104 protein-coding genes and 4 tRNA genes (2 of these 108 running past the window's edge) are annotated in these 115,343 nt (G+C 74.3%); 39 read left to right on the top strand and 69 right to left on the bottom strand.

Going from position 1 to position 115,343, the window contains the following annotated elements; genetic code table 11:
• The 9 genes from der to FB458_RS17750 form a co-directional block, all read right to left on the bottom strand.
• Nucleotides 1–866, bottom strand: partial view of a ribosome biogenesis GTPase Der gene (der, locus tag FB458_RS17710; RefSeq protein ID WP_141849665.1) — the 5' portion only. The gene continues 619 nt to the left of window position 1, outside the view; the window shows 866 of its 1,485 coding nt (coding positions 1–866); its start codon is at nt 864–866; its stop codon lies beyond the left edge, outside the window.
• Between the two features lie 46 nt (nt 867–912).
• Nucleotides 913–1,581: a lysophospholipid acyltransferase family protein gene (locus tag FB458_RS17715; RefSeq protein ID WP_246061341.1), complete on the bottom strand. Its 669-nt coding sequence runs from the start codon at nt 1,579–1,581 to the stop codon at nt 913–915.
• A 22-nt stretch (nt 1,582–1,603) separates the two neighbouring features.
• Nucleotides 1,604–2,344, bottom strand: coding sequence for a (d)CMP kinase (cmk, locus tag FB458_RS17720; RefSeq protein ID WP_246061343.1), 741 nt, complete (start codon nt 2,342–2,344; stop codon nt 1,604–1,606).
• Between the two features lie 35 nt (nt 2,345–2,379).
• Nucleotides 2,380–3,492, bottom strand: coding sequence for a prephenate dehydrogenase (locus tag FB458_RS17725; protein WP_141849667.1), 1,113 nt, complete (start codon nt 3,490–3,492; stop codon nt 2,380–2,382).
• Nucleotides 3,493–3,494: 2 nt separating this feature from the next.
• The gene (locus FB458_RS17730) at nt 3,495–4,565 is read right to left on the bottom strand and encodes a pseudouridine synthase (RefSeq protein WP_141849668.1); all 1,071 of its coding nucleotides are present in this window, start codon (nt 4,563–4,565) and stop codon (nt 3,495–3,497) included.
• Nucleotides 4,562–5,176 carry an SMC-Scp complex subunit ScpB gene (gene scpB / locus FB458_RS17735; RefSeq protein WP_141849669.1) on the bottom strand — a complete coding sequence of 205 codons (615 nt, stop codon included), beginning with the start codon at nt 5,174–5,176 and terminating at the stop codon, nt 4,562–4,564. Before scpB ends, FB458_RS17730 begins: the two co-directional genes overlap by 4 nt.
• The gene (locus tag FB458_RS17740; RefSeq protein WP_141849670.1) at nt 5,169–6,149 is read right to left on the bottom strand and encodes a segregation and condensation protein A; all 981 of its coding nucleotides are present in this window, start codon (nt 6,147–6,149) and stop codon (nt 5,169–5,171) included. Before FB458_RS17740 ends, scpB begins: the two co-directional genes overlap by 8 nt.
• A gap of 5 nt (nt 6,150–6,154) precedes the next feature.
• Nucleotides 6,155–7,027, bottom strand: coding sequence for a ParA family protein (locus FB458_RS17745; RefSeq protein WP_246061625.1), 873 nt, complete (start codon nt 7,025–7,027; stop codon nt 6,155–6,157).
• Between the two features lie 330 nt (nt 7,028–7,357).
• Nucleotides 7,358–8,329 carry a site-specific tyrosine recombinase XerD gene (locus FB458_RS17750; RefSeq protein WP_246061344.1) on the bottom strand — a complete coding sequence of 324 codons (972 nt, stop codon included), beginning with the start codon at nt 8,327–8,329 and terminating at the stop codon, nt 7,358–7,360.
• 53 nt (nt 8,330–8,382) lie between these two features.
• Here FB458_RS17750 and FB458_RS17755 point away from each other — a divergent pair, with 53 nt between their 5' ends.
• Complete coding sequence (locus FB458_RS17755; protein WP_170185732.1) at nt 8,383–8,802, top strand: nuclear transport factor 2 family protein; 420 nt, start codon at nt 8,383–8,385, stop codon at nt 8,800–8,802.
• Entirely contained in the window at nt 8,799–9,419 is a 621-nt protein-coding gene (locus tag FB458_RS17760; RefSeq protein ID WP_141849671.1) for a hypothetical protein, read from the top strand. The genes FB458_RS17755 and FB458_RS17760 overlap by 4 nt, the downstream gene beginning before the upstream one ends.
• Here the strand turns inward: FB458_RS17760 and hisS are convergent.
• The gene (hisS, locus tag FB458_RS17765; RefSeq protein WP_141849672.1) at nt 9,382–10,761 is read right to left on the bottom strand and encodes a histidine--tRNA ligase; all 1,380 of its coding nucleotides are present in this window, start codon (nt 10,759–10,761) and stop codon (nt 9,382–9,384) included. The two genes, FB458_RS17760 and hisS, sit on opposite strands and share 38 nt — an antisense overlap.
• Nucleotides 10,758–11,453, bottom strand: a complete 696-nt coding sequence (locus FB458_RS17770) for an MBL fold metallo-hydrolase (RefSeq protein ID WP_141849673.1) — start codon at nt 11,451–11,453, stop codon at nt 10,758–10,760. The genes hisS and FB458_RS17770 overlap by 4 nt, the downstream gene beginning before the upstream one ends.
• Nucleotides 11,454–11,706: 253 nt before the next feature.
• Here FB458_RS17770 and FB458_RS17775 point away from each other — a divergent pair, with 253 nt between their 5' ends.
• Genes FB458_RS17775 through FB458_RS17785 form a run of 3 tightly spaced genes read left to right on the top strand, consistent with a single transcriptional unit; the run spans nt 11,707 to nt 15,093 of the window.
• Nucleotides 11,707–12,570, top strand: a complete 864-nt coding sequence (locus FB458_RS17775; RefSeq protein WP_141849674.1) for a peptidylprolyl isomerase — start codon at nt 11,707–11,709, stop codon at nt 12,568–12,570.
• A gap of 2 nt (nt 12,571–12,572) precedes the next feature.
• Complete coding sequence (locus tag FB458_RS17780; protein ID WP_246061345.1) at nt 12,573–14,225, top strand: DUF349 domain-containing protein; 1,653 nt, start codon at nt 12,573–12,575, stop codon at nt 14,223–14,225.
• 19 nt (nt 14,226–14,244) lie between these two features.
• Nucleotides 14,245–15,093 (top strand): hypothetical protein, encoded by an 849-nt coding sequence (locus tag FB458_RS17785; protein WP_141849675.1) that lies wholly within the window; start codon nt 14,245–14,247, stop codon nt 15,091–15,093.
• A 159-nt stretch (nt 15,094–15,252) separates the two neighbouring features.
• Here FB458_RS17785 and FB458_RS17790 read toward each other — a convergent pair whose 3' ends face one another.
• The 11 genes from FB458_RS17790 to FB458_RS17840 all read right to left on the bottom strand — a co-directional run bounded on the left by FB458_RS17790 (nt 15,253) and on the right by FB458_RS17840 (nt 27,676).
• The gene (locus FB458_RS17790; protein WP_141849676.1) at nt 15,253–17,580 is read right to left on the bottom strand and encodes a RelA/SpoT family protein; all 2,328 of its coding nucleotides are present in this window, start codon (nt 17,578–17,580) and stop codon (nt 15,253–15,255) included.
• Between the two features lie 41 nt (nt 17,581–17,621).
• Nucleotides 17,622–18,179: an adenine phosphoribosyltransferase gene (locus FB458_RS17795; RefSeq protein WP_141849677.1), complete on the bottom strand. Its 558-nt coding sequence runs from the start codon at nt 18,177–18,179 to the stop codon at nt 17,622–17,624.
• Nucleotides 18,176–19,366: a protein translocase subunit SecF gene (secF, locus tag FB458_RS17800; RefSeq protein WP_141849678.1), complete on the bottom strand. Its 1,191-nt coding sequence runs from the start codon at nt 19,364–19,366 to the stop codon at nt 18,176–18,178. Before secF ends, FB458_RS17795 begins: the two co-directional genes overlap by 4 nt.
• 3 nt (nt 19,367–19,369) lie before the next feature.
• A complete protein-coding gene (gene secD / locus FB458_RS17805) occupies nt 19,370–21,286 on the bottom strand; it encodes a protein translocase subunit SecD (RefSeq protein ID WP_141849679.1) in 1,917 nt (638 codons plus the stop codon).
• A 3-nt stretch (nt 21,287–21,289) separates the two neighbouring features.
• On the bottom strand, nt 21,290–21,643 hold the full coding sequence (yajC, locus tag FB458_RS17810) for a preprotein translocase subunit YajC (protein ID WP_141849680.1): 354 nt from the start codon (nt 21,641–21,643) through the stop codon (nt 21,290–21,292).
• 238 nt (nt 21,644–21,881) lie between these two features.
• Complete coding sequence (gene ruvB / locus FB458_RS17815) at nt 21,882–23,018, bottom strand: Holliday junction branch migration DNA helicase RuvB (protein ID WP_246061346.1); 1,137 nt, start codon at nt 23,016–23,018, stop codon at nt 21,882–21,884.
• Nucleotides 23,015–23,617 carry a Holliday junction branch migration protein RuvA gene (gene ruvA, locus FB458_RS17820; RefSeq protein ID WP_141849681.1) on the bottom strand — a complete coding sequence of 201 codons (603 nt, stop codon included), beginning with the start codon at nt 23,615–23,617 and terminating at the stop codon, nt 23,015–23,017. The genes ruvB and ruvA overlap by 4 nt, the downstream gene beginning before the upstream one ends.
• Nucleotides 23,614–24,174, bottom strand: coding sequence for a crossover junction endodeoxyribonuclease RuvC (ruvC, locus tag FB458_RS17825; RefSeq protein ID WP_141849682.1), 561 nt, complete (start codon nt 24,172–24,174; stop codon nt 23,614–23,616). The genes ruvA and ruvC overlap by 4 nt, the downstream gene beginning before the upstream one ends.
• A gap of 135 nt (nt 24,175–24,309) precedes the next feature.
• A complete protein-coding gene (locus FB458_RS17830; RefSeq protein WP_141849683.1) occupies nt 24,310–25,065 on the bottom strand; it encodes a YebC/PmpR family DNA-binding transcriptional regulator in 756 nt (251 codons plus the stop codon).
• A gap of 10 nt (nt 25,066–25,075) precedes the next feature.
• The gene (gene pdxT / locus FB458_RS17835; RefSeq protein ID WP_141849684.1) at nt 25,076–25,681 is read right to left on the bottom strand and encodes a pyridoxal 5'-phosphate synthase glutaminase subunit PdxT; all 606 of its coding nucleotides are present in this window, start codon (nt 25,679–25,681) and stop codon (nt 25,076–25,078) included.
• A 24-nt stretch (nt 25,682–25,705) separates the two neighbouring features.
• The gene (locus tag FB458_RS17840) at nt 25,706–27,676 is read right to left on the bottom strand and encodes an APC family permease (RefSeq protein ID WP_141849685.1); all 1,971 of its coding nucleotides are present in this window, start codon (nt 27,674–27,676) and stop codon (nt 25,706–25,708) included.
• Between the two features lie 80 nt (nt 27,677–27,756).
• On the opposite strand from FB458_RS17840, the gene kynU reads away from it, so the two are divergent.
• A complete protein-coding gene (gene kynU / locus FB458_RS17845) occupies nt 27,757–29,019 on the top strand; it encodes a kynureninase (RefSeq protein ID WP_141849686.1) in 1,263 nt (420 codons plus the stop codon).
• Here the strand turns inward: kynU and FB458_RS17850 are convergent.
• A complete protein-coding gene (locus tag FB458_RS17850) occupies nt 29,012–29,431 on the bottom strand; it encodes a MarR family winged helix-turn-helix transcriptional regulator (RefSeq protein WP_141849687.1) in 420 nt (139 codons plus the stop codon). The genes kynU and FB458_RS17850 overlap by 8 nt on opposite strands.
• Nucleotides 29,432–29,674: 243 nt before the next feature.
• Between FB458_RS17850 and FB458_RS17855 the strand changes: the two genes are divergently transcribed.
• Together FB458_RS17855 and FB458_RS17860 are read left to right on the top strand one after the other, a co-directional pair.
• Nucleotides 29,675–30,859: an FIST signal transduction protein gene (locus FB458_RS17855; RefSeq protein WP_141849688.1), complete on the top strand. Its 1,185-nt coding sequence runs from the start codon at nt 29,675–29,677 to the stop codon at nt 30,857–30,859.
• Nucleotides 30,846–32,402 carry a putative bifunctional diguanylate cyclase/phosphodiesterase gene (locus tag FB458_RS17860; protein ID WP_141849689.1) on the top strand — a complete coding sequence of 519 codons (1,557 nt, stop codon included), beginning with the start codon at nt 30,846–30,848 and terminating at the stop codon, nt 32,400–32,402. The genes FB458_RS17855 and FB458_RS17860 overlap by 14 nt, the downstream gene beginning before the upstream one ends.
• A gap of 21 nt (nt 32,403–32,423) precedes the next feature.
• On the opposite strand, the gene pdxS is transcribed toward FB458_RS17860, so the two are convergent.
• The 11 genes from pdxS to FB458_RS17915 all read right to left on the bottom strand — a co-directional run bounded on the left by pdxS (nt 32,424) and on the right by FB458_RS17915 (nt 44,412).
• Entirely contained in the window at nt 32,424–33,341 is a 918-nt protein-coding gene (pdxS, locus tag FB458_RS17865; protein ID WP_141849690.1) for a pyridoxal 5'-phosphate synthase lyase subunit PdxS, read from the bottom strand.
• A 222-nt stretch (nt 33,342–33,563) separates the two neighbouring features.
• Complete coding sequence (locus FB458_RS17870; protein WP_141849691.1) at nt 33,564–34,115, bottom strand: hypothetical protein; 552 nt, start codon at nt 34,113–34,115, stop codon at nt 33,564–33,566.
• On the bottom strand, nt 34,112–35,293 hold the full coding sequence (locus FB458_RS17875; protein ID WP_141849692.1) for a glycosyltransferase family 4 protein: 1,182 nt from the start codon (nt 35,291–35,293) through the stop codon (nt 34,112–34,114). Before FB458_RS17875 ends, FB458_RS17870 begins: the two co-directional genes overlap by 4 nt.
• A complete protein-coding gene (locus FB458_RS17880) occupies nt 35,293–36,297 on the bottom strand; it encodes a phosphatidylinositol mannoside acyltransferase (protein ID WP_246061347.1) in 1,005 nt (334 codons plus the stop codon). Before FB458_RS17880 ends, FB458_RS17875 begins: the two co-directional genes overlap by 1 nt.
• Nucleotides 36,294–36,935: a phosphatidylinositol phosphate synthase gene (gene pgsA / locus FB458_RS17885; RefSeq protein WP_141849693.1), complete on the bottom strand. Its 642-nt coding sequence runs from the start codon at nt 36,933–36,935 to the stop codon at nt 36,294–36,296. The genes FB458_RS17880 and pgsA overlap by 4 nt, the downstream gene beginning before the upstream one ends.
• Nucleotides 36,936–36,965: 30 nt before the next feature.
• A complete protein-coding gene (locus FB458_RS17890) occupies nt 36,966–37,472 on the bottom strand; it encodes an XdhC family protein (protein WP_141849694.1) in 507 nt (168 codons plus the stop codon).
• A gap of 10 nt (nt 37,473–37,482) precedes the next feature.
• Nucleotides 37,483–38,544 carry an SGNH/GDSL hydrolase family protein gene (locus FB458_RS17895; protein WP_141849695.1) on the bottom strand — a complete coding sequence of 354 codons (1,062 nt, stop codon included), beginning with the start codon at nt 38,542–38,544 and terminating at the stop codon, nt 37,483–37,485.
• Between the two features lie 111 nt (nt 38,545–38,655).
• Nucleotides 38,656–40,686, bottom strand: a complete 2,031-nt coding sequence (gene thrS, locus FB458_RS17900) for a threonine--tRNA ligase (RefSeq protein WP_141849696.1) — start codon at nt 40,684–40,686, stop codon at nt 38,656–38,658.
• A gap of 124 nt (nt 40,687–40,810) precedes the next feature.
• Nucleotides 40,811–41,683, bottom strand: a complete 873-nt coding sequence (locus FB458_RS17905) for a MaoC/PaaZ C-terminal domain-containing protein (protein ID WP_141849697.1) — start codon at nt 41,681–41,683, stop codon at nt 40,811–40,813.
• Between the two features lies 1 nt (nt 41,684).
• Nucleotides 41,685–43,037, bottom strand: a complete 1,353-nt coding sequence (locus tag FB458_RS17910; RefSeq protein WP_141849698.1) for a 3-oxoacyl-ACP reductase — start codon at nt 43,035–43,037, stop codon at nt 41,685–41,687.
• Between the two features lie 70 nt (nt 43,038–43,107).
• The gene (locus FB458_RS17915) at nt 43,108–44,412 is read right to left on the bottom strand and encodes an acetyl-CoA C-acetyltransferase (RefSeq protein ID WP_141849699.1); all 1,305 of its coding nucleotides are present in this window, start codon (nt 44,410–44,412) and stop codon (nt 43,108–43,110) included.
• Between the two features lie 87 nt (nt 44,413–44,499).
• Here FB458_RS17915 and FB458_RS17920 point away from each other — a divergent pair, with 87 nt between their 5' ends.
• Entirely contained in the window at nt 44,500–45,183 is a 684-nt protein-coding gene (locus tag FB458_RS17920) for a TetR/AcrR family transcriptional regulator (RefSeq protein WP_141849700.1), read from the top strand.
• 41 nt (nt 45,184–45,224) lie between these two features.
• A complete protein-coding gene (locus FB458_RS17925; protein ID WP_141849701.1) occupies nt 45,225–47,186 on the top strand; it encodes an acyl-CoA dehydrogenase family protein in 1,962 nt (653 codons plus the stop codon).
• Nucleotides 47,187–47,193: 7 nt separating this feature from the next.
• On the opposite strand, the gene FB458_RS17930 is transcribed toward FB458_RS17925, so the two are convergent.
• On the bottom strand, nt 47,194–47,550 hold the full coding sequence (locus FB458_RS17930) for an MOSC domain-containing protein (RefSeq protein ID WP_141849702.1): 357 nt from the start codon (nt 47,548–47,550) through the stop codon (nt 47,194–47,196).
• A gap of 193 nt (nt 47,551–47,743) precedes the next feature.
• Between FB458_RS17930 and FB458_RS17935 the strand changes: the two genes are divergently transcribed.
• The 14 genes from FB458_RS17935 to FB458_RS18000 all read left to right on the top strand — a co-directional run bounded on the left by FB458_RS17935 (nt 47,744) and on the right by FB458_RS18000 (nt 63,174).
• Nucleotides 47,744–49,090: an extracellular solute-binding protein gene (locus tag FB458_RS17935; RefSeq protein WP_141849703.1), complete on the top strand. Its 1,347-nt coding sequence runs from the start codon at nt 47,744–47,746 to the stop codon at nt 49,088–49,090.
• On the top strand, nt 49,087–50,067 hold the full coding sequence (locus FB458_RS17940) for a carbohydrate ABC transporter permease (protein ID WP_141849704.1): 981 nt from the start codon (nt 49,087–49,089) through the stop codon (nt 50,065–50,067). The genes FB458_RS17935 and FB458_RS17940 overlap by 4 nt, the downstream gene beginning before the upstream one ends.
• A 43-nt stretch (nt 50,068–50,110) precedes the next feature.
• Complete coding sequence (locus FB458_RS17945; RefSeq protein WP_141849705.1) at nt 50,111–51,010, top strand: carbohydrate ABC transporter permease; 900 nt, start codon at nt 50,111–50,113, stop codon at nt 51,008–51,010.
• 1 nt (nt 51,011) lies between these two features.
• Nucleotides 51,012–52,460 carry a glucuronate isomerase gene (gene uxaC, locus FB458_RS17950; protein ID WP_141849706.1) on the top strand — a complete coding sequence of 483 codons (1,449 nt, stop codon included), beginning with the start codon at nt 51,012–51,014 and terminating at the stop codon, nt 52,458–52,460.
• Nucleotides 52,457–53,830, top strand: coding sequence for a mannitol dehydrogenase family protein (locus FB458_RS17955; RefSeq protein WP_141849707.1), 1,374 nt, complete (start codon nt 52,457–52,459; stop codon nt 53,828–53,830). The genes uxaC and FB458_RS17955 overlap by 4 nt, the downstream gene beginning before the upstream one ends.
• Before the next feature lie 30 nt (nt 53,831–53,860).
• Nucleotides 53,861–54,688 (top strand): sugar phosphate isomerase/epimerase family protein, encoded by an 828-nt coding sequence (locus tag FB458_RS17960; protein ID WP_141849708.1) that lies wholly within the window; start codon nt 53,861–53,863, stop codon nt 54,686–54,688.
• Complete coding sequence (locus FB458_RS17965; protein ID WP_141849709.1) at nt 54,685–55,776, top strand: Gfo/Idh/MocA family protein; 1,092 nt, start codon at nt 54,685–54,687, stop codon at nt 55,774–55,776. The genes FB458_RS17960 and FB458_RS17965 overlap by 4 nt, the downstream gene beginning before the upstream one ends.
• Entirely contained in the window at nt 55,773–56,660 is an 888-nt protein-coding gene (locus tag FB458_RS17970; RefSeq protein WP_141849710.1) for a sugar phosphate isomerase/epimerase family protein, read from the top strand. The genes FB458_RS17965 and FB458_RS17970 overlap by 4 nt, the downstream gene beginning before the upstream one ends.
• A complete protein-coding gene (locus FB458_RS17975) occupies nt 56,657–57,700 on the top strand; it encodes a Gfo/Idh/MocA family protein (protein ID WP_170185733.1) in 1,044 nt (347 codons plus the stop codon). Before FB458_RS17970 ends, FB458_RS17975 begins: the two co-directional genes overlap by 4 nt.
• A 77-nt stretch (nt 57,701–57,777) precedes the next feature.
• Entirely contained in the window at nt 57,778–58,836 is a 1,059-nt protein-coding gene (locus tag FB458_RS17980; RefSeq protein WP_141849712.1) for a LacI family DNA-binding transcriptional regulator, read from the top strand.
• A 99-nt stretch (nt 58,837–58,935) separates the two neighbouring features.
• The gene (larE, locus tag FB458_RS17985) at nt 58,936–59,802 is read left to right on the top strand and encodes an ATP-dependent sacrificial sulfur transferase LarE (RefSeq protein WP_141849713.1); all 867 of its coding nucleotides are present in this window, start codon (nt 58,936–58,938) and stop codon (nt 59,800–59,802) included.
• Nucleotides 59,799–60,566, top strand: a complete 768-nt coding sequence (larB, locus tag FB458_RS17990) for a nickel pincer cofactor biosynthesis protein LarB (protein WP_141849714.1) — start codon at nt 59,799–59,801, stop codon at nt 60,564–60,566. Before larE ends, larB begins: the two co-directional genes overlap by 4 nt.
• Nucleotides 60,563–61,891: a nickel pincer cofactor biosynthesis protein LarC gene (larC, locus tag FB458_RS17995; RefSeq protein WP_246061354.1), complete on the top strand. Its 1,329-nt coding sequence runs from the start codon at nt 60,563–60,565 to the stop codon at nt 61,889–61,891. The genes larB and larC overlap by 4 nt, the downstream gene beginning before the upstream one ends.
• A complete protein-coding gene (locus tag FB458_RS18000) occupies nt 61,888–63,174 on the top strand; it encodes a lactate racemase domain-containing protein (RefSeq protein ID WP_211356088.1) in 1,287 nt (428 codons plus the stop codon). The genes larC and FB458_RS18000 overlap by 4 nt, the downstream gene beginning before the upstream one ends.
• 28 nt (nt 63,175–63,202) lie before the next feature.
• Here the strand turns inward: FB458_RS18000 and FB458_RS18005 are convergent, their stop codons facing one another.
• The gene (locus tag FB458_RS18005) at nt 63,203–63,832 is read right to left on the bottom strand and encodes a DedA family protein (protein WP_211356089.1); all 630 of its coding nucleotides are present in this window, start codon (nt 63,830–63,832) and stop codon (nt 63,203–63,205) included.
• A 179-nt stretch (nt 63,833–64,011) separates the two neighbouring features.
• Here FB458_RS18005 and FB458_RS18010 point away from each other — a divergent pair, with 179 nt between their 5' ends.
• The 3 genes from FB458_RS18010 to FB458_RS18020 all read left to right on the top strand — a co-directional run bounded on the left by FB458_RS18010 (nt 64,012) and on the right by FB458_RS18020 (nt 68,095).
• Entirely contained in the window at nt 64,012–66,207 is a 2,196-nt protein-coding gene (locus FB458_RS18010; RefSeq protein ID WP_141849715.1) for a multicopper oxidase family protein, read from the top strand.
• Nucleotides 66,204–67,355 (top strand): hypothetical protein, encoded by a 1,152-nt coding sequence (locus tag FB458_RS18015; protein WP_141849716.1) that lies wholly within the window; start codon nt 66,204–66,206, stop codon nt 67,353–67,355. Before FB458_RS18010 ends, FB458_RS18015 begins: the two co-directional genes overlap by 4 nt.
• 149 nt (nt 67,356–67,504) lie before the next feature.
• Nucleotides 67,505–68,095: a TIGR03086 family metal-binding protein gene (locus FB458_RS18020; RefSeq protein ID WP_211356224.1), complete on the top strand. Its 591-nt coding sequence runs from the start codon at nt 67,505–67,507 to the stop codon at nt 68,093–68,095.
• A 31-nt stretch (nt 68,096–68,126) separates the two neighbouring features.
• Here FB458_RS18020 and FB458_RS18025 read toward each other — a convergent pair.
• The 3 genes from FB458_RS18025 to FB458_RS18035 form a co-directional block, all read right to left on the bottom strand.
• Nucleotides 68,127–68,200: transfer RNA gene (locus FB458_RS18025), tRNA-Val, on the bottom strand.
• Between the two features lie 83 nt (nt 68,201–68,283).
• Nucleotides 68,284–68,763 carry a TIGR02611 family protein gene (locus FB458_RS18030; protein WP_141849718.1) on the bottom strand — a complete coding sequence of 160 codons (480 nt, stop codon included), beginning with the start codon at nt 68,761–68,763 and terminating at the stop codon, nt 68,284–68,286.
• Nucleotides 68,760–69,611 carry an aminotransferase class IV gene (locus tag FB458_RS18035; RefSeq protein ID WP_141849719.1) on the bottom strand — a complete coding sequence of 284 codons (852 nt, stop codon included), beginning with the start codon at nt 69,609–69,611 and terminating at the stop codon, nt 68,760–68,762. Before FB458_RS18035 ends, FB458_RS18030 begins: the two co-directional genes overlap by 4 nt.
• Before the next feature lie 359 nt (nt 69,612–69,970).
• Here FB458_RS18035 and FB458_RS18040 point away from each other — a divergent pair, with 359 nt between their 5' ends.
• Genes FB458_RS18040 through FB458_RS18055 form a run of 4 tightly spaced genes read left to right on the top strand, consistent with a single transcriptional unit; the run spans nt 69,971 to nt 73,297 of the window.
• Complete coding sequence (locus FB458_RS18040) at nt 69,971–70,864, top strand: AfsR/SARP family transcriptional regulator (protein WP_141849720.1); 894 nt, start codon at nt 69,971–69,973, stop codon at nt 70,862–70,864.
• The gene (locus FB458_RS18045) at nt 70,845–71,501 is read left to right on the top strand and encodes a response regulator transcription factor (RefSeq protein WP_170185734.1); all 657 of its coding nucleotides are present in this window, start codon (nt 70,845–70,847) and stop codon (nt 71,499–71,501) included. Before FB458_RS18040 ends, FB458_RS18045 begins: the two co-directional genes overlap by 20 nt.
• Nucleotides 71,482–72,927 carry a sensor histidine kinase gene (locus FB458_RS18050; protein ID WP_141849722.1) on the top strand — a complete coding sequence of 482 codons (1,446 nt, stop codon included), beginning with the start codon at nt 71,482–71,484 and terminating at the stop codon, nt 72,925–72,927. The genes FB458_RS18045 and FB458_RS18050 overlap by 20 nt, the downstream gene beginning before the upstream one ends.
• Complete coding sequence (locus FB458_RS18055) at nt 72,911–73,297, top strand: response regulator (RefSeq protein WP_141849723.1); 387 nt, start codon at nt 72,911–72,913, stop codon at nt 73,295–73,297. The genes FB458_RS18050 and FB458_RS18055 overlap by 17 nt, the downstream gene beginning before the upstream one ends.
• Before the next feature lie 138 nt (nt 73,298–73,435).
• Here the strand turns inward: FB458_RS18055 and FB458_RS18060 are convergent, their stop codons facing one another.
• From FB458_RS18060 to FB458_RS18145, 18 genes are all read right to left on the bottom strand, one after another.
• On the bottom strand, nt 73,436–74,521 hold the full coding sequence (locus FB458_RS18060; protein WP_141849724.1) for a chorismate-binding protein: 1,086 nt from the start codon (nt 74,519–74,521) through the stop codon (nt 73,436–73,438).
• 163 nt (nt 74,522–74,684) lie between these two features.
• On the bottom strand, nt 74,685–75,524 hold the full coding sequence (locus FB458_RS18065) for an SRPBCC family protein (protein WP_141849725.1): 840 nt from the start codon (nt 75,522–75,524) through the stop codon (nt 74,685–74,687).
• 4 nt (nt 75,525–75,528) lie between these two features.
• The gene (locus FB458_RS18070) at nt 75,529–76,386 is read right to left on the bottom strand and encodes an FAD binding domain-containing protein (RefSeq protein ID WP_141849726.1); all 858 of its coding nucleotides are present in this window, start codon (nt 76,384–76,386) and stop codon (nt 75,529–75,531) included.
• Nucleotides 76,383–78,836 carry a xanthine dehydrogenase family protein molybdopterin-binding subunit gene (locus FB458_RS18075; RefSeq protein WP_141849727.1) on the bottom strand — a complete coding sequence of 818 codons (2,454 nt, stop codon included), beginning with the start codon at nt 78,834–78,836 and terminating at the stop codon, nt 76,383–76,385. Before FB458_RS18075 ends, FB458_RS18070 begins: the two co-directional genes overlap by 4 nt.
• Nucleotides 78,833–79,309 (bottom strand): (2Fe-2S)-binding protein, encoded by a 477-nt coding sequence (locus FB458_RS18080; RefSeq protein WP_141849728.1) that lies wholly within the window; start codon nt 79,307–79,309, stop codon nt 78,833–78,835. Before FB458_RS18080 ends, FB458_RS18075 begins: the two co-directional genes overlap by 4 nt.
• Before the next feature lie 47 nt (nt 79,310–79,356).
• Nucleotides 79,357–80,571 (bottom strand): XdhC family protein, encoded by a 1,215-nt coding sequence (locus FB458_RS18085; protein ID WP_141849729.1) that lies wholly within the window; start codon nt 80,569–80,571, stop codon nt 79,357–79,359.
• The gene (locus tag FB458_RS18090; RefSeq protein ID WP_246061355.1) at nt 80,564–81,727 is read right to left on the bottom strand and encodes a vWA domain-containing protein; all 1,164 of its coding nucleotides are present in this window, start codon (nt 81,725–81,727) and stop codon (nt 80,564–80,566) included. The genes FB458_RS18085 and FB458_RS18090 overlap by 8 nt, the downstream gene beginning before the upstream one ends.
• A 2-nt stretch (nt 81,728–81,729) precedes the next feature.
• A complete protein-coding gene (locus FB458_RS18095; protein WP_141849730.1) occupies nt 81,730–82,632 on the bottom strand; it encodes an AAA family ATPase in 903 nt (300 codons plus the stop codon).
• A gap of 10 nt (nt 82,633–82,642) precedes the next feature.
• The gene (locus FB458_RS18100) at nt 82,643–83,260 is read right to left on the bottom strand and encodes a nucleotidyltransferase family protein (protein WP_141849731.1); all 618 of its coding nucleotides are present in this window, start codon (nt 83,258–83,260) and stop codon (nt 82,643–82,645) included.
• A gap of 51 nt (nt 83,261–83,311) precedes the next feature.
• Nucleotides 83,312–84,700, bottom strand: a complete 1,389-nt coding sequence (locus FB458_RS18105) for an MATE family efflux transporter (protein ID WP_141849732.1) — start codon at nt 84,698–84,700, stop codon at nt 83,312–83,314.
• 217 nt (nt 84,701–84,917) lie between these two features.
• Nucleotides 84,918–86,213 carry a S53 family peptidase gene (locus tag FB458_RS18110; protein WP_141849733.1) on the bottom strand — a complete coding sequence of 432 codons (1,296 nt, stop codon included), beginning with the start codon at nt 86,211–86,213 and terminating at the stop codon, nt 84,918–84,920.
• Between the two features lie 157 nt (nt 86,214–86,370).
• Complete coding sequence (locus FB458_RS18115; RefSeq protein ID WP_141849734.1) at nt 86,371–87,585, bottom strand: S53 family peptidase; 1,215 nt, start codon at nt 87,583–87,585, stop codon at nt 86,371–86,373.
• A gap of 232 nt (nt 87,586–87,817) precedes the next feature.
• Nucleotides 87,818–90,472, bottom strand: a complete 2,655-nt coding sequence (locus tag FB458_RS18120) for a DEAD/DEAH box helicase (protein ID WP_425460857.1) — start codon at nt 90,470–90,472, stop codon at nt 87,818–87,820.
• 280 nt (nt 90,473–90,752) lie between these two features.
• Nucleotides 90,753–91,490 carry a hypothetical protein gene (locus tag FB458_RS18125; protein ID WP_141849735.1) on the bottom strand — a complete coding sequence of 246 codons (738 nt, stop codon included), beginning with the start codon at nt 91,488–91,490 and terminating at the stop codon, nt 90,753–90,755.
• A gap of 466 nt (nt 91,491–91,956) precedes the next feature.
• Nucleotides 91,957–92,430: a MarR family winged helix-turn-helix transcriptional regulator gene (locus FB458_RS18130; protein ID WP_141849736.1), complete on the bottom strand. Its 474-nt coding sequence runs from the start codon at nt 92,428–92,430 to the stop codon at nt 91,957–91,959.
• Nucleotides 92,427–94,253, bottom strand: coding sequence for an MFS transporter (locus FB458_RS18135; protein WP_141849737.1), 1,827 nt, complete (start codon nt 94,251–94,253; stop codon nt 92,427–92,429). Before FB458_RS18135 ends, FB458_RS18130 begins: the two co-directional genes overlap by 4 nt.
• A 74-nt stretch (nt 94,254–94,327) precedes the next feature.
• Nucleotides 94,328–96,130 carry a serine hydrolase domain-containing protein gene (locus tag FB458_RS18140; protein ID WP_141849738.1) on the bottom strand — a complete coding sequence of 601 codons (1,803 nt, stop codon included), beginning with the start codon at nt 96,128–96,130 and terminating at the stop codon, nt 94,328–94,330.
• Between the two features lie 39 nt (nt 96,131–96,169).
• A complete protein-coding gene (locus tag FB458_RS18145; RefSeq protein WP_141849739.1) occupies nt 96,170–97,969 on the bottom strand; it encodes a glycoside hydrolase family 3 protein in 1,800 nt (599 codons plus the stop codon).
• A gap of 116 nt (nt 97,970–98,085) precedes the next feature.
• Here FB458_RS18145 and FB458_RS18150 point away from each other — a divergent pair, with 116 nt between their 5' ends.
• Complete coding sequence (locus FB458_RS18150) at nt 98,086–98,379, top strand: DUF427 domain-containing protein (protein WP_170185735.1); 294 nt, start codon at nt 98,086–98,088, stop codon at nt 98,377–98,379.
• Nucleotides 98,380–98,400: 21 nt separating this feature from the next.
• Here the strand turns inward: FB458_RS18150 and FB458_RS18155 are convergent, their stop codons facing one another.
• Nucleotides 98,401–99,309 carry a sugar phosphate isomerase/epimerase family protein gene (locus tag FB458_RS18155; protein ID WP_170185736.1) on the bottom strand — a complete coding sequence of 303 codons (909 nt, stop codon included), beginning with the start codon at nt 99,307–99,309 and terminating at the stop codon, nt 98,401–98,403.
• Nucleotides 99,310–99,450: 141 nt separating this feature from the next.
• Here FB458_RS18155 and FB458_RS18160 point away from each other — a divergent pair, with 141 nt between their 5' ends.
• Genes FB458_RS18160 through FB458_RS18185 form a run of 6 tightly spaced genes read left to right on the top strand, consistent with a single transcriptional unit; the run spans nt 99,451 to nt 106,789 of the window.
• A complete protein-coding gene (locus FB458_RS18160; RefSeq protein WP_141849741.1) occupies nt 99,451–100,455 on the top strand; it encodes a Gfo/Idh/MocA family protein in 1,005 nt (334 codons plus the stop codon).
• Nucleotides 100,452–101,465, top strand: a complete 1,014-nt coding sequence (gene iolC / locus FB458_RS18165) for a 5-dehydro-2-deoxygluconokinase (protein ID WP_141849742.1) — start codon at nt 100,452–100,454, stop codon at nt 101,463–101,465. The genes FB458_RS18160 and iolC overlap by 4 nt, the downstream gene beginning before the upstream one ends.
• Complete coding sequence (locus tag FB458_RS18170; protein ID WP_141849743.1) at nt 101,462–102,367, top strand: Cgl0159 family (beta/alpha)8-fold protein; 906 nt, start codon at nt 101,462–101,464, stop codon at nt 102,365–102,367. Before iolC ends, FB458_RS18170 begins: the two co-directional genes overlap by 4 nt.
• On the top strand, nt 102,364–103,296 hold the full coding sequence (gene iolB / locus FB458_RS18175) for a 5-deoxy-glucuronate isomerase (protein ID WP_141849744.1): 933 nt from the start codon (nt 102,364–102,366) through the stop codon (nt 103,294–103,296). Before FB458_RS18170 ends, iolB begins: the two co-directional genes overlap by 4 nt.
• Nucleotides 103,293–105,293: a 3D-(3,5/4)-trihydroxycyclohexane-1,2-dione acylhydrolase (decyclizing) gene (gene iolD, locus FB458_RS18180; RefSeq protein ID WP_141849745.1), complete on the top strand. Its 2,001-nt coding sequence runs from the start codon at nt 103,293–103,295 to the stop codon at nt 105,291–105,293. Before iolB ends, iolD begins: the two co-directional genes overlap by 4 nt.
• Nucleotides 105,290–106,789 (top strand): CoA-acylating methylmalonate-semialdehyde dehydrogenase, encoded by a 1,500-nt coding sequence (locus tag FB458_RS18185; protein ID WP_141849746.1) that lies wholly within the window; start codon nt 105,290–105,292, stop codon nt 106,787–106,789. Before iolD ends, FB458_RS18185 begins: the two co-directional genes overlap by 4 nt.
• A 100-nt stretch (nt 106,790–106,889) precedes the next feature.
• Here FB458_RS18185 and FB458_RS18190 read toward each other — a convergent pair whose 3' ends face one another.
• The 6 genes from FB458_RS18190 to FB458_RS18215 form a co-directional block, all read right to left on the bottom strand.
• Nucleotides 106,890–107,330 (bottom strand): SMI1/KNR4 family protein, encoded by a 441-nt coding sequence (locus tag FB458_RS18190; protein ID WP_141849747.1) that lies wholly within the window; start codon nt 107,328–107,330, stop codon nt 106,890–106,892.
• A 111-nt stretch (nt 107,331–107,441) separates the two neighbouring features.
• On the bottom strand, nt 107,442–108,182 hold the full coding sequence (locus tag FB458_RS18195; RefSeq protein WP_141849748.1) for a GntR family transcriptional regulator: 741 nt from the start codon (nt 108,180–108,182) through the stop codon (nt 107,442–107,444).
• A 41-nt stretch (nt 108,183–108,223) separates the two neighbouring features.
• Nucleotides 108,224–109,072 (bottom strand): ABC transporter permease, encoded by an 849-nt coding sequence (locus tag FB458_RS18200; RefSeq protein WP_246061357.1) that lies wholly within the window; start codon nt 109,070–109,072, stop codon nt 108,224–108,226.
• The gene (locus FB458_RS18205) at nt 109,065–110,006 is read right to left on the bottom strand and encodes an ABC transporter ATP-binding protein (protein ID WP_141849750.1); all 942 of its coding nucleotides are present in this window, start codon (nt 110,004–110,006) and stop codon (nt 109,065–109,067) included. The genes FB458_RS18200 and FB458_RS18205 overlap by 8 nt, the downstream gene beginning before the upstream one ends.
• A 46-nt stretch (nt 110,007–110,052) precedes the next feature.
• A complete protein-coding gene (locus FB458_RS18210) occupies nt 110,053–111,228 on the bottom strand; it encodes a LolA family protein (RefSeq protein ID WP_141849751.1) in 1,176 nt (391 codons plus the stop codon).
• 74 nt (nt 111,229–111,302) lie between these two features.
• Entirely contained in the window at nt 111,303–112,394 is a 1,092-nt protein-coding gene (locus FB458_RS18215) for a YihY/virulence factor BrkB family protein (RefSeq protein WP_211356090.1), read from the bottom strand.
• 124 nt (nt 112,395–112,518) lie between these two features.
• Between FB458_RS18215 and FB458_RS18220 the strand changes: the two genes are divergently transcribed.
• Complete coding sequence (locus tag FB458_RS18220; RefSeq protein WP_211356091.1) at nt 112,519–114,381, top strand: purple acid phosphatase family protein; 1,863 nt, start codon at nt 112,519–112,521, stop codon at nt 114,379–114,381.
• 28 nt (nt 114,382–114,409) lie between these two features.
• On the opposite strand, the gene FB458_RS18225 is transcribed toward FB458_RS18220, so the two are convergent.
• The 5 genes from FB458_RS18225 to FB458_RS18245 all read right to left on the bottom strand — a co-directional run.
• A complete protein-coding gene (locus tag FB458_RS18225) occupies nt 114,410–114,610 on the bottom strand; it encodes a hypothetical protein (RefSeq protein ID WP_141849752.1) in 201 nt (66 codons plus the stop codon).
• A 51-nt stretch (nt 114,611–114,661) separates the two neighbouring features.
• Nucleotides 114,662–114,736 (bottom strand) — tRNA-Val (locus tag FB458_RS18230).
• A 35-nt stretch (nt 114,737–114,771) separates the two neighbouring features.
• Nucleotides 114,772–114,842: transfer RNA gene (locus tag FB458_RS18235), tRNA-Cys, on the bottom strand.
• 21 nt (nt 114,843–114,863) lie between these two features.
• A tRNA-Gly gene (locus FB458_RS18240) sits at nt 114,864–114,936 on the bottom strand.
• Between the two features lie 119 nt (nt 114,937–115,055).
• A protein-coding gene (locus tag FB458_RS18245; protein ID WP_141849753.1) for a YihY/virulence factor BrkB family protein crosses the window boundary here: on the bottom strand, nt 115,056–115,343 show its final stretch. It continues 795 nt past the right edge of the window; the window shows 288 of its 1,083 coding nt (coding positions 796–1,083); its start codon lies beyond the right edge, outside the window; its stop codon occupies nt 115,056–115,058.

Consider the following 115,343-nt stretch of genomic DNA (forward strand, 5'->3'; position numbering starts at 1 on the left):
GCGGTGTCGACGAAGCGCCAGGTCTTCCCGCCGAGCTCGACCAGCTCGTCGACGGGGTCGCGGGTGGTGCCGGCGAGGTCGTCGACGACGACCCGCTCGCTGCCGGCCAGCTGGTTGAGCAGGCTGGACTTGCCCACGTTGGGTCGTCCCACGAGGGCCACCCGACGCGGGCCCCCACGGCGGTAGGCCCCGCCGACGGCGGACACGTCGGGGAGCACCGCGAGGACGGCGTCGAGCACGTCGCCGCTCCCGCGGCCGTGCAGCGCGGAGACGGGGTACGGCTCGCCGAGGCCGAGGTTCCACAGCGCGGTCGCGTCGGCCTCGAAGCGCTGGTCGTCGACCTTGTTGGCGACGAGGACGACGGGCTTGCCCGAGCGGCGCAGCAGGCGCACGACGGCCTCGTCGGTGTCGGTCGCGCCGACGACGGCGTCGACGACGAACATCACGACGTCGGCCAGCTCGACGGCGACCTCGGCCTGCTCGGCGACCCGCAGGTGGATCCCGGTCGCGTCCACCTCCCAGCCGCCGGTGTCGACGAGGGTGAAGCGCCGACCGGTCCACTCGGCGTCGTACGCCACGCGGTCGCGGGTGACGCCGGGGACGTCCTCGACGACGGCCTCGCGGCGGCCGAGGATGCGGTTGACGAGGGTGGACTTGCCGACGTTGGGGCGGCCGACGACGGCGACGACCGGCAGCGGGCCGGCGTCCTGGTCGTCGTCGGGGTCGAGGTCGCCGCGCTCGATGAGCGCCTGGTCGTCCTCGTCGAGGTCGAACTCCTCGAGGCCGGCGCGCAGGGCGCGCGCGAGCGACGGGTCGCCGTCCTCGAGCTCGTCGAGGGCGGGGCTGGACGGGGTGGTGTCGCTCACGACCGACCATTCTCCCCCACGTGGGGGAGTGCTCCCGACCGCGCGCTCAGTCCCCCGCCTCGACGAGCCCGTCGTCGGGCAGGACGAGGCCGTACGTCGCGCTCGCGGTGGTCACGTGCTCGGCCAGCCGGTCGCGCAGCCGCTCGGTCGCGGCGCGCAGCCGCTCCCGGCCGGGCAGCGCACGGTCGGGGGCCAGGTCGAACGGCTCGCCGAAGTCGACGACGACGCGGGTGCGCACGCGGGGCAGGGACCCCGTGGACGCGCCGGCCCGTCGGGTACCGAGCACGGCGACCGGGACGACCTGCGCGCCGGCCTGCAGGGCCAGCCACGCCGCGCCCTGGTTGACCTGAGCGACGTCGCCGCGCCCGCGGGTGCCCTCGGGGAAGACACCGACGGCGCCGCCGCGCTCGAGCACGGCCCGGGCGACGCCCAGGGCGGACCGGTCCCCGCGGCTGCGGTCGATGGGGATCTGCCCGACGGTGCGCAGCACCCGGCCGAGCGGGCCGGTGAACATCTGCTGCTTGACCAGGAAGCTGACCCCGCGGGGGGCGAGCGAGAAGACGAGCGGCCCGTCGAGGAAGCCGCTGTGGTTGGCGACGAGCACGACCGGGCCGGCCGGCACGCGCTCGCGATGGTGCGCCTCGCAGCGCCACAGGGCGCCCAGCAGCACCCGTCCGAACCGTCGGCCGCCCTCGACCTGGCGAGCCGTGGGCACCCGCGGCGTCACCGCCGCGGGGTCAGGGCGCGACACCGGCGCCCGCGTGCACGACGTCGAGCACCGCGGCGACCGACCCGGCGAAGTCCAGGTCGCTGGTGTCGACGGTGGTCACCCCCTCGGCGGCCTCGAGGAACCGGGACACGGTCGAGTCGTCGCGGTCCCGGCGCACCACCTCGTCGTGGGTGGCGGCCAGCGCCGAGGCGTCGGCGGTGCCGTGCAGCTCGGTGGCGCGGCGGGCCAGGCGGGCCTCGACGCTGGCCGTGAGCAGGACGCGCACGCGGGCGTCGGGGGCGACGACGGTGGTGATGTCTCGACCCTCGGCCACGCAGCCGCCCGTGCGCCCGGCCGTCTCGGCGACGAGGGCCCGCTGGCGGCGCACGAGGATCTCGCGCACGTCGAGGTTGGTCGCGACGGCCGACACGACCTGCGAGATGCGCGGCTCCCGGATGGCGGCGGTCACGTCGGTGCCGTCGACCTGCACGGTGACGGCGTCCGGGTCGGTGGCCAGCTGCAGGGGCAGCACGAGGGCCGCGTCGGCGACCGCGCGCCGGTCGGCGAGGTCGAGGCCCCGCTCGAGGCACCACCAGGTCAGCGCGCGGTACATCGCGCCGGTGTCGAGGAACCCGACGCCGAGGTCGCGGGCCACGGCCCGGGCGACGCTCGACTTGCCGGACCCGGAGGGGCCGTCGATGGCGACGACGAGCGGGTGCCCGTTCAGCGAGGTGGGGTCCGAGTGGGGGGCGGCGGGCGGCTCGGTCACGGGCCCACAGCCTACCGACCCGCCGGCGGGGGCCGTCAGTCGTGGACGCGCCAGCCCCGCTCGGCCAGCGCGGTGTGCAGGTGCTCGACGGCGGTCGGCAGGACGGCGACCTCGGCCAGGCCGAAGGGCAGGCCCAGCCCGTGGTCGATCCGCAGGTCCTCGAGGTTGACGCCGGCGTCGCCGATGTCGACCAGCAGGGAGGCCAGCGCTCCCGGGCGGTCGGGCACGACGACGACGACGGAGGCGTACGACGTCGGTCCCCCACCGTGCTTGCCGGGGATCCGGGCCTGACCGGTGTTGCCGTCGGTGATGCTGCGCGCGACGACCTGCAGGGCGCCGGGGGCGGGCGCCGCGTCGGCGTCGGTGCCGGTCAGCGCGTCGAGGGCGGCGAGGAGGTCGTCGAGGTCGGCACGGACCTCGTGCAGCACGCTGCGGACGGCCGCGGCGTTGCCGGCGAGGATCTGGGTCCACAGCCGCGCGTCGCTGGCCGCGATCCGGGTGACGTCGCGCAGCCCCTGGCCCGCGAGGGCGACGGCGTCGTCGCTGAGGTCGCGCAGCCGCGCGGCGACGAGGCTGGCCGCCACCTGCGGCACGTGCGAGACGACCGCGACGGCGGCGTCGTGCTCGGCGGCGGCCATGACGGTCACCACCGACCCGACCGCCTCGGCGACCCGGCGCACGAGGTCGACCGCGGCCGGGGCGCTCGACGCCCCCGGCACGACGACCCAGGCGCGGCCCTCGAAGAGGTCGGCGCGCGCGGCCATCGCTCCGCTGCGCTCGCGGCCGGCCATCGGGTGCGAGCCGACGTAGCGGGTCAGGTCGGCCCCGGCCGCCGCGACGGCGGCGGCCACCGCCTCCTTGACGGAGGCGACGTCCGTGACGACGGCGCCCGGCCAGCGGTCCAGCTCGGCGGCGACGACCGGGCCGGCGACGTCGGGTGGGGCCGCGACGACGACGAGGTCGGGCTCCGGGTCGTCGGCCGAGGCCAGCCGGCCCGCCCCGAGGTCGCGGGCGAGGGCCGACGCGGTCGGGGACGGGTCGTGCAGCACGACGTCGTACCCGGCGCGGGTCAGCGCGATGCCGAGGCTCGCGCCGATGAGGCCCGTCCCGACGACGCGGACGCGCCCGGCGCCGGTGTCGTCGGCCACCGTCACATCCCGGCGGCCGTGTAGAGCTGGCCCACTTCCTCGCGGGTGAGCCGGCGGTAGCGCCCGGACTTGAGGCTGCCCAGGTGGATCGGCCCGACCTGGGTGCGCACGAGGGTGATGACCGGGTGCCCGACGGCGTCGAGCAGGCGCCTCACCACGTGCTTCTTGCCCTCGTGGAGCACGAGCTCGACCAGGGCCTTGCCGGGCTGGCTGTCGACGAGCCGGAACGAGTCGACCGCGACGACGCCGTCCTCGAGCTCGACGCCGTCGCGCAGCCGTCGACCGAGGTCGCGCGGGATCGGGGCCGGCACCTGCGCGAGGTAGGTCTTCGGGACGCCGTACGCCGGGTGCTGCAACCGGTGGGCGAGGTCGCCGTCGTTGGTGAGCAGCAGCAGCCCCTCGGTGTCGGCGTCGAGCCGGCCGACGTGGAAGAGGCGCTCGGGCCGGTCGCCGACGTAGTCCGCCAGCGAGACCCGCCCGAGGTCGTCACTCATCGTCGAGACGACCTTGAGTGGCTTGTTGAAGGCGAGGTAGACCCGTGACTCGTCGAGGTTGACCCGCGTGCCGTCGACGTGGACGGTCTGCCGGTCCGGGTCGACCCGGACGCCGAGCTCGGTGACGACGTGGCCGTCGACCTGGACGCGGCCGGCTGCGATGAGGTTCTCGCAGGTGCGGCGCGAGCCGACCCCGGCGCCGGCCAGCAGCTTCTGCAGGCGCACGCCGTCCGGGTCGTGGACGTCGACCTGCGCGTCGTCGTCGCGGCGCTGCGGCAGCCGGGTCGGCTGGCCCGGCCGGGTGTTGCCCGCGAAGCGCGGGCCCTTGCCGCCCTGACCGGTGGTCGGGCGCGCCGAGCCGGGTTTGGCGGTGCGCTTGCCCAGCGGGGTCCTGCCCTCGGCGGGCTTCTTGGCGAACGGCTTTCCCGAGGAGGACTTCCCGGAGGACGGCTTACCCGAGGACGACTTCCCGGCGAACGGCTTCCCGGACGAGGGCTTCCCGGAGGACGAGCCACCGGGGCGCCCACCAGGGCGGCCACGTCCCTGACCGCCGGCGCCGCGGCCGGGCTGGGGGCTCATGCCCGCCCCTGCTCGGCCAGCTCGTCGAGGGCGTCGACCTCGGGCAGGAACGGCGCCAGGGCGGGCAGGTCGTCGAGCGACCCCAGCCCCATCCGCTGGAGGAAGTACGGCGTCGTGCCGTAGAGGACGGCGCCGGCCTCCCCGAGCTGGTCGACCTCGGTGACGAGCCCGCGGGTGAGCAGCGTGCGCACGACCCCGTCGACGTTGACCCCGCGCACCGCGCTGACCCGCGCCCGGGACACCGGCTGGCGGTAGGCGATGACCGCGAGCGTCTCGAGGGCGGCCTGCGTCAGCTTGGCCTGCTGCCCGTCGAGGAGGAACTTCTCCACGACCGGGGCCAGCTCGGCCCGCGAGTAGACGCGCCAGCCACCGGCGACGCTGCGCAGGGTGAAGCCGCGACCCGCGGCCGCGTAGTCGGTCTCGAGCTGCTCGAGGGCGGCGACGACGTCGTCGACCGGGACCTCGAGGGCGGACGCGAGCGTCACCTCGGCGACCGGCTCGTCGACGACCATGAGGACCGCCTCCAGCGCGGCCGGCAGGCCGCCCGGCAGGTCGTGGACCGAGAAGGCCGGCGCGGCCGGGTCCTCGGTCAGGGTGTCGTGCTCAGTCATCTCTCTCCTCGTCGGCCGGGGCCGTCGCCGGCGCCGCGGGGCCGGGCGTCGGGCCCGGTCCGTCGGTGGTGCCGCTCGTGTCGTCGAACTCGTCGAACTCGTCGGACAGCCCGACGTCGCCCTGGTCGCTGCCGGTCCAGCGTACGGTCAGCTCGCCCAGGGCCTGCTCCTGCTCGAAGGCGATCGCCGCCTCGCGGAAGAGCTCGAGCAGGGCCAGGAACCGCGCGACGATGACCAGGGTCGAGTCGGCGTCGGCCACGAGGTCGCGGAACGACGCGGTGCGCCGCGTCCGCATCCGGGCGACGACGATCTCGGCCTGCTCGCGGACGCTGACCTGGACCTGGTGCAGGTGCTCCAGCCCGACCGTCGGCGGCGGCTTGGGGGTGAGGGCCCGCGCCGCGACCATGGCCAGCTGGAGCGGGGTGACGCCCATGACGAGCTCGGGCAGGAGCGCGGCGAACTGCGGCTCGAGCCCGGCCTGCCGCGGTGTCATCCGCCCCGCCGCGGCCATCCGGTCGGCGAAGGTGCGGGCGATGTCCTTGAAGGCGCGGTACTGCAGCAGCCGGGCGAAGAGCAGGTCGCGGGCCTCGATGAGCGCGAGGTCCTCCTCGTCCTCGGGGCCGGTCTGCGGGAGCAGCCGGGCCGCCTTGAGGTCGAGCAGCGTCGCCGCGACGACGAGGAACTCCGACGCCTGCCCGAGGTCCCACCCTCCGGCGGACGCCTGGGCCGCCTTGAGGTGCGCGACGAACTCGTCCGTCACCTTGGCCAGCGCGATCTCGGTGATGTCGAGCTTGTGCTTGGCGATGAGCCCGAGGAGCAGGTCGAAGGGGCCCTCGAAGACGTCGAGGTGCACCTCGAAGGTCGAACCGCCCGCGCGCCGGGTGAGCACCCCTCCCGGGGTCACCTCGGACGTCCCGGACGGCAGGACGTCACCGCCGTCGACCGGTCGGTCGACGGGTCCCGCGGCGGTCATCGGGCTCAGGCCGCCCCACCGCGGGCGATGAGCTCGCGGGCCAGCTGGCGGTAGGCGGCCGAGCCGCTGTGGGTGGGCGCGTACGTCGTGATCGGCTCGGCGGCCAGCGTCGCGTCGGGGAACTTGATCGTGCGGCTGATGACCGTGTGGAACACCAGGTCGCCGAAGTGGTCGACGACGGACTTGACGACCTCGCGGCTGTGCAGGGTGCGGCCGTCGTACATCGTCGCGAGGATGCCGTCGGTCTGGAGCTTGGGGTTGAGCCGGTCGGTGATCTTCTCGATCGTCTCGACGAGCAGCGCGACGCCGCGCATGGCGAAGAACTCGCACTCCAGCGGGATGAGCACGCCGTGCGCGGCCGTCAGCGCGTTGACGGTCAGCAGACCGAGCGACGGCTGGCAGTCGATGAGGACGACGTCGTACTCGTCGAGCACCGGGCGCAGCGCGCGCGCGAGGATCTGCTCGCGGGCGACCTCCCCCACCAGCTGCACCTCGGCCGCCGACAGGTCGATGTTGGCCGGGACGACGTCCAGACCCGGGGTCCGCGTCGGCTGGATGAGGTCGTGGATGTCGAGGCCGCGCTCGACGAGCAGGTCGTAGACGGTGCGGTCCAGCTCGTTCGCCCGCACCCCGAAGCCGACGGACAGGGCGCCCTGCGGGTCGAAGTCGACGAGCAGGACGCGGCGGCCCAGCTCGGCCAGCGCCGCGCCGAGGTTGATGGTCGTCGTCGTCTTGCCGACGCCGCCCTTCTGGTTGCACATGGCGATGATCCGCGCCGGGCCGTGCGACGACAGCGGCGCCGGGTCCGGGAACGCGGGCAGCGGGCGACCGGTCGGGCCGATCTCCCCCACGCCCACCTGCTCGGTGCCCGGGAGCACGCTGCGGTGCTCGAGCCGGTCCTCGTTCGGTGCCTGCTCCGGCGTGTGCACCGGAACCTGCTCCGGGGGCTGCGGGGTGGACGCGGTGTCGCCCGGTCCGCCGGGGGCCTCGTACGGGCGGTCCTCGTACGGCTGGTCCTCGTGCGGTGGTCTCGCCTCGGCGGTCACGGTCGTTACGGCTCCGGTCTGGGTCTTGCGGTCGGTCGGCTCGCGCTGATCGCCGCCAACCTACCAGCGTGGTCGGGGTGGGCGCCGCAGCGGCGCCACCGGGGCGTGTCTCGACCTCGACCACACGTCGATACAGCCTCGACCTCAGGTGGAGATCGAGCCTCATCGAGCCCGGGGATGGGCTCCGGCGTACACCTCGAGCAGCCGCTGGACCGAGACGAGCGTGTAGACCTGCGTCGTCGTCACCGACGCGTGACCGAGCAGCTCCTGCACGACGCGGACGTCGGCCCCGCCGTCGAGCAGGTGGGTGGCGAACGAGTGCCGCAGGGTGTGCGGCGAGACGTGGGCGCTCAGCCCGGCCCGGTCGGCGACCTGCTGGAGCACCGCCCAGGCACCCTGGCGCGAGAGCCGCCCACCCCGCAGCCCGAGGAAGAGCGCGGGGGTCCCGCGCCCGGCGGCCGCCAGGGCCGGACGACCCCGCACGAGGTACGCCGCCAGGGCCTCGCGCGCGTACCGGCCGACGGGGACCAGTCGCTCCTTGCCGCCCTTGCCGAGCAGCCGGACGGTGCCCGTGCCCTCCCGGCCCGCCTCCGGCTCCAGACCCTGCACGTCGTCGACGTCGAGCGCGACGGCCTCCCCGATCCGCGCCCCCACCCCGTAGAGCAGCTCGAGCAGCGCGCGGTCGCGCAGGGCCGCCGGGGTGTCCCCCAGCGACGCGGCCGTCAGCAGCCGCTCGACGTCGTCGACCGGGATCGCCTTCGGCAGCCGGGCGGGCGGGGTCGGCGGGCTGACGTCGGCCGCCGGGTCGGTGGCGGTGGCCCCCTCGAGGGCGAGGAAGCGGTGCAGCCCCCGCACGGCGACGAGGGTGCGCGCGGCCGACGACGCCGCGAGCGGGCGGTGGCCGGCGGTGCCCTCGCGCAGCTCGGCGAGGAAGTCGGTGACGTCGCGCTCGCTCGCCTCCGCGGCGGCGGCGCGCCCCCGGCGGGCGAGGAACTCGCCGTACCGTCGCAGGTCGCGGCGGTACGACGCGAGGGTGTTGGCCGACGCCCCCCGCTCCACCTCGAGGTGGTCCAGCCAGCCGCGCACCTCGCGGGCCACCCGCGCGGGGACCTCGGGCACGGGGTCGGGCGGCACGCCACGAGGGTAGCCACGCGGCTAGCGTGTGGTCCCCCGAGCCAGGAGCGCTGATGGACGCCGTGACCCCCGTGACCCCACCCCCCGCCGTCCGCCGCTGGCACGCCGTCGTCGCCGCGCCCGACCCCGCCGCGCGCGACGTGCTGCTGGCCGACCTGCTGGACGACGACGTCGTGTTCCGGTCCCCGGCCGTCCACTCGCCGCAGGAGGGGCGGCTGCTGACGACGACGTACCTACGGGCGGCGACGACCGTCCTCGGCCCGACGCTGCGCTACGAGCGGGAGCTCGTGACCGGCGACAGCGCGTGCCTGGAGTTCCACGCCGACCTCGGTGGCACCCTCGTCCACGGCGTCGACCTGCTGCGCTGGGGGGCCGACGACCGGCTGGTCGAGTTCACCGTCATGGTCCGCCCGCTGCGGGGCCTCACCGTCCTCGTGGAGCGGATGCAGGCGGCGCTGCAGGACGCGTCGTGAGGCTGTACGCCGACCTGCCCGCGCGGCGCACGCGGCAGGTCGTCGCCGACGTGCTCGTGCTGGCCTGGGTCGTCGCCTTCGCCCTCGCCGGGCGCGCCGTCCACGACACGGTCCTGCGCCTGCAGGGTCCGGCCGACCGGCTCACGAGCGCCGGCTCGTCGTTCGGCTCGAGCATGCAGGGGGCCGCGGAGCAGCTCGGGCGGCTGCCCGGGGTCGGCGACGCGCTGCGCCGGCCGTTCGACAGCGCCGCCGGGTCGGGCGCCGAGCTGACCCGGGCCGGGCAGGACCTCGCCGACGCCGCCGGCCACCTGGCCCTGGTCCTCGGTCTCGTCGTCGCCCTCGTGCCCGTCTCGATCGTCGTCCTGCCGTGGCTGCTGCTGCGGCTGCGCTGGGTGCACCGCGCCGCCGCGGTCGGTCGGGTGGCGGCGGGCGACCTCGACCTCGTCGCGCTGCGGGCGCTGGCCCACCAGCCCGTACGACGCCTCGCCGCCCTCGGCCCCGCGCCGGCCCGGGCGTGGCGCGAGGGCGACCCGGTCGCCGTACGACGCCTCGCCGAGCTGGAGCTGACCTCGCTCGGTCTCAGGCCCCCGTGGACGCGGCCGGCTCCACCCGAGTGACGCTCGGGCGCCGGTCGGCGGCGGGGCACTCCCAGGTCGTGGCGTCGGCGGCGACCTGCTCCCCGGTGCGGATGTCCTTGACCTCGTCGCCGCCGGTGTCGCGAGCCGCACCGGGGAACCAGACGTAGGGGATCCCGCGCCGCTCGGCGTAGCGGATCTGCTTGCCGAACCTCGCCGCGCTCGGCGCCACCTCGCAGGCGGTGCCGCGGGCCCGCAGGGCCGCCGCGACCGCGGTCGAGCGGGGCCGGTCGGCCTCGTCGACGAGCGCCACGAGCACGGCCGCCGGCGTCTTGCGCGAGGCGGTGAGCAGGCCCTTGCCGACGAGCAGCCCGAGCAGCCGCGAGACCCCGATGGAGATCCCGACGCCGGGGTAGGTCGTGCGCCCGTCGGAGGCGAGGGCGTCGTACCGGCCCCCGGAGCAGAACGACCCCCAGGACTCGAAGCCGAGCAGCTGCGTCTCGTAGACCGTGCCCGTGTAGTAGTCGAGCCCGCGGGCGATCCGCAGGTCGGCGACGATCCGGCCGGGCGCGTGCTCGGCGCCGGCGCGGACCACGGCGGCGAGCGCCTCGAGCCCCTCGTCGAGGACCGGGTGCTGCACCCCGAGGGCGCGGACCTGCTCGACGAAGCCGAGGTCGGCGGTGCGGATCCGGGCCAGGGCCAGGCACACCGCGGCCTGCTCGGGGCTCGCGCCCGCAGCGACCAGCTGCTCGGTGACGGCGTCGGCGCCGATCTTGTCGAGCTTGTCGACGATCCGCAGGACGGTGGCCACGCCGACGCTCTCGTCGAGGCCGACCCCGCGGTAGACCCCCTCGGGGATCTTGCGGTCGTTGACCTGGATGACGAAGTCGCCGACCGGGAAGCGCTCGAAGACGTCGGCGATGACTAGCGGCATCTCGGCCTCGTAGTGCGCCGGGAGCTCTCCGGCGCCGACGACGTCGATGTCGGCCTGGGTGAACTCGCGGTAGCGCCCCTCCTGGGGCCGCTCGCCGCGCCACACCTTCTGGATCTGGTAGCGCTTGAACGGGAAGTCGAGCTTCCCGGCGTTCTCGAGGACGTAGCGCGCGAAGGGCACGGTGAGGTCGAAGTGCAGACCGAGCTCGCCGTCCGACCCGCCGCGCTCCTGCGAGCGGGCGGCGAGCCGGGTGACCCCGTAGATCTCCTTGTCGGCGTCGCCGCCCTTGCCGAGCAGGCGCTCGACCGGCTCGACGGCGCGCGTCTCGACCGAGGAGAAGCCGTGCAGCTCGAACACCTCGCGGACGACGTCGAGGAAGCGCTGCTCGACGATGCGCTCCTGGGGCAGGAGCTCGGGGAAGCCGCTGAGCGGGAGGACCTTGCTGCTCACGCGGTCAATCCTCGCAGGTAGGGGTTGCCGGCCCGCTCGTGGCCGATGGTCGTCGCGCTGCCGTGCCCGGGCAGGACGAGGGTGTCGTCGGCCATCGGCAGCACGACGTCGCGCAGCGAGCGCAGCATCGCCTCGTGGTCGCCGCCCGGCAGGTCGGTGCGCCCGATCGACCCGGCGAAGAGGACGTCGCCGCTGAGGCAGGTCGAGGTGACGTCGGCGCCGGCGACCTGGGGGACGTCGTCGAGGGTGAAGACGACCGACCCCTCGGTGTGCCCGGGGGCGTGCCGGACCCCCACGGAGAGGCCGGCGAGCTCGAGGGTCCGCCCGTCCGTGATCTCGACGACCCGCTCGGGCTCGCGCCACTGCGTCGCCGGCCCGAACTGCTGCTCGAACATGCCCAGCAGCTGCGGCGAGACCGTCGCCATGAGGTCGTGCAGCCGGTAGGCGTCGTCGGTGTGCAGGTACGCCGCCAGCTCGCCGCCGCACACCGGCGTCACCGACCACACGTGGTCGACGTGGCCGTGGGTGAGCAGCACGGCGGCCGGGCGCAGGCGGTGCTCACGCAGCACCTCGGCCAGCTGGTCCTCGATGCCGACCCCGGGGTCGACGACGAGGCACTCCTGACCCGGACCGGTGGCCAGGACGTAGCAGTTGGTGCCGAACGCGGCGGCGGGGAAGGCGACGGTGAGCACGAGGGCAGGCTACTGACCGCCGTACGGCGTCCTCGCGGGGCTCGCTGCGGGGCTCGGCCCGGGGCTCCGTACGGGGCTCCGTACGGGGCTCCGTACGGAGCTGCGTACGGCGATCGTCATGCAGTCGTGACCCCCGCGGGGACCGACCGGGTGTGGCTCCACGGGGGCTCTGCCTAGACTGGCTGCCCGTGCCCGGCCGACGCCGGTCACGGGTGCGCCCCCGAGGGTGGGTGGCGCCGGCGAGACGTGGCGGGTGGCCTCGATCCGGGCAGGGTCCGGGGCCGCCGTCGGCAACGCGACGGGCACCGTGCCCGCGCAGAAGGAGGCCCGGTCCGTGCGAGACAAGCAGGCGATCTTCGCCGTCGTGGGTGTGCTGGTGGTGGTGGCGGCGTTCGTCGTCGCGGCCAACCTGCTCACCCGGCCGAAGTCGGACCCCCCGGCGGCCACCCCCACGAGCCAGTCCTCGGCCACCCCGGAGGCCGGCGCGACGACCTCCGCCACCCCGACCGCCACGCCCAAGGTCCTCGCCGGCTGCCAGCCCGTGCCGAAGCCCCAGGCCACCCCGAAGAAGCCGACCGGGACCCCCGACGTCGCCGCCGCCAAGGGCAAGACCTTCACGGCGACCATCGACACCACCTGCGGCAAGATCACGGTGGAGCTGTTCGGCACCAAGGCGCCGGCCGCGGTGTCGTCGTTCGTCTTCCTGTCGAAGAACGACTACTACGCCGACAGCCCCTGCCACCGCCTCACCGGCCAGGCGCAGGGCATCTTCGTCCTCCAGTGCGGCGACTCGACGGGCACCGGCAGCGGCCCCGGCCCGGGCTACCACTACGGCGTCGAGAACGTCCCGAGCAACGACGTGTACAAGCGCGGCGTGCTGGCGATGGCCCGCAAGTCCGGTGACCCGAACAGCAACAGCGACCAGTTCTTCATCGTCTACAAGGACACGACGCTGCCGAAGTCGGGCGACGGCTCGGGCTACACCGTGTTCGGGCAGGTGACCAGCGGCCTCGACATCGTCGACAAGATCGCCGCCGCCGGGATCAACCCGTCCGACCAGACCTCGCCGCTGGCGCCCATCAGCATCCTCGGCACGACGACCACCCCGAAGGCCTGATCGTGAGCGACATCGAGCAGACACAGCACACGGACGCGCCGACCGAGGAGACCGAGCTGGTCGCCTCGGAGGAGTCGACGCCCGAGACCCCCCAGGTCCCCGTCGAGGAGCCCACCGTCGAGGAGCCCACCGTCGAGGAGCCCACCGTCGAGGAGCCCACCGTCGAGGAGCCCACCGTCGAGGAGCCCACCGCCGAGGAGCCCACCGCCGAGGAGCCCACCGCCGAGGAGCCCACCGCCGAGGAGCCCACCGCCGAGGAGCCCACCGCCGAGGATCCCACCGCCGAGGATCCCACCGCCGAGCAGCCGCACGTCCCGACCCCGGCCGAGGTCGTCGCGCACGCCGCTCCCCCGGCCGTCCCCTCGCCGGCGATGCTGGCCCGCCCGTCGGCGGCCAGCGCCGCCCTGCGCGAGTTCGGGCGCGTCGGCGACGACGGCGTCGTCTTCGTCAAGACCCCCGACGGGGGCGAGCGCGAGGTCGGCTCCTACCCCGGCGCCACCCCCGGTGGGGCCCTCGCCTACTACGGACGCAAGTACGACGAGCTGCTCGCCGCCGCCGACCTGCTCCTGCAGCGCCTCCAGCAGACCGAGGTCTCGGCCAAGGACGCCGAGGAGAGCTACGCCCACCTGCGCGAGCAGACCCGTGAGCCGCGCGCGGTCGGCGACCTGGCCGCCCTCGAGTCCCGTGTCGAGCAGGTCCACGCCCTCGTCACCGCCCGCCGCGAGGAGGAGACCGCCACCCGCGCCGCCGCCCGCGAGGAGGCCCGGGCCCACCGGGAGACCCTCGTCGCCGAGGCGGAGAAGATCGCCGCCCAGCCGCCGGAGCGCGTGCAGTGGAAGAGCAGCGGCGCCCGGATGCGCGAGCTGCTCGACGAGTGGAAGCAGCACCAGCGCACCGGCCCGCGCCTGGACCGCACGAGCGAGACGGCGATGTGGCAGCGCTTCAGCGTGGCCCGCAACAGCTTCGACCGCGCCCGTCGGGTCTGGTTCGCGCAGCTGGACACCCAGCAGTCCGAGGCCAAGGCCACCAAGACCCGCCTGGTCGCGGACGCCGAGCGGCTGTCGACGAGCAAGGACTGGGCGCCGACCGCGGGCGCGTTCAAGCGGCTCATGGACGAGTGGCGCCGCGCCGGTCGCGCCGGCCGTCAGGACGACGACGCGCTGTGGGCCCGCTTCCGCGCCGCCCAGGACGCGTTCTTCGAGGCCAAGGACGCCGTCGTGGCCGCCGAGGAAGAGGGCTACCGGGGCAACCTCGTCGTCAAGGAGCAGCTCCTCGTCGAGGCCGAGCAGATCCTGCCGGTGACCGACCTCGAGCGCGCCAAGACCGCCCTGCGCAGCATCCAGGACCGCTGGGACAAGGCCGGCAAGGTCCCCCGCGCGGACCTCGAGCGCACCGAGAAGGCCCTACGGCGCGTCGAGCAGGCCGTCCGGGACGTCGAGGACCGCAAGTGGTCCTCCACCAACCCCGAGGCCGCCGCCCGGGCCCAGTCCCTCGTCACCCAGCTCGAGGGCGCCGTCGCCGATCTGCGCGCCGACCTCGAGAAGGCCGAGGCGTCGGGCAACGCGCGCAAGGTCGAGCAGGCCCGCTCCGCCCTCGAGGCGCGCGAGGCGTGGCTGGCCCAGGCCCGCGCCGGCCTCGAGGAGTTCGGCGGCTGACGGCGGGTCGATCCGGGTCGTGAGGGCGACGTCGACCGTCCCGGCCTTCCGGGCGATGGCCGACCTCCCCAGCGCGCAGCGGCGTCGTACGGCGTGGTCCGCCTACGAGGCCGACGCCGCCGAGGCGTTCTCCGTCTACTTCGGCGGCTGGGCGTCACGCGCGGCGGTGCAGGCCGCAGCGGACGCCGCACCTGACCTGCTCGACGGGCTCGAGGAGCGCGAGGCTCGCGCCCTGTCGGCGGCCCGGGCGGCCGAGCTCGTGCTGCGGGACGCCGGCCTGCTCGAGGCCGGACCCGACGACGACCTCGACGTGGTGCTCCTCGTGGGCGTCGGCGCCTCGAACGGGTGGGTGGCACCGTTGCACGGCCGTCCGACGCTCTTCCTCGCCCTCGAGCTGCTCCCGCCGACGCCGTACGACGTCGTGCTGGCGGTGCACGAGGCGGTGCACCTCGCCGTCGAGCGGCGTCGCCCGGACGCGCCGTGGCCGGACGGTCTCGTGCAGGCCGTCGTCGACGAAGGTCTGGCCACCGTGCTCAGCCGCCGCCTCGTCCCTGGTCTCGCCGAGAGCGCCTACCTCTGGTTCGACGACGACCACGGGGAGTGGGTCCGGGCCTGCGAGGTGGCGGCGGCCGGGCTGCGGCTCCGCGCCCTCACCGCCCTCACCGACGACGCCTCGGCCGACGACCTCTTCCTGATGGGGCGCGGCGGTGCGGCACCGGAGCGCGGCGGTTACTGGCTGGCTGACCGGGTGATGACGCAGGTGCTGTCGACGCACGGCCTCGACGACGTCATCGGGTGGACCCACTCCGACGCGACCGCGATCGTCTCGCGCGCTCTCGAGGGCCCTCCGCGAGTCGCGCCCACCTGACGCACGTCGCGCACGCGGTGCTGGGATCCATCAATTGCTGGGTTTTAGCGCAGCCCCCCGCACACGCGGTGCTGGGATCCATCAATTGATGGGTTTCAGCGCAGCCCGTCGCGCACGCGGTGCTGGGATCCATCAATTGATGGGTTCCAGCGCGCGGAGTCAGGCGTCGTCGCCCTCGTCCGACTCACCGTCGGTGATCTTGGTGCCGGTGATCCGGTAGACGTCGAAGACGCCGTCGATCTTGCGGACCGCGCGGATGACGGTGTCCAGGTGCGTGGGGTCGCCCATCTCGAACGTGAACCGCGAGAGCGCGACCCGGTCGCGCGAGGTGTGCACCGACGCGGACAGGATGTTGACGTGGTGGTCCGAGAGGACCCGCGTCACGTCGCTGAGCAGGCGGGAGCGGTCGAGCGCCTCGACCTGGAGCTGGACGAGGAAGACGCTGCTGGCGCTCGGCGCCCACTCGACGTCGATGAGCCGGTCCTGCTGGCGCAGCAGCGAGTCGGCGTTGGTGCAGTCGCGACGGTGGACCGACACGCCGCTCCCCCGGGTGACGAAGCCGAGGATCGGGTCGCCCGGCACCGGGGTGCAGCACTTGGCCAGCTTGACCCACACGTCGGCCGTGCCGACGACGACGACGCCCGGGTCGCCGCCGCGCCGCGACCGGGCCCGGCTCGGGACGGTGGCCTCGGCGAGGTCCTCGCTGGCCCCCTCCTCGCCGCCGAGCGAGGTGACGAGCCGCTCGACGACGTGCTGCGCCGAGATGTGCCCCTCCCCGACGGCGGCGTACAGGCCGTCGATGTCGGGGTAGCGCAGGTCGCTGGCGATCCCGGTGAGCGTCTCCGAGGTCATCAGCCGCTGCAGCGGCAGGCCCTGCTTGCGCATCGCCTTGGCGATGGCGTCCTTGCCGGAGTCGATCGCCTCCTCGCGGCGCTCCTTGGAGAACCACTGGCGGATCTTGTTGCGGGCCCGCGCGCTCTTGACGAACTGGAGCCAGTCGCGGCTCGGGCCGGCGCCGTCGGCCTTGCTCGTGAGGACCTCGACGACGTCGCCGTTCTCCAGCGTCGACTCCAGCGGCACCAGCCGGCCGTTGACCCGGCCGCCGATGGTGTGGTGCCCGACCTCGGTGTGCACGGCGTAGGCGAAGTCGACCGGGGTCGACCCGGCCGGCAGCGAGACGACCTCACCCTTGGGCGTGAAGACGTAGACCTCGCCGCCGTTCATCTCGAAGCGCAGCGAGTCGAGGAACTCCCCCGGGTCCTCGGTCTCGCGCTGCCAGTCGAGCAGCTGCTTGAGCCAGGCCATGTCGTTGGACGGTGCGCCCTTGCCCGGGTCGGGGACGACCTTGCCGTCCTCCTTGTACTTCCAGTGCGCGGCGACGCCGTACTCCGCCCGGCGGTGCATGGTGTGCGTGCGGATCTGGATCTCGACCGGCTTGCCCTGCGGGCCGATGACCGTCGTGTGCAGCGATTGGTACATGTTGAACTTCGGCATCGCGATGTAGTCCTTGAACCGCCCCGGCACCGGGTTCCACCGGGCGTGCAGGGCGCCCAGCGCGGCGTAGCAGTCGCGGACCGTCTCGACGAGGACGCGGACGGCGACGAGGTCGTAGATCTCCTCGAAGTCGCGGCCGCGCACGATCATCTTCTGGTAGACGGAGTAGTAGTGCTTCGGCCGGCCGGTGACGACGGACTTGATCTTGGCCCCGCGCAGGTCGTCGGTCACCTGACCGCGCACCTCCGCGAGGTACTCCTCGCGGGCGGGGGCGCGCTCGGCGACGAGCCGGACGATCTCGTCGTACACCTTGGGGTAGAGCGTCGCGAAGGACAGGTCCTCCAGCTCCCACTTGATGGTGTTCATGCCGAGCCGGTGGGCCAGCGGCGCGTAGATCTCCAGCGTCTCGTGGGCCTTGCGCTGCGCGGACTCGCGCGAGACGTAGCGCCACGTGCGGGCGTTGTGCAGCCGGTCGGCGAGCTTGATGACGAGCACGCGGATGTCGCGGGCCATCGCGACGATCATCTTGCGGACCGTCTCGGCCTGCGCCGCCTCGCCGTAGGTGACCTTGTCGAGCTTGGTCACCCCGTCGACCAGCCCGGCGATCTCCGCCCCGAACTCCCGCTTGAGCTGCTCCAGCCCGTACGCCGTGTCCTCGACCGTGTCGTGCAGCAGCGCCGCGGCGAGGGTGGTCGGGGTCATGCCGAGCTCGGCGAGGATCGTCGTCACCGCGAGCGGGTGCGTGATGTAGGGGTCGCCGCTCTTGCGCATCTGCCCGCGGTGGGCGTGCTCGGCGACGTCGTACGCCCGCTGGATGAGCCCGAGGTCGGCCTTGGGGTGGGTGCTGCGCACCGTCTGCAGGATCGGCTCGAGGACGGGGTTGCTGGCCACCCGGGGGCCGCTGAACCGCGCCAGCCGGGCCCGCATGCGCAGGGGCGTCGTCGGCAGCGACGTCCCCACGGACGACGGCTCGACGTGCGCCTCCTCGCTCATGACGGGAGTCTAGACGCCGTACGACGCGTCGCCGCGCCGGCTCACGAGGTGAGCAGCGCGCGGACCTCGCGCCCGGGCAGGGCGTCGCGCCCGCGCAGGAAGCCGAGCTCGAGGACGACCTCGACCGCGGTGACCCGCGCTCCCCCGCGCTCGACGAGCTCGCAGGCGGCCGCCGCCGTGCCGCCGGTGGCGAGGACGTCGTCGAGGACGAGGACGCGGTCGCCTGCGGCGAAGGCCGTGGTCGCCACCTCGAGGGTGGCGCTGCCGTACTCCAGGTCGTAGGAGACGGAGCGCACCGGCGGCGGCAGCTTGCCGGCCTTGCGGACCGGGACGAAGCCGCGGCCCAGGGCGTGCGCGACGGCCGCGCCGAGGACGAAGCCGCGGGCCTCGATGCCGGCCACGAGGTCGACCCGGCCGTCCCAGTGCGCCGCCACGTCGGCGACGAGGGCGGAGAACGCGTCCGCGTCGGCCAGCAGCGGGCTGAAGTCCTTGAACAGGACGCCCGGCTGCGGGAAGTCCGGGACGTCGCGCAGCAGCCCGTGGACCCGGGCCGCCAGCGCCGACCGGTCGGGCGCGGCGCCCGTCCCGGCCGGCGTCACCGCTTGGACTTCGGTGCCCGGCGCGGCTGCTGCCGCGGCCCGGACGACTGCGCCCACTTGTGGACCTCGCGGACCGAGCCCTCCGAGCGGACGACGCTCTGGTCCTCGCCCTCGACGACGACGCGGGGGGCGTCGTCGTCCTCGTCCTGCGGCTCGTCCTCGCGGCCGCCCGGGGCGCCGACCCCGGCCGCGACCGGGGTCCGCGCGCCCTGGCGCGACGACGACTTGGTCACGACGTGGTCGAGCTCCTTGAGGGCGGGCTCGTTGCGGCGCAGGTCGACCAGCAGCGGGGTGGCGATGAAGATCGAGGAGTAGGCACCGACCGCGATGCCGACGAACAGTGCGAGGCTGAGGTCGAGCAGCGTGCCGGGGCCGAGCTTCGTGAAGCCGACGACGAGGATCGCGGCGATGGGCAGCAGCGCCACGACGGTCGTGTTGACCGAGCGGACCAGCGTCTGGTTGACCGCGAGGTTGGCGGCCTGCCGGTACGTCGAGCGACGGCTGGACAGCGCGGCCGCGGTGTTCTCGCGGACCTTGTCGAAGACGACGACCGTGTCGTAGAGCGAGTACCCGAGGATCGTCAGGAAGCCGATCATCGACGACGGCGTGATCTCGAACCCGAAGAGCGCGTAGATGCCGACGGTGATGACGAGGTCGTGCAGGAGCGCCACCAGACCGGACACGGCCATCTTCCAGGTGCGGAAGTAGAGAGCCATGAAGATGGCGACGACGACGAGGAAGATGACCAGGCCCTGGATCGCCTTCTGGCTGACCGACGCCCCCCACGAGGGACCGATGAGCGAGGCCGACACGGCGTCGGCGTTGACGCCGAACTGGCTCTGCAGCGCGGACTTCGCGGCGTCCTGCTTGTCGCCGGCCGCCTCGGTCTCGACCCGGACCGAGTTGCCGCCGATGACCGTGGCGACGATGTTGCCGGGGATCCCGGCCTGGCTCATCGCCGCGTCGGCCTTCTGCTCGTAGTTCGCCGTCGAGGCGACGTTGCTGACCCGGAACTCCGAGCCGCCGCGGAACTCGATGCCGAAGTTGAGGCCGCGGGCGAAGACGCCGACGAGGGCCAGCACGATGAGGACGCCGGAGATCGCGTACCAGGTCTTCTGCCGACCGATGAAGTCGATCGACCGCTTGCCGGTGTAGAGGTCGTTGCCGACCCGGGCGAAGTTGAACATGGGTCAGGCCTTCCCCTCGGCGGAGGCGCCGCGGACGGCGGCCGCCGCGGGCTTCGTACCGGCGCCGGTGGCGGTCCCGGTCTCGGTGCTGCCGCGCGGACCGGAGAACTGGCCGCGGCCGACGTACCGGACCTTGGCGCCGAGGCGCTCCGGGTCGAGCCCGGACCAACGGTGACCGCCGCCGAAGAACGTCGTGCGGGCCAGGAGTGCGACGACCGGGTGCGTGAAGAGCATGACGACGGCGAGGTCGATGATCGTCGTCACGCCGAGCGTGAAGGCGAACCCGCGCACGTTCGACGCGGCCAGCAGGTAGAGCACGATCGCGGCGAGGAAGTTGACCGCGTCGGCGGCGAGGATGGTGCGCCGGGCGCGGGCCCAGCCGGCCTCGACGGCGGCGACGAGCGGGCGGCCCTCGCGGACCTCGTCGCGAATGCGCTCGAAGTAGACGATGAAGCTGTCGGCGGTGACGCCGATGGCGACGATGACGCCGGTGACCCCCGCCATGGTGAGGCGGAAGTTGTAGGACCAGCCGAGCAGCACGAGCGCGAAGTAGGTGATGACGGAGGCCACGACGAGCGAGGCCACGGTGACCAGGCCGAGCAGGCGGTACTGGAAGAGCGAGTACACGACGACGAGCAGCAGGCCGATGAGACCGGCGATGAGGCCGAGGCGCAGCTGCTCGTTGCCGAGGGTCGGGCTGACGTCGTCCTGGGTCTGCAGCTGGAAGGACAGCGGCAGGGCGCCGAACTTCAGCTGCTGGGCGAGGTCGCGGGCGCTGTCGATGGTGAACGAGCCGGTGATGCTGGCCTGGCCGTTGGTGATCGCGGCGTTCGTCCGCGGCGCCGAGACGACCTGCTTGTCGAGGACGATGGCGAACTGGTTCTGCGCGCCCTGCAGGCCGAGCAGGCGGGTCGTGACGTCACCGAACTTCTTGGCGCCCTCGCCCGTGAAGGTCAGGGCGACCTCGACGACGTTGGTCGGCTGGCCGTTGGGGCCGGTCTGGTAGCCGGACGTGGCGTCGGCGATCTCCGAACCGTCGACCTCGACCGGGCCGAGGATGTACTTCGTCGACCGGTCCGAGGAGCAGGCGACGAGCGGCTTGTCGGGGTCGTCGACCGCCGAGGACTGGTTCTCCGGCTTGGAGCAGTCGAGCTCGGTGAAGGCCTTCTGGATGTCGGGGGTGATCCAGGCGGTGTCGCTCGCGCTCGTCGGCTTCGTCGACGGGGTGTCGGTCGGCTGGTCGAGCGTCGGGTTGGCGGTGCTGGTCGCGGTGGCCGCGCCGGTGGTGGCCGTCGCGGCCCCGGTCGTCGCGGTGCCGGTCGGCGAGGTGGTGTCCTGGCGCAGCGCCTGCGGGATCGCGGCGTTGGCGGCGGAGCTCGTCGCGGCGGCGGTACCGGGGTCGGTGGTGAAGACCGGGGCGGGGGTCGTGGCCGTGGGCTTCGAGGTCGTGCTGGGGGTGGCCGTGCCGGTCGCCGTCCCCGTGGCGGTCGAGGTCGGGGTGGGCTGCGCGGCCTGCGGCGAGCCCGCTCCGTCGACGAGGACGGCCCGGAAGCGCAGCTGCGAGGGCTTGCGGATCGCGTCGAGGGTCTGCTTGCTCGGCGACCCCGGGATGTCCACGACGATGTTGCGCCCGCCCTGGGTGGAGACCTCGGCCTCCGCGACGCCGTACGCGTTGACGCGCTGCTCGATGATGTCGCGGGCCTTGTCGAGCTGGCCCTGGTTGACGGTCGCGCCGGGCGTGGTGAGCACCGGCTCGAGGACCATCTCCGTGCCGCCCTCGAGGTCGAGGCCGAGCTTCGGGGTCCACTGGCCGCCGCCCCACGCCGCGGCGGCACCGGAGCCGCCGACGAGCAGGACGAGGACCACGACGAGGCCCAGGAGGACCTGCCGGGGCCGACGGGTGCGCGGGTCTCGTGCCACGGCCTACTTCTCCTCGGGGCGGGCGGCCGGGTCGACGGTCGTCGAGGGCGCGTCCACGGGGCTGGTGGTCTCGGAGGTCACCGGCGAGCTCGTCGCGGGGGCGGCGGGGTCCCGCGGGACGGTGAGGGCCACGGCGCGGCGGTCGAACTTCACCACCGTGCCCGGCGCGATCTCGAGGTGGACGACGCCGTCACCGAGCTCGGCGACGGTGCCGAAGAGGCCCGACGTCGTGCAGACCTCGTCACCGACGGTGATGGAGTCCTGCAGGTCGAGCGCGGCCTTCTGCCGGCGGCGCTGGCTCCAGAACATGAAGCCGACCAGCCCCAGGAGCAGGACGGGCAGCAGCAGCGATTCCATCAGCGATGAGTCCTCACGAGTGGTCCCCGGTCCTCCGGGAGGCGGTGCGGTCCTGCGACCCAACGAGTCGCGGTGCGCACGAGTGCCGGCGGACGCCGACGTGCCCGCGGAAGTCTAGGTGAGGGGTCCGGATCACACCAAAGCAGGCGAGCGTACGGCGCGCCCCCGCTCGCCACCACCGTCCCCGCTGCGTCCGCAGCGGCGAGGCACCGGTGCCGCGGCGGTGCGGACGCTGCGGTCAGCCACGGAAGCGGCCGGCGTCGCCGGCGTCGTCCAGGGGCAGCACGGGCTGGCCCGCGACCCCGGCGGGCGGGACGAGGCGCAGGTGCTCGAAGGCGGCGGCCGTGGCGGCCCGGCCCCGTGGGGTGCGCACGATGAGCCCCTCGCGCACGAGGAACGGCTCGGCGACCGTCTCGACGGTGTCGGTCTCCTCCCCCACGGCGACGGCGAGGGTCGACAGCCCCACCGGGCCGCCGGCGAAGCGCCGGCACAGCGCCTCGAGCACGGCCCGGTCGAGGCGGTCCAGGCCCCGGTCGTCGACGTCGAACAGCGCGAGCGCGGTGCGGGCGGCCACGAGGTCGACCCGGCCGTCGCCGTGCACCTGGGCCCAGTCGCGGACCCGGCGCAGCAGCCGGTTGGCGATGCGGGGGGTGCCGCGCGAGCGCAGGGCGATCTCCCGGATGCCGTCGGCGGCCGCCTCGACCCCGAGCAGCCGGGCCGAGCGGTGCAGGATGGTGACGAGGTCGTCGGTGGCGTAGAAGTCGAGGTGCCCGGTGAAGCCGAAGCGGTCGCGCAGCGGAGCCGGCAGCAGCCCCGCCCGGGTGGTCGCCCCGACGACGGTGAACGGCGGCAGCTCGAGCGGGATGGCCGTCGCCCCCGGTCCCTTGCCGACGATGACGTCGACGCGGAAGTCCTCCATGGCCAGGTAGAGCATCTCCTCGGCCGAGCGGGACATCCGGTGGATCTCGTCGAGGAAGAGCACCTCGCCCTCGGCCAGGCTGGACAGGATCGAGGCGAGGTCGCCGGCGTGCTGGATGGCCGGTCCGGAGGTGACCCGGATCGGCTGCTGGAGCTCGGCGGCGACGATCATCGCCAGCGTCGTCTTGCCCAGCCCGGGCGGCCCGGACAGCAGGACGTGGTCGGGCGGGGTGCCGCGCCGCCTGGCCGCCTCGAGGACGAGCGCGAGCTGGTCGCGCACCCGCGGCTGCCCGGGGAACTCCTCGAGCCGCTTGGGCCGCAGCGCGGCCTCGACCTGGCGCTCCCCCTCGTCGCCGACCGGGTCGACGACCCGGGCGGTGGCGTCGTACGAGCCGTCGTCGGCGGGGTCCCAGCCCCGCTCGTCACCCTCTCCCGGCCGGTGCGGCACCGCGGTCACCGGCCCAGCACCTGCAGCGCGGCCTTGAGCAGCGCCGCGACGGGGGTGTCGGCCGCCGGCTGGGTGCCGGCGACGGCCGCGACGGCGTCGTCGGCCTGCTTGGTGCTCCAGCCCAGGCCGACCAGGGCCTCCTGGACCTGGCCCTGCCAGGCGGCGGTGGCCGGCTGCCCGGCGGCGACGGCGGCTCCGCCGGCGCCGACGACCCCGATCTTGTCGCGCAGCTCGAGGACGAGCCGCTCCGCGCCCTTGCGGCCGATGCCCGGGACCTTGGTGAGCGTGAGGACGTCGCCGCTGCCCACCGCGGCCCGCAGCGCGTCCGGCGGGTGCACCGCGAGCATGGCCAGCGCCAGGCGCGGCCCGACGCCGGAGACCGTCTGGACGGTCTCGAAGACGCTGCGCTCGTCGTCGTCGGCGAACCCGTAGAGCGTGAGGGAGTCCTCACGGACGACGAGGCTGGTCGCCAGCCGCGCCTGCTGGCCCGAGCGCAGGGCGGCCGCGGTCGCCGGGGTCGTGTGCACGAGCAGCCCGACGCCGCCCACCTCGACGACGACCTGGTCCAGCCCGGCCCGCAGGACGGTGCCGTGCACCGACGCGATCACCGGGCCACCGCCCGCGGGGGGCGGGAGGACGCCGTACGGCGCCCCGCCTGCGCGGCGACCGCCTCGGCCAGCCGCGACTGGGTGCCGCCGCGCCACACCTGGCAGATCGCCAGGGCGAGTGCGTCGGCGGCGTCGGCGGGCCTCGGCGCGGCGTCGAGGGACAGCAGGCGGGTGACCATCGTCGTCACCTGCGCCTTGTCGGCCCGCCCGGAGCCGGTGACGGCGGCCTTGACCTCGGTCGGGGTGTGCAGGCGCACCGGGATGCCCCGACGGGTGGCGGCGAGCATCGCGACGGCCGAGGCCTGGGCCGTGCCCATGACGCTGGCGACGTTGGCGTCGGCGAAGACCCGCTCTATGGCGACGACGTCGGGTCGGTGCCGCTCGACCCACGTCTCCAGCTCGGCCTCGAGGGCGAGCAGGCGCAGCGGGATCTCGTCGCTGGTGCGGGTGCGCACGACGCCGACCGCGACCATCGCCAGCGGCCGACCGGGCACCCCCTCGACGACGCCGATGCCGCACCGGGTCAGGCCGGGGTCGACGCCGAGGACGCGGGGCATCGGGCTCCTTGCTGCTGGTGGGGGTCCGGGCCGCGCCCGAACAGGTGTTCGGCACCGAACGTACCCCGGACGCGACGTGGGGCCCCGGCGGCACGCCGGGGCCCCACGTCGGGTGCGAGCAGGGGCGAGGTGGTCCTACTCCTCGTCGAGCTCGGCGAGGACGTCGTCCGGGACGTCGCCGTTGGCGTAGACGTTCTGGACGTCGTCGGAGTCCTCGAGGGCCTCGAGCACGCGGAACATCTTCTTGGCGCCCTCGGCGTCGAGCGGGACCTGGAGGTTCGGCACCCAGGAGGCCTCGGCCGAGTCGTAGTCGATGCCGGCCTGCTGGACGGCGGTGCGGATGGCCACGAAGTCGCTGGCGTCGCTGACGATCTCGAAGGTCTCGCCGAGGTCGTTGACCTCCTCGGCGCCCGCGTCGAGGACGACCTCCAGCAGCTGGTCCTCGGTCAGCGAGCCCTTGGGCACCTGGACGACGCCCTTGCGGTCGAAGACGTAGGCGACCGAGCCCGGGTCGGCGAGCTGCCCGCCGTTCTTGTTCAGCGCCGTGCGCACCTCGGCCGCGGCGCGGTTGCGGTTGTCGGTGAGGCACTCGATGAGGACGGCGACACCACCGGGGGCGTAGCCCTCGTAGGTGATGGTCTGCCAGTCCGAGCCGCCGGCCTCGGCGCCGCTGCCGCGCTTGACGGCGCGGTCGATGTTGTCGTTGGGGACCGACGTCTTCTTCGCCTTCTGGATGGCGTCGTAGAGCGTCGGGTTGCCGGCCGGGTCACCGCCGCCGCTGCGCGCGGCGACCTCGATGTTCTTGATGAGCTTGGCGAACAGCTTGCCGCGCTTGGCGTCGATGGCCGCCTTCTTGTGCTTCGTGGTGGCCCATTTGGAGTGGCCGCTCATGCGCGTTCCCTCACGATCTCGATCGGACGATCTGCACGAACAGTCGGTGCACCCGCGTGTCGCCCGTGACCTCGGGGTGGAACGAGGTGGCGAGCAGGGCACCCTGCGTGACGGCGACGATCCTACCCGCGGCCGGTCCCCCCTCGACACGCGACAGCACCCGCACGCCCGGCCCCGTCTCCTCGACCCACGGCGCCCGGATGAAGACCGCGTGGTACGGCGCGTCGAGACCCTCGACGTGCACCTCGCCCTCGAACGAGTCGACCTGGCGGCCGAACGCGTTGCGGCGCACGGTGATGTCGAGCCCGCCGAGGGTCTGCTGGTCGGGGCGGCCGTCGAGGACCCGGTCGGCGAGCATGATCATGCCGGCGCACGAGCCGTAGACCGGCAGCCCGTCCGCGATGCGCTCGCGCAGCGGCTCCTGGAGGCCGAAGGCCCGCACGAGCTTGTCCATCGTCGTCGACTCGCCGCCGGGGACGACGAGACCGTGCAGGGGGGCGAGCTCCTCGGGGCGTCGTACGGGCACGGCGTGGGCGCCGCACGCCTGCAGGGCGTGCAGGTGCTCGCGGACGTCGCCCTGGACGGCGAGGACGCCGATGGTGGTGCTCGTGCTCACGGCGCCCGACGCTACGGCAGGGGGTCAGTCGACGTGGACGGCGGGTCGCCGGTCCGGGTCGGGCTCGGCCTGGCGGAGCACCTCGCGGGTCAGCGGCGCCACGTCGCCGCCGCCGAAGAACAGGTAGCGCAGGAGGGCGGCGATCGGGTTGCCCTCCATCCACTCGAAGTAGACCTCGGGCACGACGCCCGTCTGCTCGCGGATGGCGAGGAGGATCGCCGCGATCGCGTTGGGGATGGTCGGGGCGGAGACGGTGAGGACCTCGTACCCGTGCCGCAGCTCGCCGCGGACCGCGAGGTCGGTGACGAAGTCGGAGGCGTCGACGACGGTGACCTCGACGAAGACCAGCCGCTCCCCCGGGCCGAGGTTGTTGACCGTCCGCTCGACGACCTCCTTCTCGAGGTAGTCGAGCAGGTCGCGCTCCCCGTCCGGGTCGTGGGCCACGAGGCGCACCTGCCCCTCGGCCGCGGCGCGGGCGACGATGGCCCGCGCCGTCTCGTCGAAGGTCACGGTGTCGACCCGCAGCTCGGTCGAGCGCAGCGCGCGGCTGGTGATCGAGACGACGACGATGGCGAGGATGAAGAACGAGGCGATCTTCACGCCCTCGGGCCGCTCGACGACGTTCGCGACCGTCGTGTAGGCGAAGACGAGGGCGACGACGCCGAAGAAGACCGTCCCGCGCCGGCTGCCCCGGCGCCACGCCGAGACGGTGACCGCGACCGTCGCCGACAGCATGAGCACGAGGACACCGGTGGCGTAGGCGCCGCCCTGGGCGTTGACGTCGGCCTTGAACAGGATGGTGATGACGAAACCGATGACGACGAAGACGACGACGAGCGGCCGGGTCAGCCGGGTCCACTCCGGCGCCATCCCGTAGCGCGGCATGTAGCGCGGGACGAGGTTGAGCATCCCGGCCATGGCCGACGCGCCGGCGAACCACAGGATGAGGATCGTCGAGACGTCGTACGCGGTCCCGAAGCCGTTCCCGAGGTACTCGTGAGCCAGGTAGGCCAGGGCGCGGCCGTCGGCCGCGCCGCCCGGCTGGAACGCCGCCTGCGGGATGAGCAGCGTCGTCGCGAGGCTGCTCGTGATGAGGAAGACGCTCATGATGACCGCGGCGGTGAGCAGCATCCGCTGGCTGCGCCGGATCCGCTTGGCCGGCTGCACCGGGTCGTCGTCGGCCGCCCCGCGGACCAGGGGCATCATCGTCACGCCGGTCTCGAACCCGGACAGGCCGAGGGCCAGCTTGGGGAAGACGAGCAGCGCGATCCCGACGACCAGCCACGGGTTGTTGCTGTGCGAGGTGAGCAGCGCCGAGCCCCAGTCGCCGATGACGTGGCCCTGCGAGAACACCTTGGCGGCGGCGGTGACGATGACGACGAGGTTGAGCCCGAGGTAGACCACGACGAGGCCGACGGCGATGCCGATCGCCTCGGCGAAGCCGCGCAGGAAGACGACGCCGAGCAGCGCGACGAGGAAGAGCGCGACGAGGACGTTCTGCCCGTGCAGGAACGACGGCGCGAACGGGTTCTCGATGGCGTGCGCGGCGGCGTCGGCGGCCGACAGCGTGATGGTGATGAGGAAGTCGGTGAGGGCGAAGCCGAGCAGGACGAGGACGAAGAGCTTGCCCCACCAGAACGGGAAGAGCCGCTCGAGCATCGCGATCGACCCCTGGCCGTGCGGGCTCTCCCTGGCCACCCGCCGGTAGACCGGCAGCGCCCCGAGCAGCGTGAGCAGGACCAGGACGAGGGTCGCGACGGGCGAGACGAGCCCGGCGGCGAGCGCGGCGATGCCGGGCTGGTAGCCGAGGGTGGAGAAGTAGTCGACGCCGGTGAGGCACATGACCTGCCACCACGGGTGGGCCTTCTCGGGCGAGCCGGTCGGCTTGGCGTGCGGGGCCTGGCGGGACGCGACCGCGTCGCGCTCCCCGGCGAAGAGCCACTCCCGGAACCGCGAGCGGTCCGCGGTCTCGGGCTGGCGGAAGCGAGTGGACACGAGGGGGAAGCGTAACCGCGTGAACCGGGTGGAGCCGTGCGTGCCCGTCCCCACCCGGGACGGCGCGCTAGCGTCGGGGCATGCCGAGCACCCCGGACCTGCCCGCCGACCTCGTCGCGCGGGCCCGCGACCTCGACGCCCGCCACGCGGCCGCCGACCGCCGCGACGCCTTCCACCTGCCGGACGGCCTGACCTACCTCGACGGCAACTCGCTCGGCGCGCTCCCCCGGACGGTCGCCGCCCGCGTCGGCGAGGTCGTCGAGCGCGAGTGGGGCGAGGGTCTTGTCCGCTCGTGGAACGACGCCGGCTGGTGGGAGGCGGCGACCCGGGTCGGGGACCGCCTCGGCGTCCTCGTCGGCGCCGCCGCGGGGCAGGTCGTCGTCACCGACTCGACGTCGACCAACCTGTTCAAGGTCGTCGTCGCGGCGCTGGGGATGGCGGGCTCCCCCACCCGGGGCCGGGTCCTCGTCGACCCCGACTCGTTCCCCACCGACGTCTACGTCGTCGGCTCGGCCGCCCGCCTCGCGGGCGGGCAGGTCGACCGGGTCGCCCCCGCCGACGTCGCCGCGCACCTGCGCGACGTCGGCGACGAGGTGGCCCTGCTCGTCTACTCCTCGGTCGACTACCGCACCGGCGAGCTGTGGGACCTCGCGTCGATGACGGCGGCCGCGCACGAGGTCGGCGCGCTCGTCTGCTGGGACCTGTGCCACAGCGCCGGGGTGCTCGAGATCGGGCTCGACGCCCACGAGGCGGACCTCGCGGTCGGCTGCGGCTACAAGTACCTCAACGGCGGGCCGGGCGCGCCGGCGTTCGTCTACGTCGCCGAACGGCACCAGGCCGCGTTCCACAACCCGGTGGCCGGCTGGAACGGGCACGCCCGCCCGTTCGGCATGGAGGCGGAGTACGAGCCGGCGCCGGGCATCGGCCGCGCCCGCTCCGGCACGAGCGGCATGCTCGGCCTGCTCGCGCTGGAGGAGGCCCTGCGGGTGTACGACGGCGTGCCCGTCGCCGACCTGCGCGCCCGGTCCCTGTCGCTGACCCGGTTCTTCGTCGAGGCGCTGGGCGCCCTCGGCGTCGACCTGCCGGTCGTCACGCCGGCGGACGACGCGCGGCGCGGCTCACAGGTCTCGGTGCGCCACCCCGAGGCGTACGGCGTCGTGCAGGCGCTCATCGCCCGCGGGGTCGTCGGCGACTTCCGCGAGCCGGACCTCGTGCGCCTCGGGTTCGCGCCGCTCTACCTTACGCACCACGACGCCGTGGTCGCCGCCGCGCACCTCGCCGAGGTCCTCGCCACCGGCGAGTTCGCCCGGCCCGAGCACACGCGGCGGGCCCTCGTCACCTGAGGTCGGTGCGCAGCTGCGCGAGGGCGCCCTGCAGCGCCGTGCGCTTGGAGGCGGCGAGGGTGACCGACCCGTCGACGGCCGCCTCGACGGCCTTGCCGCCCTTGGCCAGCGCGCGACGGCCGGCGGCCGTGACCGAGATCGTCGACGAGCGCCGGTCGGTGGGGTGGCTCTTGCGCTTGACCCAGCCGGCCCGCTCGAGGCGGTCGACGGCCTTGCTCGCGCCGCCCACGGAGATGCCGAGGGCCAGCGCGACGTCCTGCACGCGGGCACCCTCGTGCTCGCTCACCGCGAGCAGCGGGAGGAAGGACGAGGTCTCCATCCCGGCGTCGGCGCGCAGCCGCGTCTCGACGGCGTCGAGCAGTCTCACCTGCGCGAAGGAGAGGTCGGCGAAGAGGCTGACGTGGTCGCTCATGAACCCATCGTAGGCCCGCACGACCGGTCATCCAGGAAGTCATCACCCGGAAACCAGGTTCCCGGGGTCGCGGCACCGTCGCGGAGCCGGGTCCGGGGGCGTCGTACGGGCTCCGTCGGCTGCTCGGACCCGCCTCGGACCCCGCCTCGGCACCCGCCGCGGATCCCTCGACGAGAACCCTCAGGTCCCTCGTTCTACGGCCGATGTCCCCGACGGGACGTCCGTAGAGGGAGGAGCACGCACGTGCAGGTCGCCACGCGCCGGTGGGGGCCGGTCTCCGGGTGGGACGAGCCGTTGCCCGACTGGGACGGACCCTCGACCGCGGTGCTGGTGTTCGCCGGCGCCCGCGTCGAGGTCCCCGACCCGGCGCTCGCCCAGGTCGCCGCCGCCTTCCCCACGTCGGCCGTCCTCGGCTGCTCGACCGCCGGGGCCGTCGTCGACGACCTCCTCGAGGACGACGCCGTCGTCGTCACCGTCGTCCGCTTCGCCGCGACCCGCCTGCGCCTGCGGACCCGACCGGTCACGGCGTCGACCTCGGCCGCCACCGGGGCCGACCTGGGGCGGGCGCTGGCCGACGACGGGCTCGCCGCGGTCCTCGTGGTCTCCGAGGGGCTCGACGTCAACGGGACCGCCCTGGCCGCCGGCCTCGTCGACGGGCTGGCCGAGCGCCTCGGCGCCGCCGCCGCGGCGGACGTCCCCGTCACCGGAGGGCTGGCCGGCGACGGCGACCGCTTCGGGCGCACGTGGGTGCTCGTCGACGGACGGCCGGTGCCCGGTCACGTGTCCGCCCTGGGCCTGTACGGCGCCCGGCTGCGGGTGGGCTGGGGCTCGCAGGGCGGGTGGTCGGTCTTCGGGCCCGAGCGGCGCGTCACCGCCGCCCACGGCAACGTCGTCCACGAGTTCGACGACCAGCCCGCGTTGGCCCTCTACCGGCGCTACCTCGGCGACCGCGCGGGCGAGCTGCCCGCCGGAGCGCTGCGCTTCCCGCTCGCCGTCACCCGGCCCGGCTCGTCGGACCGCGAGGTCGTGCGCACCGTCCTCGCCGTCGACGAGGACGCCCAGACGATGACCTTCGCCGGCGACGTGCCGACCGGCTCGCGCGTGCGGCTCATGCGGGCCAGCGTCGACCGCCTGCTCGACGGCGCCGAGGGCGCCGCCGAGGACGCCGCCCTGACCGCCGGGCCCACCCCGTCCGCCGCCCCGGCCCTCGCCGTGGCGGTCAGCTGCGTGGGCCGCCGCCTGGTCCTCGGCGACGACGTCGACCGGGAGCTCGAGGCCGTCCGGGTCGGCCTGACGGGCGACACCGTCCTCGCCGGCTTCTACTCCTACGGCGAGCTCGCCCCGGTCGAGGGCGGCCCCTGTCGGCTGCACAACCAGACGATGACGATGACGACCTGGCAGGAGCTCCCCGACGATGGGCGACGCTGAGCGCACCGGCCCCACCCACCCCCCGGGCCGCCCCGTGCACCCGACGCTGACCAGGCAGCTGCGCCGGCTGCGCCTGGACGTGGACCAGGCGCCCGACCTGGCCGGGTGGCACCGGTTCCTCGACGGCGTCTCGCGCGCGTACGCCGCGGCGGAGGCCGACCGGTCGCTGCTCGAGCGGTCGGTCGAGATCTCCTCCGCGGAGATGATCGAGCTCAACGACGCGCTGCGCCACCAGGCCCGCCACGACGCCCTCACCGGCCTGTCGAACCGGCTCGACCTGCGCGAGTCGCTGCGCGACCTGCTGGCCGCCGCCCCCCTCGCCTCGCACACCGCCGTCCTCTTCGTCGACCTCGACGGTTTCAAGGCGGTCAACGACAGCCTCGGCCACCGGGCCGGCGACGAGGTGCTGCGCCAGAGCGCCGTACGGCTGCGGGCGGTCGTGCGGGCAGGTGACCTGCTGGCCAGGCTGGGGGGCGACGAGTTCGTCGTCGTCAGCCACGACGCCGGCCCCGACGACGCCGTGAGGCTGGGGGCCCGCGTCGTCGCGACCCTCGAGGAGCCCTTCCTGCTGGGCGGCACGTCGGTGCGGATCAGCGCCTCGGTCGGCGTCGGCGTGGCCCGGCGGCTGGACGGGACCCCGTCCCTGGACCCCGACGAGCTGCTGCGCGAGGCCGACCTCGCGATGTACGACGCCAAGCGCCGGGGCAAGGCGCAGGTGCGGGTGTTCGACGAGGCGGTGCGCCGCGGGGTCGGTCACCAGCTGTCGACCGAGCAGGCGCTGCGCGGCGCCGTGGCGGCGGGCGAACTCGTCCTGCACTACCAGCCGTTGGTCGATCTCGCCTCGGAGCGGGTCGTCGGCTTCGAGGCGCTCGTCCGCTGGGTGCGACCCGGCACCGGCCTGGTCCCCCCGGACGAGTTCCTGCCCGTCGCGGTCCGTGCCGGGCTCATCGGCGGCATCGACCGCTGGGTCGTCGCGCAGGCCTGCGCCGACGCCGCGGCGTGGCCCGATGACACGCTCAGCGTGGCGGTCAACCTCGTCGCCGCCGACCTGCGCGAGGACGCCACGGTGCTCGCCGTCGTCCACGCCCTCGCGAGCAGCGGCCTGCCCGCGCGGCGCCTCGTGGTCGAGCTGACCGAGGGCACCGCGATCGGCGACGACGAGGACGTCGCGCGCAACCTCGCGGCGCTGCGCGAGCTCGGGGTCCGCCTCGCCATCGACGACTTCGGCACCGGCTACAGCGCCCTGTCGTACCTGGGTCGCATCGCCGCGGGGTCGCTGAAGATCGACCGCAGCTTCACACAGCGGCTCGGGGAGGACGCCGCGGGCGCCGCGGTGGTCCGGGCGATGGTCTCGATGGCCGACGCGTTCGGGCTCGCGGTCGTCGCCGAGGGCGTCGAGTCCCCGCAGCAGGCCGAGATCGTCCGCACGCTGGGGTGCCGCAGCGGGCAGGGCTACCACTTCGCCCGACCGATGCCCGCCGAGGACGTGCCCGCCTACCTCGCCGCGGGGGCTCGCCCCACCCTGAGCCTGCTCAGCGGCTGAGCCTGCGCAGCGTCCGAGCCGTCACCAGCCGCGGTCGGCCAGGCGGTGCGGGACGGGGATGTCGTCGACGTTGATGCCGACCATGGCCTCGCCGAGGCCGCGCGAGACCTTGGCGAGCATGTCGGGGTCGTCGTGGAAGGTCGTGGCCTTGACGATGGCCTCGGCGCGCTGGGCGGGGTTGCCGGACTTGAAGATGCCGGAGCCGACGAAGACGCCCTCGGCGCCGAGCTGCATCATCATCGCGGCGTCGGCCGGGGTGGCGATCCCGCCGGCGGTGAAGAGCACGACCGGCAGCTTGCCCGCGCGGGCGACCTCCTTGACGAGGTCGTACGGCGCCTGGAGCTCCTTCGCGGCGACGTACAGCTCGTCGTCGGCGAGGGAGGTCAGCCGGCGGATCTCGCCGCCGATCTTGCGCATGTGGGTGGTGGCGTTGGAGACGTCGCCGGTGCCGGCCTCGCCCTTGGAGCGGATCATCGCCGCGCCCTCGGTGATCCGGCGCAGCGCCTCGCCGAGGTTGGTCGCGCCGCAGACGAAGGGGACGTCGAAGGCCCACTTGTCGATGTGGTTGGCGTAGTCGGCCGGGGTGAGGACCTCGGACTCGTCGATGTAGTCGACCCCGAGGCTCTGCAGGACCTGGGCCTCGACGAAGTGGCCGATCCGGGCCTTGGCCATGACCGGGATGGAGACGGCGTCGATGATCCCCTGGATCATGTCCGGGTCGCTCATCCGGGCCACGCCGCCCTGGGCGCGGATGTCGGCGGGCACCCGCTCGAGGGCCATGACGGCGACGGCGCCGGCGTCCTCGGCGATCTTGGCCTGCTCGGCGTCGACGACGTCCATGATGACGCCGCCCTTGAGCATCTCGGCCATGCCGCGCTTGACGCGGGTGGTGCCGGTGCCGGTGGTGGTCTGCGGGGCGTCGGTGGTCTGCTCGGTCACGCCCCCATCGTAGGACCGGCCCGGCCGGGCGCGGACCACGGTGGGCGGGATACGACGAGCCCGCCCCCGGGGCGCCGCGAATCGGATTCGGTGCGCTCGGCTCTCGTCAGGACCCGAGCCGACCGGCTCGAACCCGAGTCGCGGGGCCGAAGCGAATCGGATTCGGGTCGCCCGGCTCCCGTCACGACCCGAGCCGAGCGGCGTGAACCCGATTCGCGGGGGTCAGCCGCGCAGACCGGTGGGGAGCTCGTCGTCGAAGTCGATGCTCTCCGGCAGCTCGGCGTGGCCGGCGAGGCGGAAGCCGCGGACGGCGCCCTTGCGGCGAACCCGGCGCACGTCGTTGACGGCGTCGTTGTGGAAGCGCCGGGCCAGCTGCACGCGCTCCCCCGCCCGCACGATCCGCTCGAGGCCGTCGTGCGGCACGCCGTCGGCGCTGCGCAGGGTGGCGACGACCTCGGGGGTCAGCACGGCGGTGAGCGCCTCGGTCACGTCGGACTCGACCGCGGCGCGCTCGCGGTCGTCCGGGTCGTCGGCGTGCGCGAGCGAGTCGGCGGCCGCGGACGCGAGCACGAGGGCGGAGGCGGGGTCGAGCAGCCCGGAGTTGGCCAGCTCGAGGCTCGCCTCGGCCCGCCGCACGAGCTGCGCGTCGAGGGCGGCGTACGTCGCCTCGACCCGCCCGTGCAGGCGGTCCAGCCGGGCCGCGTTGTAGGAGAGGTACCAGGCCAGCGCGACGAGGACGACGGCCGCGAGGGCGACCCAGTCGAGGGTGCTCACGCCTTGCTCCTGCCGCGCAGCAGCCGCGCCCACCGCGGGGGCGGCTGGGCCGTGCCGCTGACCATCGCGGCGCCGTCGGTGACCGTCTCGTAGACCGCCATGACGTCCCGCGCGACCTCGGACCAGTCGAAAAGGTCGGCGCGCACGCGCCCGATGGTCGCGACCCGGCTGCGCTCGTCCGCGTCGCCGAGGACGCGCAGCAGGGTGGTGGCCAGCGCGGCGGGGTCCTCGTTCGCGAAGGTGAACCCGGCGTGCCCCTCGTCGAGCACGCGCAGGAAGGCGGGCAGGTCGCTGGCCACGACGGCCGCGCCCGCGCTCATCGCCTCGATGAGGATGATGCCGAAGCTCTCGCCGCCGGTGTTGGGGGCGACGTACGCGTCCACCGAGCGCAGCAGGCGGGCCTTGTCGTCGTCGCTCACCGCGCCGAGGAACTCGCAGGCGCGCGCGGCCTCCGGCGCCATCGCGGCGCGCACCTCGTCGGGGTCGCCGGGGCCGGCGACGAGCACCCGCAGCCCGGGGATCTCGCGCAGCACCTGCGGCAGGGCGGCGGCGAGGACCGGCAGCCCCTTGCGCGGCTCGTGCATCCGCCCGAGGAAGGCGATGGTCGGCCGCCCCGGGGTCCCCTGCCAGTCCGGGCGCACCTCGGCGAGGGCGAAGCGGTCGACGAAGACGCCGTTGGGGATGACGACGGCGTCGCCGCCGATGTGCGTGGTGACGGTGCGGCGGGCGTCCTCGGAGACGGCGATCCGGCCGGTGATCTTCTCCAGCGCCGGGCGCAGGACGGGGTACGACGCCTGCATCACCCGGCTGCGCAGGTTGGAGGTGTGGAAGGTGGCGACGATCGGCCCCTCGGCCGCCCACAGCGCGAGCAGCGAGACGCTCGGCGTCACCGGCTCGTGCAGGTGCAGCACGTCGAACTGCCCCGCCTCGAGCCAGCGGGCGACCTTGGCCGCGCTGACCGGACCCATGTTGAGCCGGGCCACGGAGCCGTTGTAGCGCACGGGCACGGCCCGCCCGGCGCTGATGACGTAGTCGGGCACGACGGTGTCCTCGTCGGCGGGTGCGAGCACGCTGACGTGGTGCCCCTGCGCGAGGAAGACCTCGGCGAGGTCGCGCACGTGGTACTGCACCCCGCCCGGCACGTCGAAGGAGTACGGGCAGACGATCCCGATGCGCATCACGCGCCCCCCGCCCGGGTGCCGGACGTGACGTCCGGGGTCCGGGCCGGGTCGAGGTCGTCGACGAAGACCCGCTGGAGCATGTGCCAGTCGGCGGTGTGCGCGCGGACCGCGTCCCCCAGGTGGTCCACGCAGGCCTGGGTCATCGCCGCCACCTTCTGCGCGGTCGTGCCCGAGGCCGGCGGCTCGACGAGCGGCGAGAACTCGCAGACGATCCCCGCGCCGCTGCCCGGCACGGCCGGGTTGGGCTCGTAGCGCACCGACACGGCGTAGAGGGGTGCCCCGGTGAGCAGGGCGAGGGCGGCCGGCCCCTTGGCGACCCGCGCGCGATGGCCGCACAGGTCGACCTCGAGCCCGCTTCCGGACAGGTCGCGGTCCGCGAGCAGGCAGATGAACCGGCCGCCGGCGACCGCCGACCGCAGCCCGGCGAAGGTGTCGGCCCCGCCCTCGAGCGGGAGGATGGTCATCCCGAGCCCCGTCCGGAACTCGAGGAACTCCTCGAAGACCTCCTCGGGTCGCAGCTTCTCCGCGACCGTCGTCACGGGAGCGAGGTGGGTGGTCGACCAGGCCCCGGCGAGGTCCCAGTTGCCGAGGTGGCCGAGGAAGACCACGACGGACCGCCCCTCGGCGAGGACCTCGCGGCAGTGCTCGTCGCCGACGAGGCGTACCGAGCGCGCGAGCACGTCGGGGGGCAGGTCGGGCAGCCGGAAGGCGTCGCAGTAGTAGCGCAGGTAGGACCGCATCCCCGCGCGGACGAGGGCGTCGAGCGCGGCGTCGTCGAGCTCGGGGCGCACCCGGGCGTAGTTGGCGCGCAGCCGCCGCACCCCGCCTCCCCCGCGGGCGACCGTGCGGTCGGCGATGACGTCGAAGAGCCGGTACGCCGCCCCGGCGGGCAGGGCGCGCACGGCGCCCCACCCGAGGCGGTAGCCGAGCACGACGGCCCGGTCGGTGACGCGGCGGCCTCCGGACGCCAGGCGCCCCGGCGCCCCGCGGCGCGGGCTCACGACGCGCGCGGGTCGTGCCCGGCGACGGCGGCGAGGGCCTGCCGGCGCACGGTGAGCATGCGCTGGACCACGGTGACGAGGCTGGCCACCGCGAGGACGGCGAGGACGACGCCGAGGACGACGACGGGCAGCCCGAGACCGACCAGACCGGTGGCGGTCAGCACGAGCAGCAGCCGGTCGGCGCGCTCGGCGATGCCGACGTTGGCGGTGAGGCCGAGGCCCTCGGCACGCGCCTTGGCGTAACTGACGACCATGCCGAGGATGAGGCAGGCCAGGGCCAGACCGGCGTACAGGAGGTTGTTCATCGGGCCGCTGCGGGCGAAGGCGATGACGAGCCCGCCGAAGATCGCGGCGTCGCCGACCCGGTCGAGGGTCGAGTCGAGGAACGCCCCCCACACGCCCTGGCGCCCCTGCATCCGGGCCATGACGCCGTCGACGTTGTCGCTGAAGATGAACAGGACGACGACGAGGGTGCCCCAGAAGAAGTGGCCCAGGGGGTAGAAGGCCAGCGCTCCCACGCAGACGCCGATGGTCCCGACGACGGTGACGACGTCGGGGCTGAGCCCCATCGCGAGGAACAGCCGGGCGGGGGGCGTCATGACCTTGGTCCAGGTCTCGCGCAGGGCTCGGTTCAGCATGGCCCCGCCAGCCTACTGGCCGGTCACCCCTCAACCCGTCAGGCGGCTCCGGTCGCCGTCGCGGACGAGCTTGCCGCTCGCCCACGCGCTGACCTCGGCGACGACCGACAGGGCCATCTCACCGGGGCTGCGGCCACCGACGTCGAGCCCGACCGGGACGTGCAGGCGCGCCAGCGCGTCCTCAGGGACGCCCTCCTCTCGCAGCGTGGCGAACAGGCCCTCGGCGCGGCGGCGGCTGCCCATCATGCCGACGTAGCCCGCGGGGCCGGCGAGGGCGGCGCGCAGGACCTCGGCGGTCCCGGGCGCGTCGTGGTCGGTGAGGACGACGGCGTGGCGGTCGGTGAGGTCCAGACCGGTCAGCCGGTCGGCCACGGGCTCGTCGGAGTCGTCGTGGTGGAGGACGACGAGCGGCAGGCCCACCGCTCCGGCGATCGTGGTCACCGCCTCGGCGATGACGTTGGCGGTGACGACGACGAGGACGGCGTCCGGGCCGGACCGGCCGGCGACGACGGACTCGGGGACGGCGCGCTCGCTCACCCGGGGGACGCTACCGGCCCGCGGCCCGCTCGGCGGCGTGCCGGGCGTCGTAGCGCTGGGAGACGGCGCGGACGCTCGCCGGGTCGGCGAGGTCGACGCCGGCGGCGGCGGCGGCCGCCCGGGCCTGCGGGGTCGTGAGGTCGGGCGCCCGGAACCGCTCCGGCGCGATCCGCGCGTCCAGGGCGGCGTACGGCGCCGCGGCGGCGGCCAGCCGCGGCGCGCTCGCCTCGGCGCGGCGCACGACCGCCGCGGTGGCGACGACGGGCGCCCCGAGCTGCGCGCTGACGACCGGCGTGTAGCCGCTGCGGTGGCCGTCGACGTTCGGGTGGTAGCTGTCGCTCACCGGGTCCGACAGGCCGTTGAGCCACTCCGGGTCGTTGCACACGGCGTGCCCGGTGAAGGCGGTGCGCGGGTCGGCGTACCGGAATCCGGCGAGCGAGGCCCGTTGCGAGAGCAAGGAGTCCAGCTGGTCGGCGGTCGCGTTGAGCCGGGTCTCCTCCTGAGGTGAGAAGAAGGTCAGGGCGTTGCAGTCCTCGCCCATGAAGATCCGCGGGTAGCCGACGATCGTCACGGCCGCGTGGGGCGCCTTGCTGCGGACGCCGGCGTAGAGGGTCGACAGCCGGCCGGGCAGGGTCTGGGCGATGAACGCCTGCGCGGTGTCGATCGCGCCGTCGCAGTCGCTCATCCAGCCCGGCTTCGCGCACTCGGTGAGGACGTCGGCAAAGCCGGCGTCGTTGCCGCCGACGCTCAGCGTCACCACGCCGGTGCTGCTCGACAGCGCGCTCAGCTGGGTGCTCGTCACGTCGGCGGTCGTCGCCCCGGAGCAGGCGCGCAGGGACAGCGTCCAGCCGCGGGCGGCGGCGATGAGGCTCGGGTAGGCCAGGGTCGAGCGGTCGCAGCTCGTGCCGTCGTCGAGGTAGCTGCGGGTGCCGACGCCCGAGGAGTAGGAGTCACCGAGGGCGACGTACGACGTCGCCGCGGCGTGCGCCGGGGCGCCGTACCCGGTCGTGAGGGCGAGCCCCGCCGCCACCGCCCCGACCGTCGTGACCACCCGTCGCCCGTGTCCGCGCATGCCGACGAGGCTGGCACCGCGCGCGTCGGGACGGTGAAAGAACGTGCCGCGATCGGGCAGGTCCCGGTCAAGAGATGGCCAGGACCTGCCCGAGTCGGTCAGGCGCCCGGGTCAGACGCTCGCGTCGCCCTCCGCCGCCACCGGCGACGTGGTGACCTGGGCCCGGGTCGCGATGGCCGCGGTGATCTCGGCGACCGCCTCGTCGACCGGGACGCCGTTGCGCTGCGAGCCGTCGCGGTAGCGGAAGGAGATCGCGCCGGCGGCCCGGTCCTCCTCCCCCGCGATGAGGACGTAGGGGACCTTGGCCTTGCTGGCGTTGCGGATCTTCTTCGGGAAGCGGTCGTCGCTCTCGTCGAGCTCGGTCCGCACGCCGGCGTCCTTGAGCCGGTCGAGGACCGAGGCGACGTACGGCGCGAACTCGTCCGCGACCGGGACGCCAAGCGCCTGGACGGGCGAGAGCCACACCGGGAAGGCCCCCGCGTAGTGCTCGGTGAGCACGCCGAAGAAGCGCTCGATCGAGCCGAACTTCGCCGAGTGGATCATCACCGGCTGCTGGCGGGTGCCGTCGGCCGCCTGGAACTCCAGCTGGAAGCCCTTGGGCTGGTTGAAGTCGTACTGGATCGTCGACATCTGCCAGGTGCGGCCGATCGCGTCGCGCGCCTGGACGGAGATCTTCGGGCCGTAGAAGGCGGCGCCGCCGGGGTCGGCGACGAGCTCGAGGCCGGAGCGGTCGGCGACGTCCTGCAGGACGGCCGTCGCGACCTCCCACTCCTCGTCGGTCCCGATGAACTTGTCCTTCTTCTCGCCCTCGGTCGCCCGGGTCGACAGCTCGAGGTAGAAGTCGTCGAGGCCGAAGTCGCGCAGCAGCGACAGGACGAAGTCGAGCAGGTGCTGGACCTCCGCCGGGGCCTGCTCCGGGGTGACGTAGGAGTGGCTGTCGTCCTGGGTCAGGCCGCGCACCCGGGTGAGGCCGTGCACGACCCCGGACTTCTCGTAGCGGTAGACCGACCCGAACTCGAACAGCCGCAGCGGCAGCTCGCGGTAGGACCGTCCGCGGCTGCGGAAGATGAGGTTGTGCATGGGGCAGTTCATCGCCTTGAGGTAGTAGTCCGACCCCTCGAACTGCATCGGCGGGAACATCGTGTCCTTGTAGTACGGCAGGTGCCCGGAGGTGTGGAAGAGCCCCTCCTTGGAGATGTGCGGGGTCCCGACGTACTGGAAGCCCTCCTCGATGTGCCGCCGGCGGACGTAGTCCTCCATCTCGCGCTTGATGATCCCGCCCCTGGGGTGGAAGACCGGCAGGCCGGAGCCGAGCTCGTCGGGGAAGGAGAAGAGGTCCAGCTCGGCGCCGAGCCGCCGGTGGTCGCGGCGCTCGGCCTCCGCGAGCCGGTCGAGGTAGGCCTTGAGGTCGTCCTTGCTCGGCCACGCGGTCCCGTAGACGCGCTGCAGCTGCGGGTTCTTCTCCGAGCCGCGCCAGTACGCCGCCGCCGAGCGCATGAGCTTGAAGGCGTTGCCGATGAGCTTGGTGTCGGGCAGGTGCGGGCCGCGGCACAGGTCCTTCCACGCCAGCTCGCCGTCCTTGCGGCGGTTGTCGTAGATCGTCAGCTCGCCGCCGCCGACCTCGGCGTCGGCGCCCTCCGCCGCGTCGGCGACGTCGCCCCCGCCGCCCTTGAGGCCGATGAGCTCGAGCTTGTAGGGCTCGTCGGCGAGCTCGGCGCGGGCGTCGTCGTCGGTGGTGACGCGGCGGTGGAAGGTCTGGCCCTCGTTGATGATCCGCTGCATCGTCCTCTCGAGGGTCTTGAGGTCCTCGGGGGTGAACGGCGTCTCGACGTCGAAGTCGTAGTAGAACCCGTCGCGGATCGGCGGGCCGATGCCGAGCCTGGCGGAGGGGTTGACCTGCTGGACGGCCTGGGCGAGGACGTGGGCGGTGCTGTGCCGCAGGACCGCGAGGCCGTCGGGCTCGTCGACCCGGACCGGCTCGACGGTGTCGCCGTCGGAGAGGACGTGGCTGAGGTCGACGAGGTCGCCGCCGACGCGGGCCACGACGACGGCGCGGTCACCCGCGAAGAGCTCCCCGGCCGTCGTCCCCTGCTCCACCGATCGCTCGTCTCCGGCGACGTGGACGGTGAGGGTGGCAGGCACGGTGGCGCTCCTTCGGCGGGTCCGCGGGACCCACGGGACCCACAGGACGACGTACGGCGCCCCGGTCGGACGCCTGCGGGAAGGCTAGCCGCCGCGCCGCCACCCCCGCGACGCGGTGCGCGCCTCAGGCGGGGGTGGTGGCGACGACGAGGTGCTCGACCGGGGCGCCGTCGGAGCCGGGCCGGGCCGACAGGAGCACGGCGAGCGAGCCGTCGGGGGCGGCCTTGAGCAGCGTCGTCGACGGCAGCCGCACGGGGCGGCGGAACCACACGTGCGAGGTGCCGGCCGGGGGCACGAGGCGGCCGAGCGAGGCGACGACCCGGCCGTAGGTGGCCATCCCGTGCGCGATGGCCGACGGGAAGCCGAGCGGCCGGGCGGTCAGGGCGTGCAGGTGGATCGGGTTGACGTCGCCCGAGACGGCGCCGTACCGCCGCCCGGCGTCCTCGCCGAACCGCCAGCGTGCCCCGTCGGGGCGGGCGGCGACGGCCGCCACGGCCGTCGGGTCGGGCTCGTCGCCGGTGGGTGCGGTCGGGTCGCCCTCCCCCCGGGCGAGGTACGACGACACGCCGCGCCAGACCGGCTCCCCCGCCACCGACACCTCGGCGACGAGGTCGACGAGCCGGCCGCGGCGGTGCGGGCGCAGGTTGCCCGCGCTCACGGCGAGGTCGAGCGGCTCGGTCGGGGCGAGCGGCCGTGTCCACGTGACGACGTTCTCGACGTGGACGAGCCCGACGAGCGGGAACGGGAAGTCGCGCCGCGCCATGAGCGCCACCTGCAGCGGGAAGGCGAGGACGTGCGGGTAGGTCACGGGCAGCGCCGACCCGACAGTGAAGCCGAGCAGGTGCGCGTAGTCGACGAGGTGGTCGAGGTCGACGGCGACGCCCCGCCGCTGCGCCGTCGTCGGCGGCACCGCTCCCCCGCCGAACCGCCCGGTGACGACGGCCTTGGCGAAGAGCGCCGGCAGGTCGGGCGACCGGCCGTAGGTGAGGACGGGCACCTCAGGCCCCGAGCATGCTCTGGCCGCAGACCCGCACGACCTGGCCGGTGACCCCGGCGCTGGCGTCCTGGGCGAACCACGCGATCGTCTCGGCGACGTCGACCGGCAGGCCGCCCTGCGCGAGCGAGTTGATCCGGCGACCCATCTCGCGGGTGGCCAGCGGGATCCGGCCCGTCATTTCGGTCTCGATGAAGCCGGGGGCGACCGCGTTGACGGTGATGCCGCGGGCCCGCAGGTCCTCGTCGCGGCCGAGCGCGTGGACGGCCCCGATGAGGCCGGCCTTGGACGCGGCGTAGTTGCTCTGGCCGCGGTTGCCGGCGATGCCGGACATCGAGGACAGGACGACGACGTGCCCGCCGTCGGAGAGCGCGCCGGGGGCGAGGATCGCCTCGTTCATCCGCAGCACGGAGAGCAGGTTGACGTCGAGCACCTGCTGCCAGCGGGCGGCGTCGGTGTTGGCGAGCAGCTTGTCGCGGGTGATCCCGGCGTTGTGCACGACGACGTCGAGGCTGCCGTGGCGGGTCCGGGCGTGCTCGACGATCCGCGCGCCCGCGTCGGGGCTCGTCACGTCGAGCTGCAGCGCCGAGCCGCCGTTGCGGTTGGCCACCACGGCGAGGGCGTCGCCGGCGGCGGGGACGTCGAGGCAGACGACCGTCGCGCCGTCGCGGGTGAGGGTGTCGGCGATCGACGCACCGATGCCGCGCGCCGCCCCGGTGACGACCGCGACCTTTCCGGCCAGCGGGGCCACCCAGCTCTGGGGCGTACGGCGCCCTGCACCCGCGGGCCCGACGGTGACCACCTGCCCGTCGACGTAGGCCGAGCGCCCGGAGAGGAAGAACCGGACCGTGGACTCGATCTCCTCCTCGCCGCCGTCCTCGACGAGGACGAGGTTGGCGGTCGCTCCGGCCCGCAGCTCCTTGCCGATCGAGCGGACGACGCCCTCGAGCGCGCGCCGGGCGGCGGCGAGGACCGGGTCGGCGCCGGCCTGCTCGGGCGAGGCACCGAGGACGAGGACCCGGCCGGACGGGGCGAGCCGCTTGAGCGCCGGGCCGACCAGCGCCCGCAGCGCCTCCAGGTCGGCCGGGCCGGTCATCGCGCTGAGGTCGGCGACGACGGCGGCGACCCGTCCGTCGGTCGGCGGCTCGGTCGCGGTCGCGATGCCCTCGGCGTCGAGGACCGCGCGGACCCTCTTGGCCAGCGGGGCGTCGCCGTACCCCCCGAGCAGCACGCTGCCCTCGAGCAGCGCCCCTCCGGGGGTGTAGCGGCGCAGCCGCACCGGCCGCGGGATCCCCAGCCGGCTCGCGACCTGCTTGCCGAGAGGGCTGTTGACGAACTGGGAGTACGTGTCGGTCATGTCGCAGGAAGTCCTTTACCGAGAAGTCGGATGGCGAGAAGTCGGATACCGGGAACCGGGCGGCGCAGGGTCAGGCGCCCTCGAGGATCGCGACGACGCCCTGCCCGCCGGCGGCGCAGATGGAGATCAGGCCGCGCGAGCCGGGGCCCTTCTCGTGCAGCAGCTTCGACAGCGTCGCGACGATGCGGCCACCCGTCGCGGCGAACGGGTGCCCCGCGGCGAGGGACGAGCCGTTGACGTTGAGCCGGCTGCGGTCGATCGACCCGAGCGGCGCGTCGAGACCGAGGCGGCCCGCGCAGAAGTCCGGGTCCTCCCACGCCGCGAGGGTCGAGAGGACGGTCGCCGCGAAGGCCTCGTGGATCTCGTAGTAGTCGAAGTCCTGCAGGGTCAGGCCCTGGCGCGCGAGCAGGCGGGGGACGGCGTACGCCGGCGCCATGAGCAGCCCCTCGCCACCGTGCACGTAGTCGACGGCCGCGGTCTCGGCGTCGACGAGGTGCGCGAGGACGGGCAGCTGGTGCTCGGCGGCCCACTCGTCGCTGCCAAGCAGGACGACCGAGGCGCCGTCGGTGAGCGGCGTCGAGTTGCCGGCCGTCATCGTCGCGCCCTCACCCTTGCCGAAGACGGGTGACAGCGTGGCCAGCTTCTCCGTGCTGGAGTCGGGGCGCAGGTTGTCGTCGCGGGTCAGGCCGAGGTAGGGCGTGACGAGGTCGTCGAAGAACCCGCGGTCATAGGCGGCCGAGAGGTGACGGTGGCTGGCGGCCGCGAGCTCGTCCTGGTCCTCGCGGGTGATCCCCCACTCGCGCGCGGTGAGCGCCATGTGCTCGCCCATCGACAGCCCCGTGCGCGGCTCGACGTTGCGCGGGACCTCGGGCACGACCTGGCCCGGGCGCAGGGCCGCGAGGGCGCGCACCTTGCCCGACGTCGTACGGGCGCTGTTGACGGCGAGCAGCGCCCGACGCAGGTCCTCGTTGACGGCGATCGGCGCGTCGCTGGCGGTGTCGACGCCACCCGCCGCGGCCGACTCGATCTGGCCGAGGGCGATCTTGTTCGCGGTGAGGACGACCGTCTCGAGGCCCGTGCCGCAGGCCTGCTGGACGTCGTACGCCGGGGTGGCCGGGTCGAGGGCGGAGCCGAGGACGCTCTCGCGGGTGAGGTTGAAGTCGCGCGAGTGCTTGAGGACCGCGCCGGCGGCGACCTCCCCCAGTCGCTCCCCGGCGATACCGAACCGGGCCACGAGCCCGTCGAGCGCGGCGGTGAGCATGTCCTGGTTGGAGGCCCTGGCGTAGCGGCCGTTGGCCCGGGCGAAGGGGATCCGGTTGCCGCCGAGGACCGCGGCGCGGCGGGGGGCGGGACGACGGGGGCGGGAGGCGGCCACGGGGGTCTCCTGGGGGTCGGGACGGGCTGGACGAGTGCCTGGTACGGACAGTAGCAGGTACGGCGAGTACCTGCTACTGTCCAAAGCATGTCCTCCGCCCCGGCTCCCGACGGCCGCAGCACCCGGTGGGCGCAGCACCGTCTCGAGCGGCGCCGCGAGCTCGTCGAGGCCACGCTGCGGGCCATCCGCCGGCACGGCGCCGGCGTGGGGATGGACGAGGTCGCCCTCGCCGCCGGGACGAGCAAGACCGTCGTCTACCGGCACTTCACCGACAAGGCCGGGCTCTACCACGCGGTCGCCGAGCGGGTGGACGAGATCATCCTGCGCGACCTCGGCCGTGCGCTCGGGGAGGCCGGGGTGCCGCTCACCGACCTCGCCGCCGACCCGCGCCACCTCGTCGCCACCGCCGTCGACGCCTACCTCTCGCTCGTCGAGAAGGACCCCGAGGTCTACCGGTTCATCGTCGCCGCACCGCTGCTCGAGCGCGGCACCGGGAGCGGCGCCGGCGCCGACCCCGCCGCGTCGGTGAGCGACCACGTCGCCGAGCAGCTGGCCGCCCTCTTCGCCGAGGCCCTCGCCGCGACCGGGTCGGACACCGCCGCCGCGCCCGTCTGGGCCCGCGGCGTCGTCGGCATGGTCCGCGCCGCCGCCGACGCCTGGCTCGCCGGGCAGCCCGGCTTCGCCGGGCTGCCCCGCCGGGCGCTGACCGAGCACCTCGCCACCCTCGCGTGGACCGGCCTCGCCACGACGTGGCCGGCCGACGCCCGCTGACCGCACCGCCGCCCGACCGACCACCTGCAGGAGGAGCCGAGATGTCCGAGCTCGCCACCGCCCTCACCGCCGCCCTCGGCGGTCGCTGGAGCCACGTCCGCGACTCGCTGCGCGCCCAGGACCCCGCGCTGTTCGCGCCGCCGGCGGGCGAGCCGACGACCGAGGAGTACCGCGCCCACACCACGGCGCAGCTCGCCCTGCTCGCCGAGCAGCCCTACGCCCGCGACGGCGTCCTGCCCTCGCAGGGCGGCACCGGCGACCTCGGCGCCAACGTCACCGCGTTCGAGATGCTCGGCCACGGCGACCTGTCGCTGTGGGTCAAGGCCGGCGTCCACTTCGGCCTGTACGGCGGCGCCGTGACCAACCTCGGCCTACCCCGTCACCAGCGGTGGGTCGACGCGATGCTCGACCTCAGCGTCCCGGGCTGCTTCGCCATGACCGAGACCGGTCACGGCTCCAACGTCCAGCAGCTGGGGACGACGGCGACGTACGACGCGGCGACCGACGAGCTCGTCGTGCACACCCCGTCGGTGACGGCGCGCAAGGACTACATCGGCAACGCCGCCCGCGACGCCCGGATGGCGGCCGTCTTCGCCCAGCTCGTCACCGACGAGGGCGAGCACGGCGTGCACTGCGTGCTCGTCCCGATCCGCGACGCCCGTGGTCGGGTCCGCCGGGGCGTGACGATCGGCGACGACGGGCCCAAGGCGGGGCTGCGGGGCGTCGACAACGGACGGCTCACCTTCGACCACGTCCGCGTCCCGCGGGAGAACCTCCTCGGCCGGTACGGCGACCTCGACGACCGGGGCCGCTACACCTCCCCCATCGACAACCCGAACCGGCGCTTCTTCACCATGCTCGGCACGCTGGTGCGCGGCCGGATCAGCGTCGCCGCGGGGGCCGGGGCGGCGACCCGCAGCGCGCTGGCGATCGCGACCCGGTACGCCGAGCACCGGCGCCAGTTCGGCGCCCCCGGCTCGGAGCGGGAGGTCGCGGTGCTCGACTACCGCGTGCACCAGCGCAAGCTGCTGCCGGCCGTCGCGACGTCGTACGCCCTCGCCTTCGCGCAGAACGAGCTCGTCGAGCTCATGCACGAGGTGCAGACGTCGACGACGCCCGTCCCCGAGCAACAGCAGCGCGAGCTCGAGGCCCGGGCCGCGGCCATCAAGGTCGCGTCGACGAGCCACGCCACCGCGGCCATCCAGACGGCCCGCGAGGCGTGCGGCGGCGCCGGGTACCTGTCGGTCAACCGGCTCGTCGACCTCAAGGCCGACACCGACGTCTTCACGACCTTCGAGGGCGACAACACCGTCCTGCTCCAGCTGGTCGGCAAGGGCCTGCTCACCGAGTTCGGTGAGGGCTTCCAGGAGCTCGGCACCCTCGGCAGACTGCGCTTCGGCGCCGGCGTCGTCACCGAGGCGCTGCTCGAGCGGACCTCGACGAAGTCGTTGGTACGACGCCTGATCGCGGCCGCACCGTCGCGCGACACCGACGCCGCCGGCGGCTCCGGGCTCGGTCGCGGACGCCAGCTCGAGCTGTTCGCGGACCGCGAGAGGCACCTGCTCGAGGGGGTCGCGCGGCGGCTGCAGCGCGCGCTCAGGGCCGACGACCAGTTCGCCGTGTTCAACGACGCCCAGGACCACCTCGTCGCCGCCGCGCGCGCCCACGTCGACCGGGTCGTCCTCGAGGCCTTCGCCGCCGGCGTCGAGGCCTGCACCGACCCGGCGGCTCGGGCCCTGCTCGGGACGGTCTGCGACCTCTACGCGCTCTCGACGATCGAGGCGAACCGCGGCTGGTACCTCGAGCACGAGCGCCTCACGCCCGTGCACTCCAAGCAGGTCGTCGCCGCGGTCAACGTGCTGTGCGGGCAGCTGCGCCCGCACGCCCGCGACCTCGTCGACGGGTTCGGCATCCCCGACGCGTGGCTCGGCACCGAGCTGCTCGAGCCGCTGGAGGAGACCGTGGACCGGGAGCCGACGGCCGACCCCGCCGCGGTCGCCTGAGCGGCGCTCAGGCCCGGGGGTCCGGGACGCCGACCTCGACCTCGTCACCCACGCCCAGGGTGCCCGGCACGGGCACGTCGGCGTAGACACCGGGACAGCTCTTGGCCGGCCCGGTCACCTGCAGCTCGACGTCCCCGATCCGCAGCCGGCGGCCGATCAGCGCCGACAGCGCCTCCGGCTCGAGGTCGAGCACGACGTTGGCCCGGGGCCACGCCTCGACGTAGTCGGCGACGGCGACGAGGTGGACCGGGGCGCCCTTGCGGCGGTCGCCGTCCAGACCCTCCTCGCCCACCCCCGCCGACTCGAGGGCCTGGCCCGGCTCGCCCTGGTCCGGGTAGATGAGGATGCTCGTCACGCTCGCCACGTCGGCAGCGTAGTGGCCGCGCGCCCGCCCCGCGGTGCGTCCGCACCGCGGGGGCACAGGTGCCGCACGGATGCGGACGCGACGCCGTACGGCAACAACTGGCAACCGTTTCCGGAGTCGGACGACGCGTCACTAGCGTCACGCCGCATCGAGGGCCCGCCGGTGTGGTCGGGCCCCCCGGAAGGAGCAGACGATGAGGTTCTCCCGCCCCCTGGTGCCGGTGGTCGCCGCCGCCGCACTGGCCATGGTGTCCCTGACCGCGTGCGGCGGAGGGTCCTCCTCCGGCTCGGGAGGAGGCGGCGGCAAGCTCGACGTCTTCCTCGCCTCGCAGCCGAACTACCCGACCCAGTTCCAGCAGTGGTCCTCCGACGTCAAGGCGAAGTTCAAGGCCGCGACCGGCGCCGACCTCACCATCGAGACGTTCTCCAGCGCCGCCGACGAGACGACGAAGATCCAGGCCTCGGTCGTGTCCGGCAACGGGCCGGACGTCTACCAGCTCGGTACGACGTTCACGCCGGTCGCATACGGCACCAAGGCGTTCCACACCCTGACCGACGCCGACTGGCAGAAGGTGGGTGGCAAGGACCAGTACATGCCCGAGTCCCTGGGCATGTCCGGTCCCGACAGCAGCACCCAGATCGGCATCCCCGTCGCCATCCGCCCCTTCGGCATGGTCTACAACACCGAGATGTTCAAGGCCGCCGGCATCACCTCGCCGCCGACCACCTGGGACGACCTCGTCGCCGCCGGCAAGAAGCTGACGACCGGCGACCAGTACGGCCTGGCCATCGGGTACGCCGACAGCTACGACCCGTGGAAGTTCATCTGGTCGCTCACCGAGCAGCAGGGCGGCTCGTTCGTCAGCAAGGACCTCAAGACGGCCCAGCTGAACAGCCCCCAGGTCAAGACGGCCGTCGCCGACTACTTCGGGATGCTCACGAAGGACAAGGTCGTCGACCCCAAGTCCGTCGGGTGGAAGGACGCCGACGCGCTGACCGCCTTCGCCACCGGCAAGGCCGCCGTCTTCCCGATGGCCACGGCGACCTCCATCCCGACCCTCGAGAAGTCGAGCGTCAAGGGCAAGTACGCCTTCGCCCCGCTGCCCGACGTCCCGTTCGGCGCGACCAGCCGGCCGTCCGGCGCCCCGGCCGCCCAGACCATCGTCTCCGGTGACAACATCGCCATCGCGTCGTACACCAAGAACCTCGACCTGGCCCTGGCCTACGTCAAGATCGTCTCCAGCCCGGAGATGCAGCAGAAGCAGTACGAGTACTTCGGCAACCTGCCGAGCAACCAGTCCGCGTTCCAGAAGGTCGCCGACTCGAACCCGCTGCTCGCGCCGTTCATCGACGCCGAGAAGGGCGCGACGCCCACCGCCTTCACCGGTGGCTGGGCGGACATCCAGAACGGCCTGACCAACGTCGTCGTCCAGTCGCTGCCCTCGCTGCAGTCCGGGGCCGTCGACGGGTCAGCGACCGCCTCGCTCCTCGAGGCCGCCAACACCAAGGCCCAGTCGAGCCTGACCCGGGCCGCGCGGTGACGACCGACGTGGCCAGCGCCGACCTCCCCGCCGCGACGGGGCCCGCCGGTCCCGTCGCGGCGGGGGGCGGTCCGTCCCCCGCCCGCCCGCGCCCGTCGCGGGTGGCCGCCCTCGGGCACCGACCGCTCTGGCTCATGGGGCCGACGGTGGTGCTGCTGGTCCTCGTCATCGTCGTGCCCTTCCTGCTCGGGATCTGGATCAGCGCGACCGACCTCGACCAGTACTCGCTGCGCACGTTCCTCCAGGCCCCCGTCGTCGGGCTGGCCAACTACGTCGAGGCGCTGCAGACCTCGGGCCTGCTGCACTCGATCTGGGTGAGCTTCGCCTTCGCGATGCTGACGACGATCGTCTGCGCCCCCGTCGGCGTGCTGGCCGCCCTCGCGCTCAACACCGCCTTCCGCGGCCGCGGCCTGGTGCGCTCGGCCTTCCTCATCCCCTACGTCCTGCCGTCCTTCGTCACCGCGACGGTCTGGCGGTTCATCCTGCGACCCGACGGCGCCTTCAACGAGGTGCTCGCCTGGTTCGGCGTCGACGGAGGCCAGTGGCTCATCGGCGACAAGGCCTTCTGGGCCCTGGTCCTCGTCGACATCTGGGCGGCCTGGCCGTTCGTCTACATGATGGCCATGGCCGGCCTGCAGGCCATCCCCGACGAGCTCTACGAGTCCGCCGACATGGACGGCGCGTCCTGGTGGCAGAAGGTGCGGTACGTCGCCCTGCCGCAGATCCGCGGGCAGCTCCTCCTCGGGCTGCTGCTGTCGACGCTCGCGCACTTCAACAACTTCACGCTGCCGTTCGTGCTCTTCGGGACCCCCGCGCCGGACTCGGTCCTCACCCTGCCGGTGAACATCTACCAGACCTCGTTCCAGACCTTCCGCTTCGGCCTGGGCAGCGCGATGTCGGTGCTCTCGCTCCTGCTCATGCTCATCCCCGCCGTCATCTACCTGCGCGCGTCGCGGCTCACCACCGCCGCCGACTGACGCCCGACCCCACCGACCCGCCCACCTCCCGGTCAGGAGACCCATGTCCTCCGTCACCGCCACCGCGGCCCGAGCGCCCCGCCGGCGCCGCCGCGACCCGCAGCGGCTGCTGCCCCGCTGGTTGCAGGTCCTCGTCGTGGTCCTGCTGCTGCTCTCGCTGGCCCCCGTCGCCTACATGCTGGTCATCTCGGTCAGCCCCGACATCGACGCGTCGGCCGGCAGGCTGTGGCCCTCGCACGTCGTACCGTCGAACTACGTCGACGTCTTCACGACGGTGCCCCTGGCCCAGGGCCTGGTCAACAGCCTCGTGTCGTCCCTCGGCGCGGCCGCCATCGCCGTGGTCTTCGGCCTCGGGGCGGCGTACTGCCTCACCCGCTTCGAGTTCCGCGGCCGCGACACCCTGCTGTCGGCGTTCGTCGGGCTGCAGTCGATCCCCGGCGTGATGATCATCCTGCCGCTCTTCGTCGTGTTCTCCTCGGTGGGCTCGGCGCTCGGGGTCCAGGTCATCGGCTCGCGCACCGCGCTCATCCTCACCTACCTCACCTTCGCCATCCCGTTCGCGACCTGGCTGCTCGTGACGAACATGCGCCAGATCCCCATCTCGTTCGAGGAGGCCGCCATGATCGACGGCCTGTCGCGGGTGGGCGCGCTGTTCCGCATCGTGTTCCCGCTCATGGTCCCCGGCATGGTCGTCACCCTCGTCTTCGCGCTCCTCGTGGGCTGGAACGACGTCCTCTTCGCCAGCCTGCTGACCAACCCCGAGACCCAGACGGCGGCCATCCAGCTGCAGACGTTCGCCCTGTCGACCGAGGGCGGTGCGCTGCCCCTCTACGGTCAGCTCATGGCGGCGTCGCTCATCTCGGCGGCCCCCGTCGTCATCCTCTACATGCTGTTCCAGCGCCAGCTCGTCGGCGGCCTCACCGCCGGTGGGGAGAAGGGCTGAGATGACCACCACGCTCCCCGGCCGGACGACCGTCCCGGCCGGAGCCCCGCTCGCCCTGCACCCGGACCGGCTGCTCCCGGCGGACCCCGGGGTCCGCGGCCTGGCCCGACAGCTGTACGACGAGGTCCGTGACCTGCCCATCGTGTCGCCGCACGGCCACGTGCCGGCGCAGCTGCTCCTCGACGACGAGCCGTTCACCGACCCGACGAGCCTGCTGCTCCAGCCCGACCACTACGTCACCCGGCTGCTGCACGCGTCCGGGGTGCCGCTGGAGGACCTCGGCGTCGGCCGCGGCCCGCTGCCCGAGGCGCAGGCCCGCGCCGCCTGGCGGCTGCTGTGCCGGCACTGGTCGGTCTTCCGCGGGACGCCGGTGCGGCTGTGGTTCGACGCCGAGCTGCACGACATCTTCGGCGTCCGCACCCGCCCGAGCGAGGACACCGCCGACGAGCTGTACGACGTCGTCGCCGCCCGCCTCGCGGACCCCGACCTGCGACCCCGGGCGCTGCTGCGCCGCTTCCGCATCGACGTCCTCGCCACCACCGACGACCCGTGCGACGACCTCGCGGCCCACCGGGCCCTGCGCGAGCAGCCCGACGTGACGACCCGCGTGGTGCCCACCTTCCGGCCCGACGCCTACCTCGAGGCGGGACGGCCGGGGTGGGCGGCGCAGGTCGACCGGCTCGGGCGGGCGGCCGACACCGACGCGTCGTCGTACGACGGCTTCGTCGCGGCGCTCGAGTCGCGCCGGCGCCACTTCGTGGAGCACGGCGCGGTCTCCAGCGACCACAGCCACCTCGACATCGGCACCGAGCCGATGGACCCCGCCGACGCCCGGCGGGTGCACGCCCTCGCGTTGCGCGGCGAGGCGACGCCGTCCGAGACCCTGGCCTACCGGCGTCACCTGCTGCTCGAGATGGCCCGGATGGCCTGCGACGACGGCCTCGTCATGACCCTGCACCCCGGCAGCCTGCGCGGGCACCACGACCCGACGACGAGGCGGTTCGGCGCCGACACCGGGCACGACATCCCGGTGACGGCGGAGTACACGCGGGCGCTGCGACCGCTGCTGGAGCGGTACGGCACCCACGCCGGCTTCCACCTCGTCCTCTTCACCCTCGACGCCACGGTCTTCAGCCGCGAGCTCGCGCCGCTCGCGGGTTTCTACCCGTCGGTCTTCGTCGGCGCGCCGTGGTGGTTCCTCGACAACCCCAGCGACATCCGCGGTTTCCAGCACGCGGTGACCGAGACGGCCGGCTTCAGCCGCCTGTCGGGGTTCATCGACGACACCCGGGCCTTCTGCTCGATCCCGGCCCGGCACGACATGTCGCGTCGGCTCGACGCCGGCTTCCTCGCCGGGCTGGTCGCCGAGCACCGACTCGACCTGGACGAGGCGCTCGAGACCGTGCGGGGGCTGAGCGTCGACCAGCCGCGGCGGGTGTTCAAGCTGTGAACGGCGCCCCGCTCGGGCGCGCCGCCCGCGGCCTGCCCGCATCGCCGGTCCGGATCGTCCACCTCGGGCTCGGCGGCTTCTCCCGGGCCCACCAGGTGTGGGCGACCGCGCACGCGAGCGACGCCGACGACTGGGGGGTCGCCGGCTTCACCGGCCGCAGCACCGCACTGGCGCAGCGGCTCACGGCGCAGGACGGGCTCTACACGCTCGTCACCCGTGCCGCCGACGGCGACCGGCTCGAGGTCGTGCCGAGCCTCGTCGAGGCGCGCGCCGGCGGGGACGTGGACAGGCTCGTCGGGCTCGTCGCCGACCCCGAGGTGCAGGTCGTCACCCTCACCGTCACCGAGGCCGGCTACCACCGGGGGGACGGCGGGGCCGACCTCGCCCACCCGGCGGTGGCCGCCGACGTCGAGGCCCTCCGGGCGGGCCGCGTCGCCGACCTGGCCACCGCTCCCGGTCGGCTGGCCGCGGGCCTCGGCGCCCGGGCCCGCGCCGGGGTCGCCCCGCTCGCGGTCGTGCCCTGCGACAACCTGCCGGACAACGCCGCCGTCGTCCGCGACGCCGTCACCGCGCTGGCCCGTGCCGCCGGCGACACCGACCTCCTCGGGTGGCTCGGCGGCGTCGGCTGGGTGACGACGATGGTCGACCGGATCACCCCGGCGACGACCGACGAGGACGTCGCCGACGTGCGCCGCCTCGGGGGGTACGACGACGCCGCGCCGGTCGTCACCGAGCCGTTCACCGAGTGGGTTCTCGCCGGCTCCTTTCCCGGGAAGAGGCCGGCCTGGGAGAGCACCGGGGCGCGCTTCGTCGACGACGTGGCGCCGTACGAGCGCCGGAAGCTGTGGCTGCTCAACGGCGGTCACAGCCTGCTCGCCTACGTCGGCGGTGCGCGGGGCCACGCGACCGTCGCCGACGCCGTCGCCGACCCGGGGTGCCGGGCGCTGCTCGAGCAGTGGTGGGACGAGGCCGCGCCGGGGCTCACGGGGCTGCCCGAGGGCGACGTCCCCGCCTACCGCACCGCGCTCCTCGACCGCTTCACCAACCCGCGGATCCGCCACCTGCTGGCCCAGATCGTCGCCGACGGCTCGCAGAAGCTGCCGGTCCGCATCCTGCCGACCCTGCGCGCCGCCCGCGCCGAGGGGCGGGTCCCGGTCGCCGCGGTGACCGTCCTCGGCGCCTGGGTCGCGCACCTGCGCGGCCACGGCACGCCCGTCCGGGACGCGGCCGCCGACCGGCTGCGAGACCTCGCGGGCGGCCCGCTCGACCGGGCCGTCCCCGCCGTCCTCGGCGCGCTCGACCCGGCCCTCGCCGACGATCCCGAGGTCGTCGCCGCGGTCCGGGCCGCCACCACCGACCTCCTCCCCTGACCCCCACCCGACCGTTCCAGGAGCACCGCCATGTGGACCCTCTCCGGCTTCGCCGACGAGATCGACCCCGACCTCGTCACCCAGTGCCGCGTCCTCACCGACCTCGGCATCACCTGGGTCGAGCTGCGCAGCGCCTGGGGGGTGAACGTCCTCGACCTCACCGACGAGCAGGTCGGCCAGGCGCAGGAGGTGCTGCGCGAGCACGGCATCCGGGTCTCCTCGATCGGTTCGCCCATCGGCAAGATCGGGATCCGCGACGACTTCGAGGAGCACCTGGTCCGGATGGACCGGGCCCTGGAGGTCGCGCGGCGGTTCGAGGCGCCGTACATCCGGCTGTTCTCGTTCTTCATCCCCGAGGGCGAGGACCCCGCCGACCACCGCGACGAGGTGCTGCGGCGCATGCGCGCCCTCGCCGACCGGGCCGAGGGCACCGGCACCACCCTCCTGCACGAGAACGAGAAGGAGATCTACGGCGACGTGCCCGAGCGGGTGCTCGACCTCGTCACCTCCGTCGGCTCGCCCACCCTGCGCCTGGCCTGGGACTCGGCCAACTACGTCCAGTGCGGGGTCCGGCCCGTCACCCAGGGGTACGACGACCTGCGCCCCTTCACCGACTACATCCAGGTCAAGGACGCCCTGCTCGCCACCGGCGAGGTCGTCCCCAGCGGCGAGGGCGACGGCGAGGTGCGCGAGCTCGTCCGGCGGCTGCTCGCCGACGGCTACGACGGCTTCTTCTCGATGGAGCCGCACCTCGCCCGGACCACCAGCTACGGCGGCTTCTCCGGCGCCGACGAGTTCGTCCGCGCCACCAAGGCCTTCACCGCCATCCTCGACTCCGAAGGAGCCACCTTCCAGTGAGCACCACCACCTCCCCCGCCGGAGCCGCTCCGCTCCGGTTCGCCATCGTCGGGGCCGGCGTCATCGGTGCCGTCCACGCGCAGGCCCTCGCCGAGCTGCCGGACGAGGCGCGGCTCGTCGCCGTCGTCGACGCCGACGCCGCCAAGGCGCAGGCCCTCGCCGAGCGGTACGGCGTCGCCGTCGCCACCGACGACCTCGCGGCGGTCCTGGCCCGCGACGACGTCGACGCCGTCACCGTGTGCACACCGAGCGGCCTGCACGCGGACGTCGCCGTCGCCGCCCTCGACGCCGGCAAGGACGTCGTCGTCGAGAAGCCGATCGACGTCACCCTCGAGGCGGCCGACGCGATCATCGCCGCGGAGCAGCGCTCCGGGCGAACCGTCGCGGTCATCTCGCAGCACCGCTTCGACCGCTCGACGGAGAAGGTCCTCGCTGCCCTCGAGGCGGGCCGGCTCGGGTCGGTGACCTCGGCGATCGCCTCGCACGCCTGGTGGCGCGGCCAGAGCTACTACGACTCCGGCGAGTGGCGCGGCACCTGGGCCCTCGACGGCGGCGGCGCCACGATGAACCAGACCGTCCACACCATCAACCTGCTCATCACCGCGGTCGGCACCCCCGTCGAGGTCTTCGCGCACACCGCGTGCCTGGCCCACGAGCGGATCGAGGTCGAGGACACCGCGGTCGCCGTCGTCCGGTTCGCCTCCGGCGCGCTCGGCGTCATCCACGCGACGACGGCGGCCTACCCCGGTCTCGACGCGCGGCTGTCGGTCTACGGCACGAAGGGCTCGGCCGTCATCTCCGACGACGCGCTCGTCTTCGTCCACGAGACGGACGGGGAGGCGAAGGAGATCGCCATGTCGGAGAAGACCGGCAGCAACCAGGTCACCGACGCGGACGCGCTCGGCCCGGACGACGCCGGCCTCGGCAAGGCGCACCGCGCGCAGCTGGTCGACTTCGTCGCCGCCGTCCGCGAGGGCCGGGCCCCGCGGGTGACGACGCAGGACGCGCGGACCACGCTGGCCGTCATCCTCGCCATGTACGAGTCGGCGCGCACCGGGAAGCCGGTCGCCCTGGGAGGTGCGGCATGAGCGGGCGCCGGCTGGCCGTCAACCCGATCTCCTACTGGCTGAAGGGCGGCAAGACCGTCGCCACCCTCGGCGCCGCGTTCGATGAGCTGTCGGCCATCGGCTACACCGCGGTCAAGGCGGACGTGCCCACCGACCTCGACGCGGCGTCGTACGTCGGCTGGCTCGCGGGCTACGGGCTGGAGCCCGCCCTCAGCCTGTTCCCCGGGTCGTGGGCGGACGCGTCGCGGCACGCGGAGGTCGCGCGGGCGGCGGGCGAGTACGCCGCCCAGCAGGCGTCGCTGGGGATGACCGTCTGCATGGTCTCGACGACGGAGCCGCGCGACCACGCCCGGCAGGTCCACCCGGCCGTCGGGGCGGACTTCGACGCGGGCCGGCTGGCCACCGTCGTCGACGGCATCGGCGCGACCTGCGAGGCGATGCGGGCCGAGGGCGTGCTCGCCGCGCTGCACCCGCACGTCGGTGGCTGGGTCGAGACCGAGGAGGAGGTCCGCGCCGTCCTCGACGGGGTCGGGCCCGACCTGCTCGCCTTCGGCCCCGACACCGGGCACCTGGCCTGGGCGGGGGCCGACGTGGTGGGCGTCCTGCGCGACCACTCCTCGCGGATCGTCGGCTGCCACCTCAAGGACGTCTTCGCCGAGGGCGTCGAGCGGGCCAGGCGGGAGGACCTGTCGTACCAGGACGCGACGCTGCCCGGGAGCCTGTGGGCCGAGCCGGGCACCGGGTCGGTCGACCTCGACGCCTGCGTCGCCGCGTTCCCCCCGGACTACGACGGCGACTTCATGATCGAGGTCGACGTCCCGTCGGTCCCGGACCGGGAGTGCCACGAGATCGCCCACCGATGGGCCGTGGAGCACCTGCCGCTCGGCGAGGTCGCCCACCGGTGACCGTCGAGCAGGGGCCGCCGCTTCGGGTCGCCGTCGTCGGGCTCGGCGACATCTCCGGCGTCCACCTCGACGCGGTCGCGGCCAGCCCGCACGGCGGGCTGGTCGCCGTCGCCGACCTCGACGAGGCCCGGGCGACCACCGTCGGGGCGGTGCGCGGGGTGGCGTCGTACGGCGGCGGCGATGGTCTCGACGCGCTCGAGGCGATGGTCGAGCGGGAGTCGCCCGACGTCGTCCACGTCTGCACGCCGCACGACCGGCACGCGCCGATGGCGACCTGGCTGCTCGAGCAGGGCGTCCACGTGCTCCTCGAGAAGCCGTCGGCGCACACCCTGGCCGGGGCCGAGGCGCTCGTCGAGGTCGCCGCGCGCAGCGACGCCCAGCTCGGGCTGTGCTTCCAGAACCGCTACAACACCGCGGCCCGGGCGCTGCGCGACCTGCTCGACGACGGCTCGCTCGGGGCGCCGTACGCCGGGCGCGGCGTCGTCACCTGGCGGCGCGAGGCGGCGTACTACGCGCGCAGCCCGTGGCGCGGGCGGTGGGCGGAGGCCGGCGGCGGGGTGCTGGCCAACCAGGCGATCCACACCCTCGACCTGCTGCTGTGGTACCTCGGCGACGCGGCCGACGTCGAGGGGACGGCGCTGCGGCTCGCGCTCGACGGGGTGGTCGAGGTCGAGGACACCGCGACGTTCCGGGTGCGGCACGACGGCGGGGCGACGTCGGTGTTCTGGGCGACCAACGGGCACCTCGCCGACTCCCCCGTGCTCGTCGAGCTGCTGCTGCGCGGGGACGACGGCCAGGCGGTGGCGCGGCTCGAGACCGACCTCGTCGTCACCCGCCCGGACGGGCGCGAGGAGACGACCCGGGAGCCGGTCCTCGCGACCGGTGAGCGCGCCTACTGGGGCGTCTCGCACGACCGGCTCGTCGCGGACTTCCACGCGCACGTCCGCGACGGGAGGCCGTTCTGGATCGGGGCCGAGGACGGCGCGCGGGCCATGCGGGTGCTCGAGACGGTGTACGCGGCGTCGGGGCTGCGCGGCTGAGCCGGGCCCATGGGTGGCGTCCCTATGATGCGAGGAGCCCCGTCGGGGGGGACCACCGCAGGGACACAGGACCACGCATGCCGCACCGGGACGACGACGTCCCGTCCGGCCCGACCGGGGCCGGCGGGAGCACACGGCCGCCGACGATCTACGACGTCGCGCGGCACGCGGGGGTGGCGGCCTCGACGGTGTCGCGGGCGCTGGCCCGACCGGGGCGGGTCAACGCGGCGACGGCCGAGCGGGTCCGGGACGCCGCGCGGGCGCTGGGATACCGCAGCGCCCCGGTGAGCGGGGCGCCGTCGCGGGTGACGACGAAGGTCATCGCGCTGTCGATCGCCGACGTGACCAACCCGTTCTACGTCGAGATCATCCGCGGGGCGCAGGTGGCCGCGGGAGAGGCCGACTACACGATGATGCTCGTCGACGGGCAGGAGTCCGACACCTACGAGCGGGGCGCGCTGGCCCGGGCGCTGCCGGCCGTCGAGGGCGTCCTCATGACGTCGAGCCGCCTCACCGACACGGCGATCCGCACCGTGGCCAAGCAGAAGGCCACCGTCGTCCTCAACCGGGTGCTCAGCGACGTGTCGTCCATCGTCACCGACAACCACAGCGGCACGCAGCAGGCCGTCGCCCTGCTGACCGGGCTGGGCCACCGGTCCATGGCCTACGTCGCCGGGCCGGAGGCGTCGTGGGCCGACGGCGACCGGTGGCGCGGGCTGCTCGCGGCCGCGCAGGAGCACGGCGTGCACGCCAAGCGCCACGGGCCCTACGCCCCGACCGTCGACGGCGGCGTGCAGGCCGGGCGCGACCTGCTCGAGCACCGCCCGACCGCCGTCGTCGCCTACAACGACCAGATGGCCATCGGCGTGCTGCAGCTGCTCGCCGCGCGGGGCGTGGCGGTCCCCGGGGAGGTCAGCGTCGTGGGGTTCGACGACATCTTCGCGGCGCGGCTCGTCACCCCGCCCCTGACGACGGTGGCCGCGCCGCTGCGGCAGATGGGCGAGATCGCCGTGCGCAACCTGCTGGCCGTCATCGGTGGTGCGCGGCCGACCAGCGGCGAGCCGCTCGTCGTCCCCACTCACCTGCAGGAGCGCGGGTCGCACGGCCCGGCCCCCAAGGCGGCCCGCCGCCGCTGAGGAGACGACTGCTTGTGGTGGTGGCCATGTGGGCGACGCGCCGTGGCAAGGAGTGGCAACCGATGGCGAGCGGGCGAGGCGCTGGGTAGCGTCGCGAGCATGACCGCTCCCTCCCTCGCGCAGGCCGTGACGGCCGTCCGCACGAGCCTCTCCCCGCACCTCGACGACGCGGCCGGGGGCGGTCGCCTCGGGGTCGCCTTCTCGGGGGGCGTCGACTCGACCCTGCTCGTCGCCCTCGCCCAGCAGGCCCTCGGTCCGCAGCGGGTCGTCGCCGTCCTCGCCGTCTCGGCGAGCCTCGCCGCGCGCGAGCGGCGCGAGGCGCGTCGCGTCGCCGCGCACCTGGCCGTGCCGCTCGTCGAGGTCGTCACCCGCGAGCTCGACGACCCGGCCTACCGGGCCAACGCCGCGGACCGCTGCTACTTCTGCAAGCACGAGCTGTTCCAGCGGATCGACGACGACCTCGCGGCGGCGCACGGTCTCGTCGCGGTCGCCTACGGCGAGAACGCCGACGACGTACGACGCCCCGACCGCCCGGGCGCGCGCGCCGCCACCGACCACGGCGTCCTGCGCCCGCTCGCCGACGCCGGCCTGACCAAGGACGACGTCCGCCGGCTCGCCCGCGAGCTCGGGCTGCCGACCGCGGACAAGCCGGCCGCCCCGTGCCTGGCCTCCCGGATCCCCCACCACACCCCCGTCACCGCGCAGGCGCTGCAGCAGGTCGAGCGGGCCGAGCAAGCACTGCACGATCTGGGTCTCACCGAGCTGCGCGTGCGCCACCACGACGACCTGGGCCGGGTCGAGCTCGGGGCGGCGGCGCTGTCCGCGGTGCGGGCGGACGAGTCGCTGCACGACGCGGTCGTCGCGGCCGTCGTCGGGGCGGGCTACGCCCGGGCCGAGGTCGACGGGCGCGGGCTGCGGTCGGGCGCGTTCACGATGCTCGAGCTGACGGCGCGGCCGTCGGCATGACCGCCCCCTCCGCGGGCGTTGACCCGCTCGAGGCCTTCGCCACGCTCGACACCGGCCGGGCATCCCGCCGCGGCTACCCGGAGGCCGTCTTCTGCGAGGGCAAGACGCCCGAGCAGGTCGGGGCGATCGCCGCCCGGCTGCGCGACGAGGACGCCGTCTCGCTCTTCACCCGCGCCTCGCCGGCGCACGCGGAGGCGGTGCTCGAGGCCCTGCCCGGGGCGTCGTACGACGTGGCGGCGCGGCTGCTCGCCTGGCCCCCCGAGCCCCCGGCCCCGACCGGTGGTCTCGTCGTCGTCGCGTGCGCGGGGACGTCCGACCTGCCGGTCGCCCGCGAGGCCGCGACGACGGCCCGCTACCTCGGCCGGCCGGTCGAGGAGGTCGTCGACGTCGGGGTCGCGGGCCTGCACCGGGTGCTCGCACGCCTGCCGCTGCTGCGCTCGGCGCGGGCGATCGTCGTCGCGGCCGGGATGGACGGCGCGCTGCCCAGCGTCGTCGCCGGGCTGGTGTCGGCGCCGGTCGTCGCCGTGCCGACGTCGGTGGGGTACGGCGCCGCGTTCGGCGGGGTCGCACCGCTGCTGACGATGCTCAACGCCTGCGCCCCCGGGGTGGCGGTCGTCAACATCGACAACGGGTACGGCGCCGGCCACCTCGCCGCCCAGATCGCCGCCGACCCCCGCGAATCGGATTCGGCCCGCTCGGCTCGAGTCACGACGGGAGCCGAGTCCCGCGAATCCGATTCGAGTGGCTCACCGGAGGAGGCGTGAGCGCCCTTCGGCACGGCTGGGTCGACGCGTCCGCCGGGGTCGCCGGCGACATGCTCCTCGCGGCCCTGCTCGACGCCGGCGCCTCGCTGGACGCCGTACGAGACGCCGTGGAGGCGGTGCTCCCGGGCGCGGTCCGGCTGACGTCGCAGCCGGTGCAGCGCTGCGGCCTGCGGGCCCTCCTGCTCGACGTCGACGCGCTCGAGCCCAGCCCCCCGCACCGACGCCTCGCCGACCTGCTCGCGCTGCTCGACGCGGCCGATCTCGCCGAGGCGGTCCGTGCGTCGGCGGCGGCGACCTTCCGCGCCCTCGCCGAGGCGGAGGCCGCCGTCCACGGCACGGGGGTCGAGGAGGTCCACTTCCACGAGGTCGGCGCCCTCGACTCGGTCGCCGACGTCGTCGGAGTGTGCGCCGCGGTCCACGACCTCGGCCTGACGTCGCTGAGCGCCGGACCGGTGGCGCTGGGGCACGGCCGGATGCGCGCCGCCCACGGCGACCTCCCGGTCCCCGGCCCGGCCGTCACCGAGCTCGCGCGCGGCTGGGTCGTCGAGGCGGGCGGCCCCGGGGAGCGCGCCACCCCGACCGGTCTCGCGCTCGTGCGCACGCTCGCCACCGCGTGCGAGCCGCTCCCCCGCCTCGTCGTCGACGCCGTCGGCACCGGCGCCGGCCACCGCGACGACCCCGACCGGCCCAACGTCACCCGTGTCGTCGTCGGCGCCCGGGTCGGCACCGGTACGGACTCGACGCAGCGTCATGCCGCTCGACGCCCTCTGCACCCTGCGTCAAGCGGCTCGACGCTGCGTCAAGTCCACCCGCAGGAGGCCGTGCAGCTCGAGGCGAACGTCGACGACCTCGACCCCCGGGTCTGGCCGACCGTGCTCGCCGCCCTGCTCGACGCCGGCGCCGACGACGCCTGGCTCGTGCCGGTCGTCATGAAGAAGGGCCGACCCGCCCACACCCTGTGCGCCCTCGTCGACCCCGACCGCGCCGACGCGGTCCGCGCCGCCGTGGTCGCCCACACGACGACCTTCGGCGTGCGCGAGCACCCCGTCACCAAGCACCCGCTCGCCCGCGGCTGGGTCGACGTCGCCGTCGACGGCCACCCCGTCGCGGTCAAGGTCGCCCACGCGGACGGGCTCGTCGTGCGCGCCACCCCCGAGTTCGACGTCGTGGCCGCCGTCGCCGCCGCGACCGGGCACCCGGTGCTCGACGTCCTCGACACCGCCCACGCCGCCGCCCACCGCGGCGGCGTCCGCGCCGGCGCCCCCGTCCCCGAGGCGCTGCGCGACGCCGTACGCCGCCCCGACCCCACCGAGGAGCCCCTGTGACCACCACCGCCCGCACGACCCTGCGCACCGTCGGCGGCGCCGACGGCGTGCTCGACGCGGACACCCTCACGGCGTTCGTCACCGACGCCCTGGCCGCGGAGGACCTCGACGGCCGGCGGGTCACCCTCGTCGTCCCCGACGGCACCCGCAGCTGCCCGCTGCCGCTGCTGCTGCGCGCGATCCACTCCGCCGTGCACGGCCGGGTCGCGTCGCTCACCGTCCTCGTCGCGCTCGGCACCCACGCGGCGATGGACGACGCCGCCCTCGCCCGCCACCTCGGGTACGAGGACGCCGGCCTGGGCAGCGTCTTCCCCGGAATGCAGGTCCGGAACCACGAGTGGTGGGACCCGCAGGCGATGACGACCGTCGGCGTCGTCGACGCCGCCACCGTCAGCCGGCTCTCCGAGGGTCGCCTGCACGAGTCCGTCGACGTCGTCGTCAACCGGCTCGTCGTCGACACCGACGTGACGATCCTGCTCGGCCCGGTCTTCCCGCACGAGGTCGTCGGCTTCTCCGGCGGCAACAAGTACGTCGTCCCCGGCGTCGCGGGCCAGCGGATCATCGACTTCTCGCACTGGCTGGGCGCGCTCATCACCAGCGCCGACATCATCGGCACCCGCGGCACGACGCCCGTCCGCGCCCTCATCGACGAGGCGGTGGGCATGCTGCCGAGCCGGCGCCTCGCCCTCTGCCTCGTCGTCCGGTCCGGGCACACCGACGACGGGACCGGCGTCCACTCGCTCGCCTTCGGAACGCCCGAGGAGGCCTGGGCCGCCGCCGCCGACGTCTCCGCCCGGACCCACGTGCGCTACCTCGACGCCCCCGTCAAGCGGGTCCTGTCGATCATGCCGAGCAAGTACGCCGACATGTGGACCGGCGCCAAGGGCTTCTACAAGGTCGAGCCGGTCGTCGCGGACGGCGGCCAGGTCGTCGTCTTCGCGCCGCACATCACGCAGATCTCGCAGATGCACCCGGCCATCGAGGAGATCGGGTACCACTGCCGCGACTACTTCACGCAGCAGTGGGACCGGTTCCGGGACCGGCACTGGGGCGACCTCGCCCACTCCACCCACCTCTTCGGCGCCGGCACCTGGGACCCGGTGCACGGTGAGCGCGGCCGCGTCACGGTGACCCTCGCGACCGGCATCCCCGAGGACGTCGTGCGCGCCGTCAACCTCGATCACCTCGACCCGGCCCTGGTCGACGTCGCGGCCTGGGAGCAGGACCCCGACACCCTCGTCGTCCACGACGCGGGCGAGGTGCTGCACCGCCTGCGCGGCTGAGGGCGACCGGGCGCGACCTGCCGCGACGTCAGGCGTGCGAGGCCTCGCGCGCCTTGTCCTGCCGGTGCTCGCGCACCTTCCACACCACGACCGCGAGCACGACGACGAGCACGACGACCGCGGCCGCACCCTTGCCGAACGTGCCCTCGACCTGCTTGTACGACGCCCCGGCCGCGTAGCCGATCCCGACGACGACGCAGCTCCAGGCGATGCCGCCGGCCGCGTTGAAGGCGAGGAAGGTTGGGTAGTGCATCTTCGAGGTCCCCGCCAGCGCCGGCATGACGGCGCGGAAGAACGCGGTCCAGCGGCCGAGGAAGACGGCCCAGCCGCCGCGGCGGCGCAGAAAGTCCTGGGCCCGCTCGATCCCGCTCTTGCGCTTCTCCAGCACCTTCCACCGCAGGATCCGCGGGCCGAGGTGCCGGCCCACCTCGAACCCGACCGTGTCGCCGAGGATCGCCGCGGCGATGACCGTCAGCCCGACCGCCCACAGCGGGGCGTGCCCCTCGTGGGCGGCGACGCCCCCGAGGACGGCGGCGGTCTCGCCGGGCAGGACGAACCCGACGAACAGCGCGTCCTCCGCGAAGACGACGAGCCCGACGATCAGCAGCACCGACCAGGTCGGCGCGTTGAGGATGGGGTCGAGGATGGAGGAGAGCACCCGACGAGCGTAGACAACGACGCCGTACGGCGTCCTGTACGACGCCTCCCGCCACCCCGCTCCGGCCGCCCACCCAAGGTTTTCTCAACCCCCCGTTCCTAGCGTCCTCGCAACGACGTCCGGCCGGCGGTCTGCGGGTCCAGCGCACCGCCCCGGGTCGTGCCAGAGAGGAGCACGGCGTGGAGTCACATCTGCAGGAGGACCGGGGCGGCGGCGGGGTGGCGCGGCGCACGCTGCTGCGCGTGGGCGCGGCGGCCGGCCTCGTCACCGCGGCCGGCGTGGGCCGCACGCTCGTCGTGCCGGGGCTGGAGCAGCAGGGGCTGCTCTCGGCGGACGGCACCTTCGAGGCGGCCTCGATCGCGGTGGGCGACGCGGCCCTCTACGTGGAGGCGTTCCCCACGAGCCCGCTCATCCTCACCCCGTTCTCCGACGCGCTGACCATCCCCAAGGCGCTGCGCCCGCAGGCGATGCTCGACGTGCAGTCGTGGGCGCAGCCCCCCGGTCCGGGCCCGGGGCAGCAGAACTCGATGCGCAACCAGCAGCACCAGATGTGGTGCCCCCCGGGCCAGACTCCCGTGGACCCGCTGGTCTACAAGCTCGAGCTGCTCGTTCGGCCGCACTCGTTCACCACCTCGCAGGTGCTGCCCATCAACAGCTCGGGCCTGCCGACGACGTCGTACGACGCCTTCGGGAAGGTCTACGCCAAGGGCACCGTCCGGACGCTCCCGCCGAGCACGATCTACGGCTTCAACGGGGTCTTCCCCGGGCCGATGATCAACGCCGAGTACGGCCGCCCGGTCCTGCTGCGGTTCGTCAACCGGCTCGACGAGAACCCGTACGGCCTCGACCGGCAGGACTTCGGCGCGCCCGACTGGACGTTCCTCACCCACCTGCACAACGCGCACACGGCGCCCGAGAGCGACGGCAACCCGCACTACTCGATGCGCTACGGGCCGCAGGGGCGCGGCTACGCGCCGCAGACCTGGGTCGACAACCTCTACCTCAACTGGCCCGCCGGCGGGGACAGCCGCGAGAAGCAGAGCTTCTTCTGGTTCCACGACCACCGGATGGACCAGACCGGCTCCAACGTCTACAAGGGTCTCGTCGGGCTCTACCCGATCTACGACCGCGAGAACGCGATGGACATGGGCGACGAGACCCAGGGTCTGCGCCTGCCCGGCGTCCGCACCGACAACGGCGACGGCAGCTTCGACGTCCAGTACGACGTCCCCCTGGCCTTCTACGACGTCCGCCTGGATGACGGCGTGACCACGCACAAGGACGCGCACGACGGCGACTTCCCTGACGCGAAGAACCCCCGGACGCACCCCGAGTGGTGGGGCAAGTCGTTCTTCCGTCACTTCCCGAACCACGGCTTCGTGGGAGACATCTTCACGGTCAACGGCACGGCCTACCCCGTCATGGAGGTCAAGCGGCGCAAGTACCGCTTCCGCTTCCTCGACTGCTCCATCGCCCGCATCTACGAGTTCAAGCTGATGAGCTCGACCCAGGGCCCGAAGTCGGCGGCGTCGCTGGGCCTCACCGGCAACGAGCTGCAGGGGCAGTACCGCATCCCGGACGGGCAGCAGTGCATGAAGTTCACGCAGATCGCGGCCGACGGCGGTCTGCTGCCGGCGCCGGTGGTGCGGGACTCGTTCGAGCTGTGGCCCGCCAAGCGGCGCGAGGTGATCATCGACTTCACGAAGTACATGGACGGGACCCCGACGACCAAGGGCGACGTCATCTACCTCACCGACGTCATGAAGATGCCGGACGGCCGGATGTGGTCGAACAGCTCGCGCTTCTCCCCCGACCCCAAGTACAAGGTGCCGGTGCTGAAGTTCGTCATCGGCGACGACGCCCCGGACGACAGCCAGATCCCCACGAGGATGCGCGACCTGCCCCCGCTGCCGAGCAACTGGCAGAGCATGCTGGCCAACCGGCTCGTCTTCGAGGTGCAGCGCGGGTCCGGCGGCGGCGAGATCGAGTGGCTCATCAACGGCAAGCCGTTCGACCCGACCAGCGTCGCGACCAGCCTGAAGAACCCGGCCGGTCTCACGCCGCTCGCGCAGCAGAAGAAGAACAGCTTCAACCTGTGGGAGATCCGCAACGGCGGCGGCGGCTGGGTGCACCCGTTCCACCTGCACATGGAGGAGCACCGCACCGTCATGCGCAACGGCAAGGACGTCACGGCGGCCGGCACCCCGGCTCACCCCGACGACGTGGCACGCGAGGACCTCGTCGCCCTCGACCCGAGCGAGTCGGTCATCATCTACCGCGGGTTCCGCGACTTCGTCGGGCCGTACGTCGCGCACTGCCACAACCTCGCCCACGAGGACCACGCCATGATGTTCGGGTGGGAGATCACGCCGTGACCGCCGTGCTGCCCACCCACGGGGGTCCCACCCGGCCGACCGCCGACCCGGCCACCACCCACCCGGCCACCACCCACCCGGTCACCACCACCCGCTCGGGCGTCTCGGACGTCCCGGGGGCGGTGCCGTGGGCGACGGTGCTCGTCGCGGCCGTCGTGCTCGGGGCGGCCGACCTGTGGTGGGTCCTCGTCCTGCGGGGAGCCGTCGGGTTCATCCAGCGGGCCCGCTCACCCTTCACGGTGTGGGCGACCGAGGTCGTGCTGTGGCTGCCGCTCGTCGCCCTCGGCGTCCTGCTGGGCCTGACCGCGGCCCAGCGGGTCGCCGCGCACCGTCGCGGCGCCTCCGTCGCCGCGGTCGGCGGCATGGTCGCCGGGGCGTCGGCCGCCGGGGTCGCGCTGCTCGCGGTCCAGGCCGTCTACGACACGGCGCTCCAGCGGGGGCAGGTGAGCGAGATGTCGTCGATGGTCGGCAAGGGCTGCGACGCGGCCTGCGTCCAGCGCCAGCTCGACTCGGTGGCCGGCCTGCAGCTGCGCGCCTTCGGTGTCGGGGTGGCTCTCGTCGTCGTCACCAACGTCGTCCTCGCCACGTGGCTGTGGGCGGCGGCCGGCGGCCGGCTCCGGCTCACGGGCCCGGCCACGACCGCGACGGCGCCCGACACCGTGCTGCGTCGGGGCCTCGCCGCCACGCTCGCCGGCACGGCCGCGATCCACCTCGCCGTCGTCCCCGAGCACCTGGAGGAGTGGCCGGCCGCCGGGGCCTTCTTCCTCGTCCTGGCCACCGTCGAGCTGCTCGCGGCCGCCGCGGTCCTGCGACGGCTGCGGGGCGACCTCCTCGTGGTCGTCGCCGTCTCGGTGGTCCCCCTCGTCGTGTGGCTGGTCTCGCGGACCATGGGTCTGCCGATCGGCCCGGAGCCCGGGGCCACGGAGGCGGTCGGCCCGGCCGACGTCGTCAGCTGCCTGCTCGAGCTCGGCTCGCTGCTCCTCGTGGGGCTGCTGGTGACGGCCGCGCCCCGCCCCGAGGCTCCCCACCGCGCGACCTCGGGCCGGGTCCTCGTCCTCGCGGTGGCGGTCACCACCGTCGTCGGGCTGTCGTGGACCGGCATCCCCTGGCTCGACGCCATCGGGGTGGTCGGGGGCGGCGGCCACTAGACCGGGAGCACGCACCTCGCCGCGGGACGCACCGGTCCTGTGCCAAGGTGTTGCCTGCGGCTGCGGCTCGCCCCCGGCCCCTCGCCCGAGAGGCCCGGCAGGCCCGAGAGGCCCGAGCCGCGCAGCAGGAGGAGCCCGACACCGTGTCCATGACCCGGATGAGCATCCCGGAGCGCTACCGCACGGCGGCCGCGGGGTTCACGCAGCGCGTCGAGGGGACGCGCGACTGGGACGCCCCGACCCCCGTGGCGCAGTGGCGGGCCCGCGACGTCGTCGACCACCTCGTCACCTGGCTGCCGGGCCTGCTCCGCACCGCCTCGACGGTCCGGCTCTCCCCGGTCGCCTCGGCGCAGGACGATCCCGTCCAGGCGTGGCGCGAGCTCGACGCCCAGGTAGCGGCGCTGCTCGGCGACCCGGCGACCGCGGAGCTCGTCCTGCGCAACCAGTACGTCGGACCGATGCCGGTCCCCGTCGCGGTCGACCAGCTCTTCACCCCGGACGTCGTCTTCCACACGTGGGACCTGGCCCGGGCCACCGGGCAGGACGACACCCTGGACGAGCAGTTCATCGCCCGCGCTTACGCGGGGATGGTGCAGAACGCCGAGATGATCCGTGGCTCGGGTCAGTTCGGCGAGCAGCAGCCGGTCCCCGACGACGCGACGACCCAGGAGCGGTTCTTCGCCTTCATCGGGCGGGACCCGCGGTTCCGGCCGGATCCCGGCCGGCCGGCTCGGCCGTGACCGGCGTGCCCGGCAGTGCTCTCGTGGAGGGTGGACGTGAAGGGACTCGAACCCCTGACCTCTCGCGTGTGAAGCGAACGCTCTAACCAACTGAGCTACACGTCCGGACGTCGTACGGCGCCCCGCAGGGCGGCTCGCGACGGAGCCTCACGATAGCGAACCGCCCACCCCGCGCCCTAATCGGGAGGTCAGCCCAGCCCGGGCACCCCGCGCAGCACGTCCTCGACGGCGTCCGGCAGGATCCCGGGCACCCCGGTGACGGCGAAGAGCGCCCAGAACAGTGCGAGGACGAGGGCGAGGGTGGCGAGCCCGACGAGGCCGCGCACCCACACCGGCTGCCGACCCATCCAGTGGGTCCACGAGGCCAGCACGCTTTTGCCCCAGCGCAGCAGCCGCTGCGCCCACTCGAACTCGCTCGCCCAGATCGCGACACCGGCGAAGACGATGAGCCAGCCCGGGCCCGGGGCCGGGACGGCGATGAGACCACCGACCACGACGACCGCGCCCACCACGGCGACGGCGATGCGGTAGGCGCGCGCAGTCACGGGGTTGGCCCGCAGCCGGCGCCGCCACGCCCAGTCGTCGTCCTGCGCGTCGAGGACGACGTCGTCGTCGGTGTCCTCCGGGCGGGAGGGGCGCGCCGCGCGCTCGTCGACCGGGCCGGTCACGGGTCCACGTCCTCGGCGGAGCGGGCCGCGAAGACCTCGGCCAGCCGCGCGGTGACGGGGCCGGGCGCGGGCAGCTCCCGGTCGTCGACGGCGTGGACCGGGAAGACGTCCTTGATGGAGCTGGTGAGGAACACTTCGTCGGCGGTGCGCAGCACGTCGAGCGGCAGCGCCTGCTCGCGCACGTCGACCCCGGCCGCGCGTCCCCACTCCAGGACGAGGCCCCGGGTGATACCGGCGAGCGGGCCGGCGTCGAGCGGCGGGGTCAGCACGAGGCCCGAGGCCGAGTCGGGGACGACGAACACGTTGGACCCGGTCGCCTCGCACAGCTCGTCGCGCGTGTTGGCGAAGATCGCCTCCATCGCCCCGACCTCCTTGGCCCGCGCGAGCGCGATGACGTTGTCGGCGTACGACGTCGTCTTCAGCCCCGCCGTCGCGGCGCGCTCGTTGCGCGTCCACGGCACGACGGTGACCTTGCCGCTGGCCGGTGGCAGGGCCTGCGGCGCGCTCGTGACGATGTAGGTCAGCTCGGAGCCGGTGCGGTCCGAGCCGAGCGGGCCGGCCCCGCCGGTCACGGTGAACCGCAGCCGCCCGAAGGCGATCGGGTCGGTCGCGTCGAGGACGGCCTTCACGCCCGCGAGGACCCGGGCCCGGTCGACCGGGGGCAGGCCGAGCCCGGCCACCGACCGGTCGAGCCGGTCCAGGTGGCGGGTCAGCGCGAACGGGCGCCCGTCGACGACCTTGGCCGTCTCGAAGACCCCGTCGCCGACGGTGACGCCGTGGTCGACCGCGCTGAGCGACGCCTCCGCGGGGTCGACCAGCGCGCCGTTGACCCATGCCGTGATGCTCATGGCAGCAGCCTCCCAGACGGGCACGGCGGTCGCGGTCGTCGGCACGTGGGGTGAACGCGGGACGCCGTACGGGGAGTTCCCCCTCCCCGGTCCGTAGCCCGTCCGGACCAGATGCGGACGGAACGGACGGTATGCGCACCGTTCGCCCCCCGTCCGGCGAACGGCACCCCCAAAATGAGGGGCAGGGGCCCCACCGCGCGGGGCTGGCCGCCCGGACGGTCGGCGAGCACGATGGAGCCCTGGGGAGCAGCCGGGGGCGGCTGCGCGACAGGCCGGCGACGTCATGGGGAGGTCGCCGGAGCAGCACTGGGGAGTACGAGACATCCGTCGTGGGGACACGTCGACGGAAGGGGTAGACGATGATGCGTATCCGTCTGTTCGGGGAGGCCGAGCTCGTCGACGACGAGCGGGGCAGGACGCCGCTCTCGGTCCTGGGGACCAAGCCGAGGCAGCTGCTGGAGATCCTCGCGCTCGGCGCCGGCCGGGTCCACGGGAAGGAGCACCTGGCCGACCTGCTGTGGCAGGGCCGGCCACCGGCGGCCGCGACCGCCGGGCTGGAGAGCTACGTCTCGGTCGTGCGCAGCCGCCTCGGCCTCGGCGCCGGTCGCGGGTCCGTCCTCGCCACCGCCGACAACGGCTACGTCCTGGACCGCGCCCGGTGCGAGGTCGACGTGGTCACCGTGCGCGAGCTGCACGACGAGTCGCGCCTGGGCTCGCTCTCCGGCGCCCTCAGCGCCGGCGAGCGCGTCGACGCGCTCGCCCGCGGCGAGCTGCTCGGCCACGAGGGCTACGCGCCCTGGGCGATCGAGGCGCGCGAGGAGCTGGAGGGCCTCGTGGCCCGCACCCTCGCCCGCGGGGCGCAGGGCGCCCTGGCCCTCGGGCTGCCCGAGCGGGCGCTGCCCCTGGCCGAGCGCGCGACGGCGCTGGACCCGGGTGACGAGGACGGCTGGCGCCAGCTGATGCGGGCGCAGTGGTTCGACGGTGCCCCCACCCAGGCGCTGCGCAGCTACAGCCGGCTGCGGGCCCACCTCATCGAGGAGCTCGGTCAGGAGCCGTCGGACGAGACGACCGAGGTCTACCTCGCCGTGCTGTCCCACACCTCGCAGGCCGGTGCCGGCGGTGACCACACCGTCGAGATCCGGCTGCTGCTGCAGCTCATGCGACAGGCCCTCGAGGGGACGCCCGGCGCGCGGCCGCCGGCGCTCGACGACGACCTGTCCCACGTGGCCTGTCGTGTCCTCGCCCGGGGCTGAGCGCCCCGTCCGCGTCCTCGTCGTCGACGACCACCTCGTCTTCGCCCAGCTGCTCGGGGGCGCCCTCGGCGCCGAGCCCGACCTGGAGTGCGTGGGGACGGCGTCCTCGGTCGCCGAGGCGCTGCGGCTCGTGCGCGAGGTGCGGCCGGACCTCGTCGTCATGGACGTGCGGCTGGACGACGGCGACGGGGTCGACGCGACGGCGGCGCTCACGGCGGAGCACCCCGACCTGCGGGTCGTCGTCCTCAGCGCGTACGTCGACGCGGCCCTGCTCGCCCGCGCCGAGCGCTCCGGCGCCTGCGCGCTGCTGCCGAAGAACGGACGGCTCGACGAGACGCTCGAGGTGCTGCGGCTCGCCGAGCGTGGCGGCTTCCTCGTCCCGCCGCGCTTCCTGCGCTCGCTCACGGCGACGCGGCCCCCCGCCGACCCGGGGCTGAGCCCGCGCGAGCTGGAGGTGCTGCGGATGCTGTCCGCGGGCGTCGCCGTACCGACGCTCGCCCGCGAGCTCGAGGTCACGGTGGGCGAGGCCCGCTCGCTCGTGGCCTGCGTGCTGGCCAAGCTCGGAGCCGGCTCACCGCTCGAGGCGGTCGTCGCGGCGGCCCGACGAGGACTGGTCCATGCCGCGCCCCCGGCCTGAGCGACCCCGGTGGGCCGCCTCCGCGGTGGTCCGCCGCTCCCTGCGCTCCTTCGTCCTGCGCAGCCTCGTCGTGCTCGTCGTCGTCGGCCTCGCGGCCGTCTGGGTCGCGCGTGACGTCGCCTTCCGCAGCTCGGTCGACGACGCGACAGAGCGTGGCAGCCTCTTCGCCGAGACGATCCTCGGCCCGCTGCTGACCCCGGCGGTCCTCACCCCCGGGGGCTCCCTGAGCCCCAGCGCCGTCACCCTGCTGCGCAAGCGGGTGGGCTCGGGCACGATCCGCCACCTCAAGCTGTACGACGAGTCCGGCACGGTCCTGTGGGCCGACCAGGCCGACCTCATCGGCCGGGGCTACACCCTCGACCCCGAGCTGACGGCGCTGCGGACCGACGGCGCGACCACGGCGCGCCTGAGCCGGGTCGAGGACCCGGAGGACGCCGAGCTCGCCGGGGAGGAGCGCCAGCTCGAGATCTACACGGCCGTCGACGTCGACGGCACCGGGCGCCGGGTCCTCGTCGAGACGTACTGGTCGATGCGCCAGATCGACGAGGAGACCCGCTCGCTCGTGCGCGCCTTCCTGCCGCTGCTGCTCGGCGCCCTGCTGCTGTTCCAGCTCGCCGTCCTGCCCCTCGGGCTGTCCCTCGCGCGGCGGGTCGACCGGACGCTGGCCGACCGCGAGCGGATGACCCGCCACGCCCTGTCGGCCGCGCGGCTCGAACGCAGCCGGCTCGCCGCGCAGCTGCACGACGGGGTCATCCAGGACCTGGCCGGCATCGGATTCGCGCTGCCCACCATCGCCGCCGGGCTGCACGCCCGCGCCGAGGCGGCGCGAGAGCTCGTCTGGGAGACCCAGCGGGTGCTCCTGCGCGACGTCGACGCCCTGCGCAACCTCCTCGTCGACCTGCACGACGACCCGCTGGGCGAGGAGGGCCTCGAGGAGTCGGTCGGCGCGCTGGCCGACCGGGCCCGGCAGCAGGGGCTGTCGGTCACCGTGGCGGTGGACCCGGGGGCGGCCTCCCCCGGCACCCGCGCCCTGGCCCTGCGCACCGTGCGCGAGGGGCTGCAGAACGTCCTCAAGCACGCCGCCGCCGAGCACGCCGGGGTGAGTGTGGCCGTCGACGGGGGGGACCTGCGCGTGCGGGTCTCCGACGACGGGCGCGGTGCCCCGTCCGGCGACATCCCGGAGGGCCACGTCGGCCTCAGCCTGCTGCGCGCCACGCTGGCCGACGTCGGCGGCTCGCTCGACCTGCGCGGCCGCTCCCCCGAGGGGAGCGTGCTCGAGGCCCGGGTCCCCCTGCTCGTCGAGGACGCGCTCGACCACACCCGGCCGCACAGCCGGGCCCGACGCCTGCGCCGCCAGGTGGCGGCCGTCTGGACCACCTTCTGGCGCGCGACGTTCCCGAGGACCTTCGATGACTTCTCCCGCTGAGACCGTCGGGGTCCGGGTGCTGCTCGCCGACGACCACCCGCTCGTGCGCCAGGGGCTGGAGCTGGCGTTGTCGGCGGCCCCCGGGCTGACCGTGTGCGGCACCGCCCCCGACGGGGTGGAGGCGGTGCGCCAGGCCCTCGAGCAGCACCCGGACATCGTCGTCCTCGACGTCTCGATGCCGGGCGGTGACGGCCTGACGGCCGCCCGCGAGCTGCGCCGGCTGCTGCCCGCGGTGCGCATCGTGGTGCTCACCTGGAGGGCGTCCTCGCGCCCGGCCGCGCTGGAGGCCGGGGCCGACCTGTTCCTGCTCAAGGACACCTCTCCCGGCGTGCTCGTCGAGCGCCTGCGCACCCTGGTGCCCCGCCCCTGACGGCTGCTCAGGCTTTTCTCAAGGACCCTGAGGTTGGCTCGGGGACGAGGCAGCGGGGGCTGCCTCGGGTTCGTCCCTCGGCGACGGGGATGTCACGTCCTGCGCCCCACAGGACGTGGGCTGGCGACCCCCTGCCGGTCACCCCGCCGGCAGGGGGATCGGCCCGCCGCCCGGACCGCGCGCCTCGCGGCCGGCCGCGAGACCGACGAGCCGCGCCGCCTTGAGGCGGGTCTCCTCCCACTCCTGCCGCGGGTCCGAGCCCCAGGTGATGCCGGCGCCCGTCCCGAAGCACAGCTCGCGGCCGGACCCCGCGCCCCGGGCCCAGAAGGTGCGGATCCCCACGGCGAGCTCGGCCTCGCCCCGGTCCGCGTCGACCCAGCCGACGGCGCCGCAGTAGGGCCCGCGCGGAACCGGCTCGAGGTCCCGCACGGCCTGCAGCGCGGTGACCTTCGGCGCCCCGGAGACCGACCCCGGCGGCAGCAGGGCCCCGAGCAGGTCCGCCCACCGCGTGCCCGGGCGCAGCCGACCCGCGACCTGCGAGACGAGGTGGACCAGTCCGGGGTGCGGCTCGACGACGCACAGGCGCTCGACGTCGACGCTCCCGGGCCGGCACACCGCCGAGAGGTCGTGCCGGACGAGGTCGACGATCATGACGTTCTCGGCGACGTCCTTGCCGCGCAGCTGCGCCGTGGTCGGCGCGGTGCCCTTGATCGGACCGGAGACCACCCGGTCCCCCTCGCGCCGCAGGAACAGCTCCGGCGACGCGCAGACGACGTCGAGCCCGGCGGACCCCACCCGCACCCGCCCGGCGTACGGCGCCGGGTTGCCCGCCCGCAGCCGCGCCGCCAGCCCGTCGAGGTCGGCGTCCGCGGCCAGCGGGTGGGTGAGGACGCGGCAGAGGTTCGCCTGGTAGAGCGTGCCGGCGGCGATGCGCCGCCGGATCTCGTGGACGGCGGCGACGTACGACGCCTCGTCCAGCGACGTCCGCCACGTGCCCGTCAGAGGCCCCCACGCCGGGGCGTCGGCACCGGGTGGGGCCGGACGGACGTCGGCGAACCGGACCGCCGTGACCTGACCCTCGAACGTCGCGACGACGGCCCAGAACCCGGAGCCGTCGAGGGCCCGGACGGCGGCGTCGCCATATGCCACCTCGACGACGCCGGTGGCCACCCGGTCCCCGAAGCGCGCGACCCCGCCGGGGTCGTGCGGGTCGGCGGGGGTCACGGCGCGACCCTACTGACGCGAGCCCGAGGCAGCCATCAGCTGACCTCTCCACGCGACCGGAGCCGCCCGCACCCCGCACGCCGCCAGCCCCTGGACGCTCCACGCGACGGCGCCCCGCCCGGGGTGGTCCCGGGCGGGGCGCCGTACGGCGTGCTGGGTGCGGTCAGCGCGAGCGGGACCGCCCGAGCAGCCAGCCCAGCAGGATGCCGACGACGGCCGCGGCGGCGTACCCGCCGTAGCTGCGCAGCAGCACCGGGATGACCGCGGAGCCGAGGTCGAGCGCGTCGTCCTCGGAGGCCGCCGGGGCCGGCCGGGGAGCCGGCCGCGCCGGGGTCCGCAGCGGTGCGGCCCCGGTGCCGACGTGCTGCACGGGCGCCTCGGCGGTCGACACCGCGGCCGGGGCCGCGCCGGCGCCGGATGCGGCGGCCGTCGTCGTGGCCGCGGCCGAGGAGCCGGCCGGGGCCGTGCTCCCCGCGGCGTCGGCCGGCGCCGCCGGCTCGGGCGCGGCCGCGGTGGCCGCCCCCGCCGACGCCGCGTCCGACCCGCCGTCCGCCTCGTCGGCCGTGAACCGACGCTCGAGGCAGGCGACGAACTGGCCGAGCAGCTTGTCCGAGACGTCCTGCATGACGCCGCGGCCGAACTGGGCCGGCTTCCCGGTGACGGCGAGGTCGGTGACGACCTCGACGCTCGAGCCGCCGCCCTCGCCGTCGGAGACGGTGATGGTCGCGGTGGCGCCGGCGGTGCCGTTGCCCCGCTTGTCCTTGCCGGTGGCCTCGATCACCGCCTTGTGGGTGGCGTCGTCGCGCTCGACGAACCGGCCCTGCCCGGCGTACTGCAGGGCGATGGGGCCGAGCTTGACCTTGACGGTGCCGGTGAACGAGTCGCCGTCGACGCCGGTGACGACGGCGCCGGGGAAGCACCCGGCGACGCCCTCGAGGTCCATGAAGGTCTGCCAGGTCGTCCCCGGGTCGGCCGGGACGGTGAACGTGTGGTGCAGCTCCACGGCATCAGCCCCCTGCGGCGGCGAGCACCGCGCGGCGGGTGAGGACGGGCGCGAGGTGACGCCGGTAGGCGCTGTCGCCGTTGAGGTCCGAGGGAGGGTTGGTGCCCTCGGCCGCCGACGCGCAGGCCGCCTTGACGGCGTCCTCGCTGGCCGGCTGCCCGACGAGGGCGGCCTCGACCGAGCTCGCCCGCAGCGGGGTCGAGCCCATGTTGGTCAGGCCGACCCGCGCCTCGGAGATCGTGCCGCCGTCGACCTTGACGGTCACGGCGACGGCGACGATGGCCCACTGGTGGGCGACGCGCACGAACTTCTCGTAGTGCGCGCCCCAGCCGGTGTGCTTGGGGATGCGGATCTGGGTGAGCAGCTCCCCCTCCTGCACGGCCGTCTCGAAGAGGTCGACGAAGAACTCCGACGCCGGGACGGTGCGGGTGGCCCCGCCCTCCCCCGCGATGACGAACTCCGCCTCCAGGGCGAGGGCCGCCGCACCGACGTCCCCGGCGGGGTCGGCGTGCACGAGCGCGCCACCCACCGTGCCGCGGTGGCGGATCTGCGGGTCGGCGACCTCGGCGACGGTCTTGGACAGCAGCAGCGCGTGCTCCTTGACCAGCGGGTCGGTGACGACGTCGGCGTGCCGGGTCATCGCGCCGATGACGATGGCGTCGCCGTCCTCGCGGATGCCCTGCAGCTCGGCGATCCGGCCGAGGTCGACGACCTTCTCCGGCGTGTTGAGCCGCAGCCGCAGCACGGGCAGCAGGCTCTGCCCGCCGGCCAGCACCTTGGCGTCGTCACCGGCCTCCGCCAGCGCCGAGATGGCGTCGGCGACGCTCTCCGGCGCGACGTAGTCGAACTTCGAGGGGATCACTGGGCTCCGCCTTCCGCCTGGTCGAAGTGCGGCACGGCCGCCTTCTCGGTGGGGTCGCTCTGGTTGCTGCCGGCGCTCTGCACGGCCTTCCACACCCGCTCGGGCGTGCACGGCATCTGGATGTCGTCCACCCCCATCGGGCGCAGCGCGTCGACGACGGCGTTGACGACCGCCGGGGTCGAGGCGATGGTTCCCGCCTCACCGACGCCCTTGGTGCCGAGCGTGTTGGTCAGCGACGGCGTGGTCGTGTGGTCGACGTCGAAGCTGATGAGGTCGGCCGCGGTCGGGACGAGGTAGTCGACGAACGACCCGGACACCAGCGTGCCCGACTCGTCGAAGACGGCCTCCTCGAAGAGGGCCTGGGCGATGCCCTGGGCCAGTCCGCCGTGCACCTGGCCGGAGACGATGAGCGGGTTGATGACGTTGCCGATGTCGTCGACGCAGGAGTACTTGCGCATCGTGATGCCGCCGGTCTCCGTGTCGACCTCCACCGCGCACAGGTGGGTCCCGTGCGGGTAGTTGAAGTTGATCGGGTCGTACGTCGCCTCGCTGTCGAGCGAGGGCTCCATCCCGTCCGGGAGGTTGTGGGCGGCGAAGGTCGCGCCCGCGAGCTCCTGGATGGTGATGCCCTGCTCGGTGCCGCGGACGGAGAACCGGCCGCCGGAGAACTCGAGGTCGTCCGCCGAGGCCTCGAGCAGGTGCGCCGCGAGCGGCTTGGCCTTCTCGATGACCTTGTCGGTCGCCTTGACCAGGGCCTCGCCGCCGACGACGAGCGAGCGCGAGCCATAGGTGTCCAGTCCCTTGTGCGAGATCTGCGTGTCGCCGTGCAGGACCTCGACGTCCTCGAAGGGGACGCCGAGCCGGTCGGCGACGATCTGGCTGAACGCCGTCTCGTGGCCCTGGCCGTGCGCACTGGCCCCGGTGACGACCTCGACCTTGCCGGTCGCGAGCATCCGCACCGACGCGTGCTCCCAGCCGCCGGCGCCGTACGACAGCTGGCCGAGGACGCGGGACGGCGCGAGGCCGCACATCTCGGTGAAGGTCGAGACGCCGATGCCGAGCTGGACCGGGTCGCCCGACTCGCGGCGGCGCTTCTGCTCGGCGCGCAGCTCGTCGTACCCGAAGAGCTCCTTGGCCTTGGCCGTCGCCGCCTCGTAGTTGCCCGAGTCGTACTCGAGCCCGGCCACCGTGGTGAACGGGAACTCCTCGTGCGTGATCCAGTTCTTCTCGCGGACCTCGAGCGGGTCGACCCCGAGCTCGGCAGCCAGCTCGTCCATCATCCGCTCGATGCCGAACGTCGCCTCGGGGCGGCCGGCGCCGCGGTAGGCGTCGGTCCACGGGGTGTTCGACAGCACCGTCTGGACGGCGAAGTGGTAGGCCGGGAACTTGTAGATCGAGTTGAACATGAACGCGCCGAGCACCGGGACGCCTCCGCCGACGATGGCGACGTACGCCCCGAGGTCGGCGAGCAGCTCGACCTTGAGACCGGTGACGGTGCCGTCCTTCTCGGCGGCCAGCGTGAGCTTCTGCCACTGGTCGCGGCCGTGGTGCGCGGTCTGCAGCGACTCCGAGCGGGTCTCGGTGTACTTGACCGGCTTGCCGATCCGGCGGGCGACCGCCCAGGCGATCCACTCCTCCGGGGTGACCTGGAGCTTGCCGCCGAAACCGCCGCCCACGTCGGGGGCGATGACGCGGATCTTCGACTCCGGCACGCCCGTCGTCGCCGCGAGGGCGAAGCGCAGGATGTGCGGGATCTGGGTGGCCGACCACATGGTCAGCTGCTCGCCGGTCGGGTCGACGACGACCGAGCGCGGCTCCATGAACGCCGGGATGAGGCGCTGCTGGCGGAACTCGCGCTCGACGACGATGCCGCCGTCCCGGGCCTTGCTGATGGCGGCCTCGACGTCGCCGCCGGTGCCGGCCTCGCTCGAGTCGAAGACCCACAGGGCCGACTTGTTCGTGCCGAGGTCGGGGTGGGCGAGGACCTTGTCCTCGGCGCAGTCCTTGAGGCCGATGGCCGCCGGCAGCTCCTCGTAGTCGACGTCGACGAGCTCGGCGGCGTCGCGGGCCTCGGCGGCCGTGCGGGCGACGACGCAGGCGACGATCTCGCCCGCGAAGGCGACCCGCTCGCTCGGCATCGGCAGGTGCGTCGGCGTCTTCTGGTCCGGGGTGATCGGCCAGGCGTTGATGAGCACACCCTGGCTCTCGCCGAGGTCGGCGCCCGTGAGGACCGCCACGACGTTCGGGGCCTCCTTGGCCGCCGACGTGTCGATGTTGGTGATCTTCGCGTGCGCGAAGGGGCTGCGCACCATGGCGATGTGCAGCATCCCCGGCAGGACGAGGTTGTCGGTCCACCGCGTGCGACCCGTGACGAGGCGGCGGTCCTCCTTGCGGCGGCGGTCGCGCCCGATCTCCTTGGCGGTGTCCGGCTTCTCCGGCGCGATGGTCATGCCGGGACCTCCTTGCCGGCCTTGGCCGCCTGCTGCACGGCCTTGACGATGTTGTGGTAGCCGGTGCAGCGGCACAGGTTGCCCTCGAGCCCGGCGCGGATCTCCTCCTCGGAGGGGTCCGGGTTGTCGTTGAGCAGGTCCACCGACTGCATGATCATGCCCGGGGTGCAGTAGCCGCACTGGAGGGCGTGGCACTCGTGGAAGGCCTGCTGGACGGGGTGCAGCTGCTCGCCGTCGGCGAGGCCCTCGATGGTCGTCACCTCGTGCCCGTCGGCCTGGACGGCCAGGACGTTGCACGACTTGACGCTGCGGCCGTCGAGGTGGACGGTGCAGGCCCCGCAGTTGCTCGTGTCGCACCCGACGACGGTGCCCGTCTTGCCGGCCTGCTCTCTCAGGTAGTGCACGAGCAAGGTCCGCGGCTCGACCTCGTCGCTGTACCGCTGACCGTCGACCGTGACGGTGATTCGGGTCATCCTTGACACTCCTCCATGGGTCGGGTGGTGCTGGTGATCGTTGTCGGTCACGCCTGCTGAGGCAAGGGAACCCCTCCGAAGGGAGAGGGTTCGCCCGGTTCCTCGGGTCCGTCGGGCTCCCCCGTGCCCACCCACCCGCTGGTCGGGTGGTGGATGGGTCCGGCGGTGTGGGTCAGCCGGTCGCCGCGCCCGCCCCAGCGCAGGGCGATGATCTCCGCGGCGATGGAGACGGCCGTCTCCTCGGGGGTGCGGGCGCCCAGGTCGAGCCCGATGGGGCTCGAGACCCGGGCCAGCTCCTCGTCGCTCAGCCCCCGCTCGCGCAGCCGCTCGACCCGGTCCTCGTGGGTACGGCGCGAGCCCATGGCGCCGATGTAGGCGACCGCCGGCATCCGCAGCGCGATCTCGAGCAGCGGCACGTCGAACTTCGGGTCGTGGGTGAGGACGCACAGCACGGTGCGCTCGTCGAGCCGTCCGGCGTCGAGCTCGGCCTGCAGGTAGCGGTGCGGCCACTCGACGACGACCTCGTCGGCGTCGGGGAAGCGGCTGGCGGTGGCGAACACGGGCCGCGCGTCGCACACGGTGACGTGGTATCCCAGGAAGCGACCCATCCGGGCGCAGGCGGCGGCGAAGTCGATCGCGCCGAAGACGAGCATCCGCGCGGCGGGGGCGTGGACGTTGACGAAGACCCGCAGCCCCTCGCCGCGCCGCTCGCCGTCGGGGCCGTAGGTCAGCGTCTCGCTGTGCCCGGACGCGAGCAGGCCCCGAGCGTCGTCGAGGACGGCGGCGTCGGCGCGCACGCTGCCGAGCGACGTGCTCGGTTCCCCGTCGGGGTGGACGACCATCGTGCGGCCGACCCAGGTCGGGTCCGGGTGCGCGACGACGGTGGCCACGGCGACCGGGCGCCCCGCCTCGACGTCGGCGGCCACCTCGCCGATCTCGGGGTGGCTCTCGCGCGAGACCCGTTCGACGAAGACGTCGAGGATGCCGCCGCAGGTGAGGCCGACGGCGTACGCGTCCTCGTCCGAGACGCCGTACCGCTGCAGGACGGGGGTCCCGTCGGCGACGACCTGCTCCCCCAGCTCGTAGACGGCGCCCTCGACGCAGCCGCCCGACACCGACCCGACGGCCTCGCCGTCGGGTCCGACGAGCATCTGCGCGCCGGGCTGGCGCGGGGCGCTGCGCCACGTCGCGACGACGGTCGCGCGGGCCACGGTCCGGCCGTCGCGCCACCACGCCAGCAGCTCGGGCAGGTCGTCAGCCACGGGTCACCACCTCCGCGAGGTCCGAGTAGGTCCGCAGCGAGTGCCCCGCCACGAAGTCGTCGCAGTGCGGCAGGGCCGCGACGATGCCCTGCTGGACGGGCAGGTAGCCGTCCTTGCCGCGGTGCGGGTTGACCCACACGACGCGGTGCGCGAGCGCCCTCAGGCGGGCCATCTGCTCGGCGAGCAGCTCGGTGCCGCCGCGCTCCCAGCCGTCGGAGGCCACGACGACGACGGCGCCGCGGGCGGTGCCGCGCTGCCCCCACCGGTCGAGGAAGGCCTTGAGCGTCTCGCCGAGCCGGGTCCCGCCCGACCAGTCGGGGACGACGTCGCCGGCCGCCTCGAGGGCGCGGTCGGCGTCGCGCTGGCGCAGCGCACGGGTGACGTGGGTGAGCCGGGTGCCCATGGTGAAGACCTCGACGCCGCCGCGGGCGCCGGACGCCTCGGCCGCACGGACCCAGTGGTGCGCGACCCGCAGCAGCGCGTCGGCGTACGAGCTCATCGAGCCGGAGACGTCGAGGAGCAGGACGACCCGCCGGGGCCGGGTGCCGCGGCGGCGCCAGGCCAGGTCGGCGGGCTCGCCGAGGTGGCGCAGCTGGCGCCGCAGCGTCCGCCGCGGGTCGAGCCGACCGCGGACGGAGGGGGTGGCGCGCACGGCGCGGCGCCGCGGGGAGGGGACGGGCAGGGTGGCGAAGAGCCGGTCGAGGACGGCTCGCTCGGCCGGCGAGAGCGAGGCGACGTCGCGGTGGCGCAGCAGCTCGGTCCCGCTCGCGGCGGCGCGCACGACGTCCTGCTCCTCGTCGCCGGGCCCGGCGCCGGTGGCGTCGTCGTCGGCGAGGTCGGCGTGCACGACGGTGGGCGTGGGTGGCCGCGGCCGGTCCGTCGGCGCCTCGAGCCGGTGGGTGAACCAGGCGGTGAAGACCTGGTCGTAGCGCTCGACGTCGTCCGGGCTGCCGGTCAGCGTCGCCCGCCCGGCCCAGTACGTCGCCCGCTCGTCACCCAGCCCGACGGTCGCCACGGCGGCGAGGTAGCCCGCCTCGCGGTCGGCCGTCACCGCGACGCCGGCCGCGCGCAGGGCGCGCGCGAAGCCGAGCAGCACCTCGTCCGGCGGCGTCGCCGGCGGGGCGTGCAGGGGCAGCACGGGGGCGGGGAGGGGCACGCTCAGCCCGCCAGCAGCCGGTCGAGGTTGGCGCGGACGCGGTCGGCGTCCTCGCGGTACTTGACCGCGACGCCGAGCGTCGCGGCGGCCCGCTCGACGTCGAGGTCGCCGCCGCCGAGCCGCTGCAGGGCGCGGGCCCAGTCGAGCGTCTCGGCGACCCCCGGCGGCTTGAGCAGGTCGCCGCCGGACCGCAGCCGCTGGACGACGCCGACGACCTGCTCGGCCAGCCGCTGCGACACCTCGGGCGCGCGGGAGCGGACGATCTCCAGCTCGCGCTGCAGACCCGGGTGGTCGATCCAGTGGTAGAGGCAGCGGCGCTTCAGTGCGTCGTGCAGCTCGCGGGTGCGGTTCGAGGTGAGGACGACGACCGGCGGGGTGCTCGCCGTCACCGTACCCAGCTCGGGGATGCTCACCTGGTAGGTCGAGAGCACCTCGAGCAGGAAGGCCTCGAACTCGTCGTCGGCGCGGTCGACCTCGTCGACGAGGAGCACGGCCGGGCTCTCGCGCAGGGCCCGCAGCACCGGGCGCGCCAGCAGGAACCGCTCGTCGAAGAGGGACCTCTCCACGTCGGAGGTGTCGGACGCGGGGCCGGCGTCGGCGCCGGACGTGAGCCGGGCCGTCGTCTCCAGCGCCCGCAGGTGCAGGATCTGGCGCGGGAAGTCCCAGTCGTAGAGGGCCTGCGAGGCGTCGATGCCCTCGTAGCACTGCAGCCGGATGAGCGGGACCGACATGGCCTGGGCGAGGGCCTCGGCCAGCGCCGTCTTCCCGGTGCCGGGCTCGCCCTCGAGCAGCAGCGGCCGCTCGAGGCTGAGCGCGAGGAAGCCGATCGTGGCGAGGGCCTCGTCGGCGAGGTAGCCGGTGCGGGCCAGGACCTCGGCCAGCTCGGCGGATGACTGCGGCGTCATGCCCGCATCATCACCCACGACCCCCACCCTCCGCGCCCCGGGTCCCGGGATCCGTCGCGGTGTCGACGTCGGCGCCCGTGGCGAGGTCGCCGCACTCGACGAGCCGGACGTCGTCGCCGGCCAGCAGGTCCCGCGCGCCGCGGTCGCCTCGGGCGACGTCGGCCGCCGCGGCCCAGCGGTCGGCGCCGAGGACGACGGGGTGGCCGGGCACGCCGCCGTACGTCGCCCGCGCGAGCGTCGCGCGCCCCCGCCCGGCCGCGTCGAGCACGCGGCGGACGACGTCCGCGCCGACGTCCGGCAGGTCGACCAGGGTGACCAGGGCGACGTCGTACGACGTCCCGGCCAGGTGCGCCAGGCCGGCCCGGAGCGAGGCGCCCATGCCGTCGGCCCAGTCGTCGGCGACGACGACCTGCGGTGCGGGGCGCCCGGGCCAGGAGGCGACGACGTCACGGGCGTCGTCGGCCTGCGCGCCGAGGACGACGAGCAGCCCGTCGCAGCCGCCGGCGGCGAGGGCGTCGAGGGCCCGGTGCGGCCAGGGGCCGCCGGCGTCGGCGACCAGCGCCTTGGGCCGGCCCATCCGGCGACCGGCCCCGGCGGCGAGCAGCAGGCCGCACGCGCGTGGGGTCATGTCCCCAGACAACCACGGCGTCCGCGCGAGCGGACCGGCCGGGCGGACGGGTCACCCGTGGGCGGCGACGACCTCGTCCCACCGCAGCCGGTGGCTGCGCCAGGAGAAGATGAGCACCTTGGCGCACTCCTCGAGGACCCGGGCGAGGAAGATCCCGAGGACGCCGAGCGGGGTGTGCAACCCGAGGGTGACGGCGAGCGGGAGCCCGACGAGGAAGGCGGACACGACGTCGCCGAGGATGACGCCGCGCACGTCGCCGCCGCTGGGCAGGACGCCCGCCCCGAGGATCATGTTGCGCACCTTGACGACCTGGGCCACCGCGTTGACGACGATGCCGACCGCGGCCATGGTGCGCACGTCGGCCCCCGCGCCCGGGAACAGGGTCGGCAGGAGCAGCACCGACGAGGCGAACAGGCCACCGAAGAGCAGCCCGGTGGCGACGCCGGCGCGGCGCACGCGCAGCACCCAGGCGGCGGCCGCCACGGGGTCGCCGCGGCCGACCTCGCGGCCGACGAGCGCGGTGGCCGCCGTCATGAGGCCGATCGAGGCGACGACGAACACCTGCTCGAGGGTCGCGACGATCTGCCCGGCGGCGAGGGCGTCGTCGCCGAGCTGCTGGAGGACGACGTTGTAGAGGAACGTGCCCACCGTGTAGAAGAGCGCGGTCACCCCGAGCGGCACGGCCAGGACGACGAGCGAGCGGCCGGTGCCGGCCCAGCCCCGCCCGCGTCGGGGCGTCTCCCACCGGGCCAGCCGGTGCACGCCGTACACCTGGGTGGCGACGAGGGCCAGCTTGACGAGCGAGGCGACGAGGGTCGCGACCCCGGCGCCCGCGACGCCGAGCCGCGGCACCGGCCCGAGCCCGAGGACGAGCGCGAAGCCGAGCACCGTGTTGACGACGACGGTGACGACGGTGGCGACCATGGGGCTGCGGGCGTGGCCGGACGAGCGCTGCAGCCCGCTGAGGACGGCGACGAGCAGGGTGGGGACGGTGGCCAGCGCGGCGAGCCGGAAGTACGCCGCCCCCGCCTCGGCGACCGTCGCGGACGCGCCCACGAGGCGCAGCAGGGGCTGCGCCGCGACGAGGGGCGCGACGGTGACGACGAGCGAGACGAGGCCGCCGACGGCGAGGGCGCCGGTGACGACCCGGCCGACCTCGTGCTGCCGGCCACCGCCGTGGGCGCGGGCGACGAGGATGGTCACCGACGTGCCCAGCCCGCCGAGGGTGAGGGTGACGATGACGGTGAGGCTGTTGGCGAAGCCGACGGCGGCGATCGCCGTCGCCCCGAGCGTGCCGACGACGACCTGGTTGACGACGTTGAGCAGCAGCGTGAGGACGAACTCGGCGCTGACCGGCATGGCGATCCGGGCGATCTCGCGCCGGGGCGAGCGGGGGGTGGGGACGGGCAGGACGACGGGGGCGGCAGCGGGCGCGGCCATGGGGAACGGGCTCTCCGGGGGACGGGGTGGGCGGGGAGCCGGGCGCACGTCGAGGCGCTCCGGACCCGTCGTCCGGGTCGGTCGCCCCGTTCGTCGGCGACCGGTCACCCCAACCTACGGCCGCGCCGGTCCCGTCCTGAGCGGTTCGGGGTCCGATGACCACGATGACGGTGTGCGCGTTCCGCGCACACCGTCACCGGTGCTGGTCGGGGCCGGTTCAGAGGCCGGCGACGCCGTTCGGGCTGCCGAGCCCGGTGGGGCCGTCCCAGCCCTTCGCGGTCCTGCACATCGTCAGGCACGAGCCGTTGGCACCCGTGCTGACGTCGTTGAAGGCGCCCGGGTTGGCGTAGGGGATGCTCGGCGCCTCGCCGGCGGTGTTGCCCGACAGCGCGAACGCCGCGGCGACGACGGGCGAGGAGAGGCTGGTGCCGCCGTACTGGCCCCAGCCGGCGCCGCTGGACGACGACGGCGCGTAGACGGCCAGGCCCGTGCGCGGGTCCGCGACGGCCGAGACGTCGGCCATCGCGCGGCCGGCGCAGCGCGTCATCGCCTGCGTCTGGCCCACCGGGGCCTTGTTGTAGGTCGAGCAGCCCGATCCCGAACCGCTCCAGGCGGTCTCGCTCCAGCCGCGGGCGCTCGAGGTGCTCGGCGTGAGGGTGGTGCCGCCGACGGCCACGACCCACTGCGACGACGCCGGGTACGACGCGCCGCGGTAGCCGCTGTCACCGGTCGAGGCGGTGACCGCGATGCCCGGGTGGTGGTACGGGGCGCCGTACCGGCTGTCGGGGGCGTCGCCGCCGCCGTAGCTGTTGGAGATCGCGACGACGCCCGGCTGCGTGGCCGCGGTGTTGACCGCGGTGCCGAGGTCGGCGAAGGTGGCCGACTTCGCCTGCACGAGCAGGATGCTGCAGGACGGGCAGGCCGCGGAGACGGCGTCGAGGTCGAGGGCCTGCTCCCCCGCCCAGCCGAGGTTGAAGGCGGGCAGGCCGGTGGTGGCACCGGTCTGGCTGAGGATCTTCAGGCAGCCGTTGGCCTTGGTGCACGCGGGCAGGCCGAACTGGGCCCGGTAGACGGCGAGGTCGCGCTCGGCGTTCGGGTAGCCGTAGGCGTCGACGATGGCGACGGTGCGGCCGGAGGCCGAGAGGCCGGTCAGGCCGTAGGCGGACTGGATGTCGACGGGGGTCCGGCCCGGGATGACCAGAGGTGCGCGCAGCCCGTGGCGCGGCGAGCGCGCCGGGCTGAGCAGCGGGTCGACGGCGGTGCTGGCGGCGGGGACGACGCGCTGGGCGAGGCAGGTGGCGTGGCCGGGCGCCGGTGCGGCGCAGACCTGCTCGACGGGGCCGGTGGCGACGGTGCTCGTCGGCGCGCTGGTGTCGTGGCCGCGGACGTGGCCCGCGCTCGGGCCGGCGGCGGGGGCGCTCGCGGTGGCCGAGGCGGCCGGGACGGCCAGCGGGAGGGCGAGGAGGAGGGCGGCGGCGACGAGGGGTCGCCGCAGGGAGGGCGCGCGGTGCACGGGGGGCTCCTGCGAGGAGGTGTGGGGTGTGGGGTGACGTGCGCGCAGGGCAGGTGGCGGGCGTCGGGCTGTGGGGGCCCGTTGACAGGGTACGGCGCCCTGGGCCAGTGGCCCAGGGCGCCGTCCTCGTCCGTTCGGGTGTTTCTGTCGCGCTCCGTCAGAAGGCGCTGGTGCCGTTCGGCGTGCCGAGGCCCGTCGGGCCGTCCCAGCCGGGCTTGGCGGTGCAGAAGCTGGCGCAGGTGCCGTTGCTGCCGGAGGTCACGTCGAACAGGCCGCCCGGGTTGGCGTACGGCAGGGTGTTGGCGTAGCCGGCGGTGTTGCCCGAGAGGGCGTAGACCGAGGCGACCAGCGGCGAGGAGAGGCTGGTGCCGCCGTACTGGGCCCACGACGACGACGAGGCGGTGGTCGGGGCGTAGACCGCGAGGCCCGTGTTGGGGTCGGCCACCGCGGAGACGTCGGCCATGGCGCGGCCCGAGCAGCCGGTGACGGCCGAGCTCTGGCCGGCGGGCGCGGTGTTGAGCGTCGTGCAGCCGGAGCCGGCCCCGCTCCAGGCGGACTCGGTCCAGCCGCGGGTGTTGCTCGCGGCGTAGAGGCTCGTGCCACCGACCGCGGTCACGTAGTGCGACGAGGCCGGGTACGACGCGCCCTGGTAGCCGTTGTCACCGGTCGAGGCGGTGACGGCGATGCCGGGGTGGTTGTAGTACGAGCCGTAGGACGAGTCGGCCGAGTCGCCGCCGCCGTAGCTGTTGGAGATCGCCGCGACACCGGAGTGCTTGGCCGCCTGGTTGACGGCGGTGCCGAGGTCGGCGAAGGAGGCCGAATTCGCCTGCACGAGCAGGATCTTGCAGGACGGGCAGGCGGCGGAGACCGCGTCGAGGTCGAGGGCCTGCTCGCCGTCCCAGCCGACGTCGGTCTTGGGGGCCGTCGTGCCGCCGGTCTGGTTGACGATGGTGAGGCAGCCGTTGGCCTTGGTGCAGGCGGGCAGGCCGAACTGCGAGCGGTAGACGCCCAGGTCGCGCTCCGCGTTCGGGTAGCCGTAGGCGTCGACGATGGCCACGGTGCGGGTCGTGGACAGCCCGGCCAGCTTGTAGGCCGACTGGATGTCGCTGGGGGTCTTGCCGGAGATCGCAGCGGGCCGCGGCTTCCCGTCCGGGCTCACGGCGGCGGAGAAGGGGCTGACCTGCGTGCCGGTCGAGGTGACGAGCTTCTGGGCGAAGCAGCGCGCCTGGCCCTTGGCGGCGGTGCCGCAGACGCTCTGGGCGTGCCGGGCGGCGGTGGCGCCGGCGGCGCTGGCCGTCGTCTGGACACCACCGGCGACGAGGCCGGCGGCCGCCGCGAGGGCGGCGGCGAAGGTGGTGAGGGTTCTCCGCATGAGGTGGAGCTCCTGTCGAGGGTGGGACCGGACCGGTGGGCCCGTCGGCGCGGTGTGGTGCGCCGTCGCTCGCATCCGATCTCGCGGACGCGGCCCACGACAAGGCCCGCACGGGAAACTCGACGTCCGCAGAGGGACTCTTGGGCGGGCTCCTACCGGCTCTTGGTGCAATCGCCAGGACCCTCGGAGACGCTTCCCAGAGTCCTCCCAGGAAGAGGTCTCCCGGGGCCGGTCAGCGTCGGACGAGCCGTGTGGCCGAGATGACCGGTTCGCCCGCCTCGTCGCTGGCGTCGAGGTCGACGAGCGCGACGAGCCGCCAGTCGTGGTCGCCCTCGGGGTCGTCGACGACCTGCTCCAGACCCCAGCGGCGGTGGCCGTCGTCGGGCACCGGGACGCCGAGCGGGACGAGGTCCTCGGGATCGGGATGGACCTGGAAGAAGGCCGGACCGCGGGCGTCGGGGCCGAGCAGGACCTCGTCGTGATCCTGGGAATACTCTTCCCCTGCTTGCGCCCAGCGGTCGGCGTCCCACCCGGGGCGGCCGACCGGGACGCCGCCGACGGGCTCGGGGTCCGGGTCCAGGGCGGCGAGGCCCACCCAGTCGCGGACGGCGAGCATCCGCGCCCGGTGGAACAGGGCGTTGCGCAGCAGGACGGTGAGGGCCCGGCGGTCGGTGCTGAGCCGACGCGGCGGCGGGGCGGTGCCGTCGGGGCGTCGTACGGCGTCGGGGTCGTCCTCCCCCGCGGTGAGCGCCTCCCACTCGTCGACGAGGCTCGAGTCGGTCTGGTGCACCACGGTGCCCAGCCAGGTGACGAGCTCGTCGAGCTCGTCGGTGCGGGCGGACTCGGGGACGGTCTGGCGCAGCGCGCGGTAGGCGTCGGAGAGGTAGCGCAGGACGATCCCCTCGGAGCGGCTGAGGCCGTAGAGCCGCACGAGGTCGCCGAAGCCGAGGGCACGCTCCCACATGTCGCGCACCACGGACTTCGGGGACAGGGCGGTGCCCGGGACCCAGGGGTGGCGGCCGCGGTAGGTCTCGAAGAGCGCGCTGAGCAGCTCGTCGAGGGGTCTCGGGTACGAGACGTCCTCGAGCAGCTCCATCCGCTCGTCGTACTCGATGCCGTCGGCCTTCATCTCGGCGACGGCCTCGCCGCGGGCGGCGTACTGCTGCGCCATGAGGATGGGGCGCGGGTCCTCCAACGTCGCCTCGATGACGGAGACGACGTCGAGGGCGTACGTCGCGCTGTCGGGGTCGAGCACCTCGATGGCGCCGAGCGCGAAGGCGGACAGCGGCTGGTTGAGGGCGAAGCCGAGCTGGAGGTCCTCGACGAGCCGGACGATCCGGCCGTCCTCGTCCGGCGAGGGGAGCTGCTCGACGACGCCGGCGGCGAGCAGCGAGCGGTAGATCTGCACGGCCTGGCGCACGAGCCGCACCTGGCGGCGCGGCTCCTCGTGGTTGTCGCGCAGCAGGTGGCGGAAGGCCTCGACGGGGTCCTCGTCACGCTGGAGGACCTGCAGGACCATCGCGTGGGTGACTCGCATCCGCGAGACGAGCGGCTCGGGCTCGGCCGCGACGATCCTCTCGAACGTGTCCTCGCTCCACGCGACGAAGCCGTCGGGGGCCTTCTTGCGCTGGACCTTGCGCTGCTTCTTCGGGTCGTCGCCGGCCTTGGCCAGGGCGCGGGCGTTCTCGATGACGTGGTCGGGGGCCTGGACGACGACGGTGCCGGACGTGTCGTAGCCGGCACGGCCCGCGCGGCCGGCGATCTGGTGGAACTCGCGGGCGCGCAGCAGCCGCATCCGGGATCCGTCGAACTTCGTCAGGCCGGTGAGCAGGACGGTGCGGATGGGCACGTTGATCCCGACGCCGAGGGTGTCGGTGCCGCAGATGACCTTGAGCAGACCGCGCTGCGCGAGCTGCTCGACGAGCCGCCGGTACTTCGGCAGCATCCCGGCGTGGTGGACGCCGATCCCGTGCCGGACGAGACGCGACAGGGTGCGGCCGAAGCCGGCGGAGAACCGGAACCCGCCGATGGCCTCGGCGATCTCATCGCGCTCGGCGCGGGTCGCGACGGTGACCGACATGAGCGCCTGGGCGCGCTCGAGGGCGGCGGCCTGGGTGAAGTGCACGACGTAGACGGGGGCACGGCGGGTGGCCAGCAGCTCCTCGAGCGTCTCGTGCAGCGGGGTCATGGCCCACTCGTAGGAGAGCGGGACCGGGCGCTCGACCGACGTGACGACGGCGGTGGGGCGGCCGGAGCGGCGGGTGAGGTCCTCCTCGAACCGGGTCGTGTCGCCCAGGGTCGCCGACATGAGGAGGAACTGGGTCTGCGGGAGCTCGAGCAGCGGCACCTGCCAGGCCCACCCGCGCTCGGGCTCGGAGTAGAAGTGGAACTCGTCCATGACGACCTGGCCGACGTCGGCCGCGCGGCCGCCGCGCAGCGCGATGTTGGCGAGGACCTCGGCGGTGCAGCAGATGATCGGGGCGGACGCGTTGACGGCGGCGTCGCCGGTGAGCATCCCGACGCGCTCGGGGCCGAAGACGTCGCACAGGGCGAAGAACTTCTCCGAGACGAGCGCCTTGATCGGTGCGGTGTAGAACGTGCGCCGGCCGTCGGCGAGGGCGGCGAGGTGGGCGGCGACGGCGACCATGCTCTTGCCGGACCCGGTGGGCGTGGCGAGGACGACGTGCGCGCCCGAGACGGCCTCGATGACGGCCTCGTCCTGGGCGGGGTAGAGCGTCAGGCCCTGCGCACCGACCCACTCGACGAACGCCTCGTAGACGGCGTCCGGGTCGGCCGGCGACCCGTCGGTGGTCCGCAGCCGCTCGGCGACGACGCCGAGCGCACCCCGCTCGGGGCCGGTCGGGCGTACGGCGTCCTGCTGCGTCACCTCCCCATCCAACCCCACGGCCGCTCCGCCCCGACCACCGAGCCAACCCCTGCGAATCGGATTCGGCCCGCTCGGCTCGGGTCGTGACGAGAGCCGAGTGGACCGAATCCGATTCGAGTCGCACGGAGTCGAGCCCTGCGAATCGGATTCGGCCCGCTCGGCTCGGGTCGTGACGAGAGCCGAGTGGACCGAATCCGATTCGAGTCGGTTCGTCAGGAGCGCCGCAGAGCCGTTGGCCGCTTCCGTGCGGGCGATGTCTCTCCTCGAGAGGGGCTCTGCCTCAAGCGCCGGCCGCCGCGCGCAGATCCTGGTATCGCCGGCCGCGGCGCACGGCCTCCTCGATCTTGGCGCGGAGGGCGACCGGATCCGCCAGCTCTGCCCACGTCACCCTCACGACCACCCAGTCCAGGTCCCGGATGCGGTCCTCACGACGCTTCTCCCGGGTGACCACCTCTCCTGGATGGAGCAGGTCCCCGAAGTGGTCCACGAGGTCGGACGAACGTCCGTACTTGATCAAACCGTCGAACTCGATGACGACGCGTTCCTCCCTCAGCACCAGGTCACCCAGGGCGGTGAAGCCTGGCGCCTCGATGCGGAACTGAGGCGTCGCCACCAGCCCCATCTGGACGAGGATCTCGCTGGTCCGGGTCTCCCCCGGCGACGCGTGGCGCCCGTCGGCTCGCTCGAGGACCTTGCCGATCCTGGCCACCCCGGGGACACGGCTCATCTTCTCGATCGCCTGGTGCAGCTCGTCTGGGGTGACGAGTCGACGATGCAGCGCGCCGTCCGCGGCCACCAGTGCGGACAGTGGTCCGACGTCGGTCCCCACCTGGACGACAGCCACGGCCGGGTGCACGTGGTCACCCACGACGAGCTCCGGGTCGACGAACCGACCGAGGGACAGCCCTCGCCGGCTGCGGGTGGGCCCGGCAGTGCGTCGGTTGAGCCGGACGGTGTCGAGGTCAGCGCCGTAGGTGGGGATCCCGAGCATGACGAGGGCCGAGTGGTACGACGCCACGGCCCGTCCCCCGTGCGACGACAGCATCGCCAGTGTCGTCAGCCGATGCCGATGCTCCGCGTCCGTCGGGGTCCCGAGGCACGCCCACCCCCGGGCCAGCCGGGTGAGCTCCCCGGCCTTGACGAGACGCCGTACGTCAGCGGCGTCGAGGCCGCCGCGGCACAGCACCCTCAGCTCGATGAGGCCGTTCGCGTCCGCCGATGCCTGCCAGTCCATCACGCCAGCGTGGGGCTCGGCGGCGGGCCCGCGCGCCGGGTGGCCCGCCGCCTGTGGATAGCCCTGGACGGACCAGGGCTGTGGACGGTGCAGCGGGACGAATCGGATTCGGTGCGCTTGGCTCCCGTCACGACCCGAGCCGAGCGCGCCGAATCCGATTCGAGCCGCTCGGCTCGGCTCGACCTGGATCGGGATAGGGCCACTCGGCTCTCGTCAGGACCCGAGCCAAGTCAACCGAATCCGATTCGGGTCAGTCGGCCAGGAGCGCGTGGAGGAGGGGGACGGCGCGAGCCAGGATCTCGCGGTCCTCGGGTCCGAGCCGCTCGAGGTCGGTGGCGAGGCGGGTGGCGCTCTCGTGGCGGACCGCCTCGAGGGTGTCGTGCCCGTGGCGGGTGAGGGTCAGGCGGGTGGCGCGGGCGTCGTCCGGGTCGCGGTCGCGACGCACCCAGCCCTCCTCGACGAGGACGTCGACGAGCCGGGTCGTCGTCGGCGCGGTGACGCCCATGCGGCCGGCCAGGTCGCCCGCCCGCAGCCCCTCGGGCGCGCCGGCGAGAGCGGCCAGGGCCGACAACCGGGTCGGGGTGATGCCACCCGCCCGGGCCGGCTCGCGCAGCCGGGCGGCCAGGGCGTGGACCTCCGAGCGCAGCGACGCGGCCAGCTCGGCGGTGCCGGGAGCGACGTCGGTCCCGGCACCGGCGAGCGTCCTCGCCGCCCGCGGGCTCACCGGAGCGCGGCCTCGGCCGCGTCCGTGCGCGCCTCGTCGGTGACGTCGTCGACCGCGTCGCCCTCGGGTCGGCCGTCGTCGACGACGATGTGCCCGGTCTCGTCGACGTGCACGTACTTGTGCCCCCGCAGCCACGACGCGACCGCGGCGACGAGGCAGGCGACGATGGCGAACGCGAAGGCCACGACCAGCCCCTGGTGGAACGGCCCGGAGATCAGCGAGGGGAAGAAGCTGCGCCCGGTGAGGTACGACGCGTCGCCGGCCGGCAGGTGCGACAGCGTCGACGTCCCGAGGATCGACTGGATCGGGTTGTAGCCGAGCAGCGAGGCGAACAGCACCGACACCGGCGGCAGCGCCGCGACCTGCTGGGCCTGGGCCGCGCTCACGCCGTGAGCAGTGAGCCCGCTCGCCATCGCCTGCGGCAGCGACCCGGCGAGGCCGACGACCATGAGCGAGAAGAAGATGCCGATCGACAGCACCATCGCGGAGTTCTGGAACGTCGTGCTCATCCCGGCACCGACGCCGCGCCGGTTCCCGGGAAGCGAGTTCATGATGCCCGTCCGGTTCGGCGAGGCGAAGAGCCCCATGCCGAGTCCGTTGAGCAGCAGGGCTACCGCGAACTGCCAGTAGGTGAAGTCGACCGGGAGCAGCATGAGCCAGACGAAGCTCAGCGCGGCCACGACCATGCCGCCGGTGGCGAACGGCCGCGCGCCGTACCGGTCCGACAGCCAGCCGGACACCGGACCCGCGACCAGGAAGCCGACGGTCATCGGCAGCATGAAGATGCCCGCCCACAGCGGCGTCGACTCGAACGAGTAGCCGCGCGCCGGCAGCCAGATCCCCTGGAGCCAGATGATGAGGACGAACATCAGGCCGCCACGGCCGAGCCCGGACAGCAGGCTGGCGAGGTTGCCGGCCGTGAAGGCGCGGATCCGGAACAGGTCGAGCCGGAACATCGGGTCCGCGATGCGGGTCTCGATGACGCAGAAGACCGCGAGGACCGCCGCGCCACCGATGAGGCAGGAGAGCACGAACGGGCTGGTCCACCCCATGATGTGCCCGCCGTAGGGCTGGATGCCGTAGGTGATCCCGACGAGGACGGAGATGAGACCGACGGCGAAGGTGAGGTTGCCCCACCAGTCGATCCGCCCGTGCTGGCGCACCCCGTTGTCCTGCAGCTTGAGGTAGGCCCAGACGGTGCCGAAGAGGCTCACCGGCACCGACACGAGGAAGACCAGCCGCCAGTCCAGCGGCGCGAGGATGCCACCGAGGACGAGACCGATGAACGACCCGGCGATGCCGGCGACCATGTTGAGGCCCAGGCCGAGACCGCGCTGGTCGGCGGGGAACGCGTCGGTGATGATCGCGCTCGAGTTGGCCATGAGCAGCGCCCCGCCGACGCCCTGCAGCACGCGCATGACGATCATCCACAGCGCCCCGCGGGTGCCGTCGAACGGCGTCGCGGCCAGGGCGATGGAGAAGACGGTGAAGATCGCGAAGCCGGCGTTGTACATCTTCACGCGGCCGTACATGTCGCCCAGCCGGCCGAAGCTCACGACGAGCACGGCCGTGACGACCATGTAGCCCATCATCAGCCAGAGCAGGTAGCTCGTGTTGCCCGCGGCGAGCGGGTTGATCCCCAGCCCGCGGAAGATGTCCGGCAGCGCGATGAGCAGGATCGAGCTGTTGACCGTCGCGATGAGGACGCCGAGCGTCGTGTTCGACAGCACGACCCACTTGGAGGTCCCGCCGCCGCCCGACGGCGGTGACCCCTCCTCGGGCGCGACGGGTCGGGTGGTGGCGGGGCGGGCTGTCGTGGTCATTGCTTCGACCGTACTAACTGTTGCTGAAAGCAACTTGTGTACGACGACCCCGTACGGCGCCCGCCCCGTCCGCCTCAGCGCGCGGCGGCGACCCACCCGTCGGCGACGAACGCCGACGCGTCCTCCTCCCCGTCGAGGAGCACGCCGCCCCCGACGGCCCGCACGGAGTCGACGTACACGCCGCGGCCGAGGTAGAGCGCGTCGGTGACCATCCGCCAGCGCACCGCCGTGGCCCCGGCGGGCAGGTCGGCCCGGGCCTGCTCCCAGGCCCGCACCCCGCTGAGCGCGACCGTCCCGTCGGTCTGCGTGACGGTGCCGCGGTCGCGCAGGGTGAAGGGCAGCGCCGTCCACGTCGTGCCGTCGCTCGTCGTCTCCAGCGTGAGCGGGTCGGTCTCCTCCATGTCGAGCCAGGTGTCGAACGACAGCCGGGCCCCGGCAGGCGCCGGTCGCGTGAGGGTGGCCGTGAGCGTGGACGTCGTCGCGTCGGTGACCCCGGTGAACCACGCCGTGCGTCCCGCGACCGGCTGCACCGGCTGGGCCAGGGCCAGTCCCTGCGCCCACGCCCGGCGGGCGGGGTTGGTCGACGGACCGGTCCGCACCGGGTGGACGCGGTTGGTCAGCAGGATCGCGAAGCCCTGGGCGTCGAAGTCGACGACGACCGAGGTGCCCGTGTAGCCGGTGTGACCGGCCGTGACCGGGCTCGACATCCCCTGCATGTACCAGCGCTGGTCGAGCTCGAAGCCCAGCCCGTGCGCGTCACCGGGGAAGGCCTGGTTGAAGTCGGTGACCATCAGCCGCACGCTCTCCTGCGAGAGGATCCGCCGGCCCCGGTAGGTCCCGCCGTTGAGCAGCGCCTGACACAGCACGGAGAGGTCGTCGACGGTCGAGAAGACCCCGGCGTGGCCGGCGACGCCGTCGAGCGACCAGGCGTTCTCGTCGTGGACCGACCCCCACACCATGCCCCGCGGCGGCGCGGTCTGGTACTCCGTCGCGGCGATCTGGGTCCGCGTCGCCCACCCGTTCTCGACCGGGTTGTAGCCGGTCGAGGACATCCCGAGGGGCCGCGTGATCCGCTCCCGCACGACCTGGTCGAGAGGCTTCCCGGTCATCCTCTGGACGAGGACGCCGAGGGTGATGAGGTTGAGGTCGCTGTAGAGGTAGACGGTGCCGGGCGGGTTGTCCAGCGGCTGGTCCATCACCGCCTGGATGCGCTCGGCCACGGTGTCGTAGGCGCTCCACAGCGGCAGCCACGCGACGAACCCGGAGGTGTGCGTGAGGCACTGGCGGACCGTCACGGCCTCCTTGCCGTTGGCGGCGAACTCGGGCAGGTAGCGCGCGACCGGCGCCTCGAGCTCGACGAGCCCGGCCTCGATGAGCTGGACGACGGTGATCGACGTGAAGAGCTTCGAGCACGAGGCGAGGTCGTAGACCGTGCCCCGCCCGGTGCGGATCCGCTGCGCGGGCGGCGCCATGGTCGATGCGTCCTGCCACAGGTAGGAGAACCCGCTCGCGTCGGTCCCGACGACCTTGCCGTGGTAGCCCATGAGCGCGGACGCGCCGGGGAAGAGCGCCCAGCCCGTGGCGGGTCGCTGCTCCCCCGCGCGAACCGCCTTGGTGGCCGCGGCGATCGGCTGCGACGCCAGCCCGACCGACTCGGGCCGGGCGTCGCGCAGGACGGTCGCGGGGTCGCTGAAACGGACGCTCACGCCGCCAGCATGCCGGGCGGGGCTGCCGCCGGCCCGGCCGGTGTGCTCGGGCTGGGCGGCGTCCGAGCCTCCGGGGGCGGTCCCGGCGGCCCGGGCGGCGGACACCCTGAGGGGCAGCAGGCCGAGACCGAGCCCGGCGGAGAGGACGTGACGACGGGGAAGCGTGCTCATGGCGAAGCCTTCGGTGAGGTCGGGCGTAGGTGGTGGAGGTCAGTAGTGCAGGCCGTACCCGAAGGGGTACAGCGTCTGGGTCGGGTCCCCGGCGACGGGGACGACCACGGGCAGCCGGCCGGACGGGTTCACGGCGCCGGCGACGACGGCCGCGGCGGCGGTCAGCGCGACGGGGCTGTAGGAGTAGGCGGCCAGGTAGGTCGGCGCGTCACCGAGGTAGGCGACGTCGTACGGGTCGTTGACCGCGACGACGACCACCGGGACCCCGGTCGCGCGCAGCCGGTCGACGAGCGTCTTCTGCGCGGGGTAGGCGCTGACCTTGTACGACGACACGACGACGGCGTCCTGCCCGGCCGCCGCGTCGACGGCCGACTGGATCGTCGCGTCGGTCGGTGCCGTCCCGGTCGACAGCACCGTCGTCGTCGCGCCGTGGCCACCGAGCGCCGTCCCGAGCGTCGCCGTCGTCGTCACGCCGTAGCCGGTGACGAGCACCTTCTTCCCGCTCACGGCGAGCGGCAGGACACCGTCGTCGTTGCGCACGAGGGTCGTCGTCCGCCGGCTCACCGCGTCGGCCGTCGCGAGGTGAGACGGCGTGCCGACGACGGTCATCACCGCGCCGGGGTGGACGTACGGCGACGCGACGACGCCGCGGCGGTGCTTGAGCGACAGGATCCGGGTGACCTTGGCGTCGAGGTCGGCCATCGGGAGGCGGCCGGACCCCACGGCGTCGAGGACGGCGTGGAAGGACGCGTCGACGGACGGGGTCATGAGCAGGTGGTCGACCCCGGCGAGCAGCGCGCGGACGGCGACCTCGGGGTCGCCGTACAGGTCCCGCACGCCCTGCATCTCGAGCGAGTCGGTGATGACGACGCCGTCGTAGCCGAGCTCGTCGCGCAGCAGCCCGGTGAGGATGGGCTGCGACAGCGTCGCCGGGTCGCCCGAGGCGTCCAGCGACGGGAACTGGATGTGCGCGGTCATGATCATGTCGATGTCGGCGGCGACGGCCGCCCGGAACGGCGGGGCGTCGATGGTCTCCCACTGCGCCTTGGTGTGGGTGATGACGGGGAAACCGGTGTGGCTGTCGGTCGCCGTGTCGCCGTGGCCCGGGAAGTGCTTGGCCGTGGCGCTGATCCCGGCGTCCTGCTGGTAGCCGCCGACCTGGGCCGTGACCATCCGCGAGACGAGCGTCGGGTCGGAGCCGAACGAGCGCACCCCGATGACGGGGTTGAGCGGGTTGACGTTGACGTCCGCGTCGGGCGCCGCGTCCGTCGTCAGGCCCATGGCCCGCAGCTCGCGGCCGGTGATCCGGGCCGCGGTCCGCGCGTCGGCGGTGCTGCGGCCGGCGCCCAGGGCCATCGAGCCGGGGAACTGCGTCGCCGGCGGCCCGATCCGCGTGACGATGCCCTGCTCCTGGTCGATGGTGAGAGTGAGCGGGACCTTCGCCCCCGCCGAGAGCGCCGCGCGCTGGAGACCGTTGGACAGCCCCGCGACCTGCTGCGGGCCGCCGCCGACGTTGTCGCTCCAGGCGAAGTAGATGACGCCGCCGAGGTGGTACTTGCGGATCGCCTCGCGGGCGGTCGCGACGCCGTACAGCGCGGTGTTGCGGTCGTCGGCCGTGGTGGCCGTAGGCCCGTAGACGTACTGGACGAAGAGCTGGCCGACCTTCTCCTCCAGCGTCATCCCGGCCAGGGTGGCAGCGACCCACCGCTTGCCGGCGGCCGTCAGGGGCGGGGCGGTGGCGGCCGAGGCGGCCCCGGCGGAGCCGACCAGGGCGGCCCCGGCGGCCCCGGCGGCGAGCCCTCCGAGCACGGTGCGGCGGGTGGGGTGGGCGGCGGTCATCACGGGCTCCCTTGCCAATCGTTCACGTCTTCTGCGGTGAACATGCAACTTAGCCACAGCACGAGCTCGGGACAAGCCCCCGGCATAGCCGGGCGGGCGGCGTGGTTCCCTCCGTCATGAGCACTGTGCAGGCCGTCTGGAACGGCACCGTCATCGCCCGGTCCGACGACACGGTCGTCGTCGAGAACAACCACTACTTCCCACGGTCCTCGGTCGACGAGAGCCTCCTCGCGCCCAGCGACACGACGTCGGTGTGCCCGTGGAAGGGCACCGCGTCGTACGCCTCGCTCGTCGTCGACGGGCAGACCAACACCGACGCCATGTGGTTCTACCCCGAGCCGAAGGAGAAGGCCGAGATGGTCCGCGACCGGGTCGCCTTCTGGAAGGGCGTCCAGGTCAGCGAGGTCTGAGCCCCTGGAGCGCGGCGCGCCTCAGACCCAGCGGCGCAGCACCTCGCGGTTCGTCCCGCTGTCGCGGTACGGCGCCGCGGGGTCGCTGCCCGCGACCGGGTAGAGGTCCTGCTCGACGACGAGCCAGCCGTCCCAGCCGGAGGCGACGACGTCGTCCATGAGCTGCGCCATGGGCAGGTCGCCCTCGCCGAACGGCACGAACGTCCCGCCGGACCACACGTCGATCATCCCGCCGCCGTTGCCGACGATCTCGCGCAGCACGGGGACGCGGACGTCCTTGAGGTGCAGGTGGTTGATCCGAGGCCGCCAGCGCTCCCACGCGGTCAGCACGTCGCCGCCGCCGATGAGCAGGTGGCCGGTGTCGAAGGTGAGGTCGACGTCCGTGCGGGCGAGGAACTCGTCGACCTCCTCGGGGGTCTCGACGAAGGTGCAGGCGTGGTGGTGGAAGGTCGGCTCCAGACCGCGCCCCCTCACCCGCGCGGCGGCCGTGGCGAGGTTGCGGGCGAAGCGGTCCCACCCCTCCTCGTCGAGGCGGTGCCCCGCTCCCCCGCCGGGGTTCGCCTTGCGCTGCGCGTCGCCGCTGTCGGCGAGCGTCGGCAGGGGGGCCCGGCCGGGGTGCGCCTCGAGGGCGTCGGAGAAGACGTCGAGCGCCTCGTCCAGGCTGGGCAGCGCCGCCGCGAAGGCCTCGTCGTCGCTGAACGGCAGGTCGACCCAGCCGCCGGCCAGCTCCAGCCCGTGCCCGCGCAGCCGGTCGCGCAGCTCGCGACCGCGGCCGAGGAAGCCGACGGGGCCGAGGTCGACGCCGGCGTACCCGTCCCGCTCCAGCGCCGTGGCGACCTGCTCGCCCGTCGGGAGCACCAGGCCCGGGTCGTCGGGGGTCAGCTCGAACACGCCGAAGTTCACGGGGGCACCGGCCACGGAGATCGCCACGGGAGGACGATGACGACCGTCCGGTCCCACTGTCAAGTCGATGAGACAACATCCTAATGTCAGGACATTTGCTTGACAGGTCGTCACGTCGCGCACGACGATGGGGCCGCCCATCCCGCAGGACCAGAGAGGCTCCCCACCATGCGCATCGGACTCGCCGGCGTCGGCCGGATCGGCGCCTTCCACGCCGAGACGCTCCGGGACCTCCCCGGGGTCGACGAGGTCGTCGTCGCCGACGCCCTGCCCGACGCGGCCCGGGCCGTCGCCGACACGCTCGGGGTCGGCTTCGCCGCCACCGCCGAGGAGCTGCTCGCCTCCGGGCTCGACGGCTTCGTCGTCGCGACGGCCACCCCCGGCCACGCCCCGCTGCTGCGGGCCGGCGTCGCCGCCGGCGTCCCGACCTTCTGCGAGAAGCCGGTCGCGGCGACCCTCGAGGAGACCGTCGAGCTGGCCCGGCTCGTCGCCGGCAGCGACGTCCCCGTCCACGTCGGGTTCCAGCGTCGCTTCGACGCCGGCTACCGACGGGCCAAGGCCGCGGTCGACGCCGGCGAGCTCGGCTTCGTCCACTCGGTGCGCAGCCAGACCCACGACGAGGCGCCGCCGCACGCGTCGTACGTGCCCGGCAGCGGTGGGATCTTCCGCGACTGCAACGTCCACGACTTCGACGTCCTGCGGTTCGTCACGGGCCACGAGGTGGTCACCGCCTACGCCGCCGGCGGCAACAAGGGCGCCGACTTCTTCCGCGACGCGGGCGACGTCGACACGGCCGCGGCCCTGCTCACCCTCGATGACGGCACCCTCGTCACCGTCACCTCGACCCGCTACCACGGCGCCGGTCACGACGTGCGGATGGAGGTGGCCGGCAGCGAGGGCACCATCGGCGTCGGGTACGACGACTCGCTCGCCCTGCGATCGGCCGAGGAGGGGGCGTCGTACCCGGCGGGGCCGGTGCACCACTCCTTCATGGACCGCTTCCTCCCGGCCTACCGCGCCGAGCTCACCGCGTTCGTCGAGGTCGCCCGGGGCGAGCGGCCGAGCCCGTGCACCGTCGACGACGCCCTCCAGGCCTTCCGCACCGCCGAGGCGTGCGACCGCTCTCGCCGCGAGGGACGCATCGTGCACCTCGACGAGGTGCCGGGCGCATGAACGGCGAGGGGACGGGTGCCGACGGGACGACCGACGACGGGGCGCCGTACGACCTGGTGACCATCGGCCGCTGCGGGGTCGACATCTACCCGCTCGACCACGGCGTCGGGCTGGCGCAGGTGAGGACGTTCGAGAAGTTCCTCGGCGGCAGCGCGACCAACGTCGCGGTCGCGGCCGCCCGGCACGGGCGGCGGACCGCCGTCGTCACGCGGACCGGGCGGGACCCGTTCGGGGAGTACGTCGCCGCCGAGATCGCGCGGCTCGGCGTGGACAACGCCTTCGTCGAGCCGGTCGACGGGCCGCCGACGCCGGTGACCTTCTGCGAGATCTTCCCCCCGGACGACTTCCCGCTCTGGTTCTACCGCTACCCCACCGCCCCGGACCTGCTCATCGACCCGGCCACGCTGCCGCTCGACGCGGTCCGCGACGCGCGGATCTACTGGTCGACCGTCACCGGCCTGTCGCAGGAGCCGAGCCGCGCGGCGCACCACGTCGCCTGGCGGGCGCGCGAGCGACGACCGATGACCGTGCTCGACCTCGACTGGCGGCCGATGTTCTGGCCCGACGAGGAGACCGGACGCGCCGAGGTCGGCCGCGCGCTCGAGCACGTGACGATCGCCGTCGGCAACCGCGAGGAGTGCGCCGTCGCGGTCGACGAGACCGACCCGCACCGCGCCGCCGACGCGCTGCTGGACCGCGGTCTCGACCTCGCCGTCGTCAAGCTGGGCCCGCGCGGGGTGCTCGCCGCCACGCGCGAGGAGCGGGTCGAGGTGCCGACGCACCCCGTCGAGGTCGTCAACGGGCTCGGGGCCGGTGACGCCTTCGGCGGGGCGCTCGTGCACGGCCTCCTGGCCGGCTGGTCGCTGGAGCGGACCCTGCGGCTGGCCAACGTCGCCGGTGCCATCGTCGCCTCGCGGCTCGAGTGCTCGACGGCGATGCCGACCACGGCGGAGGTCGAGGCGGTGGCCGCCGGCGCCTCCCCCGCCGATGTACGGCCGGCGGTCCGATGACCGCCGGCACGACGACCGTCCCGGTCGCGGTGGACGACCTCACCGAGGTGCGGGTCCGCGAGCCGCACCGGATCGCCACCGGCTGGGCCGCACGTCGTCGCCGCCCGCTCGTCGGCGACGACGGCCGGCTGCTGCTCGTCGCCGCCGACCACCCGGCCCGCGGGGCCCTCGGAGTCCGCGCCGACCCCCTGGCCATGGCCGACCGGCGCGAGCTGCTCACCCGCCTCGTCACCGCCCTGGGGCGCCCGGGCGTCGACGGGGTCCTCGGCACGCCCGACGTCCTCGACGACCTGCTCCTGCTCGGGGCGCTCGAGGACAAGGTCGCCGTCGGCTCGATGAACCGCGGCGGTCTGCAGGGCGCGAGCTTCGAGCTCGACGACCGCTTCACCGCGTACGACGCCCCGCGGATCGCCGCGCTCGGCCTCGAGGGCGGCAAGATGCTCACCCGCATCTGCCTCGACGACATCGGGACGGCCGCGACGCTGCAGGCCAGCGCCGACGCGGTGACGGCCCTCGCCGACGCCGGGCTAATGGCCATGGTCGAGCCGTTCCTCTCGGTCCGCCGTGACGGACGGGTCGGCAACCTGCTCGACGCCGAGTCGGTGCTGCGGTCGGCCGCGATCGCCGCCGGGCTCGGGGCGTCCAGCGCGCACACCTGGCTCAAGCTGCCCGTCGTCGACGGGCTCGAGCAGGTCATGGCCGGGACGACGCTGCCGACGCTGCTGCTCGGGGGTGACCCGGTCGGCGATCCCGCCGACACCTACGCCGCGTGGGGCCGGGGCCTCGCCCTCCCCGCGGTCCGCGGGCTCGTCGTCGGCCGCGCCCTGCTGTACCCCCCGGACGGCGACGTCGCCGCCGCGGTGGACGTGGCGGCCGGGCTCGTGCACGGTGGTGACTCGTGAGCCGCTGGACCTTCCCGCTCGGCACCCTGCGCCACGACGGCTGGGACGTCGTCGTCGACGACGCCCTCGACGGGTGGCAGCACACCGGGCTCCTCGTCGTCGACCTCACCGCCGGTGACGAGCGCCGGTTCACCACTGCGACGCGCGAGGCCGTCGTCCTCCCCCTCTCCGGCGGCGCCACGGTCACCGTCACGGGCCCGTACGGCGACCTCATGGCCGACCTCGCGCCCCGGGCCTCGGTCTTCGCCGGAGCACCCGACGTCGTCTACGCACCCCGCGGCAGCGACGTCGTCGTCAGCGCGACGGCGGGCCCGACGCGGGTGGCGCTCTGCCTGGCTGTCGTCCCCGGCGAGGCGCCCGACGACGTCCCGCCACCGCGACACCTCCCCGCCGCCGACGTCCCGGTCGAGCTGCGCGGTGCTGGGCAGGCCTCCCGCGAGGTCCGTAACTTCGGCGTGCCGGGCGTCCTCGGCGCCGAGCGGATCATCGCCTGCGAGGTCGTCACACCCGAGGGCAACTGGAGCTCGTACCCGCCGCACAAGCACGACGAGGAACGGCCCGACGAGGAGACCGCGCTCGAGGAGATCTACTACCACGAGGTGCGGGTGACCCCCGGGTCGCCGGCGCCCGGCCCCAACGGCGAGGGTGCCGACCCACACGGGTACCTGAGGGTCTACGGCAGCGGCGCAGACCGCGAGATCGACGAGCTGACGCCGGTGCGCACCGGCGACGTCGTGCTCGTCCCGCACGGCTGGCACGGTCCGGCGATGGCCGTCCCCGGCTACGACCTGTACTACCTCAACGTCATGGCCGGCCCCGGTCCGGAGCGCGCCTGGCTGATCTGCGACGACCCCGCCCACGGCTGGGTACGGAGCACCTGGGCCGACCAGCCGGTCGACCCCCGCCTGCCGCTGGGAGGACCCCGATGACCGAGCCTGCCTCCGGCGTGTCGAGCACCGTGCGGCTCACCGTCGCCCAGGCCCTCGTCCGCTTCCTCGCCGCCCAGTGGTCCGAGCGCGACGGGGAGCGGCAGAAGCTCTTCGCCGGGATGCTCGGCATCTTCGGCCACGGCAACGTCGCCGGTGTCGGCCAGGCCCTGCTCGAGAACGAGCTCGAGGCGACCGGGGACGACCGCCTGCCCTACGTCCTCGCCCGCAACGAGCAGGCCATGGTCCACACCGCCGTCGGCTACGCCCGCCAGCGCGACCGCCTGCAGACCTGGGCCTGCACGGCGTCGGTCGGCCCGGGCTCGACGAACATGCTCACCGGCGCGGCGCTGGCGACGGTCAACCGGATCCCCGTGCTGCTGCTGCTGTCCGGCACCTTCGCCACGCGGGTGAGCGCGCCCGTGCTCCAGGAGCTCGAGGCGCCGTACGCCGGCGACGTCACCGTCAACGACGCCTTCCGGCCGCTGTCGCGCTTCTTCGACCGGGTGAGCCGCCCGGAGCAGCTGCCGTCGGCGCTGCTCGCCGCCATGCGGGTGCTCACCGACCCGGCCGAGACCGGCGCCGTCACCCTCGCGCTCCCCCAGGACGTCCAGGCGGAGGCGCACGACTGGCCCGTCGAGCTCTTCGCGCCGCGGGTGTGGCGCATCGGTCGACCCCAGGCCGACCCGGCCGACCTCGGCGACGCCGTGGCGCTGCTGCGCTCCGCCCGGCGCCCGATGGTCGTCGCCGGCGGCGGTGTCCACTACGCGCAGGCCGAGGACGCGCTGCGCACCTTCTGCGAGGCGACCGGGGTCCCCGTCGGCGAGACCCAGGCCGGCAAGGGCAGCCTCCCGCACGGCCACCCGCAGCTGCTCGGCGCCGTCGGCTCGACCGGCACGACCGCGGCCAACGCGGTCGCCGAGCGCGCCGACGTCGTCCTCGGGGTCGGCACGCGGTGGAGCGACTTCACGACCGCGTCGCGCACCGCGTTCCAGGACCCGGGCGTACGCTTCGTCAACCTCAACGTCGCCCGGTTCGACGCCGGCAAGCAGGCCGGGCTCCCCCTCGTCGGCGACGCCCGCGACACCCTCACCGCGCTCACCGCCGCCCTCGACGGGTGGTCGGTCGAGGCGTCGTACCGGCAGGAGCAGCAACGGCTCCAGGCCGACTGGGACGAGCTCGTGGAGGGCGCCTACCACCCGGCGGCCGAGGTGACCGACGCCCTCGCCGACGGCCTGCTCACCCAGGGTGAGGTCCTCGGGGCGGTCAACGAGCTGAGCGACCCGCGCGACGTCGTCCTCTGCGCCGCCGGCTCGATGCCCGGGGACCTGCACAAGCTGTGGCGGGTGCGCGACCGCAAGGGCTACCACGTCGAGTACGGCTTCTCCTGCATGGGTTACGAGATCCCGGCGTCGATCGGCATCAGGCTCGCCGACCCGTCGCGCGACGTCTTCGCCATGGTCGGCGACGGCGGCTGGCTGATGATGCCGACCGAGCTCGTCACCGCCGTGCAGGAGCGCATCAAGGTCGTCGTCGTCCTCGTGCAGAACCACGGCTTCCACTCGATCGGCTCGCTCTCGCAGTCGCTCGGCTCGCAGCGCTTCGGCACGCGCTACCGCTTCCGCGGCGAGGACGGCCGGCTCGACGGCCAGTTCCTCCCGGTCGACCTCGCGGCCAACGCCCGCAGCCTCGGGGCCACGGTCATCGAGGTGCGTTCTCGGGAAGAGCTCATCCAGGCGATCAAGGCCGCGAAGGCCGCGCCCGAGGACGGCGGCCCGGTCGTCGTCCACGTCGAGACCGACCCCTTCGTCGGCGCGCCGGACAGCGCATCCTGGTGGGACGTGCCGGTCAGCGAGGTCGCCTCGCTGGACACGACCCGCACGGCCCACGACGAGTACCTGACGCACAAGGCGCGACAGCGCCCGTACGTCGCCCCGCACCACGAGCCCCTCACCAGCAGCGCCACCAGCCGCACCACCGACGGAGGACGACCGGCATGACCGACCCCACCCGCATCACCCACCTCGTCGGCGGCAAGCCGTGGACCGGGGAGGCCGAGCGGACCGGCCAGGTCTTCAACCCCGCGACCGGTGAGCAGACCGGGGTCGTCGACTTCGCGTCGGCGGACCTGGTCGGCGAGGTCGTCGAGACGGCCCGTCAGGCCGGGCTGGCCTGGGGCACCACGTCGCTGGCCAAGCGCAGCGCCGTCCTCTTCGCCTTCCGGCAGCTGCTCGACGAGCGCAAGGAGGACATCGCGGCGCTCATCACCGCCGAGCACGGCAAGGTCCTCAGCGACGCCGTCGGCGAGGTGACCCGCGGCCTCGAGGTCGCCGAGTTCGCCTGCGGCATCCCGCACCTGCTCAAGGGCGGCTTCAGCGAGAACGCGTCGACCGGGGTCGACGTCTACTCGCTGCGCCAGCCGCTCGGCGTCGTCGCCGTCATCTCGCCGTTCAACTTCCCGGCCATGGTGCCGCTGTGGTTCGTCCCGGTCGCGGTCGCGTGCGGCAACTCGGTCGTCCTCAAGCCGTCCGAGAAGGACCCGTCGGCGGCCGTGGCCGTCGCGCAGCTGTGGCTCGAGGCCGGGCTGCCGGAGGGCGTCGTCAACGTCGTCCACGGCGACAAGGAGGCGGTCGACGCGCTGCTCACCCACCCGGACGTCGCCTCGGTCTCCTTCGTCGGCTCGACCCCGATCGCCCGTTACGTCTACGAGACGGGTACGGCGCACGGCAAGCGCGTCCAGGCCCTCGGCGGCGCGAAGAACCACATGCTCGTCCTGCCCGACGCCGACCTCGACCTCGCCGCCGACGCCGCCGTCAACGCCGGCTTCGGCTCCGCGGGCGAACGGTGCATGGCCATCTCGGCCCTCGTCGCCGTCGAGCCCGTCGCTGACGCCCTCGTCACGAAGATCGCCGAGCGGATGACCACCCTGCGCACCGGCGACGGCACCAAGGGCACCGACATGGGGCCCCTGGTGACGAGCCAGCACCGGGACAAGGTCGCCGGGTACGTCGACGCGGGCGTCGCCGAGGGCGCTCGGCTGGTCGTCGACGGCCGCGACGGCGAGTTCGACGGCGGCTCCGGCGGCTACTGGCTCGGGCCGACGCTCTTCGACCAGGTCACGCCGCAGATGTCGATCTACACCGACGAGATCTTCGGCCCGGTCCTCTCGGTCGTGCGCGTCGGCTCCTACGACGAGGGCCTCGACCTCATCAACGCCAACCAGTACGGCAACGGCGTCGCGATCTTCACCAACGACGGCGGCGCCGCCCGGCGCTTCCAGCACGAGGTGCAGGTCGGGATGATCGGCGTCAACGTGCCGATCCCCGTCCCGGTCAGCTACTACTCCTTCGGCGGGTGGAAGAACAGCCTCTTCGGCGACAGCCACGCCTACGGACCCGACGGCATCCACTTCTTCACCCGCGGCAAGGTCGTGACCTCGCGCTGGCTCGACCCGAGCCACGGCGGGCTCGACCTCGGGTTCCCGCAGAACCGCTGACCGGGAGCGCGCGGCCTGCGTCGACGTCCGCCGTGACCCGGGTCGACGAGCGTCCGTCGACGGAACCCGCCACGCCACCCGAGGACGGCCTCCAGACCGCCTATGGAGCGCCGTCCGCCTGGTCGTTCGCGAGCAGCCACTCGACACAGGTGAACAGGTCGGGGAACCGCGGGTCGCGCAGGGACGCGGGATCCTCCATCGTGTCGACGAAGCCGACGTCGCCCTCGGTCGTCAGCAGGTAGTAGTTGCCGCACCCGTCGCCCGCCACGGGCAACCACATCTGCTGTGCCCACCCGGGCCACAGCGCCGCCACGGTCGGCAGGTCGCAGGAGGGGGCGTCGGGACGCTGACCGAAGAACCCCCCGGGACCGATGCGGGCCCCGTTGCAGACGCTGAGGAACGCCGCGAGCTCAGCGGGCAGAGGTCGCCCCAGGCGCGCCTCGAGCGCCACCAGCTCGGCGGGCGTGGCACCGCGGACCGTCTCGTCAGGAGCTCGGACCGCGCCCTGCACGAGCGCGCCCACGCGCGACGGAGTTGCCATGCGGGCTCCTTCCTTCGCCGTTCTGCTGGACCACTGCGGCCGGTCGTTTACCCGCTCCGTGCTGGCTCGTCCGTGGCCCCGCCACGTTCCGACCGATCGTGGCACAGGGCGTCAGCGCTCGTCGACGACGACCTCGAGCGAGTAGTCCTCGGCGCGGTAGACGTGGTCGCCGAACTCGACCGCGTTGCCGCCGACGTCGAAGGCCATCCGCGCCATCGTCAGCACCGGCTGGCTGCCGCGGATGCGCAGGTGACGACGCTCGACGGCGGACGGCATCCGCGCGCCGATGCTCTGCCGCGCCACGACGGGGCGGGCGCCGCGCTGGCGCAGGACGTCGTACAGGCCGGTCTCCTCGAGCTCCTCGCGGGTGACGTCGGCGTAGGCCGGCGGGAGCCAGTTGCGCATGAGCGCGAGCGGGGCGTCGTCGACGAGCCGCAGCCGCACGACGCACAGCAGGTCCGCGTCGTCCGGCAGGTCCAGCGCGGAGGCGGCGCGCGGGTCGCGGCCGACCTCGAGGTCGAGGACGGTGGTGCGCGGCGCGCGGCCGTCGCGGCGCAGGTCGTCGTACAGGCTCGTGAGCTCGAAGCCGCGGTGGACCTTGCGGTTGGCGACCGTCGTGCCGACCCCGCGGCGGCGCACGAGCAGGCCCTGGTCGACCATCTCCTGGATCGCGCGACGCACGGTCGGTCGCGAGAGCCCGAGCCGCCGGCACAGGTCGAGCTCGTTCTCGAAGGCGTCACCCGGCTGCAGGCGCCCGTCGACGACCGAGGCGCTCAGCTGCTCGGCGAGCTGGTGGTAGAGCGGCACCGGCGACGAGCGGTCGATCCGGACCTCGACGAGCTGGGCGACCATCGGCCGATCCTAGCGGTTCGTCGTAATGTCAGGACAACAGATCAGCTCGTGACGTCCTTGCCCGCGAACCTCGCCCAGGCGAGCAGCCCGAAGACGACGACGTACGCCGCGTCGACGGCCAACCCCTGCAGGACGGTCTCGGTGAACACCGGGTCGCGCAGCAGGTCCCCGAACGCGAGCCACCGGTCGACGAGCAGCCACGGGTGCAGCCAGGCCAGCTGGGGGATGCCGTCGAGGATGAGCGACAGCGTCGAGAAGATCACCGTCGCCACGGTCGCCGCGATCGGCTGCTCGGTGAGCGTCGAGATGAACAGCCCCACCGCGGCCAGCCCGGTCAGGCAGGCCGCGAGGTAGAGCATGACGAGGACCAGTCGCCCGAGCGCCGCGGCGAAGGACAGCTGCGTGCCCGACAGGGTGGTGAGCGGCCCGGTCCCGAAGAGCGCGATGCCGACGACCGCCCCGACGACGGCGACGACGGCCACGCCCCAGAACGCACCGATGGCCAGCCCGGCCAGCTTCGTGACGAGCAGCCTCGTGCGGCTGACCGGGACGGTGAGCAGGTAGCGCAGCGTGCCGAGGTTGGCCTCGCCGGCCACCGCGTCCCCGGCGAGGACCGCGACGGCCAGCGGCAGGAAGAGCGGCAGCTCGAGGGTGAGCGCGGCGAAGGCGACGAAGAGCCCGTTCGAGGTGACGGACGACAGGAAGTCCGGGCCGCGGCCGGCCGACGGGCCTGAGGTCACCTTCACCGCGACGGCCAGGACGACGGGGACGGCCGCGAGGACGAGCAGCCCCATCTGGTTGCGCCGACGCCCGGCGACGAGCCGCAGCTCGGACCCCAGCAACCGCAGGGCCGCGCGGGGGCGCGCGGTGGGCCGCGCGCGCTCAGCCACTGACATCGAAGCCCTCCCCCGTCAGCTGGACGAACAGGTCCTCCAGGCTGGGCGCCGTCACGGCGAAGGCCCGGACGCCGACCCCCGCGTGGACGAGTGCCTCGACGACGCGCTCGGGGACGACGTCACCCGGCTGCGCGACGACCTCGTCGCCGCGCACCTCGACCCCGGACAGGCCCAGCCGGACCAGGACGTCACGGGCCGCGTCGGGCGTCGCGGTCGTCACCCGCACGACTGGGGCGACCGTCCCGCGCACCTGCGCGGCCGTGCCCTGGGCGACGAGCCGGCCGACGCTCATGACGCCGAGGTGGGTGCTGATCTGCTCCACCTCCGAGAGCAGGTGGCTGGAGACGAGCACCGTCGTCCCCTCCTGGGCCAGCGACCCGACGAGGTGGCGCACCTCGCGGGTCCCCTGCGGGTCCAGCCCGTTGGTCGGCTCGTCGAGGACGAGCAGGTCGCGCGGCTGGAGCAGTGCCCCGGCGATGGCGAGGCGCTGGCGCATCCCCAGCGAGTAGTTGCGGTACCGCTTGGTCGCGGCCGCCAGCAGCCCGACCCGGTCCATCGCCGCGTCCACCCTCGCCCGGGTCGTGCGCCGGTCGCTCGTGAGGTCGGCCGCGTCGAGCCGCACGAGGTTGGCCCGACCCGACAGGTACGGGTGGAACGCGGGTCCCTCGACGAGGCAGCCGACCCGGGTGAGGGCCGGGACCGGGTCGCGCGCGACGTCGTACCCGAGCAGCGTGCGCGAGCCGGCGCTCGGCGACACGAGCCCCAGCAGCATGCGGATGGTCGTCGTCTTGCCCGAGCCGTTGGGCCCGAGGAACCCGTAGACCGCCCCGTGCGGGACGACGAGGTCGATCCCGTCGACGGCGGTCTGGGCGCCGAAGCGCTTGGTCAGGCCGGTGGTGGCGACGGCGAGGTCGCCGGCGGCGGTCATGGGGCGGTCGCGCTCGTGCGTCCGTACGGCGTGCTCGCGCGCGGGCTCAGTGCGCCGACAGGGCGGCGTACAGCCGGTCGGGGGCGACCGCACCGACGGCGACCCGGCCGTCGTCGGTGAGCACGGCGGAGAACAGCGCGCCGTCGAGGAGTCGTCCCGAGCCCCAGGACCCGGACACCTTGGGCAGGACGCCGAGCGCCGCCGACGGGTCCTGGGCGCCCGAGGGGTCGGAGGTGGCGCCGGAGCCGGCGGCCTTCGTGGCCGCGCCGACGGAGGCGACGAGGACGGAGGACCAGCCGTCACCGACCACGTGCGGGGCGAGGGCCTGCGCGGCCGCCTCACCCTTGGCCCTGTCGGCCGCGTCGGGCGCGGACGGCTGGGGGACGGACTCGGTCCGCACCGTCGCGCCGGGCGGCGGGGTGAACGCGAAGGTCGAGGCGGCCGGGGTGCTGAGGTCGACGGAGGTGAAGCCGACGTCGACGGCCGGGGTCGACGCGCCGCGGGCGAAGACCTCGACCCGCAGCGGGACCTTGGTGGCGCCGTCGAGGGCGATGCGGACCTGGCCGACCCGGGTGGCCGCGTCCTTCGGGGTGAGGACGAGCTCGTAGGCGTCTCTCCCGGCGACCGTCGCCAGCCCGCTCGTCGTGACGTCGGTGGTCCTCCCCGCGGCGGCGAGCGCCTGGTCGGCGGCCTCCTGGGGTGTGCGGGGCACGAGGTCCGTGGGGGTCCGGTTCGCCGCAGCCCCCGGCTTGCCGGTCGGGGCGGGCAGCTCGACCTTGGTGGCGGTCTTCTCGGCGCTGTCCCAGGTCCACACGGTCCGGCCGTCGCGCACGACGTCGGACTCCCCCAGCTGACTGACGAGGGCGACCCGCTGCCGCGTCGGACCGTCGACCCAGACCCGCCAGGTACGGGTCCCGCTGAGCAACGTCATGGGCGACAGACCCCCCGAGGCGCTGGACCCGCCGGCGCCGGACCCGGCCAGGCTGCCGAGGTCGGGCAGCCCGAGGTCGACGCGCTGGCGCACGGTGCCGGAGAGACCGGTGACCGACCCCGCCGCCGCCGACCGCTGCGCGGCCACGAGCAGCTGCTGCGCCGTGAGCGTCGGCAGCCCACCGTCCGCCGAGGCGGGGCGACCCACCCACAGCGCGCCACCGGCGATGACGGCGACGGCGGCGACGGGGGCGGACCAGCGGACGGCGGGGCGGTGCAGGGTGGTGCTCATGGCTCCAGTGTGCGCCTGCTCCGCCGGACGGCGCCTCCGACCGGGGGATGATCCGGGCCGGTTCAGGGTGGGGGTCAGGGTCGACCCTCACCCCGGTCGCGCTCGAGGACGTCCGGCTCGCCGCGGCCGTGCCGCAGCAGCCGCCCTCGGGCGACCTGCTCCCGCTCGGTCGCCCGGGCCTTCTCGATGTTGCGGTCGTCGCGCGGCGGCAGCTGGATGCTCTCCTCGGCCGCGACCCCGGCCTGGAGCTCGCGACCGCGCTCGAGCTCGGCGTCGAGCTCGGCGCCGAAGAGCAGGGCCAGGTTGGTCAGCCAGATCCACAGCAGGAAGACGACGACGCCGGCCAGCGATCCGTAGGTCTTGTCGTAGCTGGAGAAGTGGGCCACGTAGAAGCCGAACAGCACGGAGACGACGACCCACGCGACGATGGCCACGCCGGCCCCGAGGCTGATCCAGCGGAAGCGCGGCTGCTCGACGTTGGGGGTGACGTAGTAGAGCAGCGCCACCACCACGACGACGACCACGAGGACGACGGGCCACTTGACGAGGTCCCACACGGTCACGGCGGTGGACCCCAGCCCGAGCGCCCCGCCGACGGCGTCGGCCGCCGGCCCGGTCACGGCGAGGGCCACCGCGACGAGGGCGGCCAGCACGACGAGCACGAGCGTGAGCAGGAGCATGACGGGCCGCAGCTTCCAGAAGGGTCGGCCCTCGCGCACCTCGTAGACCCGGTTCATCGCCCGCCCGAACGAGCCGACGTACCCGGAGGCGGACCACAGCGCGGCGAGCAGGCCGGTGACGAAGGCGAGGCCGGCCCCTGGGGACTGGCTGAGCGAGGTGAGCACCGGCTCGAGCGTGGTGGCGACGGAGCCGCCGCCGACGCCGCGCAGGATCCCCAGCAGCGTCTGCACGGTCGAGGGCCCCTGGCCGACGAGCCCGACCAGCGACAGGAGCGCGATGAGGGCGGGGAAGAGGGCGAGGACGCCGTAGTAGGTGAGGGCGGCGGCGAGGTCGATGCACTGGTCCTTGGAGAACTCGCGCACCGTGCGGCGCAGCACGTAGCGCCACGACGGCTTCGTGAGCCGGGCCGGCGACTCCGGCGCGTCCGCGGACGTGGGGGCGTCGTTCTCGTCGGGGGCGGTGACGGTACGGCGGTCGGTGGTCACGGTGGGTCCTCCGGGGCTCGGCCCGGACGGCGGGGTCGCCCGGGGTCGGCGCGCCCTACCCGGTTCGCGGGACGTTCACCCCGCGGTCGGCCGGGCGTCACGGCCGTGGGTGTCGACTGGGCCCGTGACCGACGACCGCGCCCTGTTCGACTCCACCGTCCGCCGCCGCAGCGTCATCGCGGGCGCCCTCGCGGGCGTCGCCGCCGGGGTCGGCGCGGTCAGCACGGCGGTGAGCGCCGCCGCCGACCCGGCGCCGCACGTCCAGGGCGCCCCGTCCGCCCCGGTCGACGCCGGACCGGTCCGCACCCCGCGCGTGGACGGGCTGCACCTGCAGTTCGGGGCGGACGCGACCAGCCAGGTCGTCGTCTCGTGGCACACCCTGGCGCCCGTCGCCTTCCCCCGCGTCCTCGTCGGGGACCAGCCGCACGGCTACCACCGCACCGTGCCCGCCGCGACGCGCTCGTACGTCGACGCGCAGTCGGGCCGGCGGGTCTTCGCCCACCACGCCGCCGTCAACGGTTTGCGCCCGTCGACCGACTACCTGTACGTCGCCGTCCACGACGGCGCGCAGGCCGAGCTCGGCTCGGTGCGCACGGCGCCGCGCGGCCGCTCGGGCGGCTTCACGTTCACCTCGTTCGGCGACCAGGGCACGCCGACGCTGGGCAAGCGCTACGTGCCGCCGACGGGCGTGACGATCGCCGACCCGCCGTACGTCAACGACAACCTCGGCTCCCCCGCGGCCGGCGACACCACCGCCGGGGTGGAGCGGGTGCAGCCGCTCTTCCACCTCTTCAGCGGCGACCTCTGCTACGCCAACCTCTCGCAGGACCGCGTGCGCACGTGGTGGGACTTCTGGGAGAACAACTCCCGCAGCGCCCGGCACCGGCCGTGGATGCCGTCCCCTGGGAACCACGAGAACGAGCTCGGCAACGGGCCGATCGGCTACGCCGCCTACCAGACCTACTTCGAGCTGCCCGAGGCCGGTGGCCAGCGGGCCCAGGACCGCGGTCTCTGGTACTCGTTCACCGTCGGGGCGCTGCGGGTCATCGCGCTCGCCAACGACGACGTCTGCTACCAGGACGGTGGGAACTCGTACGTGCGCGGCTACTCCCGCGGCCGGCAGAAGGCGTGGCTCGAGGCCGAGCTGAAGGCGGCGCGCGCCGGTCGCGACGTCGACTGGGTCGTCGTGTGCATGCACCAGGTCGCGGTCTCGACGGCCAACCAGTTCAACGGCGCCGACCTCGGGATCCGGCAGGAGTGGCTGCCGCTCTTCGACGCGTACGGCGTCGACCTCGTCGTCTGCGGGCACGAGCACCACTACGAGCGCTCGCACCCGGTCCGCGGTCACGAGGACGACGAGACGCTCACCCCGTTGCCGCGGGCCACCGGCACGCAGGTCGTCGATACGACGCAGGGCACGGTGCACATGGTCATCGGCGGCGGGGGCACCTCGGCGCCGTCGAACACGCTCTTCTTCCAGCCGCCGGCCTGCCGGGTCATCGTCGGCGTCGGCGAGCCGGACCCGGTCACGCACAAGCGGCCGCCGGTCTACGTCCAGGAGGACGCCGGTCTACGTCCAGGAGGACGCCCCGTGGTCGGCGGTGCGCAACGCCGCCCACGCCTACGGGTTCGCGGCCTTCGAGGTCGACCCGGGCGAGCGCGGCGGCGCCACGACGATGACGGTGACCTACTACGACGTCACCGGGGTCGGCGGGGCGCTGTCGGCCTTCGAGACCTTCACGCTCACGCGTCCGCGGCCGGACTGAGGTGCCCGGGCAGGGGTGAGGGCCGGCGGCGCTCCCCAGCTCCCACCGGCCCTCCAGAGTGCGGATGGCTCCCCCACGGAACCGCGACACTCCCCGTCGGCCCCTCTCCCCAGGAGCCGTCGCTCACGCTAGCGGCAGGAGGCGGTCACGGGCCGTCCGTGGCCGCAAGCGGCCAATGGGCGATCCGGGCACACCGGACGCACCGGGGCAGGCCGACCTGAGGTCGCGGGTCGACCTCGAGGCGGCCGGTCACCCCGCGACCCGCACGAGCGGGTCGAGGCCCTGGCCGGCTCGCGCCACGCGCAGGTCGGACACGGCGCCGTTCGCCGCCGTGGCCGAGGTCGCGGGCCGGACCGGCTTCGGCGACGAGCTCGTCGACGTCACCGTCGACGGCGTGCCGCAGCCGCGGCCGGTCCCGGTCTTCAGCGCGGCGGTCGACCGACCGGGCACGAAGCGAAGGCCCCTGCTCCGCGTGTCCGCAGGTCAGGGGCCGTGCCGTGCTGGTGGGCGATACTGGGTTTGAACCAGTGACCTCTTCCGTGTCAAGGAAGCGCGCTACCACTGCGCCAATCGCCCGTGCGGGCCGGAGCCCTCAGGGCCCCGAGTGTCCGAGGTGGAGACGGGATTTGAACCCGTGTACACGGCTTTGCAGGCCGTTGCCTCGCCTCTCGGCCACTCCACCGTGAAGGCATGGAACCCTCCGAGCGGACGACCGGGCTCGAACCGGCGACCTCAACCTTGGCAAGGTTGCGCTCTACCAACTGAGCTACGTCCGCGGATGCTGACCGTTCGGGCTTCCCCGTTCGGCGCGTTCTGAACATTAGCGGATGCCCTCGGCGATTCCAAAACCGGTACCGGCACGGGCGACCGCCCCACCCGTCACACACGTCCCAGGTCAGCTGGCGGCGCGCTCGGGGTGCGCCGGCTCGTCGTGCGCCCGCTCGTCGTCGACCCAGCGCGGGTCGACGAACTGGCGCTGCTCGTCGCGGTCCTCCTGGGCGACCGGGTCGGCCTCGACGCCGCGGGCCGGCCGGCTGCGACCGGTCAGGGCGGCGCGCACCCGCGACACCAGGCGTGCGCGGGTGCTCTGGCGGGTCTCGAGCGGCCAGACCACCCGGGTCGCGGCGTTGAGCCCGGCCCCGATGAGGACGGCGATCGCGAGGGCGTAGAGCCAGATGAGGAC

This window comes from Lapillicoccus jejuensis (assembly GCF_006715055.1).
In the GTDB taxonomy this organism is placed as follows: domain Bacteria; phylum Actinomycetota; class Actinomycetes; order Actinomycetales; family Dermatophilaceae; genus Lapillicoccus; species Lapillicoccus jejuensis.

Bases quoted from the DNA above. Each gene is read 5' to 3' on its own strand.
- FB458_RS17730 (WP_141849668.1), bottom strand. From the start codon at position 4,565: ATGAGCCCCCAGCCCGGCCGCGGCGCCGGCGGTCAGGGACGTGGCCGC.
- scpB (WP_141849669.1), bottom strand. From the start codon at position 5,176: ATGACTGAGCACGACACCCTGACCGAGGACCCGGCCGCGCCGGCCTTC.
- FB458_RS17740 (WP_141849670.1), bottom strand. From the start codon at position 6,149: ATGACCGCCGCGGGACCCGTCGACCGACCGGTCGACGGCGGTGACGTC.
- FB458_RS17755 (WP_170185732.1), top strand. From the start codon at position 8,383: ATGGACGCCGTGACCCCCGTGACCCCACCCCCCGCCGTCCGCCGCTGG.
- FB458_RS17790 (WP_141849676.1), bottom strand. From the start codon at position 17,580: ATGAGCGAGGAGGCGCACGTCGAGCCGTCGTCCGTGGGGACGTCGCTG.
- secF (WP_141849678.1), bottom strand. From the start codon at position 19,366: ATGTTCAACTTCGCCCGGGTCGGCAACGACCTCTACACCGGCAAGCGG.
- yajC (WP_141849680.1), bottom strand. From the start codon at position 21,643: ATGGAATCGCTGCTGCTGCCCGTCCTGCTCCTGGGGCTGGTCGGCTTC.
- ruvC (WP_141849682.1), bottom strand. From the start codon at position 24,174: ATGCCCCGCGTCCTCGGCGTCGACCCCGGCCTGACCCGGTGCGGCATC.
- FB458_RS17830 (WP_141849683.1), bottom strand. From the start codon at position 25,065: ATGAGCGGCCACTCCAAATGGGCCACCACGAAGCACAAGAAGGCGGCC.
- kynU (WP_141849686.1), top strand. From the start codon at position 27,757: ATGCCGAGCACCCCGGACCTGCCCGCCGACCTCGTCGCGCGGGCCCGC.
- FB458_RS17850 (WP_141849687.1), bottom strand. From the start codon at position 29,431: ATGAGCGACCACGTCAGCCTCTTCGCCGACCTCTCCTTCGCGCAGGTG.
- FB458_RS17860 (WP_141849689.1), top strand. From the start codon at position 30,846: ATGGGCGACGCTGAGCGCACCGGCCCCACCCACCCCCCGGGCCGCCCC.
- FB458_RS17875 (WP_141849692.1), bottom strand. From the start codon at position 35,293: ATGCGCATCGGGATCGTCTGCCCGTACTCCTTCGACGTGCCGGGCGGG.
- pgsA (WP_141849693.1), bottom strand. From the start codon at position 36,935: ATGCTGAACCGAGCCCTGCGCGAGACCTGGACCAAGGTCATGACGCCC.
- FB458_RS17895 (WP_141849695.1), bottom strand. From the start codon at position 38,544: ATGCGCGGACACGGGCGACGGGTGGTCACGACGGTCGGGGCGGTGGCG.
- FB458_RS17910 (WP_141849698.1), bottom strand. From the start codon at position 43,037: ATGACCGACACGTACTCCCAGTTCGTCAACAGCCCTCTCGGCAAGCAG.
- FB458_RS17920 (WP_141849700.1), top strand. From the start codon at position 44,500: ATGTCCTCCGCCCCGGCTCCCGACGGCCGCAGCACCCGGTGGGCGCAG.
- FB458_RS17925 (WP_141849701.1), top strand. From the start codon at position 45,225: ATGTCCGAGCTCGCCACCGCCCTCACCGCCGCCCTCGGCGGTCGCTGG.
- FB458_RS17935 (WP_141849703.1), top strand. From the start codon at position 47,744: ATGAGGTTCTCCCGCCCCCTGGTGCCGGTGGTCGCCGCCGCCGCACTG.
- FB458_RS17945 (WP_141849705.1), top strand. From the start codon at position 50,111: ATGTCCTCCGTCACCGCCACCGCGGCCCGAGCGCCCCGCCGGCGCCGC.
- uxaC (WP_141849706.1), top strand. From the start codon at position 51,012: ATGACCACCACGCTCCCCGGCCGGACGACCGTCCCGGCCGGAGCCCCG.
- FB458_RS17960 (WP_141849708.1), top strand. From the start codon at position 53,861: ATGTGGACCCTCTCCGGCTTCGCCGACGAGATCGACCCCGACCTCGTC.
- FB458_RS17970 (WP_141849710.1), top strand. From the start codon at position 55,773: ATGAGCGGGCGCCGGCTGGCCGTCAACCCGATCTCCTACTGGCTGAAG.
- FB458_RS17980 (WP_141849712.1), top strand. From the start codon at position 57,778: ATGCCGCACCGGGACGACGACGTCCCGTCCGGCCCGACCGGGGCCGGC.
- larE (WP_141849713.1), top strand. From the start codon at position 58,936: ATGACCGCTCCCTCCCTCGCGCAGGCCGTGACGGCCGTCCGCACGAGC.
- larB (WP_141849714.1), top strand. From the start codon at position 59,799: ATGACCGCCCCCTCCGCGGGCGTTGACCCGCTCGAGGCCTTCGCCACG.
- FB458_RS18020 (WP_211356224.1), top strand. From the start codon at position 67,505: ATGACCCGGATGAGCATCCCGGAGCGCTACCGCACGGCGGCCGCGGGG.
- FB458_RS18035 (WP_141849719.1), bottom strand. From the start codon at position 69,611: ATGAGCATCACGGCATGGGTCAACGGCGCGCTGGTCGACCCCGCGGAG.
- FB458_RS18040 (WP_141849720.1), top strand. From the start codon at position 69,971: ATGATGCGTATCCGTCTGTTCGGGGAGGCCGAGCTCGTCGACGACGAG.
- FB458_RS18050 (WP_141849722.1), top strand. From the start codon at position 71,482: ATGCCGCGCCCCCGGCCTGAGCGACCCCGGTGGGCCGCCTCCGCGGTG.
- FB458_RS18055 (WP_141849723.1), top strand. From the start codon at position 72,911: ATGACTTCTCCCGCTGAGACCGTCGGGGTCCGGGTGCTGCTCGCCGAC.
- FB458_RS18075 (WP_141849727.1), bottom strand. From the start codon at position 78,836: ATGACCATCGCGCCGGAGAAGCCGGACACCGCCAAGGAGATCGGGCGC.
- FB458_RS18080 (WP_141849728.1), bottom strand. From the start codon at position 79,309: ATGACCCGAATCACCGTCACGGTCGACGGTCAGCGGTACAGCGACGAG.
- FB458_RS18095 (WP_141849730.1), bottom strand. From the start codon at position 82,632: ATGACGCCGCAGTCATCCGCCGAGCTGGCCGAGGTCCTGGCCCGCACC.
- FB458_RS18100 (WP_141849731.1), bottom strand. From the start codon at position 83,260: ATGACCCCACGCGCGTGCGGCCTGCTGCTCGCCGCCGGGGCCGGTCGC.
- FB458_RS18105 (WP_141849732.1), bottom strand. From the start codon at position 84,700: ATGGCCGCGCCCGCTGCCGCCCCCGTCGTCCTGCCCGTCCCCACCCCC.
- FB458_RS18115 (WP_141849734.1), bottom strand. From the start codon at position 87,585: ATGCGGAGAACCCTCACCACCTTCGCCGCCGCCCTCGCGGCGGCCGCC.
- FB458_RS18135 (WP_141849737.1), bottom strand. From the start codon at position 94,253: ATGACCACGACAGCCCGCCCCGCCACCACCCGACCCGTCGCGCCCGAG.
- FB458_RS18140 (WP_141849738.1), bottom strand. From the start codon at position 96,130: ATGAGCACGCTTCCCCGTCGTCACGTCCTCTCCGCCGGGCTCGGTCTC.
- FB458_RS18145 (WP_141849739.1), bottom strand. From the start codon at position 97,969: ATGACCGCCGCCCACCCCACCCGCCGCACCGTGCTCGGAGGGCTCGCC.
- FB458_RS18150 (WP_170185735.1), top strand. From the start codon at position 98,086: ATGAGCACTGTGCAGGCCGTCTGGAACGGCACCGTCATCGCCCGGTCC.
- FB458_RS18160 (WP_141849741.1), top strand. From the start codon at position 99,451: ATGCGCATCGGACTCGCCGGCGTCGGCCGGATCGGCGCCTTCCACGCC.
- iolC (WP_141849742.1), top strand. From the start codon at position 100,452: ATGAACGGCGAGGGGACGGGTGCCGACGGGACGACCGACGACGGGGCG.
- FB458_RS18170 (WP_141849743.1), top strand. From the start codon at position 101,462: ATGACCGCCGGCACGACGACCGTCCCGGTCGCGGTGGACGACCTCACC.
- iolD (WP_141849745.1), top strand. From the start codon at position 103,293: ATGACCGAGCCTGCCTCCGGCGTGTCGAGCACCGTGCGGCTCACCGTC.
- FB458_RS18185 (WP_141849746.1), top strand. From the start codon at position 105,290: ATGACCGACCCCACCCGCATCACCCACCTCGTCGGCGGCAAGCCGTGG.
- FB458_RS18190 (WP_141849747.1), bottom strand. From the start codon at position 107,330: ATGGCAACTCCGTCGCGCGTGGGCGCGCTCGTGCAGGGCGCGGTCCGA.
- FB458_RS18195 (WP_141849748.1), bottom strand. From the start codon at position 108,182: ATGGTCGCCCAGCTCGTCGAGGTCCGGATCGACCGCTCGTCGCCGGTG.
- FB458_RS18205 (WP_141849750.1), bottom strand. From the start codon at position 110,006: ATGACCGCCGCCGGCGACCTCGCCGTCGCCACCACCGGCCTGACCAAG.
- FB458_RS18210 (WP_141849751.1), bottom strand. From the start codon at position 111,228: ATGAGCACCACCCTGCACCGCCCCGCCGTCCGCTGGTCCGCCCCCGTC.